Raw genomic sequence first — 115,343 nt, forward strand, 5'->3', positions numbered from 1 at the left:
TGGAACGGAAATCACCTTCATTTTGACTAAATATTCACAAAGAGTCCCTTGACTATTTAGTTTTTCAACACTATGAAGAGCATGCTTCTATTATTGAGAAGGCATGCTCTTTTTTTATGAAAAACTGATATTCTTTATTTATTTGTTAGTGCTTTGTGTTACGCTCAAAGGGTGATATGAACTTGATTTCAGAAGTCACAGAAAAATTATGGACAATCAGGTGATGATAAATGACAAAAATACTATTAACAGGATTTGTGCCATTTCTTGATTATAAAATTAATCCAACTCAGCAAATAGTGGAAAATTTAAATGGAGATTGGATAGATGGCTTTGAAATTGAAGGACGTGTGTTGTCTGTAGATTTTCAACAATCTGCTGAGCAATTGAAACAGTATATTGATGAAGTAAAGCCACAAATTATCATGTCTTTAGGATTAGCTGGTGGGCGTTTTAAAATTACGCCAGAGCGAATTGCTATTAATGTAAAGGATGGTGAGGCAGATAATAACGGGTATGCACCAATTGATGAAAGTATTGATGAGAATGGCGCCGATGCCTATTTTACAAATCTCCCCCTTCACGATATGGTGAATCGTTTACAAAAAGAGGGCTTCCCAGCAGAAATCTCAAATACAGCAGGTACCTACTTATGCAATAATATTATGTATGAGGGCTTAGTTTACGCAAAGCAGAACGAAGGGGTTAGAGCTGGATTTATCCATATTCCTGCATCTTTTGAATTAGCAATCCAGCATGGCAAAATACCAGGTTGGAATATCCAGGATTTAACAACATGCATTAAGCTCTGTATAGAGGAGACAGTTCATGCAGCGAATAATTGATTTTCCTCACACGATGTGGATTAGCCAGCACACAATTCGTTTTGCGTTTAAAGAAGAAATATCCCAAGAAAATTTTTATATTGTTCAAGAGTTCAATAGATTTCTGAAAAACAATCTACCGCAAAACCTGATAGAAAGTGTTGCTAGCTATCATACCGTTACTGCTTATGTAAAACAAAAAATTGATATAAGTACCTTACACAAACGATGGCTTTCTATGCAAGTACCCACTAAGGATGCTGAAGTAGGGAGCCGTCAATTACAAATTCCTGTTTGTTATGATGAGGAATTTGCTTTAGATATGGATCGTGTTATGGAATATACAGGTTTATCTTTTGAAGATATTAAAAGAATCCACTTATCAAAGACGTATAGTGTCTATTTAATCGGGTTTTTACCTGGATTTCCTTATTTAGGCGATTTAGACAGAGAATTATGTGTGCCTCGATTACAAAAGCCACGAAACTATGTATCTGCAAGTTCTGTTGGAATTGGGGGTGTACAGACAGGGATTTATCCAATTGATTCACCAGGTGGATGGAATATACTCGGTAAGACGCCGCTAACTTTATTTGAAATTCAAAGGGATAATAATTTTTTATTTTCTCTAGGTGATCAAGTACGATTTCATGAAATAACAAAACAAGAGTTTTTTGAAATACAACGTAAAGGCGTGTAAAAATTGAAGCCACTTCTTCAAATAAAAAAACAAGGTGTATATGGCAGTCTGCAAGATCAAGGAAGATATGGCTATCGTTCATATGGTATTCCTGTATCTGGACCTATGGATAAAGTATCTTTTCAGGTGGCGCAAGATATCTTAAACAACAAAAAACAACAAACTTCATTTGAAATGTTTTTTGGTGGTTTTGAATTCGAAGCATTGGATGATAGTACGTATGTGTTGACTGGGGCAGAGTGTGCGTGTTTATTAAATGGAGCTCCTATCGAGATGTGGAAAACCTTTCAAGTAAAAAAGGGAGATAGCTTGTCCATAAAAAATGTTGATCATGGGTCTATTGTTTATCTCACACCAAAAGGCGGATTTCAAACAGAAACATTGCTGAGCAGTAACTCTCATTTACCATTTGTTGATGTTACTTTAAATGAAAGCCGCATTTTATATGGACAGGAAGCAGGGAAATTACCGTTTACAAGTGGACTATATGCTCCTTTTCGACCCATATTTAAATCCGACATTACTGTAAGAATTTTTAAAGGGCCTCATTTTGATTTATTCACAGAAGAGAGTCAACAACAATTCTTGCAGGCTTCCTTTCAGTTTTCAGGTGGAAATCGAATGGGCTATTATTTAAAAGGTACTGTACTTCAGCTTAAAAAAATAAAAAATATCCTTTCTGAAGCTACCCAGTTTGGAACAATTCAAGTGCCACAAAATGGTGAGCCCATTATCTTAATGGCAGATGCTCAAACAGTAGGTGGTTATCCTATCATTGCTACAATCCATGAGGAGGATTTACATAAAGTTGCCCAAATGCGCATGTTTAATACGATAAAATTTGTACTAATGGAGGAAGATGTATGTCCATAGATATTAATTGTGATATGGGAGAAAGTAACGATGCTTTAAAAGATCAAGCAATTTTAGACTATGTTACGTCCATTAATATCGCTTGCGGCTACCATGCTGGCAATCATACAATTATGCATCAGACCGTACGAAACGCCGTCCACAAAAATATTCATATTGGTGCACATCCAGGATACCCTGATCTCGAGGGCTTTGGTCGACGAGATATGGATTTTCGTGCCGAGGAAATCTACAATATGGTTGTCTATCAAGTAGGAGCTTTGCAAGCATTTGTTTCAGTTGAAAAGGGTTTACTTCATCATGTAAAGCCTCATGGAGCGCTCTATAATCAAAGCGCTAATAATATCGAAAAGGCGACCGCAATCGTCAATGCTGTATATGATTTAAATCCAGCTTTTATTTTATATTGCTTATCTGGAAGTAAAATGGTAGATGTTGCGAAGAATAAGGGCTTACAAGTTTATGAGGAAGTTTTTTCTGATCGCAATTACAATGATGATGGTACATTAGTAAGTAGACGAGAATCGAATGCATTGATTCAAACAGAAGCTGAAATGCTTGAACATGTCAAAGGAATCTTGATGTCGAATGAAGTGATGTCAGTACAGCGAAAGAAAATTAATATTTCTGCACAAACTCTATGTATACACGGAGACGGTCTGCATGCACTAGACTACGCCAAAAAAATCTATGAGTTAAAATGTCATATCAAATAACTAGAAAAGCTGGATGCCCTAAAAACCTATATTTTTAGAGCATCCATTTTTGGATAGTGGCATTAAATAGTCGTTACTAATTCAACAGCTTCGATAATAATTGGAGTACCAGCAGAAATAGTACCTGTAACAGTATTAAACGTTAATTCTGTTGCAGAAACTGTATAAGAATCACCTTCCTGAAGAACACCATTAATATATAAATTATAATATCCATTTGTTACAATCGGAAAAGTAGTTGCCGCATTACCGCTATCATTTAAAAAGGAAGTAGCAGCAATAGTTGTTCCATCTGCAATTGCTAAAGGTACAGCTAAAATATTAAAAAATCTTGTGGAAGTGCCTGAAACATTTACATTGATATTTATAATGGAAAGCGCCAAGTCGTTCACCTCCTTTCAAGTGTGATTAGTTCGTTTGGTTTATAAAACCGAGCGATTCGATGATAATAGGCGTCCCTCTATAGATGGTTGCATTATCAGCTTTTAGGTTTAAGGAGGAAGGAGTTACGGTATAAATCCCACCCTCTTGCATGACACCATTAATATAAAGATTGACGTACCCATTTGGATGAATAATTGTAAATGCAGCTACTTGGTCTCCATTATCATCCCAAAACAAATTAGCGTTTAAAGCAGCTCCATTTATTAAATTAATATCAGCTGTAACAATATAAAAATATCTATTTACAATTGGAATAATCGTTCCACTAGGAATAATGACTGAAGGTGTAATGGAGGACGCAGTAATAGCTTTTATCCGAGGCCATACAAATCGATTTTCACAGCCACATTCACATGTTTGCTTGGTTTTCCAATAATTACTGTTATTCATATTCTAATCACTCCATTTAATTATTGATGCCCCTGCATCTACTATTCAGCTTTGTTTGTACAGTAAAAATGGAAGCATGCTTGTAATCATTTCATTACCTTTAAAATATGAAATTAATTCTAAATGGTTTAGTTAAGCATCCTAATTTAATAGTTTTTTTAGAAATAAGCTTTATATCGTTGGTTAAACATGCCTGTGTTGACGAATATTACGTCTGAAACCTTGATATATATGCTTTTTAAAGTAAATTAGTGTTATACTTTGTTTGTCGAATAAGGTAGAATACTAATTATGAATAATTTATCTTCATTCTGAACAACATTGAATGAAGATATAGCCTATAGCGGATGTCGTGAACTTGGAAAGGCATGATTTACAATTCAAATTTAGACAGCATTGTTTATCTGTAGCGAAAGCGCCAAGGCGAAATTGATTAATAATAAAGGGGATACTAGTTTTATGAATGATTTTGATCAGCAATTGGAGGGGCTGTTAAAGCAAGCAGCGTTACAATACATAATATATCAGCATAATGGCGATACGGAGCGTATGGATAAAACATCACTTTTTGCGCGAAAATTACAGCAAAAAGAGTATGTTATTGGATTTGCAGGGCATTTCTCTGCAGGAAAGTCGAGTATGATTAATGCACTTTCTGGTGAAAATTTACTTGCATCTAGTCCGATTCCGACGAGTGCTAATATAGTAAAGGTCCATAAATCAGAGGAAGATTATGCGATTGTCTATATGCACAATGAAAAGCCTGTTAAATTTGAGGCAGGCTATGATTTTAAAACTGTGAAAGAACTAAGTAAAAATGGGGACCTTGTGTCGCAAATTGAAATCGGGCACAGTGCATCAACATTACCATTTGGTGTCACAGTGATGGATACACCAGGGGTAGACTCCACAGATGATGCACACCGTATGTCTACAGAGTCAGCACTTCACATTGCTGATATCGTATTTTATACAATGGACTACAATCACGTGCAATCTGAATTAAATTTCCAATTTACAAAGCAGTTGATGAAGTACAATCCAAATGTTTATTTAATCGTTAATATGATTGATAAGCATAAGGAAAATGAATTAAGCTTTGAGGAATTTAAAGCGACTGTTCATCAATCATTTTCCGCTTGGGGAGTTGTACCTAAAGGTGTGTTTTTCACTTCCTTAAGAGAGCTTGAGCATCCACATAATGATTTTGAAGCTGTGAAGAAAATTGTGATGGATAGCATGAATGATTGGCAGGATCAGCTTGTACAAACTGCAACCAATACACTGCGTTTATTACAAAGTGAGCATGACACTTATTTAATGGAAGAAAGACAGGATCGTTTAGATATTGATGAAGACGTATTAAGTGCGGATGACTGGGCAAACCATAAGGACATTTTAGAGCAATACAATAAGCTAAACCGTCAAGTGGAGTTGTTTTCTGTAGAGGCATGGAACGAGACATTTGAAGAGCAGCGTAAGGAGCTGCTTGCGAATGCAGCCATTATGCCTGCTGATTTACGAGATAAATTACGACTGTATTTAGAGAGCCAGCAGGAAGGTTTTAAGGTAGGCGGCTTATTTACGGCTAAGAAAAAAACGGAAGAAGAACGTAACCGTCGTAAAGAAGATGCCTATAGTGCCTATCAAAATGTTGCACATGCGCAAATCACAGGTCATTTAAAGGGCTTAATGAAAAAGGTTTTAAAGGATGTCGGAGCATTAAATGAAGAGCGTGCTTCAGCAATCGATACGTATCTATTTGAACTGCCATTTTCACTGATTGAACAGCAGGTACAGGTAGGCGCTTTGTTAACAGGAGATGCCGTATTAAATTTTGCTAATCGTGTAGCGGAGGCAACAAAACGCTACTTTATTCAAGAAACGGATCATTGGAAGGATGCACAAGCAAAATTATTAGAAACAGTAGCGACAGAAACAGCTGCTCCATCTAAATTAAAAATGGCAGGAATGCAGGCAAAGGTAGATGCTATTCAGGCTGTACTTGAAATGGAAGGCTACCAGCAATATAGCGCAAGTGTTATGCATCAGGCGAGCAATGAAATTCGTAAGCAAGCGAATCACCAACTGACAAACTGGGACAACGCATTCAAACAGGATTTAGCAGAAATTCGATTATTTGATGAAACGATGCTGAAGCCGAAAGTGCAAGCTGTACAACAAGAAGAGATGCAACAAGCTGTGAGTGCAACAAGCCTTCCTATTGAAGGTGTTATTAAACGAGCTATGCATACAGCGAACGCCGTTAAAGAGGTTCAAGGCTTTGCGGAAGTAGCGAGTTATATAGAAAATAAGGTAGAGCGTTTGCAAAAGAAAGATTTTACAATCGCATTGTTTGGTGCATTTAGTGCTGGAAAATCATCATTCTCCAATGCCTTAATGGGTGCAAAGGTTTTACCGGTTTCACCAAACCCTACAACAGCAGCCATTAATAAAATACGTCCTGTAACACCAGACCATCCACATGAAACAGCCGATGTACTGTTAAAAAATGCAGATCAAATGCTAGAGGATATAAAAGGCTCCTATGCAGCAATCGGACTTTCTGTTTCTTCATTGGAAGAAGCCTTTAACCGTGCAGATGAAGGAATTGCCGTACAGCTTTCTGATGAGCGTTTAAATGTCCATAAATCATTTATTCGTGCATATAAAGAAGGCTTTCCAACATTTAAAACTGAGCTTGGTAAAATTTTACGTGTTGACCGTGAAGAGTTTGAAAAATTTGTTGCGCAAGAAAACAAATCATGCTTTGTTGACAATATTGACTTCTATTATGATAGTCCACTAACACGCATGGGTGTTACATTAGTTGATACACCAGGAGCAGACTCTATTAATGCACGTCATACAGGTGTTGCATTTGAGTATATTCGTAATGCGGATGCAATCTTGTTTATTACTTATTACAATCATGCCTTTGCAAAAGCAGACCGTGAATTTTTAATTCAGCTTGGCCGTGTGAAGGATGCATTCGAGCTAGATAAGATGTTCTTTATTGTCAATGCCATTGATTTGGCAACAACAGAGGAAGAACAGGAAGATGTAAAGGGCTATGTACGTTCAGAATTACAACGCTTTGGCATACGCTTCCCTCGACTTTACGGTGTATCTAGTTTGTTGGCATTAAAGGAAAAAGTCGAAAGTGCTGATTTAACATCTGGTATGCCACCATTTGAGGAAGCTTTCTATACATTCTTAAATGATGAACTAAGTGCATTAGCGGTGCAGGCACTTGCAGAGGAAGTTGATAAAACGGAGCAACGTTTGGGGGATTTAATTGCGCAAACAGAGGAAAACTTAAAGCGTAAGGATGAACGTTTAGAGGAATTAACAACCCTTGAACAGCATATCAAATCCAAGTTCAATACACTTAATACAAGTATGGCAGAAAGTGAAACGAAGCAAGAGCTGGATGAATTATTATACTATGTTCTACAGCGCGTATACTATCGTTATCCAGAGTTCTTTAAGGAAGGCTATAATCCATCAACATTTGCAGCAATGCCGGCACAGCAAGCATTGGAACATGCTTTGAAGGAAGTATTACAAAGCTTACGATTTGATTTTACACAAGAAATGCGTGTCACGAACTTCCGTTTATCACAATTTATCAGTAAGAAAATGCAATTACGCTTTAAAGATGAAGTACGTGAGTTAAAAGAACTAAATCGCAGCTTCTCGTTTTTAGCCTTTGAAGCTGCTGAGCCAGATTTACTTGATTTTGAGGGACCATTTACTGATAATGCAAAATATTCAAGTGTAAAAACGCACTTCCGTAATGCAAAAGCATTCTTTGAGAAGAATGAAAAGGTAAAATTAAGTGAGGCATTAGAGGCCTTAACAAAGCCAGATGCACAAAATTATTTGGATGCACAGAAGGTATCCTTAATGACATGGGCCATTTCCTATATTGCTGAGGAAGCGGAAAGATTACGTCTGCATATTTACCATCAGGCACTTGAGCAAATTGCTACAGAAAGACTTGTACTGCAAGAGGAAAGTCGTTTAGCTTCTTGGAAAACGATTTACGCGCAATTACAATACGCATGAGGTGATTCGTATGGGAAAAGTATTCAAATCAGTAGAGGAAATTCAATTTGACGGTGTTCGTTTTGTAGATGCCCGCTTTGATTTACAGGACAATGAAGCAGGTAAAAAAGCATTCGATGAGGGGCATGCACCAGGTGCTATTTATCTTCACCTAGAGCAGGATTTATCGGATATGGAGTCGGACAATGGTCGTCATCCAATGCCAAACAAAGAAAAGCTATCAGCAGTTTTTCAAGGAATAGGATTAAGCTATGATGATCAGATTGTTGTTTATGATCAAGGAGCTGCACCGTTTGCAACAAGAGCATGGTGGATGCTAACATATGCTGGTTTTCCAAATGTAGTCATTGCCAATGGTGGTGCACCAGCCCTTGAGGATAAGATAACCTTTACTAAGGATATTATTAAATACCCACCAACTACTATTGAGTTTGAATGGCAGGAAGAGCGCTATGCACCACGTGAAGCAGTAAAAGCGATTGTAGATGGAGAGGTAAAGGCGACATTACTTGATGCTCGTGCAGCAGCTCGTTATCGTGGTGAGGTGGAGCCATTAGATAAAGTAGCGGGACATATACCAACTGCCAAAAACTTTGACTGGGAGCAATTGAAATCAGAAGGTCAATTGCAGGCTAATGACGCCCTACGAGGTAAGGTATCACCTGACGAGCATGTTGTGGTTTATTGTGGCAGTGGCGTGACAGCATCGCCTTTATATGCTGTACTAGCAGATGAAGGCTACGAAAATATTCAATTATATGTTGGTAGCTATAGTGATTGGATTACACAATATGAGGTAGAGAAGGGTACAAATGAATAAATAATGGAAAAGCGCTCACGTTTGTGGGCGTTTTTTTGTGTAAAAGCCTGTTTCATGTTTGAGTTGGGAGCAATCGCTCATGAGGGCGGATGTCACAGATTTTGAAGGAGAGCTTTTCGAGTGAGCTTAAAACAATGTGGACATAATTAACAAATGGCAGGAAGAGGCAAAATACAAAAAATTATGGTCTAATTTAAAAAATTGCTGCATGGTTAACGAATTAAAGGGGATCATTTGATTTTTTTGCCTTTCATAAAGGATAACAATTCGATTTTGTTAAGGTATATACTGCTTATTTCACTAAGGGCTAAAAGGTTCGGGTAGAATACATAAGGCGTAGTTACAAGAAAAGTAATAAGGTTGAGGGTAAAGCCCTAATTTCTATTAAATAACAATGAATATCGTAGAAATAACATAGTGTTTGAAAAATATAAATTTGAAAGCCAAATTCAATCTATGCAGGTCTAATAGATAAAGGGGGGTGAGAGCAAGTGCAGAATATACTTGTGCAACGAGCGAAAAAAGGTGATGTAGAAGCGTTCGCACAGCTATTTTCACAGTTCGAAATAGATTTATATAAAATGGCCTATGTATACGTGGGCAATGAGGTAGATGCACTGGATGTTGTGCAGGAGGTAGCTTACCGTAGTTTCAAATACATACATTCTTTGCAGAGTTCCATGCATATAAAAACTTGGCTGATAAGGATTGCTATTAATTGTGCAACAGATTTGCTAAAAAAACGGGGGCAATTTCTGCCATATGAAATAGAGGAGCTAGAGAAAGGTGAAGAGCCCCATGAGGAGCTTCCTCAAAAATGGGTGATGCAGGATATCATAACAAGGCTTTCAAAAGAAGAAAAAGATGTGATATTACTGCGATTTTACAATGATTATACATTGCCTCAAGTATCGCAGGCCCTGCAGCTAAAATTAGGAACTACAAAAACGATCTTGTATCGTGCATTAAAGAAACTAAAACAAGCGCTGGAACAGGAGGGATAAGAATGAGCGATTATAAAAAGCAGATGGATCACATTGACATTCCTAAATCGTTGCATAAGCGTAGTCTACAAGGAATTGAACAGGCAAGCAAAGAACAGCAAAAAACTCAGCGTTGGCTACCAAAAATAATAACGATTGCAGTGACTCTTGCCGCAGGAGGCTTTATTGCATTAAGCATAAAACAGGGAGGGACAAATAATCATCAGGCAAGTACATTTTTGATTCAAGAACATATTTCTTCCTATGTATATTGGGGAATTGCTATTTTATGCATATCAGTAATATTATTTGTAGCCAGAAGAAAGATTGGCTCAGGATCTGCTAAAGAAAAAACAATTGGCGTTGCAGCAGTATTGATTTTATTATTTGGAAACAGTGCATTGTTTTTGCAACATCAGTTAGTTAACCCTTTAGTCATTCCAACATCAATAGAGGTCAATAAAGATGAACAAAATGGTTTTGAGATACGTTATATAACGAATCGTAATGACCATCGTTATGTAAAATTTTTACAAGCGGATGATGTGTTCCTACCGATAGCTTATTTTACATCAGAGCAAGACAATCTTATCAATGGATTTTATTATCCTTATGATGCCTATCAAGCGTTACGTTATCAATATATTCGTGATGCATATTTTCAAGCCGATGTATCAGTGATTGAGAAAATTCTTGCAAGTAAGGATGTATATCTTATTTTGAGTGATGACGTAAAAATAAAGGCTCCTCTCTCTATAAATATTTATCAAAATGACAATCAGGTACCTCATCAAAGCTTTCGTGCTTCTCAAGGTCAAGATGAGCATATGATTTCCTTTACACTTGAGCAGGATGCTGTATTTGATGACTTTTATGTTCCTTCCTTATTAGAAAAAAAAGTCACCTTAAAAGAATTTTTAGTTAATAATCAGCGATTTACTTCGAAAGATTTTCCGATTTCATTGAAAAAAGGGCAGCGTATTGAACTGATTATTCAGTTTAAAGATTCTCCATTTGATATGAATGCTTCAGTAGGTTTAAGTGGTCCAGATGGTTACTTAACAACAAAAGTATTTTCCAAAGCTTACTTTACTGAAAGAATGGTGAAAAAGGTGCGTGAAATAAATGAATGAGACGAAGGGTCATGTTAAATTTTTACAGTGGTTTGCCATAGCTTTATTTTTACAATTGCTTTATCTCAATATTTTTAAGTATGTCAATATTTTTCAAGATATATTGGTTTATGGAGCCTATTTAAAAAGTCTTTCGTATAGCAAAAAAGTTACGCCTATTAAAAAATACATTGTGATAGCCATAGCTTTGGCATTAGTCAGTAATATTTTTTCCCAGCAGCTATTGTTCTATTGGAGCACTGTTATCATAGCAGGAATAGATTTACTGATTATTATGGAGTTTGGCAAAATATTAGTTTCTTTAGAACAGCGTTATAATGCTCATGGTCCTACTGCTCGAGTGTTAAAAAAATATATCATAATTGTATTTGCTGTTATTGTGAGTTGGACAATGTTAAGCAATTTGCCAAGGGACTGGCAGATAGGATTGTTGATGCTAGGGGCATTCCTTCTATTTGCAGTGAATATCCGTTTATTCTTCCATGTTTTATCTTTACGAAAGCATGTAAAGAAACAATCCTTTGTAGTTACGTATTTGTAAAAATGACTGACCATTCATTTTGTGTTACACTCTTTTTACAGAGAGCAAAGGGGGAAAATGGATGTTTAAACGAGAGAAAAGTATAGAAATTCAACAGAATCAGGATGTGCAATGTGCGCATGGTAAAGTAGCAGTACAGGGCATTGGCATGAGTGTTTATAGTTTTTTTGTGGATGGTTTACTTATTGATGCGGGCTCGTACTCACTAACACAAGAGTTTCAATCTTTTTTTTCAGAGATACCGATTGAGCAATTGGCATTGACACATTCTCATGAGGATCATGCAGGAAATGCTGCGTGGGTTCAGCAGCATAAGAAGGCCCCTATTTTTGTTCATCGTGATTCTGTGCAAATTTGTGCCGAGGATGGAGAGTATCCACTTTATCGTCATGCCTTATGGGGAGAGCGACCTGCGTTTGTGGCTCAACCACTAGGTGAATCCTTACAATCAAGATCAGCAACATGGGATGTCATTGAAACACCTGGACATACAACCGATCATGTATCGTTTTATAATCGAGAAACCGGCGCCATGTTCACAGGTGATTTATTTATACAGACAAAAACCAAGGTGGTCCTTGATGAAGAAAATATTGTACATACCTTGGCATCTTTAAAGAAGCTATTAAACTATGATTTCGATGCAGTATATTGCTGTCATGCTGGCTATATTGCAGATGGTCGATCAAAAATTCTAGATAAAATTGCTTATTTAGAGGATATGGAGGGTACTGTTAAGCAGCTATTTCATAAAGGTTATACAGTTAAAGAAATCACTAAAACAATCTTCCCTCGCGAATATCCGATTACAAAAGTATCAGGGGAGCAATGGTCCTCTCAACATATCATCGCCGCTTTTATACATCAGTTTAAGCAAGAGTCCTTTAGATGAGGGCTCTTTTTTTGTTTGATTCTTCAGAGAACCAGATGTTCTAAAATTGAGTAGGTTTAAGAGAGAACCGCTCAGGTGGCGCCAAAAAGAGCTCGGGTCCAAGAAAGAATCGTTCAGGTGACGCCAAAAGTGCTCGGGTACAAGAGAGAATCGCTCAGGTGACGCCAAAAAGCGCTCGGGTCCAAGAAAGAATCGCTCAGGTGACGCCAAAAGTGCTCGGTTCCAAGAAAGAATCGCTCAGGTGACGCCAAAAGTGCTCGGTTCCAAGGAAGAATCGCTCAGGTCTAGCTGAAAAACGCTCGGTTCCAAGAGAGAATCGCTCAGGTGACGCCAAAAAGCGCTCGGTTCCAAGAAAGAACCGCTCAGGTGACACCAAAAAGTAATCGGTTCCAAGAAAGAATCGCTCAGGTGACGCCAAAAAGTGCTCGGGTCCAAGAGAGAATCGCTCAGGTGACGCCCAAAGTGCTCGGGTCCAAGAGAGAACCGCTCAGGTGACGCCAAAAAGTGCTCGGGCTCAAGAAAGAACTGCTCATGTATCCTCAAAACGCTCAGCTACAAGAGATAGCTGCTCTTATCCTCATAAAAGCCGCTCAAATCCATGCCAGGTGCCTGTATTTTTAGCAGAATACTTAAAAAAGAATAATAAATAAGTTTGTGAAAAAATGTGGAGAAAATGTGACAAAACTAGATTTTGCAATGGATGCGCTTACATAAGTTTGTGAAAAACTTCTCATTTACATAAGAAAAATACTATGTGAAAAGTTGAACAGGTTTAATCGCGGTATAGGTACATTTATTAAGAAGTAACCTTGCGCATTAATTATGTTGAAATAATTGATTGTGAAATAATTAACAAAATGAAAAATTGTGATAAATGATAGGAAATGTTGCTCTTTCAAAGAAATTTTTAAATTGACAGAAAATTTCGTTGACTATATTTTCACAAAGTATTATGATTCTGAAATACAATAAAAATTCACAGAGAAAAGGTTGGGATAGAATGGATGTTATGAAAAAAGCGTTAGAAATGCATGCGCACTATAATGGAAAATTAGAGGTAATTTCAAAGGTGCCTGTTCAGGATTCCTATGATTTAAGTTTGGCGTATTCTCCAGGAGTTGCTGCCCCATGTATAGAAATTGAGAAAAATCCTTCACTTGTTTACGACTATACTATGAAGGGAAATATGGTTGCGATTGTGTCAGATGGAACAGCAGTTTTAGGGTTAGGGGACATTGGTCCAAAGGCGGCATTACCAGTAATGGAAGGGAAGGCGATTTTATTAAAGCGTTTTGCCAATGTTGATGCTTTTCCAATATGTTTGGATACAAAAAATACGGATGAAATCGTCAGCATTGTGAAGGCGCTTGCTCCAACATTTGGTGCTGTTAACTTAGAAGATATTTCGGCTCCAAGATGTTTTGAAATTGAGGATCGTCTACGTCAAGAATGTGATATTCCAGTGTTCCACGATGATCAGCATGGAACAGCAATTGTTGTTGGTGCAGGGATGATTAATGCCAATCGAATTGTAAAGAAAGATGTTGCCACAATGAAGGTTGTTATTAACGGTGCAGGTGCAGCGGGCATTGCTATTTTACGTATACTTGTGCAAATGGGCTATAAAAATATTTATATGTGTGATACAAAAGGAATTATTTATGAAGGGCGCGTTGAAGGAATGAATCCAATTAAGGAAGCTGTTGCTCATTTAACGAATCCTCAAAAAATACATGGTACTTTGGATGATGCGTTGGTAGGAGCTGATGTCTTTATTGGTGTATCTGTTGCAAATTTGTTAACAGAGGCTCATATTTCTTCAATGAATGATGATCCTGTGGTATTTGCACTAGCAAATCCAAATCCAGAAATTACGTATGAAAATGCGAAGGCGTGGGGTGTACGTGTAATGGGAACAGGACGCTCAGATTATCCAAACCAAATTAACAATGTACTTGCTTTCCCTGGAATTTTCAGAGGGGCATTAGATGTACGTGCAACAGATATTAACGAGGCAATGAAGTTAGCTGCAGTAGAGGCGATTGCATCTCTTGTGAGTGATGAGGACTTACATGAAGAATATATTGTCCCAAAATCCTTAGACGAACGTGTCGTTGAAATTGTATCACGTGCAGTAAGCGGTGCTGCTGTAGAATCCGGCGTATCTGAGTTATTCCAACAAAATACAGTGCTTACTGTGTAACAACTATAGAACAGATGTAGAAAAACAATACGTTTTTCTACATCTGTTTTTTGTGGTTGTAGGATATGCGTAGAATTAGCTCGAAAAATGTTGTTATTTGTCTACTGATGTAATAAGATATAATGAGTATTATGTAATGGTTTTACATTTATATTTTAAAAGAGTAAAGTATTTGTTTATTTTAATTTTTAATAAAATATAGGTCTTTAGTATTTTAAATTAAAGGGGATGGTTTAATCATATGAAATTATTAATTCAATTCAAATCTATTAAAACAAAACTAATTGCTTTCTCTTTACTTCTTTTAATGATTCCTTTGGTTGTTTTAGGCTTTTTTAGCTATCAACAGAGTAAGACGAATCTAGAAGTAGTTGGGAAAGAAAACTTAAAGAATAGTGTGGAAATGACTATTGCGATGATTGAGCAATTAAATCAAGAGGTACAGGCAGGGAAAATGCCGTTAACAGAAGCTCAAGAAAAAGTGAAGGTACTAATTTTAGGTGAAAAAGATGCAGAAGGAAAGCGACCAATAAATAAGAACATCAAACTTGGTGAGAATGGATACATTTTTATTGTTGACCAAGAAGGGAAATCAATTGCCCATCCTAGCATAGAGGGATCAAATGTGTGGGAAGAACAAGATAGTAATGGCGTTAAATATATCCAAGATGCAATTAAAGTTGGGAATAATGGTGGAGGCTTTGTTACATATGATTGGAAAATGCCCAATTCAGAGACCCTAGAACAGAAAGAGATATATGCGGAAACGGAACCAAATTGGGGTTGGACGATAAGTGCTAGTACATATTTAATAGAATTTAATAAACCAGCGGATAGTATTTTAAAATTAACATTAGTGGTGATTAGCATTGCAATTGTTGTTGGGATTTTCGTAATTTGGTTATACGCAAGTAGTATGACTAAGCCGATTAATCGAGTTGCTGAAGCAATGGAACTTTTTGCAGAAGGGGATCTGTCTCGGGAGTTGATGACAATTAAATCCAAAGATGAGATTGGAAAATTAGCCAATGCCATGAATCAAATGCAATTAAAGTTAAAGGATATGATTCACCATATTTATCAAGCTTCAGATATGATTAATCATTCCAGTCAAGAATTGACGCAATCAGCAACAGAGGTAAAAATGGGAACAGAGCAAGTAGCAATAACGATGCATGAATTGGCATCTGGTGCTGAGGGACAAGCTCATCATGCTAATGAGCTAACTTCTTTGATGGAACGTTTCACCTCTGATTTGCAAGAAACGAATCGACATGGTGGACACATACACCAATCTTCCATTGATGTGTTGGCACTAACTCAAGAGGGTAGTTATTTGATGGCCACTTCTAATAGTCAAATGGTTAAAATAGATAGTATTGTTCAAAATGCTGTGGAGAGAGTGAAAAATCTAGATGCTCAAGCTCAAGAAATATCAAAATTGGTCGTTGTCATTAAAGATATTGCGGATCAAACTAATTTATTAGCTTTAAATGCCGCGATTGAAGCAGCGAGAGCTGGTGAGCATGGAAAAGGATTTGCAGTAGTTGCAGACGAGGTTAGAAAATTGGCAGAACAGGTGGCGTTTTCAGTGAACGACATTACCGGTATTGTCACAAATATTCAACAGGATTTTGATGTTGTAACAGCTTCTTTAGAGGGTGGCTACCAAGAGGTACAGGCTGGAACAAATCAAATAAAAGCTACAAATGAAACATTTAATACAATCAGTGAATCCATTAATGAAGTAGTAGAAAGTGTTAAACTAATTTCAATCAATTTATCGGCCGTGTCAGAAGATGGTCAAAAAATGAATAGCGCTATTCAGGAAATTGCTGCAGTAGCAGAGGAATCTGCGGCTGGTGTTGAGCAAACAACTGCTACAACAGAGCAAACAAGTAGTTCGATGGAAGAGATGACAGGAAAATCTGAGCAATTATCGGAATTAGCCTTAAAATTGAAGGGGTTAGTGGCACAATTTAAATTATAAAATAAAAATCTCCCTCTCTAAAGCGTGAGAGGGGAGATTTTTTTTACATCATGCCAATACCTATGATGCCAATCATGATGATAAAGAACAGTACGAAGAGAATGACAAATAAAATAATCGAGGGGATAAAGATTGTAAAGAAGGCCATCCAATTTGAGATTTGATGTGCCTCTGCCACAGCGCCTACACTAATCACGAATGACCAAATGATAACCACAAACGACACTAACATTGTTGGCCAAAAAATCCAAGGAAGTGAGCCTATGAAGTTTGCATCCATTAATGACTCAGGTGAAGTGAATAGCCAAACAATATAAAATGGGATAAGAACAATAAACGGTATAGTTGTTAGGCTTAGGCTTCTGAATAAATCAGAGAATGTACCAGTTCCTTTAAAAAGCTTACCAAATAGCCATGCTAAAAGAGCAGAGAGTCCTGTGCCAATAATACCTGCAATGGGCGCGAAAATTACACATAATAATGCCAGTATCCAAGGAGAAAAGTCTGGAATGAATTCTTGATCAATCAGTCCTGATAGTAACGATCCAATATAACCAATTGAAAGGATCAGAATAGCATAGCCAGTTGTTTTTTCGTCAATCATGTAGCGGGCTGTTTGTTTTGGATGCAACCAAACAGATAGAAATGGATTAAGTTTTGGCCTTTCTTGTTGTGTCTCATTATAATGTTCCATTAAACTACCCCCAAATAAAATAATATTACACTTCATACAAAAGAGAGGGATTGATTCACACCTCTAAGTTAATGCTTGTGAAATATATGATTCTATACAATATACGGATGGACTAGTGAAAAGTTTCGTCCAATAAAAAAATTTGTTCAGCAGAACGGAAATACCTACTGAACAAATTAAAATGTGATAAATAAACGTATGAACATCCATTTCTAAGCAGATTGCAATTTGAAGAAATGAATGATTAGTCAGCTAGCATAATTTTTTCAAGCTCTAACGGCTCAATATATTGTTCGCCTTTGTAAGCGCGCATATTGCCACCAGAGATTTCATCAATTAATAAAATTTCGTTTGTTTTCGCATCGCGACCAAATTCTAATTTAATATCGTAAAGTGTTAAGTCTTTTTTAGCGAGTTCAGCAGCAACAAATTTAGAAATTTCAATTGTACGTTGCTTTAAAATAGCATATTCTTCATGTGTTAACAGGTTTAACATAGCTAAAGCATCTTCAGAAATAGGAGGATCAAGTCGATCGTCATCTTTAATCGTAACTTCTACGAAGGATTCTAGATCTTGTCCTTCTTGTACGTAAGCGCCATAGCGACGTAAGAAAGAACCAACAGCTTTAAAGCGGCAAATAACTTCTAAACCTTTACCAAAAACCGTAGCAGGCTTTACAGTCATTGTGGCATCGTCGAAGTTTGCATCTACGTAGTGAGTAGGAACACCCTGTTCGTTTAGTTTTGAGTAGAAATAAGAAGTTAAGCGAAGACCAGCAAGTCCAGCACCGTCAATTGTTAATCCTACAGTATTGGCACCTGGATCAAATACACCATTTTCCCCAGTTACATCATCTTTGAATTTCAATAAGTAATGACCATCTTCTAATTTGAACACATTTTTCGTTTTACCTGTATACAATAATTCCACAAAAAACCCTCCAATATTTCATAGTACCCTAATAGTATAACACGAATATTTCAATATTTTAATATTAAAATTGTTCGTTTTAGCGCTTTATTTTTATGTTTATTTCACTGTTCTTTACTAAAAAATAAGATGATAACGAATGTTCGCTATCATCTTGAATGAAATTAAGAAAATTCTAAATTTAAAACATGGTTGACTCTCTTATTATCAGAGATTCCATTTTAATTTAGTTGAAAAAAGAATATTATTAATAGACGCCTTCAGAGATCATACCATTTGCTACTTTAACAAAGCCAGCAATGTTTGCACCTACTACAAGGTTTCCTGGGTAGCCGTATTTTTCAGCAGCTGCTTTACTGTCTGCATAAATATCTTTCATAATTTGATGTAATTTTGCATCTACTTCTTCAAATGACCAGAATACACGACTTGAATCTTGTGCCATCTCTAGAGCAGATACAGCAACACCACCTGCATTTGCAGCTTTGGCAGGTCCGAATAAAACACCCGCATTTAAGAATTCGTTAATCGCTTCAAGGTCAGATGGCATATTTGCACCCTCACCAATCGCTTTGACACCATTCGAAATTAATGTACGAGCTGAATCACCGTTAATTTCGTTTTGAGTAGCACATGGAAGCGCGATATCACATGGAATTGACCAGATACCTGTGCAACCTTCAGTAAAAGTAGCATTTGGACGGTAGTTTACGTAAGTTGAAATACGGTCACCTTTTACTTCTTTAATTTCTTTAATCGCATCAAGATCTAAACCTTCTGGATCATACACATAGCCTGAAGAATCAGAGCAAGCCACCACTTTTGCGCCATATTGCTGTGCTTTTTCAATCGCATAAGTTGATACATTTCCTGAACCAGAAACAACGACTGTTTTGCCCTCGAAAGAATCATTAGCATCTTTTAGCATTTCCTTAACAAAGTACACAGTACCGTAACCAGTTGCCTCTTTACGAGCTAAGGAACCACCATAGCCAGGCGTTTTACCAGTTAACACACCAGATTCGTTTGCTTTTGTTAAACGCTTATATTGACCCCATAAGAATCCAACTTCACGAGCACCTACGCCAATATCGCCAGCAGGAACATCGACATCTGGACCAATATGACGGTATAATTCAGTCATGAATGCTTGACAGAAACGCATAATTTCTGAATCTGATTTACCTTTTGGATCGAAGTTTGAGCCACCCTTACCACCACCGATTGGTTGGCCTGTTAAAGCATTTTTAAAGATTTGTTCAAAACCTAAAAATTTAATGATTGATTCGTTAACAGAAGGATGGAAACGAAGTCCGCCTTTGTATGGTCCCATTACGTTGCTGTATTGAACACGGTAACCACGATTTACTTGTACTTGATTATTATCATCTTGCCAAGCAACACGGAAGGAAATGATACGATCTGGCTCAACGATACGTGACAAGATATTGGCTTTTATATATTCAGGGTGTTGTGCAAATACAGGCACTAATGAAATGAAAATTTCTTCAGCTGCTTGTAAGAACTCCGCCTGATGACTATTTTGTTGTTTTAGTTGCTCGAATACACCATCCACGTATTCTTTTGCTAATTGTTCGTTGCTAACAGTTGTAGTTGTCATAATGAAAACCTCCAATTATTTGATAGATGTATCGTATATCTATTTTTCACACTATTCAATAAAATACTTTTTCCAACAGTCTAAAGTTTGTGAAAAATTGAGCAAGAGGGGTTGTGAAAATATTATATTAAAATAATTATATGGTGAGTTATTCATCTAATTATGAGAAGGGAATGATGCCTTATTGTGAAGGTTCTAATTGACGCTGACGCCTGTCCAGTAGTGGATTTAGCGTTATCTATATCATCTGAGTTTGAGATTGAAACTATCTTATTTTGCGATACATCCCACCGTATTGAACGTGATAATGTAATAACAATAATTGTTCCTAAAGGTCCAGATTCGGTTGATTTTACGCTGGTGAATGCGCTTTCAAAGCATGATATTGTCATTACACAGGATTATGGTTTAGCAGCAATGGTTTTGGCAAGAGGAGGGTATCCAATTGATCAAAATGGAAGAGAAATGTCCAATGAAAATATCGAACGTTTGCTCGAAATGAGACATGTTGGACAGAAAATTAGACGTGCAGGTGGACGCACAAAGGGACCTAAAAAAAGAACACAAGAAAACAATATTTCGTTCAAAATGAAATTTCGACAAATTTGTGAACGAGCAATTTTAGCGAAAAAAATGGAGGAATTCGAAGGTGAAAAATGAACTTAAACACGAACTATTTCAGCAATTTCCAATACTAAAAGAGCTAGCAAATAAGCATACTGTGCTTTGGGAAAATACAAATCGGCAAAAAGAGGCGACAACCAATCTTTTTTCGTTGCAGGAAGTCGAGGAAGCTGAAGAAACCCTTTCACGCTTTTCTTCTTATTTAATAATAGCATTCCCAGAGCTTTTGGAAAGCCAAGGTCTTATTGAATCAACTATTCAGGACATAACATTGATAAAGAAAGCTCTCGAAAAGGAATTTGACGTTTCGATACCTGGTCAGTTGATCTTAAAATGCGATCATGCCTTGCCGATCTCAGGCTCTATTAAGGCTCGCGGAGGTATTTTTGAAGTACTAAGACATGCAGAGCGACTAGCTATTGCCAGTGGAAAGCTAAAAAAAGAGGATAATTATGCGGTGTTGGCAACTGAGGACTTCCAATCATTTTTCCAGCAGTACACAATTGCGGTTGGATCTACCGGTAATCTAGGATTAAGCATCGGCATTATGGGCAAGAAACTCGGCTTTAATGTCGTAGTACATATGTCGAGTGACGCAAAGGAATGGAAGAAAGCATTGCTGCGCGAAAAGGGTGCAACAGTAATCGAATATGAAGCTGACTATAGTGTCGCTGTGGAGCAGGGTCGTCTAGAGGCTGAGCAAGATCCAAAGTGTCATTTTATTGATGATGAAAATTCAAAGGATCTTTTTGCTGGCTATGCAGTGGCAGCGAAAAGACTAAAGCACCAATTTGAAAAGACGAACATTAAAGTAGATGAAGCACATCCTTTGTTCGTGTATTTACCATGTGGGGTTGGTGGTGGACCTGGTGGGGTTGCATATGGACTTCGTGAGCTTTTTGGAGAGCATGTGCATGTTTTCTTTGCAGAGCCAGTAGAATCTCCTTGCATGACAATCGGTTTGCTGACAGGTTTACATGATGAAATTAGTGTAGAGGATATTGGCTTAGACAATAAAACGGAAGCAGATGGTTTAGCTGTTGGTCGCGCTTCTAAATTCGTAGGAAAAGTGATGGAAACGTATATTAGCGGATGTTACACGGTGACAGATGAAGAATTGTTTACATCATTAGGTTTGGCAATGAATAGTGAAGGATTATTTTTAGAGCCATCTGCACATGCAGGAATGTTTGGACCGATTCAGTTAATGAAAAAAGGGAAAAATTATTTGGAAAAGCATCATTTAACAGACAAAATGGAGCAAGCTATGCATATTGTTTGGGCAACTGGTGGGAGTATGGTACCACAAGAGATGCGTGAGGAATATTTGAAAAAGGCATGAAGGTTGTATAATGATTAAAAGCCTCCAATAAATGAGCATGTTAAGCCACTATGATCAACGAAAAATAAGGGAGTTTGAAATATAGGATTTTCTCCACAGTGATAATATATAATAATTAGACATTTGAAGCTTTAAAAAAAACTTGATTGATTATAATAAAGTTTGATAAAAATCACCTCATTTGGTTTTCTTAGAGGTGATTTTTTGTTGGATATTTATATTAAACTTATAAGATTGTGAAGAAATATACTTAAGTTAACGGATAAGGATTGTGCTACTTGATTGAATAGAGAGAGAACGAGGCTGGGACATAACTAAATGGTTCCTTCATAAAGTCGAATAATCTTTAAATTAACAAAACACGATAAATAGATAAACCGAACTATTCCAAAACACTTCATGAGCGTTTCATTGAATAGTTCGGTATTTTTATTGGCTAAAACACTTTTGTCCCAGCCTCGTGCCCATTTATTTTTCTACCCTCTATTAATTCAATTAATATTTCCTGACTTTATTGTAATTTGCATCTTATGCTCACCATTACCTGAAAAAGCAATAACCGCCTTATTGTCTGTGAATTGTCGTATAGAGTTAAATTAATTGATTGTCTACCACTGTTTGTATTGATATCTAATTCTAAATTAAGCTGCTCTTCATCAAAATTTACTGATATCTTCATACTAGTGGTTGTTTTTTTTACTTGGCTTTAATAAGCGTGTAATATCAGTATCTAATTCAATCGATAACTGTTCTGAAGATTATCTCTAATATTGCACCTGGTTCATCATCATAAACCGTTAAATATGTTTCTATATGTCATTTGTTTCGCTTGGAGAATAAACAACATCTGTACTTGCAAAATTTATTTTAATCTCCTCAATATCTTCTATTGATTCTTTATTTACTACTTCCTCCGCTACTGTTGAACAGCCAGCAAGCATGATTAGCACTAAAAATAAGCTTATGGTTGTAAGTTTAATTATTTTCCTTCCTCCTTAACCCTGATTATCTTAAATGACGTAAGGTCAGTTTCGAATTTTATGTAATGGAATGCTTAAATTAGTTGAAAGTGACCTTACGTCATCTTTTATACTGTAATAGAGCTTATACTTTAACACTAATTTAAAAGGAGAATCCTATTATGAAGAAAGACGATATTATTATTTATGCTTTTGTTATTATTGGAGCCGTAGTAGGTTTATTTTTTGATAATGCTTTCCCAGGGGTGCTGATTGGCTTAGGGATTGGTTATGTATTAAAAATCATGTTTTTTAATCATACAAATGAATAAGAAAGTAGTGGATTAGCTTGTATCATATTAATGAATTTAAAAAGCAGAGCGGTGTATCAGTTAGAACCTTAAGATTTTATGACAAAATAGGACTTCTGAAACCTGTATCAAAAACTGAAGGAGGTCATCGATTATATTCAAATACTGAGTTGAAGAAACTTCAGCAAATACAATTCCTAAAAACGATAGGATTTCAATTAAGCGAGATCAAAATTATGTTAGAGTCCGAAGAATGGGATTGGTCTAAAAGTCTAATAAAACAACTATCTTATGTGATAAAAGAAAAGGACCGTCTTTCAAAGATAGAAATTAGTTTAAGGGAGCTAATAAATGGTATAGCGATTGATGGGGAAGAATTTAAAATTAAAAAAATCATAGATTTATACAATAATAAGGATGCTAAAGAAGCTTTAAATTATAGTCGAGATGAATTAAATTTTAAAAACACGGAAGTATTAGAAAAACTTCCTAACATGGCTAGTAGCGATCCAGATTCTTTAGAGTGGATTGCTTTAGTAGGGCAATTAAAAAAATATATGCACCTTGGTTATAGTAATTCACGAATACAAAATATCATTGAGAGAATGGATGTAAAAAAAGGTGAAGACTTTAATGACGAAGATGCTTTTTTAGATAAACTTTGGGACATTAGAATGTCACCCGAGGAATCAAAAAAATATAGCCTATATCCAATTGATCAAGAAGTCCTTAATTTTTTGGAAAAGGCATCTGTACATTATCTCGATAATAAATCATAGTTATTTGAACACATGCGGAGGGAAAGATGGGAACTGATATATTAATTTATTTGGGTGGCTTAGCTCTTTTAGATATGTTAAGCCCAACAATTATTGGTGTTACTTTATTTCTGATTTTAACAGACAATAAAAATTTAACTTCAAGATTATTGACCTATCTATTTACGGTCGTGCTACTGTATTTTTCATTAGGTATCGCCATGATGTTAGGCTTAAATTTTATTACGGAAACATTCTCAACTGTTTTTCATAATAAAATATTTAGCTGGGTCATCTTCATAATAGGAGTGATATTATTTACTGCTAGTTTTTTTATTCCCACAAATAAAAATAGTAATATTCCAAAACCTAAAACACAAAGCCTATTCTCAATAATTATGATTGGTGTTACGACGTTTATCATTGAGGCAGGTATGGCTTTCCCATATTTTGCGTCTATTGGTTTATTAACCACATTAGATATACCCTTTTATCAGTGGATTCCAATTATAGCAGCATACAATTTTATTATGATTCTACCAGCACTCCTTATATTTTTAGGTTATAAATTGTTTGGAAAGTTGATAAACCCTATTTTAGTTAATCTTCGGAATAAAATATCAAGCAGTTCAGGTTCTACCCTCTCCTGGATTATGTGTATAGTTGGGGTGATATTAATATTTTACACTATAGATTATCTATAAAATTTTTGTGAATGCAATGGATAAAAAGTGTATTAAGATGATTAAAAGTAGTCATCAACGTTTAATCACTTTGTGGTTGAGGTTTAGAATGACACTTTTTGAACTTTATTTAAGGATACTAAAAAATAAAGGGGCGCATAAATCCGAGTTTTAATCAATCTTTTTTCAAAAAATGCTCTTTAGATTTGTTTTCATATAAAGCTTGTTATCGTTAAATATTCAAACTTTATTTTTTAAATCTCAACATCAGTTATGTATGATAAGTATCAAAATAAAAAGCCTGGAAATAATATTCCAGGCTTGATTCTCACTTACTTTAAATGCTCCATGACACACTGCCTCGCTTCCGCATGGGATCTTAAAAATTTTAAGACATCTTGCTTTAGCTTCATTCAGTTTTGATGGTCCTTCTGAGTTCAATCCATCCCACTCATCGGGTTAACCCTCCCAGTCATTGGATTTGAAGTGAAATCTTTAATAGTTTGGGCCAATTATTATTTTCTATACACTTTATTTTAAAATTAATTTATCTTCATTCAGCTGAAGACTCCCACCTCTACAGGTGTAAAATCTTGCAGGAATGGCATAAAAAAAAGCCATCGAATGGAGAATTGGGGTTTGCATGGTCAGACAACTGATAATTTATCTTTGAAGCTGTTTTTGCTGAGTAGCTAAAAATACTTCATGAGCTGCGCGTACTCCAGCACCTGGCTCGAAGTCATAGGAGAAGTCCTGTAGTGCGGCCTCCATTAATGAAACTGCTTGTAAAATATCGCTTGGGAAGCAATAGCCCATATGTCCAAATCTGAAGATTTTTCCTTGTAAGTGGCCAAGTCCACCAGCGAAATCTAAATGATAGTGTTGTTTTAAATGTGTTAGGAATTCACCAAGGTCAATACCTTTTGGTGCAAAAATGGCTGTAATAGTTGGTGAGGCATGTTCGTCATCCGTTAACAATTCAATATTTAGTGCTTTCATTGCATTACGCACCATATTTTTCATTAAATCATGACGTGCAACGGTTTTATCAAAGCCGCCTTCTTGCTCAATTAGTTTGCATACCTCATTTAGTCCATAGATAAGTGTAATCGTTGGCGTATTTGGCGTCATCCCTTTTTCTGCCCAGCTACGATAGCTCAATAAATTTAAGTAATAGGATGGTGCTTTATTTTCCTCAATAACATTCCATGCTCTGTCACTGACGCTGACAAGTGAAAGTCCTGGCGGTAGCATCATAGCCTTTTGAGAGCCTGTAACAAGAATATCAACACCCCACTTATCCATTTCAGCGGGTGCTCCTCCAATGCAGCTTACACCATCTACAATGACTAAAGCATCTGTTTCTTCTCGAACAACTTGTGCTAATTCAGCGACAGGGTTCAAGATACCCGTAGAAGTTTCACTATATGTTACAAAAACAGCTTTAATCGCTTGTAAGGGCTGTAAAAATGCTCGTAGTTCATCAGCTGTACAAGCTTGTCCCCATTCTTTTTCAAGCTTATGTACGTTAAAGCCGTATTTTTCGCAAATCGAAACAAAATAGTCACCGAATGCTCCAACTGTCACAACAACAACATCTTCACCAGCTGAAACTGTATTCACCGCAGCTGCTTCCAAAGCAGCTGTACCACCTGAAGGAAGTAATAAAATATCTTGCTTTGTCCCGAAAACTGGCTTCACTAATTCAGTCGTTTCACGGTATAGCTCCACAAATTCTGAGCTTCGGTGGCTAAAGATATCCTGATTCATTGCAAGCTGAACCTTTTTTGGAATAGGCGTAGGTCCAGGGTGTCTTAAAATATTTTCATACACATTCATCAATCCCCTTTATTGTGAAATAAGAAATTCTAAATTTTCTAACTATAATATAGCATATTTATTCTGCTAGCTAACTCCTTTTTCGAAAAATTAATGGTAGAGAATAGAAAAAGAAATTATTTAAGGAAATATGGTAAAATTTAATAAAAAGAGGATGAAGCTTATGAAGTTAAAAGTCCATTTTCCATTTGTATATTTATTGATTAAACCGAATATAGTTGCTGTTTATAAAATCAAATCACTTGAATATGTCAATTTAACAGATGTCATCAATTTAGGTGAATGGGAGGCATATGAACTACAGCATCCTCTTCAATTTGAAGCGTTTAATCATGATAAGAGTAGGCCTTCAGAGAATCCTTGGAGTTTCTATCTTGAGCAAGAGCAATTTTATAATATAGTGGAAATCATAAACGACGCCATTCAGCAGCAACGTTCTGTATCACAGTATGAATCCATAACACCTTCTTCTCAGGTGGTTCATATTACTTGCTCAGAATCAACAGCTGGGTCACTAAGGGTGGCACTTGTTCCGCCAAGGCATATTATTGGGTTTCCTGACGATCTCTCTATCGGTCCATTGTGTCAGTTAGAAGAGAAGTTAGGGCAAGTTTCCCGTAAAGAATGGCTATTTGAAAATATTAATAATGAGCAGGATGATCATATTAAATATCATAACTTCGTAAATACTTTGCGTGAAATAGTTGATATTCCCAATCATTTTCCTATTTACATTTGGGTTGGAAACAATGCGAATGAACAGTGTCTTTTACGATTCATTCTTTATTTATTAAACGATAAAGCAAACGAAATTTATCTTATGCAAACCTCTGAGCACAATAAATATGGTAATACAGGACAACTTTCATCGCTACAATTAAGCCAGCTCTTTATGAATAGTGAAAACAAGTCTTTAACTGTTCAGGAGAGACTATCCCTTCAAAAAGAATGGGAACATATATCACAAACGAGGAATGTATTGCGACAATGGGTAAATGGGGAAATAATAAATGTATCAGAAGATTATTTTGATGCATTGATTATAAACGTGGTCGAGAAGTTACATAGAGAACAAACTATAAAGAATTTTATTAAGACAGGAACTGTAATTACAGAATTAATATCTCAAATGGACGAGTGTCCAAACGTCTTCTATTTAGAGTATAGAATTCGATATTTAGTTTATAATGGAGTTCTGGCATTAAAAGGCATTCCCAAATCAATGAGACATTATAGTGTCAAACTGCGCGATTAATACAAACCCCTTTTTGTCACCTGACAAAAAGAGGTTTCACTTGTGGCTAGACAACGAAAGGTCTGTTCATACGTAATAAACCATAAATCATAAAGAATATCCCACCTGTTATAAGCGTGAGAATAATGTATAGGACAGCCTTCCCAGTTTCGCCAGACCATCTATAGAATAGACGGTAAGTGAAGTATAGAGTGAAGCCGACAGCACCAAGTGAAGCAATGATGCCGATAAATGGAATAAATGAAACAATAATTAAACCAGCATAAATTAGCGTATTTTTTAAAGCTGCAGCACGAACAGTTTCATTATCAACACCATCTGCTGTTAACAGGAAAAGGCTATAAACATTGATAAGTGGTATCCAAGCAATGTAAGCTATATCACCGAAGCCGTTTGTTTTAGAGGCCATAAAATAAATTAGTGCACTAACAACATATGCGATTAAACCTAATACAAGAGATGCAATAATAATCAACAAAAAAAATCCGCCTAACGCCGCATCATAATCATTGTAATAATAAGAATCATAGCTCATCGATCAAACCTCCCTTCAAATAAAAATACCCCCTAATCATAACAATCCTAAAATGTTAAATCCATAACAATTTATATGTAATATTTATTGAAAATCGTATATTTGTACTAGGATAATTTCTTTAAATAAGGCTTTGATGATGTTTTTTTGAGCGGATACTGAAAAAATTGCAAAAAAAATCCTTGGAAATATTGGTATACTAGTTTTGAAGATTCATTTTTAAAAATTTCTAGATTAAAGGGGGATTGTCATGTTACTAGTTGTTATTCTATGTGTAATACTGTGCATTTATTTCATGGAAAAAAATTATCGTAAAAGTACCTATTATCAGCTGACTAAAAATCATATTTTAACAGTTAAATGGAATAAAGGAAGGTATGGTGAGTACTTAACTTCAAAAATTATTGAGAAACATGCATCGAAAAGTCATAGACAATTAGTTAATATGTATATTCCGAAAAGAAATTCGGATGAGTTAACAGAAATTGACCTTCTTTATATTGATCGAACTGGCTTATATGTATTGGAATCAAAAAATTATAGTGGTTGGATTTTCGGAAATGAAGCACATCAGCAATGGACGCAAACAATGCCGAAAAATAAGAGAAAATATAAATTTTTTAATCCAATCCGTCAAAATGCTATACATACCCGTGCTATTCAAGATTTTTTAAAGCTGCCAAACAAAGCCATTCATTCGGTTATTGTTTTTGGTGAAAGCTGTACATTAAAAAAAGTGGAGCTGACTTCCGCTAATATACATGTTTTAAAACGAGAGGAGTTAAAACATTTTATCCAAGCACGTCAAAAATCTGCTAGTCCAATTTTCTCTAAAGGCGATATTCAAGCCATTTACAATCAGTTGCTACCACAAATGCAAATTTCCAAGGCAATGAAGAAAAAACATATTCGCACGATTCAGCAAAGATATGGAAAGCCTTAGATGAAAAGGATTTCAAAAAGGAGCGATTATATGCCAATATACAATAAATTGGTTCGCGATTTAATACCTCAAGTAATAGAAGCGAGTGGCAAAAAATGTGTAACAAGAATAGTAGAACAGGAAGAATATTTGGAAGAAATCAAAAAGAAAATGCAAGAGGAGGCTCTAGAATTTAAGGAGTCCGCTTCAGAAAAAGAGGCTATAGAAGAGCTTGCAGATATTTTAGAACTAGTTTACGCGGCCATACATAAGCTTGATGTTTCCTATGAGCAATTGGAGCAAATTCGTGCTCAAAAGAAAGAACAACGTGGAGGGTTTTCCAAAGGGATCTATTTGATGGAAGTAGAGGAGTAGGTGAAAGAAACGTGTCACATGATTTAAGGGTCGGTGAAATACAGGAGAAATATATTACGGAGCATGAAATTTGGCAACATCTTAACAATTTCTATTATCGTTCATCTGTCGCAACTTCCTATAAATATGTATTTTTTAAAGCATTACTTGAAAACTTATATAACGTAGAGGATGAATTAACACTTAGCTATGATCAAATTTTTTACTCTTTCACTAATATTTATTGGAATTTAGTCATTCGTCATCAATTAGTACAGTCCCCTAATAAAAATAAACCAGCTCGAGCTCAAACCATTTTGCAAAAGTATGTAAATGACTATAGTATTTCATCCGAATGGCAATTTGATCAGCTTGCGGATTCTTTACAGTTGAAAATTGTCCATGATGTTAAACGTGACTGCAAGCAAAATGTGATTGGTGCATTTTATGGTGATACAGCTGGTGTATTCTATGCATTTGATATTAAACGTGCGCAATTTCGTTTTAATCGTCCTGTTTATGAGTTTATGAAAAAATATCAGCGTGTCCTTATGAATTTAACAAACTATCATTTGGTAAAATATTTAGAAAAAGTGAATGAAGCAACAAGTACAATGGCTTTGCTTTCCAAGATCGAAGTAATTTCAAAGCGTAGTTCATTAGAAACCTTTTACAAGGTGCTTACACAATTTGAACAAAATCGTTGCTTCTACTGTCATTGTGATTTATCATCTAGTCGCCGAAAAACACATGTCGACCATTTTATCCCTTGGAGCTTCGTTCAAAATGATAATCTATGGAATTTAGTATTAGCCTGCAATGATTGTAATTTACAGAAGAGTGATAAAATTGCCACCCGTTTATATTTAGAAACAATGCTTATAAGAAATGATCATTTATCCTCCAGCGTAAACGAACCTTTTTACTTTCGTACATATGAAAATACGAAACTTATAGATTTATATGATTACTCAATAATGAATGGATACACAACCTTATGGGAACCAAAAAGATAATAAGGTAAAAGGGTAAATCAATAATTGCCTTAAATGTTTGCTACTCCACTTTTTGAGATATAATTTGTATGACAAATTAAAATATGGAGGAATGCATATGGCTGATATTAAATATGAAATTATTGAAACACTCGCTGTTTTATCGGAGGGAAATAAGGGTTGGAAGAAGGAATTAAATCTAATTAGCTGGAATGGTAGGGAAGCCAAATTTGATATTCGAGATTGGTCAGAGGATCATACAAAAATGGGAAAAGGTGTTACGCTTTCACCCGCTGAAATGAAGATCTTAGCAGAGAAACTTTCGAAATTATCAACTTCAAAATTATAAAAGAAGGAGCCGTTCTGTGCGGCTCCTTTTAACCATTTTAATACTCCGTTTAACGTACTTGAAGCTGATCTACTACTAATTTAGTTAGTTGGTTAATAGCTAAATTAAAAAGGATATCTTTATTTTAAATTGTCACTTATTCATTATTGTTTAAAATAACTCAGAAAAGAAGTTTTTCGTTGTATCAACAATTGAATTGAAAGTAGAAGAAATAAAATCAAAAGCTACACTAATTGCCTTTTTTACAGCATCTATCACACCAACAAAAACATCTACAACTTTATTCATAATGTCTTGTATAAAAGCTCCAACTTTATCAGCAAGGTTAAGGATGATTATTTGCGTTGCAGGATGTTCTTCACCAAAATCTGTCAATGAATCATAAAATTTATTAATCATGTCTTCTGACTTTTTTATTGCTTCTTCTTTTTTCTTACGCATATTCTCAAAAAAATCTGTTTTATTCACATTATTATTTTCTAATTGTTTAACATTTTCTTTTAAGCCTAATTCTTCTTGTTCATAAAAATTATTAACATTCTGCTGATATTCTTGTGTTAATTTTTGCAATTCATCAGGTGTATCGGATACTGAAGGGGCTTGAAGTCCGATGTATCCTGCTAAAGAAAATTCATTAGTAGACTCTCCTACATAAGCATCTCTTATTTGATTCATAATGCTGCTAAAATTTTTTACTGCAACTGTCATAATATTTCCTCCTTAGTAATTTATATTAAAAAAATATAGTTTATTCCATAAAAGATAAAAATAGTTGTGATGAGTGTTCTTATTTGTTGATTCAAAAAAATAGGCAGCCAAAAAGCGACCAAACAATTAAACTAATATGGATTTCTTTGGATTTTAGTGTAGCTCATTGGAAAGTACATGGACTAAAATGGGCTACAATACACACTTTTTGACTAAATGCTATAATGCAAGTGGAATGTTCCAGTGCTATTTGGCTTGTTAGAATGAATGCGGATTTTTAGAGATGTCTGTGAAAAAGTATTTGTTTTAATAGTCGTTGATAACTTCTGTCCCTGAAGTACTGCTTTAAAACTTTTATGTTCAGGATAATTCGTATCTATATACACATCAAAGACTGAGCCATCTGGTGCTCCATCTATCCAACCATCTGCACTGATATTTACTGGACAATATTTTGAATACTCAAATGTCCAGTCTCCGTTCCTATTAAATGAAATATTTTCCTCTATATCTCCACTTATACCTTCTTGAGGAACAGGCGTTAAGTCTACTGTATTTTCATTATCTGATAGTTCAGCATACTTTAACGCTGTTTCGCCTAATTTTTTCAAATACTCTTTATACTCCATAAAATACACCTCTTCCTTTTATTGTGAAATTATTTTCTATATATTGTATGTTAAGGCACAATAATCTAATATTCAACGTTATTATACATTTTTAAACGTTAAGTATTCTTAACGTAAGAATAAAGCCTTTAATATGAAATTTGCCATTTCTACAGGTTTTTACAAACCTAGATAAAAGTATCAAACGGCTAGTGATTTGTATTTTAACAATGTAAAATATGTTTAGGAGTTATCTTCTGTCGATTCAAACGGATTATATGAAGAGGCTCAAATTTCGAGTTAGTTGTAAATATGATGAATGGAGGATACATAGTGGACAATTTTTTTAATCAAATCTCAACTTTTTTAAACATATCAATACCTCAAGAAATAATGAATGCTTTCGATAATCCAATCTATTTGAAGCACAAGAATGATTTTATGATACGATTATTATCCTTTGAAGAAGCAACAGAAGTGTATTTATACCTTAATGAAGATGTTAATAGTTCAGAGGTTTTTCCATTATGGACAGATGATAATTCCAATTATGTGGGTGTTTACATGATTGGGTCACTGACAGGTAAAGTTTGCTATATAAACCATGAGGAAATCGACTTGTCCCCAGTGTACCCTAATATACAAACGTTCATAAAAAACCTATTAGAAAATCCTGAAAGTGATTGGTATGAATTTCCGAAATATTACCCCCTGTCCAAAGAGCATACTGATGATCTGCTATTAAGGCAGGATGTACAAGCCATTGTAGAATTGAAGAACCTTCTTAAAACCCCTGAATTAGATGAAGAAAAAAGAACTCAATATTTGTTTTCAATTATGGCTTTGACTCCTTACACACAATTGCATGAAATTATTCCCCTATTAGAAGACTCGGATATGTGGGTACAGGAGAGAGCTGCTGAAATTCTAGGTTTCCATAAATACTTGCCCGCTAGAGAAAAATTAAATTGGGTTAAAGAACACGGGCAATATAACGGGAAAATGGCGGCTGAATTAGCGTTAAAAAGAATAAGAATGGAATTAAAGAGCTAAAACAAAAATAAGCAATAACATATTAGAGGTTTGTTCTTTATATCTCTACAAAATGCTAATGTTCTTATTGATATAAAAGAAAGGTTCTGACTATCTACATTCTTTGCGAACATAGCCAATAAAAAAGAGCCTGTATCGATACTTGGTAATTTAAGATACAGGCTTTTAATTTCAATGTTAAGTTGTTATTACATATATTTAACACTATGGGTTTTTTTATTAAATCTTTCTTTTATATAAATTTCGCAATGTCATTTAAAGCCAGGCGTGAGGAGCCGTAAGCGGGTGCAGCTGCTTTGCCGATAGCGATTAATACAATTGGAACTAGATGATCTGCTAATTCAAAGTGCTTTGCAAAAGCTTCCTTATTGAAGCCTCCCATTGTAACAGTATCGTATCCCATGTCTTTAGCTAAAAGCATAATTTGCATAGAAATTAAGCCAGCATCGAAGGTTGCTATATTTTTTAGAATTTCTTTAGGCAGATTTGGGTAGAGCTTTAACGAATTTTCGATCATACTATTTTTTGTTGCCTCATCCATATAGCCCTGCTCGAAGTTTTTAGTATAAACTTCCTCAACATTTTTGTACATCTCCGTATCACCTAATACAGCAATAATAGCAGAGGCAGTTTCAATTTGCTCCTGGTTATTAGCAATCTGGCGTAATTCTTTTTTTACAGTTGGATCTTGAATCACTAAAAAGCGCCATGGTTGTAAATTACTTGATGAAGGTGCTGTTGTTGCCTCCGTAAGTAATTCCTCTAATTCAGCTTGTGTAATTTTATAATTGGCTTCATATTTGCGTACTGATTTTCGCTCATGCATTACTTTATTTAAATAACTTTTTGTTATCGTCATTGTTTAAAAAAACCCCTTTTTTCTATGATGAAATTTACTATACGATAGTTTTTGAAAAAATCCAAGTAAATTGCTCGAATTAGAGCGGATTGATTTGCGTATTATTTATCGAAAGAAATCATAGTAAAATTTGAGTACTTACCCATTATGTAAAAAATTACAAAAAAAACATATTTATCGTAGTCTACTCCCTTTATACTAGAGATAACTATAGAACTAAAATAATATGAATGGGTGAAGGTAAATGAAGAAACTATTAGGTAATTTAAAAATTTTTGCAAAAATTGGTATACTTATTCCCATCATCACTATATTTCTAGGTGGCATGTCCTTCTTAAGTTATTTAAAAGCGTCGAATGAACTTGGAAACTCGATTGAACATGAGATGTCATTATTAGCTGACGATGTGTCTAATTCTGTTGAAAATAAATTACATGCACATAATCAGCTAATCTATAGTGCTAAATCTGCAATAGAAACTGCAGATAATAGTATGTCAAGAGAACAATTTACACGCTTTGTTGAGCAGTTACTGCCATTAAATAAGGAAACCTATGGGATGGGGCTTTGGCTTGAAAAGGACGCTGCCAATGGAGAGATTTTTGGACCATATGCCTATAAAGATGGAGAAAAAATTGTCTATACAGATGTATATCAAGATCCAGCTTATGCCTTCCATCAACAGGAGTGGTACAAAAATAGCTTACAATCCAGTGACATTATACATACAGAGCCTTTTTTTGATGAAGCTTTAGGAGAGATGTTTATTACTTTTGGTATTCAAGTTCTAAAGGGACAAACCCCAATTGGCGTTATCACAGGTGATTATGTTCTTGAATCTATCCAATCCATTATATCTGAGGTGAAAATACGAGAAAGTGGTTATGCATTTATAATTGATGATAAGGGAACATTTTTAACACATCCTGATGTAAAGAAGGTAAATAAAGAAACGGTTCAGGACTATTTAAAAATTCCTATCGAACAAATTGCTGGGGATAAAAAATTGATTCAAACAGTGGTTAATGGTAAAGAATACACATTGCAATATAAACAGATACAAGGAATGCCTTGGAAGCTTATTTTAATTGTTCCGACAACTGAGTTATATAGTGAAGTACAAGCAATGCTATATCAACAAATTATTGTTAGTATTATTCTTATCTGTGTAATATCCGTAATTATCTATTTAATTGCACGCTATATTCGTCAGGAAGTGCGTACAATAAATGGCCATTTAGGCAATCTTGCTACAGGTGATTTAACTCAAAGAATGTCGATAAATACAAAGGATGAATTTGGCGAGATGGCACAGTATTATAATGATTCAGTAGATGCATTAGGAACAATGATGAAGCAAATCGTAGCTGAAACAGACACAGTTGCCTCCACTGCTGAAGAACTAACAGCTAGTGTCCAAGAGGTTAGTAAATCCGTCACAGAGGTAGCCGTCTCTATGCAAAACGTGGCAGAGAATACCAGCAAGCAACAGACAGTTAGCAATCAACTAACTTCTGTCACATCCGCTTTAGGTGAGGATATGCATTTTGCTGTTAATGCCTTAGACAGTGCCGTTCAGCAATCTGCAACAACCTCTCAGATTGCAAGTGGAGGCTCCAAGCAAATCCGTGCCTTCGTGAATGAAATTACGGAGCTGCATACACAAGTGGAAAATAGTGCAAATCTGATAAGTAGCTTAAAAAATCAATCCGTCCAAATCGAAAAGATGAGCGAACTTATTTCATCCATAACAGACCAAACAAATTTATTGTCCTTAAATGCAGCGATTGAAGCAGCACGTGCAGGAGAAGCAGGGAAAGGCTTTGCAGTAGTTGCAGGGGAAGTAAAGGCATTGGCAACACAAACAAGCCATGCCTCACAAGACATTGCCACTGTTGTTCGGACGATTCAAGAGCAAATCAATGAGGCTGTTTCGATGATGGAGCAAAGTCGTAAAATTGCTCACCATGGCATTGATTCTGTACAGCAGGCTGGAAGTACCTTTGATGCAATCAGCAATGCGATTGAAGACTTAAAACAAATGATTGAAAGGACGAGTACCAATACATCAAATGCCTATGAAAAGCTACATGACATGACTTCGAAGGTTCAAGAAATTAGTCAGCAAGCAATGGCAACCAATGACCATACTTTAAATGTGTCAGCCATCACAGAGGAGCAGGCTTCTACCATGAATGAAATGGCCGTAGCCTCTGAACAATTAGCACAACTGGCACAGGATCTTCAGGAGGAAACAGGTAAATTTACTATATAGTACATTGAAAAGACCATTGTCTAATTATTAGGACGATGGTCTTTTTTGAACGAGTATTATCTAAATTTAAATGCTTCAAAGTCTATCATGATATCGTTATTATGGGATTTCAACTGCTTAGTAAAATGCTTGACCATTTTGTCAGGACCACATAGATAGACTTGGGTATTTGCTGGTACATGATAATTTTCAAATGACAGCCTGTCCATTTGGGTAGTATCAATAAAATTTACTTTAAACTGCTGATTACTTACGGCATACGATTGTAAGTAATCTTTATAGATTGCATTGTCTTCCCCTTGATAAGTGTAAAATAATTCAATAGTACGATCAAAGGGCTGTGACTGCAAATAAGATAAAAAAGGAGTAATACCGATGCCGCCTGCAATCCAAATTTGTGATTGGGGACCTTTTTCGAAATTTAATTGCCCATATGGTCCATTAAGAGCAACAGCTGTATTTATTTTTATAGAGTGATAAACTTGGTGTGTAAAATCTCCAAGTACCTTTATGGTAACGAAAATTCTTTCACCATCCCCACTAGAAATTGAAAAGGGATGTGGTGCCTTGTCTAATCCATCTTGAAAAAATTTTATAAAAACAAATTGACCAAATTGAAAGGGGATTTTTTTATCAAGTGTTAGCTCAAGCTCAATTACATTCGAGCCCATTTGTTGTATGCCTGTAATTTTACCTGTGTATTTAAAAAACATATCCTGATACATCGTTAGCATATATAATGCTGACATAAATCCTATAGTTGTTGTAATGGCGGAGAAAATGCCTAAAGGTGTAGGTTGTAGTAAATCGTATTTACTAGAAAAATATGCATGATATATTCCGAAGGTATAGGGAATTAGCATGAATCGATGAATAATCCGCCAGTGTTCATATTTTAGGAATTTTGCAAGAAAGGCTATTAAAATAAGGGCAATAAAGCCATATTGGCCAAGCTCTCCTAGCTCTTTAGAAAATTCACTAAGAGAAGTGTCAAATTCTTTATCCTCTGGAACCATCTCTTGCAACTGTCCGTGTAAAATCACCAATGCCAGTGAAATAATAGCTATATATTTATGGTAGCGATAGACATTTTCTAGACCATGAAACCATCGATCTAACAATTTCATTCTAGTTGATAATAAAAAAACAAGAAAGAAACCGGTAATTGCCAAGCCTCCAATCATGTGACTAAGCTTATCCAAAGAATGGAGCGGCTCTATCGGTGTAGCAAAAAACCAAAGTAAAGCGCTGGTTCCCATAATAAGTATAATAAATGTGATACCTCTAATTGATTTCATAAATAACCTCCAGTACTTATTTTTATCTAAAATCATTCTATATATACAATAAGTTCCTGAAATGGTTCTGAAAATTAAGCGTAGTAATTATCATATTTTTTACAATTTACCCCAGCTCGAAATAAAATGGGAGTGTATGTTCGGAATATATGTTCCCTTTTAGGGGAAGATGTGTTAAATTAAGGAGGATCAATCATAATAGACATGAGAGGGGAAGTCCTATGCAAGGGAATACTCATATTGTTGGGGGCATTACTGCTAGCCTAGCCTTTGCACAAATTTCGAATGATAATCCGATGATTTTAGTAGGGGCAGGCATTATCGGTGCATTACTTCCAGATATATGCCATAGGGGCAGCAAAATTGGGAGAAAGTTTCCCATCATTTCAAAAATAGTTAATAAGTTGTTTGGACATCGATCCTTTACACATAGTTTACTTTTTTTAATTTTAATGGTGATGCTACTACATACTTTAGTTCCTTTTAAAGCGATTTCAGTGGGGATTTTATTAGGAATCGCAAGTCATATTTTTCTGGATATGTGGACAAAAAAGGGTGTTAAATTGTTTTTCCCAGTATCTATTTCTGTCCGTTTCCCACTAACAACCAAAACAGGCAGTAAAGTTGAAAAAGTAGTATTTATGTTGTTAACGTTGCTTTCTTTATATTTTAGTTATGAATTAATAGTTAATCTGATGGGTACCTTATAAGCAAATAAACCCGAGTAAGAGAATTTCCTCATACTCGGGTTAAGTGATTTCAGCTACATTATTCAGCCTGTACCTCATTTACCGTTTTTTCGACTTCAGCTCGTGTTATTTTTTCGCGACCATCCTTCATCGCATTTAATGTTTTATGAGCAAGTGCTAGTGGTAAACGACAGAATAAAAGTACTGTGCGTTTATTGATATCCTTCATATAAAGATCGGCTTTTGCAAGGTTTTCCTCAGCGTATGCAAATAAATCCTCTCGTGTCCAGCCATCAGGAACGAAGCTTACGCCACGCTCATCCATATCTTCATGCTGATTACGTAAAATATTCACGGCTTGGAGACCTCGTCCATAGCCAATAGCTAAATCGCGATCTGTTTGAATGTCTGCACCCCACGCCCAAAGCTCAGACAACATTGTGCCGACAAGCCCTGCGACGTAGTATGTATAATCATCTAAATCCTCACGCGTGTGCACTTGCCAGTTTGCTTTTGCCCATTTGGCCATCCCAAAAGACATCTCACTCGTTGATGCTTGGACAATTTTTCGTGAGCCTTCAGGGCAGAAAGTAAGCCAGTCTGCTAAACGAAGAGATACTTCAGGTAGTTGATCTGCATATGGTGCTAATAATACTTCGTATGCCTTGGCATCAAATGTTTCCTTTAATAATTCACTTGTTCCCGTTAGTAAATCAAATTTTACATCATTTGAAAGCATTTCATGGTCTTCAATTTCATCAATAGCACGCATAGCTAAATAGGCAGCTGCCACTGACATTTTCAAATCGTTTTTTAAAAAAGTAATCGGTATATAAAAAGTGCGGCTAGTTTCCTTTAAAACCTGCATCGCTTCTTTATAAAGTGTCTTTTGATCTTTCACTACAATTCCTCCGTTCACATGGTCACACATCTATAGTATATCGTATCGCAAAAGTGAGGAAAGATAAAACAGATTGTTTAATTTCTAGTCATATTCTTTGAAAACGCTTTAAAAAGATGATAAAGTTTAATAGTAAACTATTTAGTTCTATACCATATTTTTTCAAAATACTGGTTGGACTTTTGCGATACAAAATATGACATAGAGGGAGTTTTATTTATGGGACGTTTAGATAACAAAATTGCAATTATTACTGGTGGCGCATCAGGTATGGGTGCTGCAATGGCTAAATTGTTTGCGGAAGAAGGAGCTACAGTTATTGCTGCTGATATTAACGAAGAAAACCTAGCAAAAATTTCTGAGCTAGAGCATGTAGAGGGAATGAAATTAGATGTTTCTTCTGATGAAAACTGGGCAGAGGTAACGAAAGCAGTCATCGACAAATATGGTCGTATTGATATTTTAATTAATAATGCTGGTATCTCATCTGAAAAAGGTCCTGACCAAATTTCACAAGCAGACTGGACGATTATGCATAATATCAATGCTTTTGGTCCATTCTTAGGGATTAAACATGCTGCTAACTATATGAAAGAAGCAGGAAAAGGTTCTATTGTTAATACATCTTCCTATACAGCAATTATTGGTGCAGGCATGAATGCTTATACAGCATCTAAAGGATCACTCCGCGCAATTGCTCGTGCAGCAGCAGCTGAGTTAGGAGCTTTTAATGTACGTGTAAATACTGTTTTCCCAGGTGTTATCGAAACACCAATGACAGCTAAGTTATCTGAAGCGAAAGAAGCGATGGATATGCTTGTACGAGCTACACCAATGGGCAGACTTGGAAGACCAGAAGAAGTTGCTAACGCTATTTTGTTCCTTGCATCAGATGAGGCATCCTATATTACAGGTGCTGAACTAGTAATTGATGGCGGGTATTCAGCCCGTTAATAATAAATGAAAAAAGAAAGTGGAAATGTATGTTCATGCATGCATTTTCACTTTTTTTGTTCTTTTAATAAAAAAATGATAAAGTAATAAAAATGCTTTCGCAATAAAGGTGAAAAATAGAAGTATTTTGATATTTTTCGTGTTTTTTTCATGAAAGTTTGCTAAGTTATTGCACAATCATTTCAACAGCGTTAAAGTTTAGAAAGGGCAAATAAACAATTACGTGGGACAAGAATGGTAACTGTAATTTTTGCTGACATTATTATATAGAAGATACGTCGGGATTTTGACACAATAACTCCTTGCAAAATCCATGACAACAGTGGGGGCATGAACTTTATTCAGCAGGCATTTAAACGCATCCTGAATAAAAGCAAAATCTAGTATATATCTCACCCGTTTAAATAGAGATTGTACTGAATAAAGTTAAAGGAGAATGGTATGCCAAAGGCTATAGGTATTGATGCAGGTGGCACATTGACAAAAGTTGCTTATTTAGATGAGCACAATGAGCTTGTTTTATCAACTTTTCCGTCAAATGATTTGCTGGCTGTAAAGGATTGGATTATTAATCATCCAGATATTGAGGATATTGGTGTTACGGGAGGACGTACGGAGCAATTACTGGAAGTCATAAAGGCAATGAAATCAATCCATTATATAGTAGAATTTGAAGCTACATTGAAGGGTGTTCGATTTTTGCTACATAAAGAAGGCTATTTCTTTGAGCGTAGTATGATCACGAATATTGGTACTGGTACTTCAATTCATTATATGGAAGGCAATACGCATATTCGTGTTGGGGGAACCGGAATAGGCGGTGGAACACTAATTGGATTGTCAGCGCTTACAACAGGTATTACAGATTACAATGAAATAAGAGAAATGGGTTCTAATGGTAATCGGGAGTCTATTGACTTGCTAGTCAAAGATATCTACCAAGGGATGGATACGCCCATTGATGGACATTTAACAGCTAGTAATTTTGGGAAGGTCGGTATTACAGAGTTTGTCAATCATCCAGCGGAAGATATTATTGCTACTGTACAAGGGCTTGTTGGAGAGGTGATTACAACACTTAGTATTCAATATGCAGAGGAGAAAAATGCGCAACATATTGTTTATATTGGCTCTACCTTAAGCAATAACGATCATCTTACTCGTGTAATAGCCAATTATACACGTACAAAAAAACATATACCCGTTTTTATAAATGACCACGGTTTTTCTGGGGCAGTTGGAGCTTTACTAAATATATCTGAATATACAATTGTCTAAAGGACAAATAAGAATGTACATTACTAATGATGATTGGTGATGTACATTTTTTTATTCCTACCATTGAAGATTTCCCCAAAGCATAAATCCTTCATTCTTGAGCACATTACAGGTAGGAGGTGAAGATCTGTGGGCAATAGAAATAATAAAAACAGTAAAAAAACGATGAATGTTAGAACGCATAATCCTTTCGGTACCTACAAAAGCAAAGATCTCGATAGAAGTAATAGTAATAACAATAATCCTAATGACAACCTAAATGAAGAACTTTCAGCTGAGTTTGATGCTAAGGCTAAAAATAAAGATAATAAAACAAACCATGATAAAAATCAGCAATCCAATAAAAAGAAATAACTAAATTGGAGGTGTTAGAAATGGCAAAGAAAAATAAAACGAGCTTTAAGAAGAAAAAGAAAGAAGATGTCCATAAAAGAAATGATCGTGAAGAATACTCAGCAGAATTTAATCAAGTTATTCATAATAATCCTCAACAACCTAAACAATAATCAAAAAATGCTCCTAAAGTAAGCTTTGCTTTTGGAGCACTTATTTTTTGCTTTGTACAACAGTTTATACACCAAAAGGGGAGATTAAATTGAAAAAATTTTATTTAACAGTTGGAACTTTTCTTGTATTACTTACTTCGCCATTACATATTCCAACGGCTGTTTTTGCGCAACAGGAGGCTCCAGCCTATGCTAAGTGGAGTATAGTAGCAATAAAAGAGGTGAGGATTAAATATCCACAAGCTAAGATAGTGGATTATTTGCATGAGGGAAGAGAAACTCAAGGGGATACAACAATCGAAAAATTTAAGCTATGGCTAAAACAAAGTGACAAGGAATTTGGGGTCTATGTAAAAATCCATTATGTCACAAAGACAAATAAGATAGAAAACATTGAATTACAAGAAGTAACCTCATAATGCTTAAAGTTCAAGGGTGCCTGGCAAAAGGCATCCTTTTTATGTGCGGAAACAGTGTATGAAAAATAGGATGTAAGTTACGAACTCTGAGGACAGAAGTAGTGGTAGCCAAGAGCAAGGATGTCCATGGCGACGCGGAGTCTAAAGGAAGCTGGCGGAAAAAACTGTTGGAGGAACACGAATCGCATAGAAGACTAGGTATGATTGGATGTGTGTGTTTAACAATACCAAGTACGCTTTCTGTCTAATTGAGGAGGATAGTGGGAGAAATCCGACAGGAATCACTAAAGAAGGCTGATAATACAAATGGCAAGAAGAGATAGAAAAAAGTAATTCAACTAAAGAAATATTGTTAGAAAATAATGAATTGACAAATATATTACTTTGGTTTAAAGTTACCAATAAATTGATAGGAGGGATTATATGCCGATTTTAAATCGTCTAACATCAGCAACTAAACATCATCATATTCATTAGTCTTGCTATCTTTATTAATTTTTTAATATTGAATAGGAAGACTATTTCTCATGAAATCGTATTATAACTAAGCCGAAGTTGGAGCTTATGTATGTACGGTTTTTTTATTTTCTTAAAAACAAAGGAGTGTAGATGATGAAGAAAATGGATTATAAAAATGTTAGAGGAACACAAGATTATTTACCAGAGCAAGAGTGTATACGTCGTAATATACGTCGCACGTTAGAAGACACATTTATAGCATACGGGTGTAAACCACTCGAAACACCAATTTTAAACTATACAAGCTTAATGGCCTCTAAATACGCAGGAGGTGCTGAGATCTTACAAGAGATGTATCTGTTATCAGATAGAGGAGAACGTGACCTGTCGCTACGTTATGATTTAACAATTCCTTTTGCAAAGGTAATTGCAATGAACCCTACATTACCAATGCCGTTTAAACGTTATGAAATTGGCAAAGTGTTTCGAGATGGTCCGATTAAAGCTGGGAGATTTCGTGAGTTTACACAATGCGATGTAGATATCGTAGGGGTTGATTCACAAGCAGCAGAAGCAGAATTGATGATGATGGCAATAGATGCATTTGAAAAGTTAGAGCAAGATATTGTTATTCAATATAACAATCGTAAGTTATTAGTTGGCTTACTTGGAATTTTCGAAGTGGATGCTAATTTCCAAAGCCAAGTTATTCTGATACTTGATAAAATTGAAAAAGTGGGAAATGCCGCTGTTTTAGCGGAATTAAAAGAAATAGGTCTGGAAGAATCAGCAATAAAAAGTATCGAACATTTTTTACAAGACAATAGAAAAAATACACTTGCTTATTTCGTACAATATGAGGAGCCTTTAATTCAAGAGGGATTAGCTGAAGTGTTAGAACTAGAACATTACTTAGATATGCTTGGCATTACGGAAAGTTGTCTATTTAATCCACTACTGGCACGCGGGCTAGAAATTTATACTGGCACGATTTATGAAATCTTCGTACGTGATGGTCGAATAAAATCAAGTATTGGTAGTGGGGGGCGCTATGACAATGCAATTGGTGGTTTATTAGGGGGAACAGAAAAGTTTGCGACAGTGGGTATTTCATTTGGGTTAGATGTTATATTTACAGCTATGATGTTAGGTAAACAAAAGAATCCGCAAGCCCCAATTGATATATATATTATTCCCATAAATACAATAGCTGAGTCTCTTGTATTAGCGAAGGCTTTGCGTAAGGAGGATCGTGTAGAAGTCGAGCTTAGTGGGAAAAAAATAAGAAAAGCGATGGATAAAGCAAATCGTGAGAATATCCCATTTGTCATTGTCTTAGGAGAAGAAGAAGTTACGCAAGGTCAATATATTTTAAAGAATATGCACACAGGAGATTCTTCTATTAAAAGATTTGTTTTTTGATTCCTTATTTTAAATTACTTCAATAACGAATGTAAGTATCATTTAAGTATTTAATCCTTATTAGAAAATTCACTATATGGGTATTATAAATAGCTCTTCTTTTGATAAATCTTTGTTCAAAATGGGGGGAAGATGTCCTAAATATTAAGCACATTTTAATCCCCATATTTTAAATCAATAGAGCAATTCCTGTTGTATTGCTCTTTAGAAAAAAACAAGTTATTGGATTCAAAAAACTATATATAATCCAGCAATAGTAATCCCCAAAATAGTGCTAAAGAAAAATTTGTAAATTACATGAATTAAAGGAGCTGGTTGTATGTCAGTTAATGACACACTAAAAGTATTGGAAGCAACACGTAGACAATTGGAGAAGGAGGCTGCAACAAGACATATTATGTTAGGAAATTTGCCTCCAATGAAATTTAATTTGGGTGAAAAAGTTCGATTCACATTCAATGGCCATGAATTGGTTGGAATAGTTAAAATAGCGGACTTTGGCGGTTCGTTTGAGCACGACTATCATTCATATGATATTTTCGCTGAAGATGGTTGTTTTTATAAGCATATTCCTGAAGAAGCTTGTAGAATTGCTGAATAGGCTGAACATCAGCACACCATTAAAGTATTTCGCAACATGTTTGGCAAACAAGGGGGAATAGACCGCAGCGAGCGATCTTATGAAGTTGTTCAAGAGGTAATGTAACTAAAAGGAATGTAGGATATTACGTACATTTAATACAGGAAAACAAGGATGTATGTAGCAACGAGATTGTGGCCTATTGCTATATGATCATCAACAAACGCCACCTGTCATGGGATATATTAAAGGTGGCATAAAAGCGAGAAAAATCATTAGTATTTATCGTTGTAAATGGAAACCTTTAGTATACAGAAACAAGGAGGAGGTAACAAAATATGAGGTATTACGATGGTAGATTTTTAATTTATGATTCAGAAACAAAATTTAAGGCTAGTGAATTAACACTAGAAACTCTAGAATTAATAGGCAGTACTGAGGGGGTAAGGTTAAGATATCATGAGGCAACAGGTTTAGTTTTACCTTATATATTAACTAAATTTAGAACAGACGCGAAGAATAGTCACAACCTTCTTAGGTGGTTTGAAAATATGATTAACAACTCAGATAAGAAGGATCTTGCAAGTAAAAGTTTAGCTGAGCGTTTAACTAAATTAAATATTTCATTTACACAGGAAGACATTGATATCCTTGTTAATGTGCCTTTAGAATTAGTCGCGCAAAGAACTTCGCCAGTGTCAGAAGGGTTGTTAGCTTACGTATATGGAGATTGGCAGGCAGCGGTCACTTTAAGACGACGTATAATGGTGGATGATGTTTCTTACAAACATCCAAATAAAACTTTGAATCAGAATACGAATACTGATGAATTAGGTGTTAGGTTGCCAGATGCAGAAATAATTGTTTCCCATATTATAGGAGAACCTTATGCTGATACTCCGTTCCAAGGTACATACAGTCCATACCCAAACCGCTTATATCGCATGAAACAAATTGTAGCTATCTTAACTTCAAGCACGTCAGCTATTCGTTTGGATCATATTAATCGAACAATTTCAATGTTGACGGATACATACAACATAAAGATACCATCTATTGAACTCCGTCAACTACGTAGTGCTTTTAAAATATTACCTTTTGAGCATGTTATTGGTAATTCGGATAATGATACTGTTGAGATTTATGATAATGAGCATGCTTATTATGAAAATCTTGTTGACTTTATTAAATATCACATAATTAAGTTTAATAAAGAAATTATGATTAATTCGTCAGCAGCAGAGATCGCTGCTAAGTCTGAGCAGGATTATAATACTGGTGTGCTACCTCTTCGATTGAGCGAATATCTTGAACAGTTGTTATACGATGTACTATATAGTAACTTCTATCACACAGGAAACTTTAACTACATCGTTAAATACCCTGAAGTTAGCCCCTATAAAGATAATATAGGATTAATTATAGATAAAGATGATATTCATCAATCCGATTTGCATATCATAGCTTCAAATTATTTGGGGCTAAGTGCAAAAACATTTAGTGCTAGTGTATGGGCAGAAGGTATTATTAAACTGATGCGTTGGGGTGATCGTAAAGTTAAAAACCTAAATGTTGGTTTAAATAATACACAATACTTAGATTTACAAACTATGAATCTAATTACACATCAGCCAAAAACTACTATACAAGACCAAGAAGAGAGAAAAGAATTTATGTATCCAATTTATGAAGGTCCAGAAATAACATACAATAAAATCACACGTCGTCCTAATGATGATACGATTATTGGAGGTTACGCTGATTCACAAGGATTTCGTATATTTGCATCAGTAGAGGAGATTACAAGTTTTGCAGTAGATGGTGCACATACTCACGCAGGTGGTGTACTGTTAAATTTGTTCCAAACTCTGTTATCAGCAGATACTGGCAATAGTTATGTCTCAAGAACCAAAGTCATTTCTGAAAAAACAATTCACACTATCTATAAGGCTTTAGAAGGTAAGTAATAACTAAACGCACTAGATCGCACAGTAGCTTAGATTTCTTAACTTACTGGTATATATGTACACAAAATGGGAGCTGAAATCAACAAAAACTTCTTTGAACAAATGAGAGGTTTTTTTAGACAAGTCCTTAGATTTTCCACTAGTTAAAGTATTGAATCAGGGAACATACTAACCATCAAGATGGCATTTGGATTTCTCCATTCGAAGTCATTTTCTTTCCTCTGAATGTGTGTGTTTAATGATATAGCTAACGATAGTCAAAAGTAACGGTATTGACACCTTTTATGCTAGATGGTATTTGGATATGTTATGATGAAATTTGTGAAGAAATGTACATTAACGGTGCAGTCTGGTTAATGAAATAGGGGGGACAGATAATGGATAACCAATATGTTGTAGGTTGGGGTACATTGGCATTGATAAATGCTGCACTTGCACAAGGGAAGAATAGAACAGGGTTAAATTGGTTTTTACTTTCTCTTGTATTAGGTCCATTGGCAACACTAATTTTGTTATTTGTTGAAAAGAGACACTAACACTACATATTCACAATAATTGATATAAGTTAATTGACTCCTTGTTGAACTCCATGAAAGAGCTTAATCTTCTTTCATTATCTATGGTGAAGTGCTTATTTTGCGCTTCATGGATGGCTAACAGGAGTGTGATATAAAATTGAGTTTCATTTTTTGATGAAGAAGACAATACAAAGATGGACTTCCTTAGTGGATAGCAATGGTGAATCCCATAGGCGATACTAAGAAGGCTGAGAATACAAGTGGCTATGAGAGACAGAAAAGCATAAAGGACAGGAAGATACAAAATAGCTGTCCGTTAGACTTCATGGAACCGCTGTATACGGATTCGTACATATGGTAGTGTGAGAGGAGACTAGTCAATTAATGGCTAGTCTCGATTGCCCTTATTGTTCTAATTTTTGAATAAACTCACGCATTAATCCAGGTAGATCTGGCCATGCATGACCACTTACTAAATTGCCATCAGTATGAAGATTTGCATCAATATAAGTGCCACCTGCTACCTGAACTTCTGGTTTGCAGGCAATGTAAGCTGTGAGCTCACGACCTTTTAGCACCTCTGGAATGGTTGCAAAAATTTGCACTGCGTGACAGACAGCAGCAATTGGTTTATTGGCTTCAAAAAAATGACTCACTAGTGCTGGAACATATTCATTTAAACGAATATATTCTGGTGCTCGGCCACCAGGAATAATGAGTCCGTCAAATTGTGCTGGATCAACATCAGCGAAGGCTGAGTGTGCTTCTAAGCCATATGCTGTGCGCTCGATATATGTATCGACCCCCTCCACAAAATCGTGCAATACAGTTTGTAGTTTCTTTGCTGATGGTGCTGCAATCGTTACGTCATAGCCAGCCTCTAAGCAGCGGTAATAAGGATAAAAAATTTCCAACGCCTCTACAGCATCACCTGCGATAATTAATACTTTTTTTCCCATTTATTTCATCCCCTTTATTGTGATTTACTAGCTAAATTCGACACTTTCAAAAAATTTCCTTCTGGTATTTTAGAAAAACTGAAAGAAGTAAGGAATCATACGTACTCGAAAATTTGATATGTATAACGTTGAAATAGCCTACTTTACAAAGGAAAAAATGAAGCGTATAGTATTTATTTAGCTAGGTAAATAAATTGGAACTTAAGCATAGAGATTTCTTCTCCCACTGATTATTTATTGCTTACGCTAAATTTTGAGGAACATTGTATATTGATACAGACAAATTACTGCCCGGTACTGCGGGTTAAATGAGGAGGTCACAAATTGAATCCGATATTCCATGCCTTATTTCAAAAAAGTCGTTATTTAACGAACTGTTTAAATGAAGTACTGAAACAGCATAATTTGTATAGCTCACAGTGGACGATTTTATACTGCTTACATACCCACGGCCCAATGACATTAACGCAAATTTGGAAATATTTAAATGTTGAAGCACCAAGTATTACAAGGGCCATTACTCGACTTGAAACGTTAGGATGGGTACTAAGAATAGATGGTGAAGACAAAAGGGAAAAGATTGTTACGCTCTCACCAGAGGCAGAGAAGCGCTTACCCGCTATTACAGAGACTATTTTAGCCTTTGAGGAAGACATGGTAGGATCACTTACTGTTGAAGAACAACAGCAATTTATAAGTTTACTGGAGAAAATGAAAGGTTGATTGACATGCAGCATGAGGAAAATTCAAAAATATGGACGAAGCGTTTTATTAGTCTGTTTTTAACAAATATTTCAGTGTTTTTTGTTTTTTATGGACTTGTAACAACTTTACCGCTTTATGCGATTGGTGAGCTTCATCAAACTGATAAAGAGGCAGGCTTGTTGCTATCAGGTTTTTTATTATCAGCCATTATTGTTCGTCCCTTTTCAGGTAAATTATTAGATGTTTTTGGAAAAAAGAAGCTTCTAGTTATATCAATTGTTGGCTATTTTTTATGTACAGTTTTATATTTATTTATTCATCCATTCGGACTTTTACTTGGACTACGCTTTATTCAAGGAATTTTCTTTAGTATTATCACAACGGCAGCAGGTTCTTTAGCTGCGGATATTGTACCTGCGAACCGTAAAGGTGCAGGACTTGGCTATTTCACTATGTCCACTAATTTAGCTGTCGTGATTGGACCATTCATCGGCTTGCTGCTTATTCAATATAGTAGCTTCAATGTGTTATTTATTGTGATGAGTATCTGTATAGTAGCTGGTGGCATTTTAGCTGTTACTGTGAATACAGATGATCTACCTAAGCCTCCACATAAGGGAAAACTAACCTTTAAATTGAATGATTTATTTGAACGCAAAGCACTTCCCGTAGCGGCTATTGCTAGCTTAGTGGCTTTTTCATATGCTAGTGTTTTATCGTTTTTATCTGTGTATGCTCAGCAAAAAGGACTAATAGCCATCGCCAGTTTATTTTATGCAGTTTTTGCAGCAGCAATGCTGATTACACGACCTTATACTGGTAAGCTTTATGATACAAGAGGGCCGCAGTTTGTCATTATTCCTGGAATTATATCCTTCGCTATTGGGCTTGTTATGCTTGCATTTGTGGCAGGACCAGCATTATTTTTAAGTGCAGCTGTTTTTATTGGATTTGGCTATGGAGCAGTAACAACAAGCTTACAAGCATTAGCAGTGCAATCAACAGCACTTCAACGTAGTGGTTATGCAACGGCAACATACTTTACGATGTTTGACCTTGGGATTGCCTTAGGTTCTTATATTTTAGGAATGGTTGCAGTACAAGCGGGCTATGGTGCTGTTTATCTAACTGGTGCAGGTTTACTGATCGTTGTTTTTATTATCTATTTAGTGCGTTTAGCCAAATTAAAAACAAAGCATGTAGCAGGGGATATAGGGCTTTAAAAATTGTAAGCTGGATTACTAGCAATAGTAGTTCAGCTTTTTTGTGAAAAAGGTGACAAAAAAGAAGTCTAGATAGTAGTTTGTTCTTTAAATTTGAAATTTCATCAACTGTATGATACATCCACCTGAAATTTGGATGATTCATTTCGATAAAATAAAAAGCCGAACTAATGGTTATATTAGTTCGACTAGTTACTATAGTCGGCCATATCCTACAAAATACTTCTTCCAATAAGAACTATTAATATTAGCAATCGTCACACCACTATTACTTGCATTTATCATTTGATTATTACCGATATAAATACCTGCATGGGAAACGCCTGCTTTATATGTATTTGCGAAAAATACTAAATCACCTACTTTAGGTGTACTTACTTTTTGAGCTGTATTGTAAAAGCCAGCAGCTGTTTTGCGTGGCGTTGAAATTCCTGCATTATTATAAACATATGTGATATATCCAGAGCAATCGAAACCTGTGCTTGGTTTAGTTCCTCCAAATGTATATTTAACACCTAGTTGTTGTTTGGCAATTTGTACTAGATTGGCTGGCGAATTAGGTGTAGTAGATTGCTTTGTATTAAGGTTTAACTTTTGACCCACATAAATCGTGGAAGAAGATAAATGATTCCAGCTCATTAATGCTTGTAAAGAAACTCCCTGTTGACTAGCAATTTTCCATAATGAATCACCAGATTTTACTGTGTATGTTGCAGCAGATGCTGTTTCTAACGATGAAAAAAGTACAGATGAGCTTAATGCCAATGCTGCAAATTTTAATCCCCATCTATACTTTTTATTCTTTTTCATAGTATGTATCCTCCTATAACTTGAAAGCGTATTACTTAGTATATAAATGATATTAACATTATAATATTACAGTTGTATGTCAATAAAATAACATTAAGGATACAATTAAACATAATAAAACGGAGAACAGCGTAATAGCTACTCTCCGTCTTTCTATTTTAAATTTTTCTTTAAAAAAGCCTTTGTTCGTTCATGTTGAGGATTGTTGAAAAACTCTTCAGGTTGATTAGCTTCAATAATTTCGCCACCATCCATAAATAACACCTTGTTCGCCACCTCACGTGCAAAGCCCATCTCATGTGTGACCACAATCATTGTCATATGCTCCTCAGCTAAATCCTTCATAACTTTTAACACTTCACCTGTAAGCTCTGGATCAAGGGCAGAGGTTGGTTCATCGAATAATAAAATTTGAGGGTTCATCATTAGTGCACGAGCTATGGCCACACGTTGTTTTTGACCACCAGAAAGATTGGCTGGAAAAGCCTTTGCTTTATCAGCAAGTCCAATTTTTTTTAATAAATCTTGACAGCGACGAGCAATTTCAGCTGCAGATTCATTTTTTACTAAGCTTGGTGCCATTTCAAGGTTTTGTTGAACCGTTAAATGGGGGAATAGGTTAAAGTGCTGAAAAACCATACCCATTTTTACCGTAATTGCTTTAATTTCCTGTTGCTTTGGATAGTGACCATCTTGCACCAAGTAATCACCATCTACACAGATACTTCCGCCGTTTATTTCTTCTAAATGAATCAAACTTCGGAGCATAGTGCTTTTACCTGATCCAGACGGGCCGATTACAGCTATCACATCATTTTTATCTATAGAAAAAGTAATTCGCTTGAGTACTTCAAGCTCGCCAAAGGATTTTTTTAAGTTTGTTACTTCAATCAGCGCCATACTGTCACCTCTATTCAAATTTAAAGCGTTTTTCTAACCATTTAAACAGCACAGTTAAGACAAGTGTCATGGCTAAATAAATAGCACCAGCAATAAAGAACGGCACAATTGTAAAGTCACGATTGACAGCTGTTTGTGCAAAGTGCAGTAGCTCTGGGACAGCGACTGCATATAAAAGAGCTGTATCTTTTATTAATGTGACCGATTCATTTGATAAGGCTGGTAGGGCTACTCGAAACATTTGAGGCAATATAACGCGTGTCGTAGTTTGCCATTTTGATAAACCTAATACTTGAGCTGCCTCATATTGACCTTTATCAATGGCCAGTAATCCACCACGGAAAATCTCAGCAAAATAAGCAGCATAATTTAGAATAAAGCCAAGACATGCTGCGACAAATCGATCGAGCACTAAGTACTCACCGACTACTGGCAGCATAGGTAAACCGAAGCAAATTAATAAAAGCTGTAGTAATAGCGGTGTACCACGCATGACATAAATATACGTATGTGCAAGCCAAGAGAGGGGTTTAAAACGGCTCTTTGCTGCTAATGTTAATATGAAACCAAGTGGAATCGATACTAGAATGGCGATGAGAAACAGTAATACTGTCATTTTAGCCCCTTCAAGCATCGGCAAAACCATTGTTTGCCAGTAGTCCGCCATTTCTTCTTCCCTCCAAATAGATTAAGAGCTTCGCAAGGAAACTCTTAACGATTTATAGCATTCAATTATTTTAAAACCTTATCTTCACCAAACCATTTTGTAGAGATTTCAGCAGAAGTGCCATCCTCACTCATTTTATCTAATGCAGCTTGAAGTTTTTCTAATAATGCTTCATTGCCAGGCTTGACACCAACCCCATATTGCTCAGGTGCTAATGATTCATCTAACAATTTGAATGTGTCAGGCTCTTTCGTCATATAATACTCAGCTACAACTGAATCGATAATAACTGCATCTACACGGCCTGTTTTTAAATCTGTTAATGCTAAAACATTATCTCCGAATTCAGTAACTGTTTTAATTTCTTTGTGAATTGGATTTGCATTTAGTGCATTTGCCGCAGAAGACTGTGATTGAAGTCCAACTTCTTTATCAGCTAAATCCTTTAATTCTTTTATAGAAGAATCTTTAAGTGTCATTACAGCCTGTGCGTTTTCTAAGTATGGTTTTGTAAATAATACCTGCTTTTTGCGAGTATCGTTTATCGTATAGCCATTCCATATTAAATCGATACGACCACTTATTAATTCTACTTCTTTTGTTTTCCATTCAATTGGTTGGAACTCTGCTTCTACGCCCATATGTTCTGCTGCGGCACGAGCTAAGTCGATATCGAAGCCAACGATTTCATTTTTATCGTCTCGGAAGCCCATTGGTGCAAATTTATCGTCAATGCCAATAATTAGTTTTTCTTTATCAGTTGATTTGTTGTCATCAGTTGTTTTATCTGTTCCTGTACCACTTGTTTTCTCCTCTGATGAACCACATGCTGCTAATGCAAACACCACGGCTGTCAGCATGAAAAGTAATACGAATATTCGCTTCATTTTAGTATTCTCCTAACATCATAAATAGATTTCTATTTTCGCTTTCGTTAACTAAATCACTAATGTGATAAAGAATAACATCGTACATTAAAATTGTCAATATCCGTATTGAATTATTAGAAAATGACTACATTTTAGAGCAATCCTTTAATGACTAAGAAAGCTGATAAAAATAAAAAAATAGGGAATATTAAATGAAGCAGATAGAGGAAAGGAACTGCAAGCTAAGGCAAAAACAGTTCCCAGTTTATAATTTAATTTTTTTCTTTTTGTATGGCCTTACGAGCTAAAGCATCAGCAGCTTTATTTTGACTATCTGGGATCCATTTAATAAAAAATAAATCGAAGGTATCTGCAAGTACTAATGCCTTCTCGAGATAAGGTTTAAATTCTTCATTTTTCACATATTCTTTTTCCAAAGAGGCTACAACAATTTTTGAGTCAGAACGAATAGAGACGATGCTTGAACCAAGCTTTTGAGCTTCCTCTAAGCCGCGGACTAAAGCTGTAAACTCTGCAATATGGTTATTGGTAGAACCTATAAACTCGCTAATTTGTATATGATGGCCCTCACCTTTAATAAATATACCTATGCCGCTGGGACCTGGATTACCTGCACTTGCAGCATCTATATATACCTCTAACATAAAATCCCTACTTTTTGTTTTATTTTCATTGTACAACAAAGGTGTTTCACGTTCATGTCAATTTTTTATCGTATAAACGGACAGTAAGACTCTGCAATTGAAGAAGTTAGTCATGCAAGCCTGATTGTAGATTTAGGTGTAAATAAACAAAATAGTTGCTTGTTCAAAACGTTCACTTCATAATAGTAAGAAGCGAATTTTGGTCAGGGAAGGAGCGAGAGTTCAACATGGATAAAGTGACAGTTATGAAAGATATTGATGAACTGCATGATATGTTTTGCGCGGATTGCTTAGTGATTAAGCAGCTACGTAAAGAGCGTGGAAAGCCAGGAGCTCATCGTTTCTGTATTGAGGCATGCACAGTGGGGGAGCGACTACAGTTTCTTGGAGAAGAGCTTTTAAAAGTATATAGTAAGAAGATGTAAGCAATCAAATTTTATTTTTTAATAAAAATTAATCATATTTACTAAAACTAATGCATAAATAACTATATGATCGGGAATATTACTATTGGTTGGTTACCATAGAAAAAGTTACCTTGTTGTTGGCTCTGCTGATAACAAAGTAGCTTTTTTCTATTTTATATACATAAATGCGCCGTACGCTTGAGGAGTATTCTCCAGCGTACGGCGCATTTTTTAGCGAACTTTGCCCATAGAAAAACAATAACAGAATATTGGTCACTCAAGTATTTTTTGAAATGATTTTAGTGGGTCTTTCACTATCCATTTAGGATTAGGAAAACGAGGTTACTCACTATTTAGTAGCAGCATAATTACTTAAGTCTTGATAATATTTTGTAAGAGAGGAAGCAGAAATATCGAACGACGCAGCGATTTCTTTCGCAGTCAAGGATAGGGTCTCGAATAACGCCTTTTCTTGCCCATAGCGAATCGCACCAGCAGCAATGGCAGCTTCTTTGCGTGCAGATGGTTGTCCTTCAATTAAATAATCCTCTAAAAGCTCTAACATCGGAGCAGTCTCACGATCATTTTGCTCAAGGAAATCCTTTACTTGAGTTAAGACATTGCTCTCAAAGTTTGTGAATTCCTCTCCTTTATAGCCATTAAATACAAGTAATTCCCAGAAGGATAGATGTTCTTCTTTCAGGAATGCGCTTGCCTTTTTCTCTGAGCCCTCAAAGGATTTCTTAAATTGCTCAAATACTTTTGCATGATCTTGAGGGAAAAAGATCAGTGTTGAAACAGCTAAATAATGCTCTAATTTTTTTGATCCGTCTGGTAAGAGGAAGGCAAAAACATGCATACCTTCAGGGATTGGCTTGTCGTTTTCTCGACGAATATAAATTTCTTCATTTGTTAGCACATGGATAGCCTTGAAATAATTTTCTTCTACAGTGGAGACAGACCCAATAAATAAATTAGGCTGTGACCAATTTTCTAAAACCTTTAAAGTAGAAGGTCTTACCGTTTTTTTCTTTGTTTTCTTTAAATAGCCTTTCCAAATAGATGGCTCTTGATGGAAGAAGAAGTCATCTAACGCAACTGCCTCAATCAGTTCTCTTTGTAACACGCTCTCTAGTTTAGGCTGCCATGTTGCTACATGCTCGATATAGGCACGAACATCTTTACGCTCAGGATATTCCATGTAAAATGTTTGCAGCACACGCTCTAATTCTTCAATTGCTACAGTTTCAACTGTTACCTGCTGTTTACCTTCACAACATTTTTTGTATTTTTTGCCGCTACCGCATGGGCATGGATCATTACGTTTTACCATAATTAGATACACTTCCTTTGAAAATTGTTAGTCGGTTTTTGCTAAATAAATTGCATACATTTAATAATAACGGTACTTTTGTATGAAGAAAAATGATTGTCTATTTAGAAATATCAAAAAAATGTAGAGGGACGCCCTAGTTCTAGTATATGTACACATTTTCCTGATTAGAACCAAAAAAGAAAACCATCTACGCTTATAGTAAAGCATAGATGGTTTTTAAAGAATAGTTGTAATTAGCCTTTTATTGCTTCCATTTCCACCGTTAATCTCTCCAGCTCATCAATAAGATGGCCAATATAAGCAATTGTCTCACGAAGCGGTTGATCGGTTGTAACATCAACCCCTGCCATTTGAGCAAGTTCTACGGGTGACTTTGTACCGCCAGCCTGAAGGACAGCTAACCATTCTTCAACAGCCTTATCACCTTCTTTTAATATACGCTGAGATACTTGTGTAGAAATCGTTAAGCCAGCACTATATGTGTATGGATATAAGCCCATATAATAATGAGGCTGACGCATCCAAGTAAGCTCTGCACCTTCGATAATATCGACAGTATCGCCCCAGAAATCTTCTAGAACAGTACGTTTTAATTGATTTAAAATTGTTGCATTAACAGCTTCACCAGCGTCAATTAATTCATATACTTTTCGCTGATAGGCTGCTTCTAGTAAATGTGTGACAAAGTTATGATAATAGGTTTTGGACACAATATTAGAAATAACCCATCGTTTAAAGCGAAGATCATTATTATGTGTTAATAAATAATTGGCTAGCAGCATTTCGTTCATTGTTGATGGTGCTTCGATAAAGTATAATGACGGTCGACTATTAAAATAAGATTGATGGGCATGCGTATTGGCAAAGTGACCCGCGTGTCCAAGTTCGTGAATAAGTGTGAAGACCTCATTCATACGCTCATTCCACGACATTAAAATATACGGATGACTGCCATATGGGCTTGAACAGAAGGCACCAGTGGATTTTCCTTTGTTTGGCGCGAAATCGATCCAACGTTCATTAAACGCTTTTTCAATCATGTTTGTATAATCTTGGCCGAGTACTAATAACGCATTTTCAACATAATTTTTCGCCTCAGCCATCGTTAGCCTTGGATCATAATCTGAATCAAGGGCAATTTTTAAATCAGCAAATGTCATATTATCGATACCATTTGCTTTTTGAATCAACTTAGCATAGCGGCGCATATGTGGGGCAAGCTCTTTTGTAATAAGGTCTATTTGACGATTATAGAGTGAACGATCGACTTCCTGATCAAATAATAGGTAATCAATGACTGAGTCAAAGCCTCGTAAATCAGCTATTGTTTTTTCCTGTTGAATGTGCGTGTTATAAATTTTGGCAGTAGTATGCTGATATTCTCGTAACTTATTCGAGAATGCTTTAAATGCTGAACGGCGCACATTTGTATCTGCCTCGAATTCCCAGCCGTTTTCATATAAAACAAAGCTTAATGGATGTTTTTCACAATTTGCTTCAAATTCTCCAAAATGCATATCTACTAATTTTGCAGTATTGTATGTTTCGTAAGGTGCCTCAAAAGTAGCGTTTAATGCAGCTAATGCTTTTTCCACTTCTGGATGTAGCTGATGGGGCTTTCGTTTTAACAAATCCTCTATATATAGCTTGTAAACAGGGCTTAGAAGACTAGCTTCCTTTAAAATTTCTTCGTCTAATGATAGCAATTCACTACGTACAAAAGATAGTGAGCTAGTTATTTTTCCGACTGCTGTACTAAATTTTGCAGCACGCATTTGGGCTACATCATCTGTATGATCTGCTTGAATAGTTAAGCTGGCATAAGTACCAATTGGAACAATGCTTTTTTCTAATGCCTCAAAAGCTGTGAGAACCTCAATGACCTTTTGAGCATCTGTAATTGTACCTTGATAATTGCGCTCAAAGTGCAATGCATCTTCTACAAGCTGCGCTAAAACAGGCTCAAAATCTGCATCATTTTCAAGTAAATCCTTCAAATCCCACGTTTGTTCTACAGGTACATCTTTTCGTAATGGTAAAACCTCCATCAATAAACACCCCTTTAAAAGTAAGTGACTTAATTATAACGAAACTATTTCGGAAAGTGAAATAATTTCAGAGAATAGTTTAAATATTCTTAATGAAGAAAGAATAACAAAATTTCATCCCAAAATAGCTGTGTTTGAAAATAGGTCAATTGGGAAAAATGTGTGTATAGCCAACAATGAATGAAACGCATACTAATGGCTAGAACAATTGACACAGGAGGAGAAATGATGACACAAAATTTAAACAAACAATTGAATAAGCTTGTAGCAACATGGTCTGTACTTTATACGAAATTGCACAATTATCATTGGTATGTAACAGGGAATGCCTTCTTTACACTGCATGCAAAATTTGAAGAATTATATAATGAAACAACGTTAAATCTCGATGACATTGCTGAGCGTATTCTTTCTAAAGACGGCAAGCCTGTCGCGACGTTAAAGGAGCATCTTGAGCTATCATATGTAGAAGAAGCAGCAGGAAATGAAACAACAGAAGAAATGGTGGCAACAACAATTTCGGATTTCCAAAAATTGATGAAAGCATTAAACTCAACAATGGAGCTAGCTGCGGAGGAAGGGGATGACCGCACAGAGGATATGCTAAATGCCATGTACCAATCTCTAGAAAAGCATACGTGGATGTTAAAAGCCTTCCTTGGTAAATAAAATAGAGTCAAGCAAATGGGATTTTTAAGAATAGGCAATTGGAGCAACTTCAGCTCCAATTAGCCTATTTTTATCTTTATACGAAGATGACAAAAAAGAAACAGATATCAATTTATTATTACAATTATAACAGTTTGGTAAAGGATGTATGAAAAGGGTTTTTACAGAGGAAAGTAGGGTAATATCCTAGTAAGCCATACAACTTAGGAGGAATTGAACATGATGAATGAACAAAACCCACAAATTGAAGTGGCACATACAAGGGAAGAAATGTTTCAAATTTTAGAAAGAATGCGATTAGAAGGCTATCACACAGAGGACATTCATATTATTGCAAAGGATTCAAATCAATTCGAGGATGTTAAATGGGATGCTAATGTGAAAACTCATGAGGCCGGTAATTGGCTAGATCAATTTAAATCGTGGTTCACTGGTGATACAGCAGTAACAGAAGGCTTAAAGCGTTTCGATCTAACTGAGGGACAAACAGCCTATTATGCACAGCTAGTGGAGCAAGGAGCCATTGTTTTATTTGCAGAGCGTGAAGATTTAGTTGATCCCAAGACAACAGTCTATTCAGAAGAAAACCGTTATCGACATGATCCGCTAGATCCACGTTTAACAGCACCTGAATCGCTAAATGGTGAAACAACTGCACAACGAGAAGAACGATTAAAGGCCGAGGAGCGTATGAATGAGGCGGAGCAATTAAGAAGATATTTATAGAGATAAAAGACAGAGTGTTTAGCGCTCTGTCTTTTCATGTTGTTGAAACACTATTATGTCCATGAAATCAAGGTGACAATTTAAAAAGTATAGCCCTTTTTCAAAACGAGGGGTTGATCTCCGTTCCGACTGAGTGCTTTCCTGGGGGCGTCCGATGAGCCGCTTGGGGCAACAGGAGGTTGGTCACGAAGGCGTTATCACAGGACGTGATGCTTTTAGCCTTCGTTCCCCTAATATGCTCGCTCCAGGGTCTCATCTGTGACGCTGAATCCCCGAGGAGTCACTCAGTCTACACTCCAATCAACCATTGCTCATAATGTTTTCATTGGCTTTCACATAAATGTATAGTGATAAATTGAAGTCTTAACCATCACTATTTTGCGCAAAAAAAAAACGGAACTTTGATAACATTTTTCTATGCGAAAGCAGAGCGACAGAAATAAGTGGCTTTATGTAAAGTGACAAAGTAGTTTTATGCATAAAATGTAGGTTGACAGCTATAGAATCGTACCATTATTCTATCCATTTAATGATGGTGGAATATGCTTTTACTTTACTTTTGAGGGAAGAAAATATTTAAAATTCTACACTATTGCTGATTGGAGTGCAAGGCTACTCGACTCCCGTGGGATAGCGAGACAGACGAGACCCTGCACGAAGCGTCAGCGTAGGAAGCGGCTCGTCGCTCGCCCACAGGAAGCCTTGCTCTGCGCGAAAGCGAAGCGTCAGCGACAAAGCGAGTAGCCTGGAACGGAAATCACCTTCATTTGACTTAGTAGTATTCACAAAGATTCCCTTGACCATTTAGTTTTTCAACACTATGAAAAGACAGAGTGTTTAGCGCTCTGTCTTTTATTCGTGTATCGCTTTTTCATGTTGTTGCTTTCTAAGAAAACGTAGCACATGAAGATGCTCTAACTGTGCAAATAGATTTCCAATTAGAATAAAGCTACCACCGATCATTAATTTTAATGTCAATCCTTCCCCGATAAACATCATCGCAAACATGGCTGCAAAAATCGGCTCTAAGGAAAATATTAGACCTGTATGTGTAGCAGACGTATACTGTTGTGCAACAGTTTGCCCTACAAAGCAAAATGCACTACAGATGACGCCGAGTCCTATAATAGCAATCCATGAGCTAGACGTATTTGGAAGCGTAGGTGTTTCAAATAAGAAGGTTAAAACAAGTGCATATAACCCAGCAAAACCAAGCTGGTAAATGCCATAAGAAATAGATTCAACATTTCTTGTAAAAGAACTATTTAACAGTAGATAAATTGAATAACATAGTGCTGCGATGGCCACTAGAATATCACCTTTTTGAAAGGTAAAAGAGCCATGTGCAGTTAAAACAGTAATGCCAATCATTGTACAAACAATCGCAAAACTTACAGCTCTTGAAGGCAATTTTTTCTCAATAAAACTACTGAAGATAGGCACTAAGACAACCGTTAAGCTTAAAATAAAGCCAGCATTTGAGGCAGAAGTTGATTCAAGACCGAATAAGCTTAGAGCGAACACAATGAATAACAGTAACCCTTGAATAGCTGCATATTTAAATGTTTTTACATCGACTTTTATCATACGTTTATAAAAGATGATGCCTGCTACGACAAAAGCAATGATACAGCGTAATGCCACTACATTATAAACAGCCAATGTCTCTAGTCCCATCACCATAAAGGTATAAGACAATCCCCAAAACATTGTCACAATTACCATTAATAAATTTGCTTTTCCTTGGATACTCATTATGTTCACCTGCAATCTGTGTACTAAAACAGTTTTTATACTAAAAATTACTATATATCTTGTATTGTGATTAGTAAAACGAATGTTTATAATGATTAGGATTAAAAAAATTCATGTATAAAGAGGTTTACGATGAGTTTAGTTAAATATGAGATTTTAACAAAGGTTGCGGAGGTGGCAAGCTTTACAAAAGCTGCAGATGCATTAGGATTAACGCAATCCGCAGTGAGTCACGCTGTCTCTAGTTTAGAAAAAGATTTCGGTTTTGCGCTCATTCACAGAAGTCGAGCTGGTGTCACATTAACAAGTGAAGGAGATACTATGCTAAGGGCAATGAGACATGTTCTAGATGCACAAGAGTTGCTACAGCAGGAAGCGGCACATATACTTGGCGTTACTCGTGGTAAAGTACGAATAGGTGTTATTTCAAGTATCTCCTCCAATTGGATGCCAGAAATTATTCGAATTATGGACAATCAATTTCCAGGGATACAAGTTGAGTTGCGTGAGGGAGATTATTATGAGATTGAGCAATGGCTGCTAAGTGGAGAGGTTGAGGTAGGATTTTTAAATGGGCAAAAGTCAGAGCAATTTCTATTTACAGAACTACAGCAGGATCCATTGTTGTGTATCGTTTCTGATAAAAGTCCATTATTTAACAAGACAGAAATAGATATTATTGAACTAGAGGATATGCCCTTTATCATGACCTCCTATAAAGGAACAAATGATGTGAAAGTCATTTTGGAGCAATATCATGTAAAGCCGAATATTCGCTTTGAACTATCAGAAGAAGTAGGAATTATTTCGATGATTTCCCATCATCTTGGCATCAGTATTTTACCAAAGCTAGTGATAAATACATTACCATCTACTTTAAAGGCAATTCCTTTAAAGCAAGGCGGGTATCGTACAATTGGTATCGCAATGAAGCATCAAGCATCTCCTGTTACAAAGAAATTTGCAGAAATTTTAAGTACTTGGCTTCAAGAGCAAAATAATCAAGCATAATTGTTAAGTAGGAGAACAAGAAAAACGACATTGATGCATCTCCTAGCATTACGTTAAAATAGTATTTGTAGATATTTAAGAGAATGGGTGAGTGTATGGGGACTTTACATGGGAAGACCGTACTCATTACAAGTGGGGGAACACTTGAAAAATGGGATGATGTACGAGGGCATACGAATTTATCTAGGGGAACAATGGGCTGTTATTTAGCAGAGGCGGCACTAGCTGCTGGCGCACATGTTCTATATATGCATGGCTATTTTGCACAGCTTCCAGCAAATAAAGATAAAATGCGTATAATCAGATTTGAGGGCATTGAGGATTTAGGTGATAAGATTCGACATGCTGTGCAAGAAGAACAGGTAGATGTTGTGATTATGGCTGCAGCTGGTTCTGACTGGGTCATTGACAAAGTGTATGATCAATCGGGTAATTTAATGAAGGAAGCAGGTAAAATGCCATCTGATGAACCTCCTATTATTCACTTTAAGAAAGCGCCTAAAATATTAGGACAAATAAAAGGTTGGCAGCCCAATGTGACATTAGTGGGCTTTAAGCTTGAAGCAACAGATGATGAGGAGTTTTTATTATCACGGGCGCGACTACGGATGCAAGCAGCCAATGCTCAATTTATGGTAGCAAATAGCTCTCAATCATTATATGGTGGACAAGAACCGCATTGGATTGTTCCAGCAGAAGGTCAACCAATCAATGTGATAGGTAAGGCAGAAGCGGCCAAGGCATTAATGGAATGCTTACAACAAGACTAATCGTTAAGCTGTGTAGATATTCAAGACTCTACATAGCTTTTTCTTGTTTTACAAAGTGATATAATTTATTATTAACTTAACGGTCGGTAAAAACGGAGGGATATAATGGGGAATCGAGAACAAACATTTAATAAAATTCTAGAAGTCGCTTACGTTATGTTTGCAGAAAAGGGATTTGATAAATCAAGCTTAGCAATGATTGCAGCAGAAGTAGGAATATCAAAACCAGCAATTTACTATTACTTTCAATCAAAAGATCAATTAATAGCCCATTTATTTGAGGAAATCTGTAAAGAAATTAAACTCGAAATGACCTTTAACTTTAAGGATATTTCAAAAAGTAACCTAAAGTCGAAGCTCTTTGAAATTGGGTATATTTCAATTGAAGAGCAAAAGAAAGATCCATATTTTAATAAAATATTTAATCAATATATGCTATTAGCTTCTCGTGATGAAAGCTATATGAAAAGATTAAATGATTTACAAACTGGTTTTCTAGCAAGCTTTTATGAATTATTGCAATATGCTGTTCAAATTAAGGCGATCAATAACGTAAATATTGAAGCGAAGGCACATGTACTTGCGATGGTTTACGATAATATTGGAAATTTCATGCTTATTGGTAGCACATTAAATTACAAAGACATTTGGAAGGAAGCTGTTGAAAGTATCATCGGGGAGAACGATGATGTAGTGTGAGCCGACTGGCATACGTATGAGCTTCCACCAAATTGTATCCAATACAGCTTAATCCCTTATCATTATTGTGCGTTCTATCTATCTAAACGTTGTATAGGTTAGCGTCATATTCATTGTTGAATGGAGAAATAAATGGTGCGGGGGACCAATAGAATATATATATGAAGAAGTAAAAGAAAGACAAGAAAGCCCATACTTATACAGAGGATAGACCCTTTTTCTTAATTTCAAAGTATTCTTCTAGGTTTTGTTATATTTATATTGACATTGGGTTTTCAGAATTATAGAATTATTTCCAAGAAACGTAATACTTCTAACGAGAGAGAAAAAGAGACTTGGCCTATGAAGCCTTGGCAGTGTAGATGCTAATGCTAAATCCAACACAAGGAAATAAGGAGGCTAACAATTAATTTAATGCGTTGGCTTCTTTTGTACAAAAGAATGAAAAGAAGGGGTGTATTGTATGGTTCAGCAAGCAAAGGTAGATGACAAAAAAATAGAAGCAATTGCCAAAGCAATTCAAAATTTAGAATTTGGAGAAGTGCAAATTACGATTCAAGATGGTGTCATCGTTCAAATTAACAGGCTTGAAAAGCAAAGATTTCCACAGAAAAAATAACATGATTAAGGGGACAGGACTCCTTATCAGGTTACTTTAAATTAGCGAAAACTCCTCGAATCAATTGAGCTTTGTAGGCAGTTAATCGTTCCCTACATTTGGAAGTAGATAATTTACTGCGGAATAAATAATACTTGACCAGATGTCTAAGACCACATAGGTAGAGATGTATTTCTTTGCTTGTATGTGGTTTTTTGTTTGGTTGCTGGGCAAAAAATGGTGAGTGGTGAACTGGGGTGGAATTAAAAGTGATACAAAAAACAGGATGATTTGACGTCACCCTGTTTTTTTGCATTATTTCAAATTCATCTATTCATAAAAGCTTCTTGGAATTTGACCGATATGTCTTCGATGATAGAGTAGAGGCTCTATTTGAGTAGCATCAATATCAAGGACTTGCCCAATAAATATTGTATGATCGCCTGCATCAATTTGCTGAAATGTTTTACATTGTAATATGGCTGCGGTATCATGTAAAATCGGTAGACCATGAATGGAAGTTGACCATTTCGCCTGTGCGAAACGATCTGGAATTTTACTGGAGAATAGTGTACATAAATGCTGCTGATTGCTCGCTAGTATATTGACAGCAAACTTTTGGGTAGCTGTAAAATATGGATGTAGCTGCGACTTTTTATCAAGTGACCATAAAATAAGGAGTGGCTCTATGGAAACAGATGCAAAGGAGTTTACAGTTAGACCAATTGGTTCATTTTTGTCATTACAGGCAGTGACAACTGTAACACCTGTAGGATAATTTCCTAATGCTAGTTTAAAAGCGGCTATTTTATCTGACATTCTAATCACCTCTTGTTATTTTATACCTTTTAAGAATTACGTTTCATTATTAAGTGAATATACCATTAATTATTGCAAATGAAAAACCTTTTCAATGCGCATAAAAAAATAGCAATCATAAAATATAGTAAATTCAAAAATATTTGAATTTTCTTAATATTATTTTAAACCAACAAAACTAACAGGTAAAGTATATAATGAGAGAGTAAAAGGGGGTTTAGATATGACATTGTATTTTGATCATTTGGTTCATCAAGTTCAATCACCGGAGAATTCAAAGGTTTTTTTAAACAAACGTAATATCCATACAGTGAACGGAGGCCAACACAAAATGTGGGGGACATATAATACGTTAAGCTATTTTGGATTAAACTATATTGAGCAAATTGCCATCTATGATCGTGATTTATTTGAACAGGCAGCAGAATTGTCTTATTCCTTACATTATACGTTTAAGCGTGACAAAGAGCGCTATGGTTTTTCACGAATTGCATTGCGAACTAAAAATATTGAGAAACAAGGGGCAAGGTTACGTGCAATGGGGTTAGAAGTTTATGGACCTGATGCCTGTAGTAGAACTCGTCCAGACGGCTCCATTGTAGAATGGAAGCTATTACATTTTGGGAAATCAGGGCTACCAATTGATTTTCCATTTTTGATTGAGTGGGCTGACGAGGATGAAAAACGATATTCGCAGCTAAAGGATAGTGGAGCGATTGATACGAATCATTCTATAACGATGGAGTCTGTTCAATTTTTTGTTAAAGATGTGCAAGCTACAGTTTCATTATGGCAGAAAGTATTAGAATTACCTGAGCCTCAGCAACATCCTCAATTTATATCCTTACAATTGCCCAATATTCGTTTGGATTTTTATGAGGAAGCAGCTGCAAGTACTTTGACACTTGGTCATGTAAAAGAGGGACCATTTGGGGTAACGCTAAAAGATCCTGATCGAACAAAAGAAACGCTTGTTTTTCCAGCTGCATTTTATTGGGTAAATCGTTGATGTTTAGCTAGGACTATCAATTACGCAACAGCGTACTTACATCCAGATTTTCTCAAGCTTGCTCGCAAAGCTCCTCTTCAAAATGCCAGAGACTTTATCTTGATTCAACGGGCGTACAAACGCTTGCTGAATAGGAAAAAAATGCATTCATCTCATCTCTTATTGAGGTGATAGTATACTGTACCTGACGCTTCGCTTTCAGTACAAAAACATTCGCTGAATCAAAACAAAAAGGAGCTGTTCATTTTGGAAGAACAGCTCCTTTACGCTTATAATTTCACAACATTTGACGCCTGTGGTCCTCGATTGCCTTCCACCACATCAAATGAAACTTTTTGACCTTCTTCAAGTGTACGGAAGCCTTCCTCTTGGATCCCCGTAAAATGTACAAATACATCTTCTCCATCATCACATTCAATAAAGCCATAACCCTTTTCATTATTGAACCACTTTACGATTCCCTGTTGCATAAGCATTCGCCTCCAATGCGCTTGAATGTAAAACTCATCAATTAAGTTTGACATAATTGAGAAAATGTGAAAAAATGCATTTTCATTAAGAACATACATGAATTGAGCAAAGTTGTCAATTGATTGTCGAATTGCTTGCATAACTAACTATGTTTTCTTTCACAATAAAGTCTATAATGAAGTTGAACAACATAGAAAGTAGGATGCCAAATGACAACGAAAAATCAACCATTAACAGATTTAGAAATCGCGAGTCAAGCGGTTATGAAGCCTATTACGGATATTGCGAAAACAGCCGGTATTCCAGAGGATGCCCTTGAGCAATATGGACGCTACAAGGCAAAAATTGATCCATTAAAAATTACAGCACACGGTGAGGATGCAAAGGTAGTTTTAGTAACAGCGATTAGTCCTACTCCAGCGGGGGAAGGAAAGTCAACTGTAACCGTTGGACTGGCGGATGCTCTTCATCAGTTAGATAAGAATGTAGTTGTGGCTTTGCGTGAGCCGTCCCTAGGTCCAGTAATGGGGGTAAAGGGTGGCGCAACAGGTGGTGGATATGCACAGGTTGTTCCGATGGAGGATATTAATTTACATTTTACTGGTGATCTCCATGCGATTACAACTGCCAACAATGCATTATCAGCCTTTATAGATAATCATATCCATCAAGGCAATGTGTTAAACATTGATCCACGTCGTATCATTTGGAAGCGTGTGATGGATTTAAATGATCGAACACTGCGAAAAGTAGTCGTTGGTCTAGGTGGTCCTGTTCAAGGGATGCCGCGTGAGGATGGCTTTGACATTACAGTTGCTTCAGAAATTATGGCTGTCTTTTGTTTAGCGACAAGCATAGAAGATTTACGTGAGCGTTTAGCAAGTATTGTAATTGGCTACACATTTGAGCGTGAGCCTGTATTTGTACGTGATCTGCAAGTAGAGGGTGCCTTAACACTATTATTAAAAGATGCCTTTAAACCAAACTTAGTACAAACACTTGAGGGCACACCTGCAATTATACATGGTGGACCATTTGCTAATATTGCACATGGCTGTAACTCGATTATGGCGACACAAACTGCTCGTAAGTTAGCGGATATAGTGATTACAGAAGCTGGATTCGGCTCTGATTTAGGTGCTGAGAAATTCATGAATATTAAAGCACGTAAAGCCGGCTTTAAACCAAGTGCTGTTGTTATTGTAGCAACGATCCGAGCTTTAAAAATGCATGGCGGTGTTGCGAAAACAGCGCTTGTAGGGGAAAATGTTGCTGCCCTACTACAAGGAATCGAAAATTTAGCGAAACATGTTGAGACAATTCGTGCATTTGGCGTTGAACCGATTATCGCATTAAATCGATTTATAACAGACACAGAAGCCGAGTTAGAGGCAGTCCTAAATTGGTGTAAAATGAATCATGTGCGCATTGCCCGTACAAATGTCTGGGAAGAGGGAGGTAAAGGCGGTCTTGCCTTAGCTGAACAAGTATTAGCTGTTTTAGATGAAGAAAACAACTTCTCCCCTTTATACGATGAAACAGAATCCATCGAAGAAAAAGTTCGTACCATCGTACAAAAGGTATATGGTGGAAAAGATGCACAATTTACCGACCAAGCGAAAAAACAAATCGCCCAGATAGAAAAATTTGGCTGGGATGTGCTCCCGATTTGTATGGCAAAAACGCAATATTCTTTATCCGATCAACCAAATTTACTCGGTCGTCCAGAGGGCTTCACGGTAACAATTCGTGAGGTTATTCCAAAGCTAGGTGCAGGCTTCTTAGTTTGCTTAACTGGTGACATTATGACAATGCCAGGCTTACCAAAAGCACCAGCAGCATTGCGTATGGATGTGGATAATGAGGGCCATGCAATAGGGTTGTTCTAAATAATATAATATGGTAAAGCTGCTCCTTTTAAGTTAGAAAGGGCAGCTTTTACTATTTTTCAAAAATTCAAAGGTAGATAGGCACCATATTGAATAAGTAAGAAACTAGTTAGCCATAAAAAAATGGCTATTCGAATGAGCATATTCATTGTAAATTCAAAGACAGAAAGCTTTCTTTCTCGCTTTATTTTTTTAAGAAGTCTTACAGTAAACAGGGAACATAGAAGAAGTACGGCAATAGATAATTCATAAATGTTTTCTAACAAGCTTATATTTTCTAAAAGGCTTTTCATAGATAATCATCCTTTCCTAAAAAAGGATATGAGCTGATTAAACTTATTATGTAGCTGACTCTGGTTTATGACTAGGGTCTTTTTGTGTTTTTGTTACCTATAAAGGCAGATTTATATAATGTAATATTTGGTGTTTTTTATAAACAACTACCCAACAATGGTAAGAAAAAGTGGATTTTTACCATAAATTTAATTGTCAAATGAATTTTTATTTAAAAAATACATTGAATTTTCTTTTTCTTTTAAATATAATTTATTTAATTATTAATTGGAACACTGTTCCGATAATAGGAACAAGGAGGGATGAGGACTTGAAAATCGCAACAGATATTGGCGGTACTTTTACTGACCTAGTTTACACAGATGAGAAGGGAAATCTTCATTTTGACAAGGAACATACCACTCCAGGTCATTTCGAGGACGGTATTTTAAATGTATTAGGGCGACATGTGACGGAAGATTCATTAATTGAATCATTTATTCATGGTTCAACAGTCATTATTAATACATTAACAGAAAGAAAAGGAGGCATAGTTGGGTTAATTACAACGAAAGGCTTCCGTGATGTATTAGAGATTGCTCGTGGTAACCGTCCAGACTTATATAATTTTAAGTATAAAAAACCAGAACCTTTTGTAGAGCGTTATTTACGACAAGAAATTGATGAACGCATCGATTTTAAAGGAAATATTATGAAAGCGCTTAATACCGAGGAAGTCGGAGAAATCGTTCGAAAATTTAAGGAATTAGGTGTAGAGGCTATTGCCATTTCGTTGATTCATGGCTATAAAAATCCAATTCATGAACTACAGCTAAAAGAAGAAATTGTAAAGCTTTGGCCAGAGGTGTATATCACACTTTCAAGCGAAACGATTAAAGAATATAGAGAATACGAAAGAACAAACACTACTGTTTTAAATTCATATGTAAAGCCAATTGCACATGCTTATTTAAAAAACTTAAAAGAAAAATTAAGCACGATTGGTATAACAGATCATTTGAAAATTATGCAATCGAATGGTGGTACAACAAGCTTTGATAAAGCGATGGAACTGCCAATTAACCTAGTAGAATCAGGTCCTGTTGCAGGTATGTTTGGAGCAGCGAAATTAGGCCAACTGCTAAATGAATCGAATATTATCGCTTTTGATGTTGGTGGGACGACAGCAAAATGTTCACTCATTACAGAAGGAAAAGTAAATGTTACAACAGATTACTATATTGAAAGAAATGAAAAATTTGCTGGGTATCCTATTAAAACACCTGTTGTTGATATTGTTGAAATTGGTAATGGTGGTGGTTCCATTGCACGTGTCGATCAATTCGGCTCCTTAAAGGTTGGTCCAGATTCTGCTGGTGCAAATCCAGGCCCCGTTGCTTACGGCTTAGGCAATACGCAACCAACAATTACAGATGCAAATGTCTATTTAGGAAGATTATCATTAGAAAACTTCGATAATCCAGTGTCAATTGACAAAGTAGAGAAGGCACTAACTGAAGAAATCGCGAAACCGTTTAATGTGACAGCAGAAGAAGCAGCGCAAGGAATTTTAGATATTGCTAATTCTAATATGCTAAATGCGCTTAAGCTAATTTCTATTCGTAAAGGCTATGACCCTGAAGATTTTACAATGGTTGCCTTTGGGGGCGGGGGTCCACTACATGCGATTAATTTGGCTCAAGAACTGGGCATGAAGAAAGTCATTATTCCATATGGTTCATCAGTCTTTTCAGCATTGGGGATGATGATGACGGAATACCGACAAGATTATATTCAAACAAGCTTAATGAAGTTTGATCAACATCATCTAGCCGCTATTCAAAAAAATATTGATGAAGCTATTGAAAATGCTTATGCAGATGCACCTTTATCAAAGGAACATTATTATTTCGAGATAAATTATGATTTGCGCTATAAAGGTCAAGAGCATGCTGTTAAATTGAATGCATCAAATATTACGATTCATGAAGAAGAGCTAGCTGAATTAGCAGAAGCATTCCATATCAAACATAAACAGGAGTTCTCTTTTGATTTACCAGACACACCAATAGAGCTAGTGAACTTACACCTCACAATTTATGGGAAAGATGAAGCTGTACAGTTTAAAGAGTTAGATTTCTCACATATTGACGCTTCTACATGTATAAAAGCAACACGAAAGTTATACGTCAAAGAAACAGGCTGGGTAGAGGTTAATGTCTACGATCAACAAAAATTAGCACCTGGCTATGTAATTACTGGTCCTGCTATTGTGGAAAATCCTACATCTACAGTTGTGATAAATGAAAAACAATCTATTGAAATAGATAAATACGGCAATCTAATTGTAGAGATGGAGGGGAAATAACACATGAAAAAAGATGTTTTTGCTATAGAAATTATTCAGGATTCATTGCTGGCTATTGGAGATGAGATGTTTGTTGCATTAGCTCGCTCATCCATGAGTCCCGTTATCTATGAGGTTTTAGATTATGCCTGTGGTTTAACAGATGCTAAGGGTAATTTAATTAGCCAAGGGAATGGTGTAACAAGCTTTATTGGGATGCTAAGTCCAATGGTTCAACGTGTCATTGAAAAATATGATAATGGGAAAAAGCTCCATGAAGGTGATGTCATCATTATAAATGACCCTTATGTTGGAGGAGGGTCGCATTTATCGGATGTAGGATTGGTTTTACCGATTTTCTACAATGGAGATATTATTGCTTATTCTGCAAATAAAGCGCACTGGACCGAAGTAGGTGGGATGGATCCTGGCTCATTTACAAGTAATTCGAATGAAATCTATCAGGAAGGTCTTCAGCTACCAGGTGTAAAGCTTTATCAAAAGGGTGAGCTCAATGAAGGCATTTATGAAATTATTTCTACGAATGTTCGTCTACCAGAGCTTTCTATTGGAGACATGTTTGCACAAGTAGCAGCCTTAAAAACAGGTGAAAAACGGATTGCAGAGCTTTGTCGGAAATTTGGTGCTGAATCGGTGAAGTTGTCCATTCAAAAATTATTGGACAAGGGTGAAAAGATTGTAGAGCTTGAGCTTCAACATCTACCAAAAGGTGAATTTTATGCGGAGGACTTTATTGAAGGTGATCCATTAAAAGGCGGACCTTATCCAATTAAAGTGAAAGTAACGATTAGTGATGAAGAATTTATTTGTGACTTTAGAGGCTCACATCCTGCCGTGAATGTGCCAGTAAACTGCTCACAATTTGGTTTAATGGCTAGTGTTCGTGTAATGTTCTTAGCATTACTTGGCGATATTGATGTGATTAATGAAGGAGTCTTTAAACGCTTAACGATTCTTACAGATGAAAATTCAATTGTATCAGCCAAACGTCCACATCCTGTATCGATGAACTTTGAGGCACGTATTGGAGCAGCAGATTTAATTTGGAAGGCACTTGCTCCTCATTTACCAGAAAGATTATCAGCAGGACATTTACAGTCGGTTTGTACATTTATCTTAACAGGCAAAAATCCTGAAAACAATGAGTCCTTCTTAATCGTTGAACCTTCAGTAGGTGGTTGGGGAGCGTCAAATGATGAGGATGGTCAAAGTGGGCAATATTGTATGGGAGATGGAGAAACGTATAATCTTCCGGTTGAAATTGCGGAGACAAAATATGGAATTCAGATTGATGAATATAGCTTAAATTGCGATGGTGCTGGTGCAGGACAATTTAGAGGTGGCTTAGGTGTACGCCGAGTTTATACCGTTAATCAGGATGGCCAAAAGGTTTCTGTCAACTTAGGTAGACATCAATTTGCACCATTTGGCTTAAATGATGGTGAGGAAGGCTCACATAACTATCTGATTATTCATAAAAAAGATGGTACTAAGGTGGGACCAGTAGGAGTACTTGCCAATTATGAATTACAGAAAGGAGATTGTATTGAGCTTGTCACAGCAACAGGGGGAGGCTATGGCAATCCAAAAGAGAGAAGTACAAAAGCAATTGAAAAAGATCTATTAAATGGATATATTTCTTTAGAGGTAGCTGAAAAACGTTACGGTTACCAAAACGCATAAAAGGAGAAATATATACATGACTGTCAAGACATTAAAAAACTCATTGGATATACTAGAATGCTTTGCAACTACAGAAAGCGCATTAGGTGTACGTGAAATTTCACGCATGACAAACCTGCATACAAGTGTTGTACAAAGAACAATCAATACATTTACAGAAGCAGGGTATTTATTACAGGATGAAGCCACAAAAAAATATAAATTAGGTTATAAAATGTTTATATTTCATGATGCTCTCTCCAATACAAGTGACCCACATTTTACAATTTATGAATTGATGCAAAGTCTTGCAAGTGAAATCAATGAATCAGTATTTCTAACTTATATGGATAATGAGTATGGTGTCACAACAAAAATTGCTGAAAGTAATAAGAATATAAAATATGCGGTGTCATTAGGAACAAAAACACCGCTTTATATCGGTGCTTCCTGTAAAGTTATGTTTGCCTATTTAGACAAAGAAAGACAGCTTGAATTGTTAGCCTATTTTCATGAAAAGCAATCTGAAGAGGAACATAAAAAGCTTCTTGACAATTTACAAGAGGAGCTACAATCCATACGACAAAATAAGTGGTGTGTTACTGTAGGGGAGTACAATGAACATGCTTTTGGTATAAGTGTACCATTATTCAACTATAAGAAAGAAATCATGGCATCTTTGACGATTTCTGGATTAGTATATGACATTGACGAACAAAGGGAGAAATACATGCTTGAACAGTTAGTGAAAATTGCTCATCAAGTTCAATCTCACATATCTAAACTATAACAACAATAGGGGAGCTGACACTATGAATAATAAAGTATTACATCCGCGGGCTTTGGAGCCTGTAACTCTACTAATGATCGTCTTAACATCTGTAGTAGGGGCAATTATTGGGATACAGCTGATTACGACTTTAGGGATTTCTGCTAATACATCCATCATTGGGGCTATATTTGCGATGATTCTAGGAAGAATTCCAATTGGTAAGCTAATTGCTTTCAAATCCGTGCATAGACAAAATATTATACAAACGGCGATATCATCGGCTACTTTTAGTGCAGCGAGTAGCCTAATGTTACCAATCGGTATTCCGTATGTTTTAGGGTATGAAAATTTAGTATTGCCTTTGTTTATTGGTGTTATTTTAGCGATGTTTGTGGATGCTTTATTATTATATAAATTTTTTGATACAAAGATTTTCCCAGCAACAGGTACTTGGCCACCAGGGATTGCAACAGCTGAAGCTATAAAGGCTGGCGATAAAGGCGGTAAAAATGCAAAGGTTTTAATTGGTGGTGTGTTAATCGGTATCGTGGGGTCTGTTCTTAAAATTCCGATGTCAGCTTTTGGGGTAGCGTTTATCGGGAATATTTGGGCACTTACAATGTTTGGAATTGGTCTTTTACTAAGAGGCTATTCTGTCCAATTATTTAATGTCGATTTAAATGAATATTATATTCCGCATGGCATTATGATTGGTGCGGGCATTGTAGCCCTTTTCCAGGTTGCTTTTACTTTACTAAGTAAAAGATCGACCAAAAAGTCAGAAGAATTAATCTATTCGAAAGATCAAAAAGAAATTCGACAAGGTTTTGGTGTAGGCTTTATTGCTTATTTAGCGATTTCGTTATTGATTGCTTTATTAGGTGGTATTATTTCACATATGTCCTTTGGAATGCTCATAGGCTTTATCATTTTCGCAACAATTGCAGCTTTTGTTCACGAACTTATCGTTGGGATTGCTGCGATGCATGCAGGCTGGTTCCCCGCATTCGCAGTAGCGTTTATCACACTAATTGTCGGAATACTAATTGGTTTCCCGGCACCAGCTCTTGCTTTGTTAGCTGGCTATAGTGCGGCGACAGGGGTAGCATTTGCGGATATGGGCTACGACTTGAAAACAGGTTTTATCCTACGTGGAAATGGCAGTGATCCTGCATTAGAAAAAGAAGGGCGTAAACAGCAAATGATTGCAGGTATGCTTGCCTTTTCAATTTCTGCAGTAGTCGTTTTACTTTCATACCAATCTTATTTTGCACAGGATTTAGTAGCACCTGTCAACCATGTATACGCAGCCACTATCCAATCTGGAGTGACTGGAGACGTAGCAAAGCAGCTATTGATCTGGGCGATTCCTGGGGCATTGATTCAATTAATTGGCGGTTCAAAGAGACAAATGGGTATTCTGTTTGCGACTGGTTTATTACTTATTAATCCTATAGCTGGTTGGGCTGTATTAGTCGGTATTTTACTTCGTGTTATTTTCACTTCTGTAACGAAAGGTAAGAGAGAGTCTGAAATGACCGTCTTTGCAGCAGGTGTTATAGCTGGAGACGCTTTATATAGCTTCTTCTCTTCCATTCTTAAAATAGGAAAATAGAAAGGAGTAAGGGTAGATGGTAAAGGTGTTAACGTATGAGGATGGTTTAGCCGCTGTTTATGGAGGTGCAATCCTAGGAGGCGGTGGTGGTGGTCTTCTTGAGGAAGGTTTAAAGCTAGTGGAGGAGATTTTCGCAGCTGGAAAACCTCAACTTATCGATATAACGGCATTAAATCATGAAGATTTAGTAGCCTGTGTAGCAATGGTTGGAGCACCTTCAGCAGAAGAACAATATGTATCCAATGAACAGCTATGCTGGAGCTATCAACAGATGAATGCGTATATGGATCATCGATTAAAAGGAATTATTACGAATGAAAATGGTGCTATAACGACAATCAATGGCTGGTTACAATCAGTATTACTGAACGTACCAGTCGTTGATGCCCCTTGTAATGGACGAGCCCACCCGACTGGTATTATGGGTTCCCTAAACCTACATGAGCAACAAGATTATCAATCCGTTCAATTTTATGCAGGTGGAAAAAATGAATACGCTATTCAAGGCTTTGCTGAAGGAAATTTACAAAACACAGCAAAAACAGTTCGTCATGCATCTATTCTAGCTGGAGGATTGGTAGCGGTAACTCGTAATCCAGTAACAATAGGCTATTTAAAGGAACACGGTGCACCAAATGCAATATCTACCGCAATTGAGCTTGGATACAGCTTTTTAAGCGGGCGAACAATGGATGAAAAATTAGAAAATATTATTCATCTGTTAAATGGCGAGCATATCGTATCTGGAAGAGTGAAGGATTTTTCTCTTACAAAGGAAAATGGCTTTGATGTGGGCAGCTTAACTGTTGGAGATGTTGAATTAACTTTCTGGAATGAATATATGACCTTAGCAAAGGTAGAAACCATCCAATCGAGATTTCCAGATTTAATAATGACATTTGATATTGAAGGGATGGTACCTGTACCAAGTGCTAGTATCAAAGAAGGCATGCATATAGCTGTTATTCAAGTTGATCAAAGCCATTTAAATTTAAGCACTACGATGAAAAATGCCGAGCTGCTACAGGAAATTGACACGGTTATTGGTAAGGAACTATAGAAATGAAGGAAATAATATAAGAGAGTAATCTAATTAATAAAAGCTGCCTTCATCTACATGTAAGTGAGATGGGCAGCTTTTATTGTCCCTCCAGCGGGTGGGTATAACAGTACATAAAAATCGTTCCTACTTCCTTCATAGCATAATACTTCTTCTATGGCTTAAATGATACTCGAAAAAATTTGCCTAAATAAATTATCTTTTATTGTTCACACAACTCTAATGAGTCAGCTATTCTCATAATGTCAGCAAATTATTGTACACCTTTTTCATTAAAGGGAGGAGCTACGTTCATACTTATTCCGTTATTGAATAAAAGAAGGCAACATCAATTAATGACAAAAGTAATGTACACTTGCAACATATGATGAAAGCTTTCTGGTCGTGAAAACAAGCCTAGCGGATTGCTCACCTATTTCATCTTGTACAAGCACTATGCGGGTTAAAACAAAGAATTTCTAAGGGAAAGTGTTCACTTTTATTTGTTTTCTTAGATGATTGGTTTAAATTTACATACATCATCTTGTAACACGATATTCAATTGTAAGCCCGCTGAAGTTAGTTAAATAATCTGTGAAGAACATAGTTATCGTACATTGAAATAGTGAGATACAGAACAAAGTTGTTCTGTGTATTTATCATATAATATTCTGAAAAATTAGTCAATTGAAATCATTTGTTTGTCTTGTTTTTGATTGATGCAGAATATCACTTATCAGTATAATAGCAAAAGAAGGGACTGAATGAAGAACATGAATGATTTAATGGATAAAGTACGAGGCATTTATGAGCAGTTTGATGCCAGCCATGATTTTCAGCATATTGAACGTGTTTACCAAAATGCAGTGGACATTTTACATAGTGAGCCAACAGCAGATGCGGAAGTCGTAAAAATTGCTGTGCTGCTGCATGATGTAAGTGATAAAAAGTATACCAATAGTAAAGAGCAAGAAAATCAGCTAATTGCAGAGTTAACATTAAGTGAAGATAAAAAGCAGCATATTCGAGATTGTATTGCTCAAGTATCATTTAATGGGGGCAATGAGCTTGAAGCAACTTCTATTGAAGCAAAAATAGTACGAGATGCAGATCGCTTAGATGCTATTGGAGCCATTGGAATCGCACGCACATTTGCTTATGGAGGTGCGAAGGGTCGGAAACTATATGATACAACAGAGCAAGCACGAACAAATATGACGGAGGAGGAATATCGTACTAAAAATACATCCTCAGTCACACATTTCTACGAGAAGCTTTTATTCTTAAAGGATTTAATGACAACCGATAAGGGCAAGCAAATGGCTAATGAACGCCATCAGTTTATGGAAGGCTTTTTACAGCAGTTACAAAAGGAAATTGGTCAATAAAGTGAAGCTGAAATAGTTGTTTATTCCTAATGAAAAAACAAGCTCTCCTATTGCTTGTAATCAATCTTCACGTTACAGGCAATGGAAACCCCATAAGGCATAGGTGTCGCATTAAAATTGCACACCTATGCCTTATTTATTACATATAGTCTTGATTAAGTTGTTTTCAAAATTTTGTACAGTCCCATGTAATGATTATAGAGGATGATTCGTAGAAAGAAATCCACCACTAGCGTCCCTAAAATTTTATAAAAGAAATTCGACAATGCTAAGCACGTTCATGTTAGACCTATACCGTTCAGTTTGTTGTTCTTTGTTTACCAGTCGTTTGGTGTTATGATTAATAATGGATATCAATAATACGACTACATATTAAGTGTGAAAGAGATGGAAAAGTGGAATGAGTCATTTAATTGTACAAAATTTAACAAAAACGGTGGGCGATAAAACGCTCTTTCAAAATATTGAATTTACAATCTATGAGGGAGAGCGTACTGGCTTAATCGGTATTAATGGAACGGGAAAATCCACTTTATTGTCCATAATAGCTGGGCAGATTGAAGCGGATTCGATGAATGTGGACAGACCTAATAAATATCGAATTGCTTATTTGCCACAGGAGCCAACATTTACAAGCGGGGAAACAGTTTTACAGGCTGTGTTTGCAGGCGATTCTCCAATTTTAAAGTTGAATCGTGAATATGAGGAAATAGTAGCGGCGCTTGCTTCAAATCCTAACTCGGAAAGCCTGCAAAAAACACTGTTTAGCTTACAGCAGCGTATGGATGAAGAGCAGGCATGGGATGTCAATGCACTGGCGAAAACAGCTCTAACGAAGCTGGGCATTGAGACATTCGATAAAGAGGTATTAACATTATCAGGTGGTCAGCAAAAACGGGTAGCTTTAGCGAAGGTGTTAATTGAGCCTGCAGATCTTTATTTATTGGATGAGCCTACCAACCATTTAGATGTACAATCAACGGAATGGTTACAAGAAATGGTTTTACGATTAAAAGGGGCCGTTATCTTTATTACCCATGATCGTTATTTTTTAGATGAATTATCAACGCATATTTACGAGCTAGCTAATCAAACGTTGTATCGTCATACAGGGAATTATGGGGATTATTTAGAGGGACGTGCTATCCGAGAAGAAATGAGAGCAGCCTCTGCCCAAAAAGACCGCAATCGCTATCGTTCAGAATTAAAATGGATTCGTCGTGGCGCAAAAGCACGTTCAACAAAACAAAAGGCACGTATTCAGCGTTTTGAGCAGCTTGAAGAAAACCTAGAGCGTAAAACAGAGGATGTTTCGTTAGAGATGGGGCTTGCTACTACACGACTTGGTCGTAAAGTATTAGAGGCTGAAAATATTTCAAAGGCATTTGGACAGCAAAAGATTCTTGAAGATTTTTCATTTATACTCCAGCAAGGTGATCGTATCGGTATTATTGGTGCGAATGGAGTAGGGAAATCCACTTTATTGAACATGCTAGCAGGAGAGCTGACACCAGATATAGGTGAAATTCTTGTTGGCTCAACAGTAAAACTAGCACATTTCAAGCAGACTTTACCGAAAATGAATGAAAATGAGCGCATGATTGAATATATTCGTGAGGCCTCTAACGATATTACAGATGCAGAGGGGGTACGATACTCTGCTGCTCAAATGCTTGAACGATTCTTGTTTCCGTTGCATGGACATGGAACACCAATCGGTAAATTATCTGGTGGGGAACGTAAACGCCTCCATTTATTACGTTTATTAATGGAGCAGCCGAATGTTCTATTACTAGACGAACCTACCAATGATTTGGATATTGAAACATTGGGTGTGCTGGAAGATTTTATCGAACATTTCCCTGGTGTTGTTATCACGATTTCTCATGACCGCTTCTTCCTAGACCGAATTGCGAAAAAGCTATGGATATTAGATGGACAGGGTCAGGTAGAGGAGACGCTGGATCTTTACAGTGAGTATTTGGTAAAACGTGAGCAGGAGGCTACTGTAAAAGTAGAGGCACCAAAAGCGGAAAAAACAAAAACGGAAAAGCCAAAATCGGACAAGAAGAAGCTATCCTTTAAAGAGCAAAAAGAGTGGGAAACGATTTCAGACGATATTGAAAAAACAGAGACTGCCATTATGGTGGCTGAAGAAGGAATTGCTAATGCTGGCTCAGATTTTACAATGCTACAGGAATTAACGGCAAAGCTGGAAGAGCTTAATGCCCAGTATGAATATTTGATTGAAAGATGGTCTTATTTAGAAGAAATTGTGAATGGATAAGGAGCGATTAGACATGAAGATTATAACAATTGAACCGACACCAAGCCCTAATTCAATGAAGATTGTCGTGGACACAGAATTACCATTTGGAAAAAGCTATAATTTTACAAAAGATAATAAAAATGAAGCAACTGGTGAAGCAGCAGCAATTTTGGCAATCGAAGGGGTCAAGGGTGTTTATCATGTAGCTGATTTTTTTGCAGTCGAACGTAATGCGAAATATGCATGGGAAGGTATTTTAGCAAGCATTCGTCAAGTTTTAGGCGAAGATAGTGTACAGGAAGAAAATGAAATACATGCTGCTAATGAATTTTATGGTGAAGTTTACGTCCATGTCCAGTTTTATAAGCAGGTGCCACTACAAGTAAAGGTATTTGATAATCAACGAGAGCACCGTGTAAGCTGTGGTGAACGCTTTGTGGAAGCTTTCAATAAAATTATTGAGACTGCAGACGATGAAAATTATATCTTCCAACGTAAGTGGATTGACTATGGCGTGCGTTATGGTGAACTTGAGGAAATTGCAGAAGCGGTCAAGCAAGAGATCGATGTCACTTATTCAGCAGAACGTGTAGAAGAAATTGTTGCAGTCATTAATGATGATGAAAAAACAGCTATAAAACCCGACAAGCTAAAAATAACGGTTGAGCAGTTTATGCAACCAGAATGGGAGAAACGTTTCCAACTGCTAGACCAAATGGCAGATCCAGAGCTCAATGACTTACCTCTATTAGATGTAGCTTTACAGGACGAGCAAATGTCGATTCGACGACTGGCTACTGTTTATTTAGGTATGATTGAAGATGTGTCGGTTGTGCCGTATTTGGAAAAGGCATTACAGGATAAAAGTGCAGCTGTACGCCGAACAGCAGGAGATTGTATGAGTGACCTGGGGTTTGTGGAATTTGAGAACGCTATGCAGCTTGCCTTACAAGATAAAAACAAGCTTGTACGCTGGCGGGCAGCCATGTATTTATATGAGGTAGGTACTGAGCAATCATTACCTTCATTAGAGGCTGCAGAAGACGATAAAGAATTTGAGGTAAAGCTACAAGTAAAAATGGCGATTGCACGAATTGAACAGGGCGAGGAAGCAAAAGGCTCTGTGTGGAAGCAAATGACCGAATCTCGTCAACAATAATAATATAAACCAGCATCTCTTTGAACTACTGTTGTTTAAATATGGTGTTGGTTTTTCCTTAGGGAAAAGTTTGACCTGTTCGAAAAGAGTAGATGCTCAAAAAAGAGAGAGAAAAGCTCTAAAAGAGGTTATAACCAAAAAAGGTGAGACATCTCTCAATTGGAGTGTACATCGCTGGCACGGTTCATAAATCGAAACAACTATTTTCCTTGAGCTCAGATTAGTAACTACAGCAAGGTTGTATGATACCATTGAATGAACTGGAAATATGAAAAGGATTTTATGTGATATTAGTAAAGTTATAGAAATGAATGCTATTAATCTGCTGGAACTTCTAGTAAATGATGATTTCCTTAATTATCTTCCGTGAAAATGCGAAAGGGGGTGTATTGGAAAATAACAACGTGTACTTGTTTTTATATAAAATAATTAGAATATTTAATCTATTCAAAGTTGAGGTGTCTATCCATGTTAGGAAATATTACAGATGTACCTGGCGTAAAGGTGGGACATTCGGAAAATAAGGAAGGTATAACAGGCTGTACAGCTATTTTAGTAGAGAATGGTGCAGTTTGTGGTGTTGATGTAAGAGGCTCTGCTCCAGGCACTCGTGAAACAGATGCATTGGATCCAATCAATGAAATTGATCGTGTACATGCTATTAGCTTATCTGGAGGTAGTGCATTTGGACTGGATGCAGCGACTGGAATTATGCAATTTCTAGAGGAACAGGATATTGGTGTGGATACAGGAATTGCCAAAGTACCAATTGTTCCAAGTGCTGTACTATTTGATTTGTTTATAGGTAATCCCAAAACAAGACCTACTGCTGCAATGGGCTATGAAGCCGCTAAAAATGCCAGAGTGGGATTATTTTTAAATGGCAATACAGGTGCTGGGTATGGTGCTACTGTTGGGAAATTAGCAGGTCCTCAGTTTTGCATGAAGGGAGGACTAGGTAGTGCTTCGATCGCTGGCAAAGGCGATCTAGTGGTTGGTGCCATTGTTGCTGTCAATGCTGTTGGAGATGTAAAAGATCCTTTTACTAGAAAAACGCTAGCAGGTGCATGGAATAAGGAAACAGCAGAATGGATTGATTGTTGTGCTTATTTAGAGGAGCATGTGCAATCAGAAGCATTGTCTGGTACAAACACGACTATTGGTGTAGTTGCAGTAAATGCCAAGCTTACGAAAGCAGAGGCAAAAAAAATTGCACAGCTCACTCAAAATGCTCTTGCACGGACAATATATCCTGTTCATACCATGCTGGATGGTGATACGATTTTTGTACTAGGTACAGGAACTAGAGCCTATCCAGTTGATTATATAGGTCACTTAGCAACAAAAGTGATGGAGGAAGCGATACTTACGGGTGTAAAGGCCGCTAAAAAATTGGCAGATGTCGAAAGCTATTCAAGCATTCAAAAATAATCAAAAAGGAATAAAGGAAAAATGTTGATAATGTTAGGTGGTATCTGAGCATGCTCAAATGAAGATGTAAGTTAAAAGCTGAGGCATTGAAGTTACGAGTAATTGACAATCCAGACCTTCTTAGAATCTCATAAAGAAACAACCTCCATATTTTACGGATGGTGGTGCACTTATTCCAACTTCTTGCTATATTCTAAAGGGGTGATGGTGATGAAAAAATGGATAATGCTTAGTTTTCTTTTAATATACTTAGCAGGATGTCAACCTTTTATGGGCGGTCAAGCAGTAATTGATTGGGTAGATTTTATCCAATGGGATGGTCAGGAATATAATGGTGTTCACAATAGTGAAATAGCCGATGCATCATTCATAGAAAAAGAAATAGGGGAAGTTCGCTTTAAAGTAGCAGATAATGTTTCAAATCCATCCTATCAATTAAAAGATGGAGATGCTGCGTTTCATGAGAAAGGGACTAAACTTTACTCCATTAAAGGGAAAGACAATATCATCGCTGTCAAGGACGAAGCTGCTATAAATGGTTATCGGATCTATTTTGCAATGGATAATTCAAAGTATAAATGGCACTTTGATGATGTTTCATTAGAACAAGTTAAAAAGATAGAAATATATAAATCAGCAACACCGGCAGGTAATCAGCAGATAGCTACTATTGAGGATAAAGCTGGAATTGAGAACTTCTTAGAAATCCTTTCGAACAGTAAAGAGGCTCCAGCATTTCAACCGAATACAAGCACTGGAGATCCAATAAGCTATCAGATCATCTTATATACGGATGAACCCATAACCTATAAATACAGTGTTCACTATGATGGTAATACATATTTTTGGTATCCGTCAGAAACGGCCATTTTATCAGATGACATACAACATTTTATTAGTGAAAAGTAGAGGCTAGTCAAAACCTTAAAAAGCGCGAGAAATCAGCCTTTCTAAAATTGATTTCTTGCGCTTTTCAGTGGTAGTGCATTAAACGAGGGTTACATATTCTTGAAATAAATTAAAAGAAAGTATCATAGTCAAATGACAGTTCATGCTTTGTTAGATAAGAAGCGATAGCACCATACTTTTCAGTTGAGGCTCCAGCATAACGATTAGCGAATGTCAGAAGAGGTACGGCATACTGCTCACAAAAATCGATTAGTTTTCCAACTGTTATCTGTTGGTTAAGAAAAATGCTTAAGACAGCGCCAATAAAGGCATCACCCGCTCCAGTAGTATCAATCGTGTGGACCATGTCAGCTGGCACTCTGACATGTAGCTTTCTAGTAAAAAGACTTGCACCCTCTACTCCACGAGTAATTATCAGGACTTGTACTTTTCCTTGAAATAATGTGTGAACTGCTTTTTCTTCGTCCGTAATCGCTGTTAAAAACAAAAGCTCCTCTTCGGATAGCTTTACAATATGAGCTTTTGGGATAAATTCCAAAATGGTTTGACGACATGCCTTGTCATCATGCCATAATGGTAAACGGACATTGGGATCAAATGACACAAGACATTCTGCTTGATGTGCCTGCTCTATTAAGGTTATGTGTGCCTCTTTCATAGGGCTTTCCACTAAATTAATTGAACAAAAATGAAGAATATCCTTTGCTGTTAATAGATTAGCTGGAAGCTGCTCTTTACTGTAAAGCAAATCTGCTGCATGATGTCGATAAAATAAAAAATCGCGGCTTCCATCTTTCGCCAGTGATACAAAGGCTAGACTTGTTTCACCCTCATTAGTTTGCATAATGTAGTTTGTATCGACACCAGCCTGTTTTAACGTGTCCACAAGAAAATCTCCAAAGGTATCTTGGCCGACTTGCGTGAGGAGGGCGGTCTCTTGTCCCAGTTTTGCACAAACAGCTGCAACATTGGCAGGAGCACCACCTGCATTTTTAGCAAAGTGCTCAACTTCAGCATGGAAATTAAAGTGTTCAGTAGGTGTAAAATCTATTAATAATTCACCAATCGTATAAAGCTTACTCATGAAAAACCTCCTCTATTTGGTTTAAGTCGAAGTATGAGACACACGTTTTTTCTTTGGTACGTAGATGGTATAAAAAATACCCCCGAAAATTAATAATATCCCCATTGTTTGCATAAGGCTTGGCATAAAATCAAGCAACAACATATCGAGCAAGATGGCCACTACTGGGTCTACAAATACTAAAACAGAAACTAGAATTGTAGAGAGACTACGAATGCTATCAAAGAATAAATAGTAAACAAAGCCTGTGTGAATAAAGCCTGTCCCTAAAATATATAGCCAATTGGTTGACGTTAATCCTTCAAACAGTGAAAAATCTATAAATGGTAAGAGAATGATAATTCCAACTGTTGTTTGAATATAGGTTAATGCATAGGAACTAAGCTTTGTAATCGTCTTACTTGTTAGCATTGTAAACGAGTAAAATACAGCAGACAGTAATGCCCAAATAAAGCCTGATTTCATAAACTCAGAGAGTGACAAAAAATTATTTAAGCCGATAATAAACATGCTTCCTATAAAACAAGTGACTGTTGCAAGGAGTGCCTGGATTGTCATTTTTTCTTTTAAAAATAATGCGCCAAAAATTAAAACAAAAATGGGTGCTAAATTATAGATAGAAATCGCAATGGAAATCGACATTTCCTCAAAGGCCTTAAACAAAAATACCCAATTTAAGACGATAAAGACGCCACAAATAAGTGTTCGTACTATTTCATTTTTATCCCATACCTCTGTTTTATGTCCACCAGTGATGAGCCATAGTCCTCCTAGAAAGAGGGTAGCGCAAATACATCTGATAAATACTAGCTCGGTCGCAGGCACGCCAGTATGAACAGTAAAAAATCCGATTGAGCCAAAGAGTGCCATTGAAACAGTTAATTTTATTATCGCAGAAATGTTCATACATAACCTTCTTTCTAAATTTTTATAAATGATGTTGTTAACTTTTGATGAAGATGGGCAGGATTACATTTTTCCACTTAATTTGAAAGTCGATTCTTAGGAACCAGAATGAATCGCTCAGGTAACAAAGAGAATTGCTCGGCCAAGGAGAGAATCCGCTCAGGTATTAGCACAAATCGCTCAGCTAAGAGAAGACTTCGCTCAGGTAGCAAAGAGAATCGCTCGGTCAAGGGGAAAATCCGCTCATTTACCAGTTCGAACCGCTCAGCCAAGTGAAGACTTCGCTCAGGTAACGAAGAGAATTGCTCGACCAAGGGGAAAATCCGCTCAGGTACCAGTTCGAACCGCTCAGCCAAGTGAAAACTTCGCTCAGGTAGCAGAGAGAATCGCTCAGCTAAGAGAAGACTCCGCTCATGTACCAGTGCAAGACGCTTAGCTAAGGAAAAACTTCGCTTAGGTAGTAATACATATTGCTTTGCTAAGGAGAAAGACTCCACACAGTTAGCAGTATGAATCGTAAATATAAAGAAAGCCAACAACGTATGTCAACTGCTGGCTTTCCATTAAGTTCTACCTTTATTCGCGGATTTGCCCATTACCGTGAATGAAATATTTTGTAGAGGTAAGGGCTGGTAACCCCATAGGGCCTCGCGCGTGTAATTTTTGCGTACTAATTCCGATTTCAGCGCCGTAGCCGAACTCAAAGCCGTCTGTGAAACGAGTAGAGGCATTGTGATAGACAGCTGCCGCGTCAACGCTATTTAAGAACGTATCTGCCACTAGTTGATCTTCTGTAATGATTGCCTCAGAGTGATTAGTACCATATTTATTAATGTGCTCAATTGCCTCGTACACATTTTCTACCAGTTTTACACTTATCTTCAAATCTAAATATTCAGTTGCGTAATCCTCTTCCGATGCTGGAAGAGCGAAATCTAGCGCTTGACAAACGAATTCATCGCCGATAATTGTGACACCTGCCTCATGCAAAGCGCTTAGGAGTTGTGGCCCATATTCCTTAAACCAATCTGGATGAATAAGTAAGCTTTCTGCTGCATTACATACGGATGGCCGCTGTATTTTTGCATTCAAACAAATTTTTTCCGCTTTTATGTAATCGGCTGTTTGATCTACATAAATATGACAATTACCAGCACCTGTTTCAAGGACAGGTACAGTGGCCTCTCTTACTACTAAATCAATGAGTGCCTTTCCACCACGAGGAATCAAGACATCTAAGTATTCTTTTAGATGGAATAATTCTTTTGCCGTTTCTCGATTTGTATCCTCAATCAATTGTACTGCATCAACAGGAATTGATGTTTTTTCAAGAGCACGATGAATACTTGTCACTATTGCAACATTTGAAAATTTAGCTGAGGAGCTTCCACGTAAAATTACAGCATTGCCAGTTTTCAAAGATAATGTTGCCGCATCAACAGTTACATTAGGACGGGCTTCGTAAATCATTCCAATAACGCCAATCGGCACCATACGTTTTTCAATTAGCAGCCCATTATCCTTTTCTATTCTTTCTAGTAAATTACCTACTGGATCATCTAATTCTACGAGTAGATGGATGGCATTTGCCATTGCTTCTATACGTTCCTTGTTAAGCATAATACGGTCCAGTGTAGATGCAGGCATTCCTTGTTCCTCACCATGAGCTAAATCCTTTGTATTTTCAGCGATAATAGTGTCCTGATCCACAATTAATTGTTCTGCAATTTTTGTAAGAGCACCGTTTTTTTCACAAGTAGTTTTAATATTTAACACATAGCTTGCGGCTTTTGCCAGTTTTCCTTTTAATTGAACTTCACTAGTCATGTAAATGCCTCCTTAATTTGTTTGAATTTTAAGCCATTTATCTCGATGAATAACCTCAATAGGGTAGTTTGTTAGCTCAGCAGTGCGTTTTCCCCTCGCATGTGCTAACTCAAGGGAAGAGTATAATACCTCACCACGACCAAGTAATCCCTTTTCGCTATAAACCTCTACAACATCGCCTTTCTCGAAATCACCTTCTACATAACTGACACCAGCAGGCAGTAAGCTTTTTCCATTAGCTAATAACGCATGCTCTGCACCACTATCTATAAAAATTTTACCAGATACTTCCGTGAGTGCAATCCACTGTTTGTTATTTGTTAGGACCGCGAGTGCATCATGCTCTACATATGTGCCATCTCCATGTCCTTCCAAAATGTCGACAAGCTTATTCGCACCATGTCCAGTTCCAATAAATACCTTGACACCGGCATTTAAGGCGGATCTAGCTGCAAGCAGCTTAGATTCCATGCCGCCTGTACCAACCTTAGAGCCTGATCCATCTGCAAAGCCCAGCATTTCATCGGATACCTCTGTTAAGCGATCAATGCGTTTGGCTTGAGGGTTTTTAATAGGATTGGCGTTATATAGTCCGTTGATATCTGTTAATATGATGAGTTGATCGGCATGAACCAGGCCACTGACAAGGGCTGATAGCATGTCGTTATCACCAAAGGTTAATTCACTGACAGAGACTGTATCATTTTCGTTAATGATAGGCAGTATAGAGCGCTCAAGTAATTCTTCAAATGTGGCACAAGCATTTTTATAACGTTCTTTTTTTGAAAAATCAGTACGTGTCAATAAAATTTGGGCCGGCACAATATCATAGATGCCAAATAAAGCATTGTAGGTTTGAATGAGTAAGCTTTGCCCAACTGCAGCAGCAGCCTGCTTTCCTTTTACTGTTACAGGACGTGAAGGATAGCCTAGCTGTTTAAAACCTGCTGCCACTGCGCCTGAAGATACAAGTAATACTTCATGACCATATTTTTTTAACTCAGCAATTGCTTGAACATGATCCATTAAACGTATTTTATCAATTTCACCTTTTGCGTTGGTTAAAGAGCTGCTTCCAATTTTGACGACAATTCTTTTTCTTTCCACGTCTTTTCCTCCTTCGTTATTCCTTTAAATTAATCTTTTACTAGACATAAAGTTTATGTCACTCTGACCTTCACAATAAAAAAAGCCTTTCATCCTAGAAACTAGGACGAAAAGGCTGCTTTCCGTGGTACCACCTACATTGAACATCATTGACATTCCACTTTACTCATAACGCTTGAGACTGCGCCTAGTTTGGCTAGGACGATTCACGAAGGAGGTTCATTAGTCTTTCTTGTGCATGCCTTTCAGCCTATGGACATTGCTCTCTAATCAAGTAGTTGCTAAGTACTGGTCTTCGTGCGTTTTAGTATATTAATATGCTTGATATGTAGTTCAGTTTTTTGTAATTGTCTAAAGAATGCACTACTTCTTTGTCACTGTCAAGCTGAATAGGAAAGTTAATAGAAAGTTTTGAATAAATGAGAAGGGAATGGTGAGAAACGAGGATTAAACATAGCTATCTACAATTACTTTAACCACCAAACGGCGATTAGTAGTGGGAGCATGGCTATAACGATTACAAAAAAGCTCCATAGTATCTGTTTCCCCGAAGACATATTTTTAGGTTTAAAGCTCATTTGTTCATAAAGCTGGTTGATGGCACGCTGCTCCTTCGTATAGAGCAATGCTTGAAATTCCTCATAATCTTGGATATAGCTTGAGGGGGCTCGAGGACTGAAGCGTAAATTGCGAATATCGTCCGTAATTTCTTTTGCACCCATCCAATAGGTAATTACAGGTGCTAAGCCTGTATTTTGTGTAGCACGTACTTCAATGTCATGTGTTTTCATTTTATAATAGACGCTTCCATGCTCGTCTTCATATTGCTCCACAATATCACTTACTGCCATCTACAAACACCTCTTCCTTTAAAACAATGCACCTTGTTTCAATATAGTTATGTTCATTATAAGATATTGAAGAAGAAAAGTATTGCATTAACGAGCATTATTGAGTGAATAATTTTTTTCTTCCAAAATTCATGATAAAGTCATAAACTAACATCAGATGATATCATTGTCATGTAGTATAATGAACAATAAAACCATATTGGGAATGATTGAAAGTATGGAGAGAAGGGGAAGTATTATTGGAGCTATCAACATTATTAGCTTTTTTAGGAGCAGCAATTATATTAACATTGATGCCAGGGCCAGATAACTTATTTGTTTTAGCACAAAGCATTGCACAGGACAAAAAGGCAGGCATTGCTACTTCGTTTGGTTTATGTACAGGTTTGCTTGTGCATATTGGCGCTGCTGTACTTGGTATTTCAGCAATTATTTATCAATCGACTGTTATTTTCTCTATTGTGAAATTTGCGGGTGCGGCATATTTACTATATTTAGCGTGGCAATCATTTCGAGCGAAGGGCGATCCATTCACATTGAATCAGCAAAATGCCCAGGCCTATGTAGCATTATATAGAAAAGGAATTTTAATGAATATATTAAATCCAAAGGTTTCCTTATTTTTCTTAGCACTATTGCCACAGTTTGTAAATCCATCCAATGGTCATGTGGCTTTACAGATGCTTATTTTGGGTATTATCTTTTTAATTCAAGCACTTTTCCTATTTTCAGTAATTAGTATTTTTGCTGGTAAAGTCAGAAAAGTGATTATTGGAAAGCCTGCAATTGCGAAACGATTAAATATGGTGCAAGGTGTGATTCTTAGCTTTATTGGGATAAAAATTGCACTGAGTAAACAGTAGAAGGGGGAATTGATCATGGCAATTTTACATATCACCTTTAGCTTATCTACACAAGGTTCCATAAAACATGCGATCCGGCAAAACCATTTACAACGTGATGAGTCGGTGATTTGTATTAATGATGTGTTCTCGATTGGTCCTCTGAATAGCCTAGAAGAACGAAAAAATTGGCTTAAAACCTATTTTTTTAGGGATCATGAAGAGTTTGAATTGTTTGAGGATTTTCATCAAGATTGGATGAAAAAAATAGATAGATTACCATGTGATGTAGATGTCTGGGTTTGGTATAGTCAAAATACCCACGAAGAGATTGGCTTACGCTATGTTATGAGTGAGTTTATCAACAAGTGTAGTATGGTCTATGGAATAGATGCCACAGAAGGCTTGAAACGTATCCAGCCCAACATGATGATACGTCATACAGGGGAGCTTTCATCGGAAATGTTTATGAAGCTTCGCCCAGAGGCAAAACGTTTTTCTATTAATGAATGTCAGCGACTTGCAAATGAATGGGAGGACCTGAAACACCATCCAAGTACATTACGTATGTGGAAAGATGGTATTGTGCATGTAGAGGAAGATGCATTAGATGCGATTATAATAGAGTGTGCAAAAAGAGTACATGTCCACCAAAACGAAGAATGGTTGCTACCAGTTCGCATCATTGGTGAAACATTTGGTGCAATGGAGGATTATTTACATGAAGAATTTATCGAAAATCGCTTGATAGCTCTAGCAAAGCAAGGACTTTTTGAGGTTGATGGTGATTTTTCAGATATTTATTCATATCGAGTAAAATATATTGGAAAGTAAATAAAAAGCGGCGGGTTGACTTTACAACCTGTCGCTTATTTTTATCTTTTCTCATAAAAATCAAAAACAAATTGTTGGAATTGCCTTGCTGAAGGTGGGAGATAGCGATTTTCAATCCATGCCATTCCGATAATACGTTCACAGACCATATCTTCCACACGAATTTTAGCTAATTTTTTAGGGTTTAAGTCTTCGTCATCAGGCAATAATGAGACGCCTAGTCCAGCACCCACAAAACCTGCAATTGTTGATACTTCATCACCTTCGTAAGTAATTTTTGGTTTAATTCCAGCGGCATTTAACAAACGATCTGCCGTTCTACGTAATGCATATCCCTTTTTCATAAGAACAAAGTTTTCTTGTTCCAACTCTTTCATTTTGATGCTTTTGCGATGAGCAAACGGATGATCAACTGGCACCATGATAAAAAGCTCATCACGCCACAGCTCCCTCCAGCAAACAGGAGGTTCTGTATCAATTGCTGCTAGTAAGCATATGTCTAGTTCTCCTGCTAGTAATTGCTTAAGCTGTGAGTGTGAGTAATTTTGAGTAAAGTGAAAGCGGATATGGGGGTGCTGTTGACGAAAAGCACGGATTAAATCTGGTACAATGCTAGTTCCAAGAGTATGTAGAAAACCAAGTGACACATCACCAAGCTCAGGGTTATTGAGCTCCTGTAATTCTAAAACTGCTTTTTCATATTCCTTGCGCATGCGTTGAACACGGTATAAAAAAAGTTCCCCATATCGGTTGAGCATAATGGAACGCCCCTGACGGTCAAATAAAGGAACTCCTAATTCTTCTTCAAGCTTTGAAATTGAACGGCTTAATGCTGGTTGGGAAATCGCTAATGCTTCCGCAGCACGTGTCATATGCTCAAGTTTTGCAACTGTTGCAAAATATTCTAATTGTTGCCACTCCATTTCCTCAACACCTCTATTCCCGTATTTTTTGAGCTAACTGCATTATAACGAGAAAAGAGTAGGAAGTATAGGTAACATAAAAAATTTTAAAAAGAATTCGTACTGAAAATAAACGAATCCAAATTTTACACTTTTAATGTATGAAGAAAAGGCGATTTAATACGTTTTAACCTCACATCGTTAATGCGTTATATGCATCAATATGATAAAAACTATAAATTGTACATTATGAATAAAGGGTGTTAAGATAGACACATAAAATACACAATTACGAATTTCCGTGAAGGGGATATTATAAAATGAAGTTTATAAAGCCACAACCTCTAACAATCGAGGGAGGCAAAAAAGCCGTACTATTATTGCATGGATTTACAGGTAGCACAAAAGATGTGAAAAAGCTAGGAGAATTTTTATCCAAACGTGGTTATACCGTTCATGCACCAATATATAGTGGGCATGGTGTAGAGCCAGAAGCATTACTAGAAACAAAACCAGAGGATTGGTGGAACGATGTTGTGGAAGGTTATAACTTCCTGCAAAGTAAAGGCTATGAAGAAATTGCTGTAGTAGGAATTTCACTTGGTGGCGTATTCTCGTTAAAAGTAGCCGAGAAGTTTCCAGTAAAAGCATGTGTTGCTATGTGTGCACCAATTACACGTGATAACTCAAAAGGTTTATTTACTCGTTTATACCATTATGCTCGTTTATATAAACACTTTGAAAATAAATCAAAGGATCAAATTATTTCAGAATTACATGAACTGCGTATTACACCTAAAGATTCATTAGATGGTGTGACACGTTTAACTACTGAAACACGAGAAGAATTATCGACAATTCAGGCACCAACATTAGTCATGCAAGGATCTTTAGATGATGATCTATATCAAGAGAGTGCACCTTTTATATTAAATACAGTAAAAACAGATGATAAAGAGATTATCTGGTATGAAAATTCTGGTCATATTATTACGCTAGATAAAGAACGTGATAAAGTGTATGAGGATGTATATAAATTTTTAGATCATGTAGAATGGTCTGTAGCAAACTAAGAGCTGTCTGTGAACAGCTCTTTTCTTATGCAATATAAATGGAATAATAATGCATTACAATTGTACTTTTACGAGTAGTTTTCACCTTGTCGTAAGCTCCCATGTGCCCGTTTATGCAGGATGAATAAGAATAAACGAAAAAACTATTGTTTTTATAATAAATGCCTGATACTATGATTGAATTGTAGTGAAAAATCATTCGATTAAAATAATTTGCTATCGTCAATTACATCTAAGGAGTACATCAAAAATGCAACAGAAAATACCTTTCTCAACCTATGCAGTCATCGGTACAATGCTTTTCGGACTGTATTTTGGAGCAGGGAATCTTATTTTTCCAATCCAGCTTGGTCAATTAGCAGGCACTAATTTTTGGTTTGGATTAATAGGCTTTTTAGTAACAGCTATCGGTTTACCGTTTCTCGGTATACTAGCTATTGGTTTATCAGGCAGTAACGGATTACGTGATTTAGCGAGTCGTGTCCATCCTTTATTTGGGGTAATCTTTTCATTGGCGCTATATTTAACAATCGGTCCATTTTTTGCCATACCACGTACAGCAACAGTACCGTTTGTCGTTGGCTTTGAACCATATATTCAAGAGCAGCATACAGCACTGCTACTAGCATTATTTAGCTTTGTATTTTTTGCCATCGTGTATTACTTCTCATTAAATCCAGCAAAGATTATGGATTATATCGGTAAATATTTAACACCAGCTTTTTTAATTGTGTTATTTATTTTAATTATTACAAGTATTGTAAAGCCGATGGGGCATTTTCAGCAGCCAGTTGGTGACTATATAGATGCAGCATTTATGACAGGCTTTAAAGAAGGCTACAACACAATGGATGTCTTAGCGTCATTAGCTTTTGGGGTTGTTGTAATTAATGCCATCAAAAGTGCAGGAATTACGGATCGAAAGGAAATTGCGAAGGCCACGTGGACTTCAGGAATCTTTGCGATGGCATTAATGATGCTCATATACGGTCTTATCACGTATATGGGGACATCTAGTATGGAAGCGGTTGGTCCATACGAGAATGGTGGTTTAATTTTTGCAGCAGTTGCCGATCACTATTTTGGCTCATTTGGAGCTATTTTATTAGCAATCATTATTGTCCTTGCTTGCTTAAAGACTAGTATCGGCTTAATTACATCCTGTAGTGAGTTTTTTCACGAAGTTTCCCCGAAAATCAGTTATAAATGGTTTGTGTTCATACTGTGTTTAGTATCATTTACAATCGCTAACTTTGGTTTAACGAATATTATTCAATACGCAGTCCCTGTGCTGATGTTCTTATATCCACTTGCGATTGTCTTAGTTTTACTAGCACTTAGCTCTTCGTTATTTAAAAATAAGCAGACAGTCTATTTAATCGCCATGTTCTTCACTTTTTTCATTAGTCTTATCGATGGTTATCGAGCATTAGCAACAAGTATACCAGCAGTAAAACTTGGTCTATTTGAAGCAGTAGAACAGCTATATTCAGATTTTTTACCTTTTTATGATATTGGCTTGGGATGGATGTTGCCGGCTCTGCTAGGTGCCTTCATAGGCTATATATTCCCTTCAAAAAAAGTTAAAAGTATTAACTAATGTATAGTAAGACACATTTAGGATGAATTATTTATCCTAACGTGTGTCTTTTTCTTATTGGGCCCCATATAAGCAGTAATGCAAAATGTTTTTTCGATTTATTTTAATGGTAACTGTCTAAGTAGTAAAAATGAAATCTAAAAAATAAGCAGAGTTATATTTTATATAGGAAAATGATGTGCTTTTACCTTGTATAATATATCACTAAAAGGGGGGCACTATGAAAATAGATTATATTTCTGATTTGCATTTGGATTTTCATATACCATATAGTGAAGATCCTCAAATACTTTATGAAACAACAACAGCATTTTTAGCTTCCATGTTACCAGAAATCTTAGGAAATGTGCTCGTTATTGCGGGGGATTTGTCGCATTACAACCAGCAAAGCGTCAAGATGTTAACGTATTTTGCACAGCATTACCCACATGTGATATGGGTGCTTGGTAATCATGATTATTATGTTATCTCAAAGCAGGAGCATTTGTATGGGCAAAGTAGTCAAAAACGTGTAGACGAACTAAAACATTTATTAAAACATGAGCAATATATTCATCTATTAGAACGTTACAATACGATTGCAATAGAAGGGAAAATATTTGCTGGTGCAACTAATTGGTATGCATTGGAGGACTATGCTGAGATTCAATTTTTCAAAAGGCGCATGAATGATTCAGAACTTATACAGGATTTTGATATTCGACTGGAGCATTTAGCAGAGAAAAAAGGTTTTAGGCAAATGAAGCATATTGATTTGTGTATTACACATGTGCCACCCATTTTTATTAAAAGCCATGGCATTTATGGACATGCATATTGCTATGTTCATCCTTTCAATTTGCAAGCAACTTACTATATTTTCGGGCATTGTCACGAGCAAAGCGTTTATGAACGTGCTGAATGGAAATTTTATATTAACGCAGTCGGTTATCCTACAGAGCATTTGCCTGCAAAAATTCGTAGCTTTACGATAGACGTATGAACATATTCGTTTATTCATCATACCAAAAGGACACAACTCAACCTATTTTGGATTGAGTTGTGTCTTTCTAAATTTTTTTAATAAGCTGTCCAGCCACCATCAACAGCGATGACTTGTCCGTTAACAAAGCTCGCCTCATCAGAACCAAGGAAAATAGCAAGCTGTGCAATTTCCTCTGGTTGTCCAGCCCGTGGATTAATGGCCAAACCAAGTCCTTGGCGAGCAGCACCAACCTCACTCATATTTGTCATAGTAGTGGCAATATTGGTCATTACCGCGCCTGGTGCAATACCGTTACAGCGAATGTTTTTATCTGCATACATAAACGCTGTATTTTTTGTTAATCCAACGACAGCATGTTTAGATGCAGTATAAGCAGCACCTGCACGAGCCCCGTAGAGACCGCCAGCAGAAATATTGTTGACAAATACACCATGTCCCTGTGCTAAGAAAATCTCTGTTGCCATACGCATGGAGCGCATAACGGCTGTAGTGTTCACAGCAAATACTTTATCCCAGCGTTCATCAGATATTTCACCCACAGGCTCCATACCATCCATAATACCAGCATTATTTACTAAAATATCTAATTGTCCATAAGCCTTTTTTGTTTCATCAAATAAACGTTTTAAGTCATCTGTTGATGCAACATTTGTTTGTACCGCAATTGCAGATCCACCAGCTGCTTGAATACCATCAACTACTGCTTGTGCACCCTCTAAATTTAAGTCAGAAACAACAACTTTTGCGCCTTCTTTAGCATAACCCTCTGCAATTGCTTTCCCCATACCTGATGCGGCACCTGTTACGATAGCTACTTTACCTTCTAATCTCATCTTAAGGACCTCCTATATATGTGGTTTTTTAGAGAATGCTCAAGCATTTATGAACTTTTCTCTAATATATAAAGTTAGATATTGAACATGTGTTTATTAAAATAATATAATATTTTTGTAAGCGATTTCAATAAGCAAAATCGAAAGAACTGTCTAGTAATGAACACATATAAAAAAAATGTTGAATAAGGGGGAGAAAATTTGAAGGTGAATGATTTAAGAGTTATCAAAACAAAGCAAGCGCTGCACAATGCCTTAATGACTTTATTGAGTGAAAAACCACTCGAAAACATTTCAATTGCTGAACTTTGCCGAGTTGCAAACGTGAATAGGGGAACCTTTTATTTGCATTATGAACAGAAGGAAGGATTATTTGAGGAATATTTTCAGGAAATTATGGAGGATTTATATAAGTCCTATGAGGAGCCATACCGTGCAGTTACGACATTAGATAAGAATCAATTAGACCCAAATACCATACGAATTTTTCATCATATTGAGCGCTTTAAAATTTTTTACCGCATAGTTTTTTCAAAAAATGTACCATTAACCTACTATTACATGCTGTTTGATGGAATTTATTCTCTTTTAAAGAGGGACATTACAGCTCAGCATAAGTTACCAGACGAAATAGCTATTGAGTATTACAGTGCATATCAGGCAAATGCAATCATAGGTCTTATTATTCAATGGTATCGTCAGGATTTTACAGATAGTGTCAACACATTAAATAAACAACTAGCAGTTATTTTACGATTTGGCCATTAAGAAATATCACTATGCTCAGCCTGTTGTCCCTGTTAGACGGCAGGCGTTTTAGTTTGAGAGTTTTTTGAGATAATGTCCTTCTATAATAAATCATGATAGCCTCTAGCGTATGTCATGGGGAGCTTTTTGAGAGAACTCGAAAAAATCCAGACGTAATTTCGCTGGGGCGTAAATGAAAAAGAAGGGAGTAGAAATAGGAGAGCCATGGATCAATACCTAAAGAGGATACTTATTTGGAGTGTAGTTGTGTTACTGTCTTCATTAACAATGTTCTCAAGTCATGTACTAGCTGCCAATGAATGGATTCAGCTTGGAAAAGAAGGAGGCGAACTAGGGGAATTTGGTTATCCTAATAGCGTTACAGCAGATTCACAGGGGAATATTTATGTTGCTGATTCTTATAATAATCGTATACAAAAGCTAGATATTGCATCAGGTGTATGGAGTTATTGGGGTAAGAGTGATGGTAAAGAGGGGAGTGCTCTCGGGGAATTTAATTATCCGGCTGATGTAGCTGTTGATAGTCAAGGAAATATTTATGTGGCAGATAAATTAAATCATCGCATTCAAAAGCTAGATGTAGTGACAGGCGTATGGAGTAAATGGGGGAAAGAATATCAAGGCCCAAACGTATTGGATAATGCCTCAGGAATCAATCCAGGTGAATTTCATAATCCTAGTGGTGTTACAGTAGATCGTCAAGGTAATGTTTATGTAGCTGATACAACAAATCAACGTATTCAAAAATTTGATTTACTTACGGGTCAATGGACAGTATGGGGGAAGGTCAATGCTAAAAACCTCCCTTTAACTGGAAGTAATTTAGGTGAATTTAATCAGCCTGCTGGAATAGCAGTTGATCACGAGGGAAATATTTATGTGGCAGATACTGAAAATCACCGTATTCAAAAAGTAAAGATTATAAAAAATAGTAGTGAAAATGGAGCAGGATTCGATACATATGAATGGAGTGAATGGAAAAAAACAAGCGGAGGTTCGAGTGACGAACTAGGGGAATTTAGTGAACCATTTAATCTGGAGGTTGATGACCAAGGAAATGTATATGTAGCAGACAGTAACAATAACCGTATTCAAAAACTAGCTATCTCAACGAATGAATGGAGTATGTGGGGGAAAGCGGATGGTAGTGAAGGAAGTGAGCTAGGAGAGTTTAGCTACCCAACAGGAGTTACAATTGATAGCATGGGAAATGTCTATGTTGCTGATTTTGGGAATAGTAGAATTCAAAAATTTACAGCTCTTTTTTTCACGGTCAAATTCGATTCACAGGGTGGCAGCCAAGTAGTAGATTATGAGAATGTCCCAAATAACACAAAGATTTATAGACCTAGTTCTCCAACAAGGCATGGTTATATTTTCGATGGTTGGTATAAGGATAGTTTATTGCAGGAAGCTTGGAATTTTAATACAGATATAGTTACTGAAAATCGAACGTTATATGCAAAATGGATAGAAGAGCCAACTTTCTCTATTGAATCTATTAATAATCAAATATTAAGTGAGCTGTTATCTGATTATAGAAGTGGTACGCAGGAGGTAAAAACTATCTCCATTAGACGTTCTGGTACAGCAGATTTAGAAAATATAAGCGTAGTGCTTAGTGGAACAAATGCGGATAGCTTTGAATTAACTCAACCCCTGTTAACAAAACTAGATAAGGATCATCCCGCTACAACATTTTCAATTAAGGCAAAGAATGGATTATCCGTAGGCAATTATTATGCATCAATTACAATCAAGTCGAAGAATATGGTGGATATGACATTTAATATAGCACAAGTAGTGAAGGCTCCATCTAATCCATCTTCAGGGTACTATCCATCATTACCTATAGAACCTCCAATGACCTCAGTAAAAAAGGAAATCATTATAGATGTACTGGCAAAAGAGGGGAAAAGGATATCTAATACTGTCATGTCCAGAACTACCGAATCTAATGGTCAAGTGAAGGATAAAATAACGATTACACCAGAAAGTGCTAAAGAAGTATCAGGAAAAGTAACTGAGATGCCAAATAACTTTGCCTATATTATTATACCCGATGAAAAAGATGAGGTTGCTGAAACAATGATTGAAATTCCAAGCTTATCACTTGCTTCATTAAATACAGGTATTTCAATCCGTACAGTAAATGGGACAATAATGATACCACATGCATCGTTAAGTTCTGTTACAGATAATTTATACTTCCGTTTGGTGCCTGTAAAAACTGCTAGTGAAAAAAGTGATATTGAAAATCGTATGAAGCAGGAAGAAAAGATTAGACAAATAGTTGCAGGAAAAAATACAACTGTTGAGGTGCTAGGACGCCCGCTTACCATTGAAACCAATATGCAAAGTCGTCCTGTTACACTTGTACTCCCACTACCAGCTAATCTAACACAAGCACAAATAGAGCATTTAGCTATTTTTATTGAGCATAGTAATGGTACCAAAGAGCTTGTTCATGGTCGAATCACACAATTTGATGAAACATTTAAAGGGATTGAATTTGATGTTAACCATTTCTCAATGTTTACCATTCTTTCTATAGAAGAACCAGGGAAAACTATTGATGTTGTCGAAGAGGATATGTCTAAAGAGGAGAAAGCTATACATTTTCCATATATACAGGGATATAGTGACGGCACTTTCCGACCTAACCTAGCAATTTCACGCCAGCAAATGGCAGCTATGTTAGCACGCCATTTAACTCAAAATGAAGTTCCTGTGGCGCATACAATCAGCTATCGAGATATTCAGCAGGTGTGGGCATATGATGAAATTGAATATGTTCGAGATTTAGGGCTAATGACAGGTACTACTGACAATACATTTACACCTAATGGGACTATTACACGTGCCCAAATGGCTGTAATTGCAATGCGTTGGATAGATAAACATTGTCTAAATAGTTTGGAACAAGCTAGCTACTGCAAGTCTATGAATAAAGCAAAAGAGTTTACTGATGTCTCAGAGAAGCATTGGGCTGCTGATTCTATTAAACGTATCTCTCAAATAGGGATTATGACTGGGATGGGAGATGGAACATTTCGTCCTGAACAAAAATTAACACGAGCACAGGCTGTTAAGGTCTTAAATCATCTCTTTGAAAGAGGACCCATTCAACTGACGGTTGAGAACAAATTTAAAGATATAACACCAGAACACTGGGCATTCTATGAAATTCAAGAAGCAGCACTGGAGCATGAAGCAAGAGATTAATATTTTAAAGGTAAAAATCCGCGAATTTTTTAAAGCGGATTTTTACCATTTTTTTATTGAACAGTAGAAGATGATATTTCCTCATTATTTTTTGCTTTCTTAAGAGCAACGGCTATAGAGGAAATGATCAATGTGACAGCAATAATGATTCCTAATGCACCACTGTTTTGCTGAAGATTTTCAGCACTTCCGCCAAAAATAATGGTGTAATAGCCATCTGCTCCATAAGTAGCTGGAAGAATGGATGCAAGCTTATTATAAAAATCAGAAAGCATGGTTTTTGGTACAAGCACACCTGATGTTACAAGCTGTAGTGAAAGGGCACAAATATTAAAAACCATACCTAAATTGCCAAAAATCATGACAAAAACTTGTGCAAGACATAGGAATGCCCAGAACATTAATGCCTGAAAGAGATAGATAGTTAGAAAGCTTTCTTCACTTGCAATAGTAAAGAGATGCATTAATCCTATTGTTAGCAGGGGTAAGACAAAAGCTACACCAATATTTAAGATTTGCCTTGCTAGGAACAGTTGCCATTTTGAAACGATAGTTTGTACTAGTTGTGCTGCCTGCTGATGCTGCATAATCATTACCATCGCCCCAACAAATGATGAGATGATGACCATTAGTGGAACAAAGTTGGCTGCAAATCCTTCTGCATTATTTGTTTTAATGATTGTGCCATTAATTGAACGATCTTTTACTTGCATAATTGTAGCTTCAACCGCAGCTGTAATTTGTAGTGCCATGTTTTGTTCTAACGGAAACTGGTTGAATTTTTGGGAAAACATTTCAATCGATTTCTCTTGTTTTAATGGAAAAATATTATGATTGATTTCCTCTGTCAGCTGTTTGGCGGTACTTTCCATCATACTTTTCACCATACTTGCACTGGCTTGATTGATTGAATAAGTAATTTCCGCTTCATTTCCCGTCTGAATTTGTGCAGTAAAGTTTTTAGGTATATGCATTATCATTTGAATATGACGTTTATTCAACGCTTCTTCAGCCTGCTTTATTGAAGTAAATTCCTCAATGACAAATGGAAGTGATGTTTTTAGTCCATTTGCTACCTCTTGGCCCATCTCATGATCCTCACTGAAAACGCCAATTTTTAGATTTTCAGCTCTCTCATTTACACCATCATAGGCAGTCATCCAAACTGAAAAAAAGATAAGTTGAAAAGCTATGGTAGCAACTATACCAATATATGTTTCTTTTATACGAAATAAAGCTTGTAAACCTTTCATTATAGACCTCCTAAATAAGTAAGTACTTACTTGCATTGAGTGGAAAAATTTTTTCTAGGAAACGAGTCCCCTAGAAAAAATAGAAATACTTGTCTGTAGCAATTCTTCCGTTGGCATCTCTGAAACAATTGTTCCTAAGCGTGCACGTGACATAAAATGTCCAAAATTCATAGCGATTAATGATAGTGCAGCTGCTTCAAAATTGATTTCTCTAATCTTTTCTCTTTGATGCATCTCCTTTAAATAATGAACAAGCTCATTTTTAATAAGGAGCGGGATATTCGCAATTTCTTCATTAATTTCAGGAAATTGCATCCCTTCCTTAAAGCCAATCATGACAAAGTCTTTGATGGACATTAAAAAATGAAAGTGCTTTAGGGAAAAATTCAATAAATCACTTTCCAAATCCCATGTCACATTTGTAGTAAGCTCCTGCTGCATCAGAGGATAGTAGGAAAACTTTTCAATGATGGCTTTTAAAATGCCCTGCTTGCTACCAAAATGGCGAAAAATGGTTACCTCATTAACCTCAGCTAATTCAGCTATAGCTTTTGTTGTTGCTGCGGTATAACCTTTTTCACTGACAAGATGTAATGCAGCTTCAATAATTCGATCAGCAGTCCCTTTTGTTGACAAAAAATTACTTCCTTTCATGCAAGTGATTACTTACATGCTAGCATAGTGTAATTTTGTATGCAATAAAAATAGAAATAAAAATGCTCGGGTGATGGGAGAACCGCTCAGGTAGAGCCGGAAAATGCTCGGGTGCCGAAGATAACCGCTCAGGCAGAACCGGAAAGTGCTCGGTTGACAGTAAGAATCGCTCAGGTAGAACTGGAAAGTGCTCGGTTGCCGAAGAGAACCGCTCAGATAGAACCAAAAAATGCTCGGTTAACAACAGAACCGCTTAGCTAACAGGAAATAATGTACAGGTAGACTCGAAATCTACCTTAAGTCAGAAGAAACGCTCAAATTAACATACATAACCTATACTGTGAAGCTGAACCAGGTTCCCCACAGACCCTAATAACTGCTTTTTAAATGAATGAAATAACATTGACAACTATATCGTCTGCTGATATATTTTATTATATCGTAGGTCGATATATTGTTGTGCGATATAGGGGGGATTTGTATGACACAAGAGCATCCGCCATTAACAGAAGGCGTTTATTATATTTTATTAGCTTTATTTGACGCGAGGCATGGGTATGGGATTATGCAATTGGTAGAGGAAATGAGCAATGGTCGTGTGCGGCTTGGAGCTGGAACGATTTATGGTGCGATAAAAACCTTATTGGAACGAGGATGGATTGAAGCACTAGAAGATGATGGACGAAAAAAGGAATATGTAATAACTGAGAGTGGAAAAGAAGTTGTGCACTATGAAATTTTAAGATTAAGGGAACTTTTTGACAATGGTATCCGTATAACGAAGGAGGATGGGAACTTTGCATAAGTATTGGTTAGTGATGAATCCGTATGTTATTGAAAAAAGAGTTAATGAGATGGCTAGTCAAGGATGGCATTTGAAAAAATTTACTTGGATTCGTTTTACATTTGAGCAAGATGAACCAGGTAGCTATATTTATCGCCATGATGAATTGGAGCGATTTGGTACTTCCTATGAAGATGAGTACCTAGACTTTCTCAAATCATCTGGAATAGAACAAGTAGACCGTTCTGGAAACTTTGTTTTCTTTAGAAAGCCTGCTCATGAAGGACCCTTTGAACTTTATTCTGATAAAAAAACTAAAATCAGTAATTTGTCCAAAAAAATTACGCTGTTGTTATTGATTCTCCTACTGAATTTGTTTGTGGGTTTAACAGGGCTTATTAGTATTTTCAAAGGACAGCATACAGATTTGCTGAAATTACTACTGAATAGTACTAATATTCTTATTGTTATGTTATTAGTGGGACCAATTTTTAAACTTATGCGAGTGCGTAAAAATTTGAAGAAGGAACTGGATGTGTTTACAGATTAGAGAGGAGGTTAACTCTGTGAAAATATTTAAATTTCGTTTTTTTATTGATCATGAACGAGAAGAACAATGGGTTAATAACATGGCAGAACAAGGCTGGCACTTAAAAAAGTTTTGGCCATTCGTTTTTCTCTTTGAATATAGCAAATCTGACGAATACATTTATCGCAATGAAATGGTGTTAAAACGAAAAAAAGATTACTATGATTTTTTAGATACAATGAATATTAAACATGTATATTCATTTGGGGTATGGGCGTACTTTAGAAAAAGGAAAGAAGAGGGGCCATTCGAAATATTTTCCGGGAAATCAGAAAAAATAAAATATTTATCTCGAATTAATACATTGTTTATCTGGGTATGTCTAATAAATGCCTTTGCAGTGATGGTAAATATTTTACCTTTTATGCTTATACATCAATTTAACCAAGCATTCCCATGGATTTGCTTATTTAATGTCTTTTTAATTTCCTTATTAATAATCGAGATATTTAGAAATCACAAACGTAAAAAGAAATTAAAATTGCTTACTCATATTTATGAGGATTAGAGGAAGACGGAGTGCTACAAGAATTACATAGACTAATAGGGAGGAAAAAGAATGACATTACAATTACAGCATGTCACAAAGAAATATAAGGATTTTACAGCAGTAGATGATCTTAATTTCACGATTGAAAAAGGAGAGATTTTTGGGTTAATCGGACAAAATGGAGCAGGTAAAACAACGACTTTCCGTATGATTTTGGATTTGCAGGAAACAACGGAAGGGACGATTACGTGGGATGGTAAACCTGTGAATGCTATCAACCGTGATGTTCTTGGTTATTTACCAGAAGAACGAGGTATATTCCCAACAATGAAGGTTGAGGATCAATTATACTTTTTCGGTGAGCTTCGTGGAATGAAGAAAGAGGAGTTAAAGAGAGATATTGATTTTTGGATTAGCCGATTTGAGCTTGAGGAAAAAAGGAGAGATAAGGCAGAAACATTATCGAAGGGGAATCAGCAAAAAGTACAGCTGATTGCGAGTTTTATTCATAAGCCACAGTTCTTAATTTTAGATGAGCCATTCAGCGGTCTTGACCCGGTCAATAAAGATTTGTTGAAAGATGCCATATTACTTTTAAAAGAACAGGGTACAACGATTTTGTTCTCTAGTCACCAAATGGATAATGTAGAGGAGCTATGTGATCACCTTTGTTTATTAAAACGTGGAGTCTCTCTTTTTTCAGGTAGCTTGCTAGATTTGAAGAAACAATATGGAAAAATCAAATTGGCTGTGCGTACAGATTGGTCTACTACGCAGTTACTGACACTTGAAGGCGTTAAAGATGTACGTGTTGAGAAAGAGCAAACAGTGCTGACTTTGAAGGACGAGAGCTTTGCACAAAGCATTTTCCAACAGCTTTCAAATGGCAAATATATTGAGAAATTTAGCTTAGATTACTTATCGTTAGATGAGATCTTTAAGGATAAGGTAGGTGGCAACATTGTCGAAGTTTAATTTATTAATGAAACAACTATATAGATCAAAATTAAAATCAAAGTCTTTTATTTTAATGACATGTCTTTATATACTCGGTATGTCCGTTGCAATTTTTTGGTCGGATATAAAGGAGTTATTTACAGGTAATGATCAGGCAAAGCAAATAGCCATTGTGAATGAAACAACTGCCGATTTAAGTGGACTTTTTGTTTCAAATGGTGATATAGAATTTATACAGAATGAAACCAATCTCTCAAAGCTAGAGAAAAAGGTCAAGGATGAAAAGCTTGATGCAATTGTTAAAATTACAGATCAGAAGGGTCAACTGCATGCTGAAATTGCTACATATACACCTTTAAAACTAAATGATCAAACAACTATATCTTCGTTACTGCAATATGCGGGTCAGCATTATGCTGTTCAACAGTTATCATTAACTTCTGAGCAAGCAGCACAAATTATGAGTGCCCAAACAATTATCTCCAATAAAAATTTAAATGAAGAGTCTACTGGTGGTAAGAGTGAAGAGGAAAAGCAATCAGGACTTTGGGTGTCCTATGCAGTTGGTATTTTAATTTATTTCTTTATTTCCACATTCTTATCTATGATTACAACAGAGATTGCCTCAGAAAAAGGCTCTCGGGCAATGGAGATGCTTTTAGTAAGTGTCAAACCAGCTACCCATTTTAAAGCAAAAATTGCTGGAGTGCTGTTATTAGCTTTAACACAAATGGGAATTATTGCAGTGGTATTCCTTGTGTATGCTAAATTTGTGAAGAACGGTGTTATTTGGGATGCTGCTACAAGCATTGTGAAGGAATTGTCACTGGGATACGTTATTTATGCAATACTTTTCCTACTCTTGACAATTATCCTCTATTTAATTGTAGGGGCACTATTCGGTTCATTAGTTTCAAAAGTCGAGGAAGCGGGTCAAGTATTAATGCCTGCAATGATGATTACATTAATCGGCTTCTATGTAATGCTATCAGGTATCGGCAATCCAGACACGCTTATTATTAAGATATTCTCCTATATTCCATTTACATCTGGCATGGTTATGCCGATGCGCATTGGGGCTACTGATATAGGGGTGATGGTACCACTTTTATCATTAGGCATTTTAGTAGCAACGATTATTGTCGCTTATTTATTTAGCCTTTCCTTCTATAAACGTAGTGTCTTAACTTATAGCTCGGGTGGCGTGATTCAAAAAATTAAAACTGTGTTAAAAGTGACAACATAAATGATGGAGCAGCTATGGATTGTAGCTGCTTTTTTAGTTCGTACATGTAAAACCTAGAAAACAATGTCAAATATTTAACGTATTCTGTCGAATTTCCTCGTAAAACAGGCTATAATTTATGAAAGGGGTTGAGGCTGTGTTATCGCAAGCACAAATCGATGCTAGATTAAAACAAAACTCTAATTATCGTGTAGCATCACAAGAAGAGAAGGAACTGTTTTTTGTCAAGCTTGAGCAACAAGCACCTAAGAGTGATGATTTAGTCTCAATCTTGAATAATCGTGAGCAATTGCAGGTTTTTGTCGATATTTCTAACCCTACAAATTATAGATTTCAACTAGAGCACTCAGAGGGTTCCTATAGATTGACTAACTCATTTTTTGCAATGCTTGAGTAAATGAAACTTTTTCGTTATGTAATCGTAAATATTAGAAGATAAATCGCAGGGGGTAAAACAATATGTCTGAATTCAACAACGACCTATTAAAATCGAAAGATCCATTCGCATCAGAAAATCCTTTATTACAGCCTAATCCATTAGTAAAGGTGGAACAAGAGCAAAAACCAGTACTTGTTTCTGAGCAGGAGCTTTCTCAAATTGCTCAAAATCAGTTGGCGTTAAAGCAAGATCCTGAGGTTCATGCATTAGCACGAAAAATTGATGTAAAAGACCAAATTGCTATGCTAGAGCTTGGAAAAGAAACAGCGAATGGCATTTCTACTTTTTCAGATAAAATGTTAGCAACAATGAAAACGAGTAAACTTGAGGAATCAAGTGTATTATTAAATAACTTAAATCGAATTATGGATAAATTTGATCCTCAAGATTTTGCAGAGGACAAAAAGGGAGGCTTCCTAACAAGGCTATTCACGAAAGGAAAGGAACAATTAGAAAAATTCCTATCCAAATATGACAGCATGAATAAGGAAGTTGATGTAATCTATCGTGAGATTCAAAAGTATGAAGTTGAGATGAAACGTAATACGGTTGATCTCGAGAATCTATATGATCAAAATTTAGACTACTTCCAAACGTTGAGTAAGTTTGTTGCAGCAATTGAGGTAAGAACTGATGAAGTACGTGCATCATTACCAGCGCTTGAACAAAAAGCTCAAACTGGCGATCAATTGGCAGCCATGGAATATGAAACATTGCTTCGTGCTGTGGATTTGCTAGAGCAACGTCGTTACGATTTAGAAATGGCACAGCAAGTTTCATTCCAATCTGCTCCACAAATACGATTGATGCAGCAGGGGAATAACCATTTAATTGCTAAAATTAATTCTGCATTTGTTACAACTATACCTATTTTTAAGCAAGGACTTATACATGCTGTAACATTAAAACGCCAAAAGCTTATTTCAGATTCAATGAGTGAGCTGGACCGTCGTACAAATGAAATGCTAGTACGCAATGCAGAGAATATTAGTAAAAATAGTGTGAATATCGCACGTGTTGCAGGTAGCCCAAGCATAAAAATCGAAACAATTGAAACGACATGGCAAACGATTATGGCGGGTATTCAAGAAACGAAGCAAATTCAAGCGGAGACAGCGAGAAATCGTGAGGAAGGCCGTAAACGTATAGAACGCCTGCAGCTTGAATATGAAAAACTGAAAAAAATGTAACCAGAAAGCTTCTTGCACAACTGCAAGAAGCTTTTCTTTGCGTAGGATATTAAAAGTGAATGATTAAATCCCTTGTCTATTTATCTATTGGAAAATATCTATGGATTTGTCTTTGACAAAAAAGAAAATAATGATTATGATTAGATAAATGAGAATGATTATCAAATGAGAAGGGCGCGGATAGATGATTATTAAAGCAATACCATTACACGAATATTTTAGTAGTGGAGTGATGAAACGATAATGAGTAAAATGAATGCAACTAGATTGTCTTGTGAAACATTAAAAGATGGAGCACTTGCTGTTAATACGACAGAAACGCTTATACTCGTACCACGAAATCGCTATCAGGGATTAATGCATATAGAAGAGCTGTATCATGCCATGCATATAGATGTAGATGAGAAACATCATATTTTAGAGCAGGAGCGAAAACTGTTAAAAAAACAAAATATACAGCTATTGGAGGAAGTACAAAAATTAAAGCAGCAAAATGCGGTATTACAAAAAAAGTTGACGGAATATAATTGTGCAGTTGACGAGCTGAAGGAGCTTCGCAGACAAAATACCGAGCTACTAATTGAATTAAGTAAATACACTGCATTGTCGAGGGAGTCACTTTCAGGTCCACTCAAATCCATGATTCGTGATATGAGAGAGCAGGGTGTAGGCATTAAGGAAATCCATATTCGAATTAAACGACAAATTAATCCAGATATTAGCTATAGTATGGTGCGTAAATATATTTCTGAGCTTGAATCTGAAGATAAAGCTTAGCATCCATATAGGTGGGAAGTAAATTCAGCATTTACAGTTCTCTAGCAAAGTCCTATAATTAGTCTATTCTTTAAGAATTACGCAAAGTCATAATCGACTTCAACAAGAGTAGGAGAGTTAGAGGCAATGTCGAATGAAAAAAAAGGGGTTTTGGCAGCGTTCTTGGCTTATGTCTTCTGGGGTGCCTTTCCTCTATATTGGAAATTACTTGAGCATGTGCCGAGTATGGAAATTTTATTATCACGTGTCATTTGGTCCTTTGCCTTTACGGTAATAGCAGTATTCCTGTTTGGCATGCGAAAGGATCTTCTTGCAGATTTAAAATATTTATGGTCACATCAAAAGCATTTCTGGCAGCTGGCGGGAGCTTCCTTTGTGATATCTATGAACTGGTATCTATATATTTGGGCGGTTACAAATAACCATTTAATTGAGACAAGCTTAGGCTATTATATTAATCCACTGCTTTCAGTTATTTTTGGGGTCATCTTCTTTAAAGAGACACTTAACCGTGCACAATGGGTAGCTACAGGAATTGCCTTTATTGCAGTCATAATTTTAACGATTAACTATGGCTCCGTTCCATGGGTGGCGTTGCTTATTGCATTATCCTTTGCCATTTACGGTGTATTGAAAAAGAAAATTACACTCGATGCCACAAGAGGCCTAGCTATAGAGACATTATTTATTTTACCGATTGCATTAGGCTATTACGTCTATCTGTTCACAACACAGCAAGCCTCATTCTTACACGTCGATGTAAAAACAAACATCCTGATGATTGTTAGTGGTTTGGTGACAGCTATACCTTTAATTTTATTTGCAAAAGGTGCACAAAATATTCCGCTTTATTTACTAGGCTTTATTCAATACGTCTCCCCGACTATTGTATTAATTTTGGGGGTTGTGTTATATAAAGAGCCTTTTAGTCAGGTAGAGCTAATCGCATTCAGTATTATATGGGCAGCCTTACTACTGTTTTCTGGCTCGAAAATCATTGAAACGAGGAAAGCTCATCATAAATCTGCTTACAAGAACTTGTAGAAATTTTCTACAGGTTTTTTATTTGTTACTATTTGAATTCCTATTTCAAAAAAGTCTGTTAGCAGAGAGCATTTCTCCTTATTTTTAGCTGTAGGTAAAAGCACCTTTACTTTTTTTACTGTATATAGTAAGATAATGACAAATTAGATAACAATGATATTTATTGAGAGGTGCTTTTTGTGAGTGTAGTAGGTTCTAAATAGGAATAATTACATCGAAATAAAATGATTGACGATGACAGGGATTTATAGTAAAAAAGGACCCTTTATTTAGTCATGCTTTTATTTCCAAACCTATGAAGATACCTACAATACTTTATAAAGCGTGTAATGCTCTGACTAACTTCATGTTGATGAGGTCTTTTTCAGGATGCTTATTACATATGCCTTTGTAATGTGAAAGCTGTGGTATCCCCACGGCTTTTTTCTGTGAAAAAAACTATTTCATGATTGGGTTGAGAGTCAGAAACTCATGATTGTTTTATTTATATATAAATCATTGCTATCTAATGAATAGGTATCTTCATGAATGATTCTAGAAAATCATAGTGAGGAGCAATTAACAATGAATTATACTACTCTTGAGAAGTTACAATACAATGAATTGAAGGAAAATGTGAAATGCTACTGTGTGAGTGGATTAGGTAAACAGTTATTAGATAAATTAGAGCCAAGTTCCAATATATCTGTTGTTCGAAATCGGTTGAATGAAACGACTGAGGCACGGATCATTTTAGATGCAAAAGGGCATATTCCGTTTTTAGGCGTATCCAATATTGAAAGTATCATCAAGAAGCTTGAAAAAGGAGTAATTTTAGACCCAAATGAATTAATAAGCATGTCAGATTTTTTACGCGGATGTCGCAAAATTAAAAACTTTATGTTGGAGAAGGAATTTTTTGCACCAATTCTTGCATCCTATGCCTTGTCAATGGCTGAATTTAAAAGTATAGAAGAGGAAATTAATTTTGCGATTAAGGCTAATCGCGTAGATTCAGCAGCTAGTCGAGAACTAAAGCGGATTCGAAATCATATTGAAGCAACAGAGGAGAAAATTAAAGAGCGCTTAACGAAATTTTTAAATAGCAGTGCTAATAAAACCTATATACAAGAATTCTTTATTAGTAAAAAGGATGATCGTTATACAATTCCCATCAAGGCCTCCTATAAAAATCATGTTCAAGGAACGGTAGTAGAGATTTCATCGAAGGGTGCTACAGTTTTTATAGAACCAAGCGCAGTCGCAAAATTAAATGTAGAATTGGCGACCCTGAAAGCAGAGGAAGCTATAGAGGAATATCAGATTTTAGCCTCATTATCTGGACTTCTGATGGAAAATATACGAGAGATCACGATTAATATGGAGTTGATCAGTCAGTATGATATGGTTTTTGCTAAAGCTAAGTATAGCAAGAAAGTAGGAGGCATCGAGCCAAGCTTGAATGATTTTGGCTTTATCAAATTAATCAATGGTAAGCATCCTTTATTAACAGGCAATGCGGTTCCATTAACGTTTGAAATCGGTCAAGACTATCGGAGTTTAATTATTACAGGACCTAATGCTGGTGGAAAAACGGTTGTCCTCAAGACGATTGGTCTTTTAACATTGGCAACCATGTCAGGCTTTCATATTGTAGCCGAAAAAGGAACCGAAATGGCTGTATTTGATAAAATCTTTGTAGATATTGGTGATAATCAAAGTATTGAAAATGCCCTTAGTACATTTTCATCTCATATGAAAAATCTTTCGGACATTATGATGGCATCAAATAATCATACATTATTACTTTTTGATGAAATCGGTAGTGGAACGGAACCAAACGAAGGAGCAGCATTAGCTATATCTATTTTAGAGGAGTTCTATTATATGGGCTGTATAACAGTTGCCACAACCCATTATGGTGAAATAAAACGTTTTTCTGAAATGCACAGCGACTTTATGAATGCGGCAATGCGTTTTAATAGTAAAACATTAGAGCCGTTGTATCAATTAATGATTGGTGCCTCTGGGGAAAGTAATGCACTTTGGATTTCGCAGAAAATGAATATTCGTAAAACAGTATTACAACGAGCGAAGGACTATTTGGACAATAAGGATTACCAGCTAGAACGGATTCATGACAGTAAAATTAGAAGACCCAAAATAGGGAAAGGGAGTACTAAAGCGACTTATAAATTTTCCAAAGGAGATCGAGTGAAATTATTAGATTATGAAGATGTTGGTCTTTTCTACAAAGAAATGGATAATTATTTTAATGTTGTTGTGTTTTATAAGGAACAGTTTATGGAGGTAAATATCAAGCGTTTGGAATTAGAGCTACCTTCAACTGAACTATACCCTGAAGAATACGATTTGGAGACATTATTTGTGAACTATAAAGAACGCAAGCTTCAGCATGATATTGAGCGTGGTTCGAAAAAAGCTCTACGCAAGATTCAGAAGGAAATGAGAAGAGATAAGGGGTAAGGATTATGGTAGGGTGGAGGGAAATTTCCTTTTCTCTCCCCTTTTATTTCATGGTATGATTTGTAAAATAATGATTATTAAGAGCAGAAGGGTGAAAAAATATGAAGTCATATATTTTTGATTTTGATGGAACAATAGCTGACTCAAAACAATGCAGTATTCTCGCAACAAAAGAAGCATTTCAAATACTAGATCTTGAGATTCCAAGTATAGAAGATATTGAATATTATATGGGTATTCCCATTGAACAGTCTTTTAAACAAATGTTATCCAAACAAATAGACGATATAAAGTTCGAGAGGTTACTTGATACCTTTCGACAGGAATATAAAAGATTTGAAAATGACTCACTAGTCCTTTTCCCTGATATGATGAATGTATTGAAAGAACTCAATTGTCAAGGAAAACAATGCTTTGTTGTCTCAAGCAAAAAAACAGATGTGCTTTTAAGAAATCTACAGACACTTAAAATCGCTCAATTTTTTAAAGATTACATCGGTTCAGATCAAGTGGAAAATTATAAGCCTCACCCAGATGGTATTTTAAAACTAGTTGAACGTTATCAAATAGACATTGAAGATAGTATTATGATTAGTGATGCTATTTTTGATATCCAGATGGGGAAATCAGCTGGTTGTAGGACCTGTGCTGTAACCTGGGGGAGCCATTCAGAAGAGCTTCTATTAACAGAATCACCAACTTTTTGTATACATAAAGTTTCAAATTTACTAAGTTTAAATGAGTAATTGATGAAACAATATAAAAATGACCTATTGTTATTTGTTGACAATAGGTCATTTTCATTACACAGTGTCAATCTGTGCCTTAATGGTATTATAGGTTTCTTCAATTTTTTGCTTATATGGAAGATCGATTAAATCCTGTGAATCCATATAGGCCATTTTTGCAATTTCGTAGGCTGTTGTTAACTCACCAAAATGTGCATAACAGAGTGCCTTATAAGAGAAGCATTCATTAAAGCCTAAAATGTCAAATGGATGTAGGATGAATGAAGGAATGTTTGTAAAATGTTCAAAAGCTTCTTTAGCCTCTTCATACCGACCTAGCAAATATAAGGATTTACCTTTTTCACAATAATATAAGTTTTTATCAAATTTAATTGCGCCTATATCCATAAGTGGACGAAAACGCTCTATCTCCTCTAGTGCCTTTTCATAATCATAGGCGTAATTGTTATAATAATGTGCTCGTAATGTGAAGATAAAAGCATCCACATCCGCTTGCTCCACAAAAACACGATACTGCTCTAGCTTCGTAATCAAATGCTCTGCTTGCTCGAAATCATTGTCAACCATTGCACAAAACGCTGCAATACGATACATATCATCAATATAATAATAAAATTGGTTTTTATGTGCATTGGCAATTGATTCTTTAACGAGTTGTTTCCCTGCTTCATGTTCTCCGATGGCTAATTGAAAAATGCTAATATAATAAGCCATTTTCCCAGCATCCCGTGAATCTAGTTGATAATTTTCTTGCTCAGCCTCTTCCTTAGCCTGTAAGATGCAAGAATAAGCCATTTTATAGTTTCGACCTTCCATAAATACAGCTGACTGTAATACATAGGTTTCGAACCAATGACTCAGTAAATTAATTTCTTTAAACATAAAGCGTGCACGTTTGAGTGGCGACTCCCATGTCGTTATGCCTGAAAGATATTGTGCTACCGCGTAAATATAAAGTAAACGACCTGCTTCATAGCTAAGTGGGAGCTCTTCTACATAAGGCTTAATCATTTCTATGGTTTGCTGTAGGTTTTTTTTATCATCAAGCTGTATTTCTGCATAGAAAATTTCCACCTGCTCTAGAAGATGTCGTATCGTAGAAGGTGCTATTTCTTCAAGTAGTTCACTTGCTTTTACCCCTAAACGCTCCGCGATATATTCAAGACTTTCCATCGAGGGATTAGCCTTATCATTTTCAATTTGACTTAGCATACCTTTTGTTAGGCGATCACCAGCAAGTACCTCTAATGTTAATTTTCGTTCTTTCCTTAAATTGCGAATACGAGTGCCTAAAGAGTTCACTTCCTCGCCTCCTTTATTCATAACATGTCCTTAGTTTAATTATATTAAACTTTTTCTTGCGTGAAAAGTAGAAGTTGTGCTATATTTTGTTTAATAAAATTAAACTTTTAAATATTGTTAAAAATTTGGAGGGATTTAGGATGGATGAAGCGGCAAAATATAAAAAGGGGACCTATCATTTGTGGACATTTACAGCCAGTAAATTAATGGCGATGCTAGGGACAAATGTGCTATCCTTTGGGATTAGTTTGTATATCTTAGCCATGACGGGGTCTGCAACAAGCTTTGCGACCAACATGATTTGTTCAGTATTACCGCGAGCACTTGTTGCACCTTTAGCTGGTCATGTAGCTGATAATTACTCGAAAAAACGTACAATTCTACTTGCACAAGCAGGAACGATTGTAACAGTAGGGGGCTTACTGCTCTATACAGAAACAGTAGGGATGTCGGTCTATGCTATTTATGTAGCAACAGTTTTTACTGCGATATGCTCCGCTTTTTCAGGTGTAACATTCTCATCTGCTATCGCAACATTGGTCAATCCAGAGCGGTTACAGCGTGCCATGTCATTCAACCAATTATCGGTATCTGTTGCTGCAATTGGGGGACCAGTAATCGGGGGAATGATGTATGGGTTTTTCTCAATGAAAATATTTTTAATTGTCAATATGATTGCCTATTCAATTGCTTTTCTCTTGGAAGCAACGATGAACTTTAATCTTTATAGTACTAGAGAAGAAGATGTGAAAAAGGAAAAGATTTGGGAAGGGCTTACTAGTGGCTTTCGCTATATTAAGCAGCAAAAGGTTATTAAAACTGTAATGTGGATGTCATTATGGATTAATTTATTCTTTTCTGCCATTGTTGTTGGAGGGACTTACATTATTATTGAATTACTAAAAGTAAAATCTACACATTTTGGCTTTATCGAAGCTTCCGGTGCTTTTGGTATGCTTATTGCTTCCATTTATTTTGCGACAAGGGCAGAGGTTAAAGTACCGCTACGTTTTTCTAAAATCAGCTTATTACTGCTAGCAAGTAGTTTGAGCTTGGCTGTATTTCCGTTATTGATGAAATTATCGTATTTAACGATTGTGATTTTTTATATTGTGATTTATTTTATTTTTGCAATCTTTGAAATGGGTATTAACATGCCTATTGGTGTTTATATGCAAAAGCTAATAGCAGAAGAGTATCGAGGGCGTGTATTTGGATTAATGGAAACGATGGCGATGTCGATGATGCCAATTGGTATGATGGTGTACGGCATTTTGTACGATACATTACCAGCAACGGCTATTTTACTCTCTACTAGTGCAATTATTGTAACGATTACATTGGTTTTGCTTCGTACTTCTGTCTTAAAAGAAGCACACCCAGAATTTTATAATAAAGAAATTGTCACTGAGGGAGTCACAAATTAATAA

At 36.2% G+C, this 115,343-nt stretch carries 108 protein-coding genes; 74 read left to right on the forward strand and 34 right to left on the reverse strand.

What is annotated here, in order from left to right:
* Positions 1-230: 230 nt before the first annotated feature.
* From AC1RNS_RS13120 to AC1RNS_RS13135, 4 genes are read left to right on the forward strand one after another with little or no spacing between them, the layout of a single operon-like run.
* A complete protein-coding gene (locus AC1RNS_RS13120; protein WP_492993231.1) occupies positions 231-845 on the forward strand; it encodes a pyroglutamyl-peptidase I in 615 nt (204 codons plus the stop codon).
* Positions 829-1,524, forward strand: a complete 696-nt coding sequence (gene pxpB, locus AC1RNS_RS13125; RefSeq protein WP_492993233.1) for a 5-oxoprolinase subunit PxpB — start codon at positions 829-831, stop codon at positions 1,522-1,524. The genes AC1RNS_RS13120 and pxpB overlap by 17 nt, the downstream gene beginning before the upstream one ends.
* Before the next feature lie 3 nt (positions 1,525-1,527).
* On the forward strand, positions 1,528-2,397 hold the full coding sequence (locus tag AC1RNS_RS13130; RefSeq protein WP_492993234.1) for a 5-oxoprolinase subunit C family protein: 870 nt from the start codon (positions 1,528-1,530) through the stop codon (positions 2,395-2,397).
* Complete coding sequence (locus AC1RNS_RS13135; RefSeq protein WP_492993236.1) at positions 2,388-3,113, forward strand: 5-oxoprolinase subunit PxpA; 726 nt, start codon at positions 2,388-2,390, stop codon at positions 3,111-3,113. Before AC1RNS_RS13130 ends, AC1RNS_RS13135 begins: the two co-directional genes overlap by 10 nt.
* 62 nt (positions 3,114-3,175) lie before the next feature.
* On the opposite strand, the gene AC1RNS_RS13140 is transcribed toward AC1RNS_RS13135, so the two are convergent.
* Together AC1RNS_RS13140 and AC1RNS_RS13145 are read right to left on the reverse strand one after the other, a co-directional pair.
* Complete coding sequence (locus AC1RNS_RS13140; protein ID WP_492993237.1) at positions 3,176-3,496, reverse strand: DUF4183 domain-containing protein; 321 nt, start codon at positions 3,494-3,496, stop codon at positions 3,176-3,178.
* A 25-nt stretch (positions 3,497-3,521) separates the two neighbouring features.
* Entirely contained in the window at positions 3,522-3,947 is a 426-nt protein-coding gene (locus AC1RNS_RS13145) for a DUF4183 domain-containing protein (protein WP_492993239.1), read from the reverse strand.
* Positions 3,948-4,406: 459 nt separating this feature from the next.
* Here AC1RNS_RS13145 and AC1RNS_RS13150 point away from each other — a divergent pair, with 459 nt between their 5' ends.
* The 8 genes from AC1RNS_RS13150 (at position 4,407) to AC1RNS_RS13185 (ending at position 16,580) form a co-directional block, all read left to right on the forward strand.
* On the forward strand, positions 4,407-8,018 hold the full coding sequence (locus tag AC1RNS_RS13150) for a dynamin family protein (protein ID WP_492993240.1): 3,612 nt from the start codon (positions 4,407-4,409) through the stop codon (positions 8,016-8,018).
* A 10-nt stretch (positions 8,019-8,028) separates the two neighbouring features.
* Positions 8,029-8,838 carry a sulfurtransferase gene (locus tag AC1RNS_RS13155; RefSeq protein ID WP_492993242.1) on the forward strand — a complete coding sequence of 270 codons (810 nt, stop codon included), beginning with the start codon at positions 8,029-8,031 and terminating at the stop codon, positions 8,836-8,838.
* Between the two features lie 491 nt (positions 8,839-9,329).
* Positions 9,330-9,842, forward strand: a complete 513-nt coding sequence (locus tag AC1RNS_RS13160; RefSeq protein ID WP_492993243.1) for a sigma-70 family RNA polymerase sigma factor — start codon at positions 9,330-9,332, stop codon at positions 9,840-9,842.
* A gap of 2 nt (positions 9,843-9,844) precedes the next feature.
* Positions 9,845-10,954 (forward strand): hypothetical protein, encoded by a 1,110-nt coding sequence (locus AC1RNS_RS13165; RefSeq protein ID WP_492993245.1) that lies wholly within the window; start codon positions 9,845-9,847, stop codon positions 10,952-10,954.
* Positions 10,947-11,495, forward strand: a complete 549-nt coding sequence (locus tag AC1RNS_RS13170) for a hypothetical protein (RefSeq protein ID WP_492993246.1) — start codon at positions 10,947-10,949, stop codon at positions 11,493-11,495. Before AC1RNS_RS13165 ends, AC1RNS_RS13170 begins: the two co-directional genes overlap by 8 nt.
* 61 nt (positions 11,496-11,556) lie before the next feature.
* The gene (locus AC1RNS_RS13175) at positions 11,557-12,387 is read left to right on the forward strand and encodes an MBL fold metallo-hydrolase (protein ID WP_492993248.1); all 831 of its coding nucleotides are present in this window, start codon (positions 11,557-11,559) and stop codon (positions 12,385-12,387) included.
* Between the two features lie 1,000 nt (positions 12,388-13,387).
* Positions 13,388-14,590 (forward strand): NAD(P)-dependent malic enzyme, encoded by a 1,203-nt coding sequence (locus AC1RNS_RS13180; RefSeq protein ID WP_492993249.1) that lies wholly within the window; start codon positions 13,388-13,390, stop codon positions 14,588-14,590.
* Positions 14,591-14,831: 241 nt separating this feature from the next.
* A complete protein-coding gene (locus AC1RNS_RS13185; protein ID WP_492993250.1) occupies positions 14,832-16,580 on the forward strand; it encodes a methyl-accepting chemotaxis protein in 1,749 nt (582 codons plus the stop codon).
* A 43-nt stretch (positions 16,581-16,623) separates the two neighbouring features.
* On the opposite strand, the gene AC1RNS_RS13190 is transcribed toward AC1RNS_RS13185, so the two are convergent.
* The 3 genes from AC1RNS_RS13190 to gdhA form a co-directional block, all read right to left on the reverse strand.
* Positions 16,624-17,274: a Yip1 family protein gene (locus AC1RNS_RS13190; RefSeq protein ID WP_492993251.1), complete on the reverse strand. Its 651-nt coding sequence runs from the start codon at positions 17,272-17,274 to the stop codon at positions 16,624-16,626.
* A gap of 244 nt (positions 17,275-17,518) precedes the next feature.
* A complete protein-coding gene (locus AC1RNS_RS13195; protein ID WP_492993252.1) occupies positions 17,519-18,205 on the reverse strand; it encodes a phosphoribosylaminoimidazolesuccinocarboxamide synthase in 687 nt (228 codons plus the stop codon).
* Positions 18,206-18,452: 247 nt separating this feature from the next.
* A complete protein-coding gene (gene gdhA / locus AC1RNS_RS13200; RefSeq protein WP_492993254.1) occupies positions 18,453-19,826 on the reverse strand; it encodes an NADP-specific glutamate dehydrogenase in 1,374 nt (457 codons plus the stop codon).
* A gap of 186 nt (positions 19,827-20,012) precedes the next feature.
* On the opposite strand from gdhA, the gene AC1RNS_RS13205 reads away from it, so the two are divergent.
* From AC1RNS_RS13205 to AC1RNS_RS13225, 5 genes are all read left to right on the forward strand, one after another.
* Positions 20,013-20,486 (forward strand): YaiI/YqxD family protein, encoded by a 474-nt coding sequence (locus AC1RNS_RS13205; protein ID WP_492993256.1) that lies wholly within the window; start codon positions 20,013-20,015, stop codon positions 20,484-20,486.
* Positions 20,476-21,792, forward strand: coding sequence for a D-serine ammonia-lyase (dsdA, locus tag AC1RNS_RS13210; RefSeq protein WP_492993258.1), 1,317 nt, complete (start codon positions 20,476-20,478; stop codon positions 21,790-21,792). Before AC1RNS_RS13205 ends, dsdA begins: the two co-directional genes overlap by 11 nt.
* Before the next feature lie 1,141 nt (positions 21,793-22,933).
* Entirely contained in the window at positions 22,934-23,083 is a 150-nt protein-coding gene (locus AC1RNS_RS13215) for a hypothetical protein (RefSeq protein WP_492993260.1), read from the forward strand.
* Positions 23,084-23,100: 17 nt separating this feature from the next.
* Entirely contained in the window at positions 23,101-23,841 is a 741-nt protein-coding gene (locus AC1RNS_RS13220) for a MerR family transcriptional regulator (RefSeq protein ID WP_492993261.1), read from the forward strand.
* A 26-nt stretch (positions 23,842-23,867) separates the two neighbouring features.
* Entirely contained in the window at positions 23,868-24,524 is a 657-nt protein-coding gene (locus AC1RNS_RS13225; protein WP_492993263.1) for a GAP family protein, read from the forward strand.
* A 642-nt stretch (positions 24,525-25,166) separates the two neighbouring features.
* Here AC1RNS_RS13225 and AC1RNS_RS13230 read toward each other — a convergent pair.
* On the reverse strand, positions 25,167-26,336 hold the full coding sequence (locus AC1RNS_RS13230; RefSeq protein ID WP_492993265.1) for a pyridoxal-phosphate-dependent aminotransferase family protein: 1,170 nt from the start codon (positions 26,334-26,336) through the stop codon (positions 25,167-25,169).
* 169 nt (positions 26,337-26,505) lie between these two features.
* Between AC1RNS_RS13230 and AC1RNS_RS13235 the strand changes: the two genes are divergently transcribed.
* Positions 26,506-27,597 carry a DUF1835 domain-containing protein gene (locus AC1RNS_RS13235; protein ID WP_492993266.1) on the forward strand — a complete coding sequence of 364 codons (1,092 nt, stop codon included), beginning with the start codon at positions 26,506-26,508 and terminating at the stop codon, positions 27,595-27,597.
* A gap of 46 nt (positions 27,598-27,643) precedes the next feature.
* On the opposite strand, the gene AC1RNS_RS13240 is transcribed toward AC1RNS_RS13235, so the two are convergent.
* A complete protein-coding gene (locus AC1RNS_RS13240) occupies positions 27,644-28,132 on the reverse strand; it encodes a hypothetical protein (RefSeq protein ID WP_492993267.1) in 489 nt (162 codons plus the stop codon).
* 250 nt (positions 28,133-28,382) lie between these two features.
* Here AC1RNS_RS13240 and AC1RNS_RS13245 point away from each other — a divergent pair, with 250 nt between their 5' ends.
* The 4 genes from AC1RNS_RS13245 (at position 28,383) to AC1RNS_RS13260 (ending at position 30,752) form a co-directional block, all read left to right on the forward strand.
* Positions 28,383-29,075, forward strand: a complete 693-nt coding sequence (locus AC1RNS_RS13245) for a nuclease-related domain-containing protein (RefSeq protein WP_492993268.1) — start codon at positions 28,383-28,385, stop codon at positions 29,073-29,075.
* Positions 29,076-29,105: 30 nt separating this feature from the next.
* A complete protein-coding gene (locus tag AC1RNS_RS13250) occupies positions 29,106-29,429 on the forward strand; it encodes a pyrophosphohydrolase domain-containing protein (RefSeq protein ID WP_492993269.1) in 324 nt (107 codons plus the stop codon).
* Between the two features lie 11 nt (positions 29,430-29,440).
* Entirely contained in the window at positions 29,441-30,424 is a 984-nt protein-coding gene (locus AC1RNS_RS13255; protein WP_492993270.1) for an HNH endonuclease signature motif containing protein, read from the forward strand.
* 97 nt (positions 30,425-30,521) lie between these two features.
* Positions 30,522-30,752, forward strand: a complete 231-nt coding sequence (locus tag AC1RNS_RS13260) for a YdbC family protein (protein ID WP_492993272.1) — start codon at positions 30,522-30,524, stop codon at positions 30,750-30,752.
* Positions 30,753-30,902: 150 nt separating this feature from the next.
* On the opposite strand, the gene AC1RNS_RS13265 is transcribed toward AC1RNS_RS13260, so the two are convergent.
* Positions 30,903-31,460 carry a hypothetical protein gene (locus tag AC1RNS_RS13265; protein ID WP_492993274.1) on the reverse strand — a complete coding sequence of 186 codons (558 nt, stop codon included), beginning with the start codon at positions 31,458-31,460 and terminating at the stop codon, positions 30,903-30,905.
* A gap of 212 nt (positions 31,461-31,672) precedes the next feature.
* Positions 31,673-32,089: a hypothetical protein gene (locus AC1RNS_RS13270; RefSeq protein WP_492993275.1), complete on the reverse strand. Its 417-nt coding sequence runs from the start codon at positions 32,087-32,089 to the stop codon at positions 31,673-31,675.
* A gap of 312 nt (positions 32,090-32,401) precedes the next feature.
* Between AC1RNS_RS13270 and AC1RNS_RS13275 the strand changes: the two genes are divergently transcribed.
* Positions 32,402-33,121, forward strand: a complete 720-nt coding sequence (locus tag AC1RNS_RS13275; protein WP_492993276.1) for a hypothetical protein — start codon at positions 32,402-32,404, stop codon at positions 33,119-33,121.
* Between the two features lie 232 nt (positions 33,122-33,353).
* Here the strand turns inward: AC1RNS_RS13275 and AC1RNS_RS13280 are convergent, their stop codons facing one another.
* On the reverse strand, positions 33,354-33,980 hold the full coding sequence (locus AC1RNS_RS13280) for a nitroreductase family protein (protein ID WP_492993277.1): 627 nt from the start codon (positions 33,978-33,980) through the stop codon (positions 33,354-33,356).
* Positions 33,981-34,224: 244 nt separating this feature from the next.
* Between AC1RNS_RS13280 and AC1RNS_RS13285 the strand changes: the two genes are divergently transcribed.
* Positions 34,225-36,255 (forward strand): methyl-accepting chemotaxis protein, encoded by a 2,031-nt coding sequence (locus AC1RNS_RS13285; protein ID WP_492993278.1) that lies wholly within the window; start codon positions 34,225-34,227, stop codon positions 36,253-36,255.
* A gap of 56 nt (positions 36,256-36,311) precedes the next feature.
* On the opposite strand, the gene AC1RNS_RS13290 is transcribed toward AC1RNS_RS13285, so the two are convergent.
* Positions 36,312-37,553, reverse strand: a complete 1,242-nt coding sequence (locus AC1RNS_RS13290) for a ferredoxin reductase family protein (protein WP_492993279.1) — start codon at positions 37,551-37,553, stop codon at positions 36,312-36,314.
* 221 nt (positions 37,554-37,774) lie between these two features.
* Between AC1RNS_RS13290 and AC1RNS_RS13295 the strand changes: the two genes are divergently transcribed.
* Entirely contained in the window at positions 37,775-38,263 is a 489-nt protein-coding gene (locus tag AC1RNS_RS13295) for a metal-dependent hydrolase (RefSeq protein WP_492993280.1), read from the forward strand.
* A 58-nt stretch (positions 38,264-38,321) separates the two neighbouring features.
* Here the strand turns inward: AC1RNS_RS13295 and AC1RNS_RS13300 are convergent, their stop codons facing one another.
* Entirely contained in the window at positions 38,322-39,143 is an 822-nt protein-coding gene (locus tag AC1RNS_RS13300; protein ID WP_492993281.1) for a squalene/phytoene synthase family protein, read from the reverse strand.
* A gap of 219 nt (positions 39,144-39,362) precedes the next feature.
* Here AC1RNS_RS13300 and AC1RNS_RS13305 point away from each other — a divergent pair, with 219 nt between their 5' ends.
* From AC1RNS_RS13305 to AC1RNS_RS13345, 9 genes are all read left to right on the forward strand, one after another.
* Entirely contained in the window at positions 39,363-40,097 is a 735-nt protein-coding gene (locus AC1RNS_RS13305; protein ID WP_492993283.1) for an SDR family NAD(P)-dependent oxidoreductase, read from the forward strand.
* Positions 40,098-40,538: 441 nt separating this feature from the next.
* A complete protein-coding gene (gene coaW, locus AC1RNS_RS13310) occupies positions 40,539-41,375 on the forward strand; it encodes a type II pantothenate kinase (protein ID WP_492993284.1) in 837 nt (278 codons plus the stop codon).
* Between the two features lie 129 nt (positions 41,376-41,504).
* Positions 41,505-41,729: a hypothetical protein gene (locus AC1RNS_RS13315; RefSeq protein ID WP_492993285.1), complete on the forward strand. Its 225-nt coding sequence runs from the start codon at positions 41,505-41,507 to the stop codon at positions 41,727-41,729.
* 20 nt (positions 41,730-41,749) lie between these two features.
* Entirely contained in the window at positions 41,750-41,881 is a 132-nt protein-coding gene (locus AC1RNS_RS13320; protein WP_492993287.1) for a hypothetical protein, read from the forward strand.
* Between the two features lie 89 nt (positions 41,882-41,970).
* On the forward strand, positions 41,971-42,300 hold the full coding sequence (locus AC1RNS_RS13325; protein WP_492993288.1) for a DUF3889 domain-containing protein: 330 nt from the start codon (positions 41,971-41,973) through the stop codon (positions 42,298-42,300).
* 621 nt (positions 42,301-42,921) lie between these two features.
* Positions 42,922-44,181, forward strand: coding sequence for a histidine--tRNA ligase (locus AC1RNS_RS13330; RefSeq protein ID WP_492993395.1), 1,260 nt, complete (start codon positions 42,922-42,924; stop codon positions 44,179-44,181).
* 319 nt (positions 44,182-44,500) lie between these two features.
* Positions 44,501-44,782, forward strand: a complete 282-nt coding sequence (locus AC1RNS_RS13335) for a hypothetical protein (protein WP_492993290.1) — start codon at positions 44,501-44,503, stop codon at positions 44,780-44,782.
* Between the two features lie 317 nt (positions 44,783-45,099).
* On the forward strand, positions 45,100-46,728 hold the full coding sequence (locus AC1RNS_RS13340; protein ID WP_492993292.1) for a hypothetical protein: 1,629 nt from the start codon (positions 45,100-45,102) through the stop codon (positions 46,726-46,728).
* A 377-nt stretch (positions 46,729-47,105) separates the two neighbouring features.
* On the forward strand, positions 47,106-47,264 hold the full coding sequence (locus AC1RNS_RS13345; protein ID WP_313373268.1) for a hypothetical protein: 159 nt from the start codon (positions 47,106-47,108) through the stop codon (positions 47,262-47,264).
* 386 nt (positions 47,265-47,650) lie between these two features.
* Here the strand turns inward: AC1RNS_RS13345 and AC1RNS_RS13350 are convergent, their stop codons facing one another.
* Positions 47,651-48,205: a DJ-1/PfpI family protein gene (locus AC1RNS_RS13350; protein WP_492993293.1), complete on the reverse strand. Its 555-nt coding sequence runs from the start codon at positions 48,203-48,205 to the stop codon at positions 47,651-47,653.
* A 324-nt stretch (positions 48,206-48,529) separates the two neighbouring features.
* Between AC1RNS_RS13350 and AC1RNS_RS13355 the strand changes: the two genes are divergently transcribed.
* Together AC1RNS_RS13355 and AC1RNS_RS13360 are read left to right on the forward strand one after the other, a co-directional pair.
* Positions 48,530-48,928 carry a MarR family winged helix-turn-helix transcriptional regulator gene (locus AC1RNS_RS13355; protein WP_492993295.1) on the forward strand — a complete coding sequence of 133 codons (399 nt, stop codon included), beginning with the start codon at positions 48,530-48,532 and terminating at the stop codon, positions 48,926-48,928.
* 5 nt (positions 48,929-48,933) lie between these two features.
* The gene (locus tag AC1RNS_RS13360; RefSeq protein ID WP_492993396.1) at positions 48,934-50,133 is read left to right on the forward strand and encodes an MFS transporter; all 1,200 of its coding nucleotides are present in this window, start codon (positions 48,934-48,936) and stop codon (positions 50,131-50,133) included.
* A 195-nt stretch (positions 50,134-50,328) separates the two neighbouring features.
* Here AC1RNS_RS13360 and AC1RNS_RS13365 read toward each other — a convergent pair whose 3' ends face one another.
* From AC1RNS_RS13365 to AC1RNS_RS13385, 5 genes are all read right to left on the reverse strand, one after another.
* Positions 50,329-50,943 (reverse strand): C40 family peptidase, encoded by a 615-nt coding sequence (locus tag AC1RNS_RS13365; RefSeq protein ID WP_492993296.1) that lies wholly within the window; start codon positions 50,941-50,943, stop codon positions 50,329-50,331.
* A gap of 153 nt (positions 50,944-51,096) precedes the next feature.
* The gene (locus tag AC1RNS_RS13370) at positions 51,097-51,843 is read right to left on the reverse strand and encodes an amino acid ABC transporter ATP-binding protein (protein ID WP_492993298.1); all 747 of its coding nucleotides are present in this window, start codon (positions 51,841-51,843) and stop codon (positions 51,097-51,099) included.
* A gap of 10 nt (positions 51,844-51,853) precedes the next feature.
* Complete coding sequence (locus AC1RNS_RS13375; protein WP_492993299.1) at positions 51,854-52,510, reverse strand: amino acid ABC transporter permease; 657 nt, start codon at positions 52,508-52,510, stop codon at positions 51,854-51,856.
* A gap of 65 nt (positions 52,511-52,575) precedes the next feature.
* On the reverse strand, positions 52,576-53,397 hold the full coding sequence (locus tag AC1RNS_RS13380) for an amino acid ABC transporter substrate-binding protein (RefSeq protein ID WP_492993300.1): 822 nt from the start codon (positions 53,395-53,397) through the stop codon (positions 52,576-52,578).
* Between the two features lie 254 nt (positions 53,398-53,651).
* A complete protein-coding gene (locus tag AC1RNS_RS13385; protein WP_492993301.1) occupies positions 53,652-54,044 on the reverse strand; it encodes a ribonuclease HI family protein in 393 nt (130 codons plus the stop codon).
* A gap of 227 nt (positions 54,045-54,271) precedes the next feature.
* Here AC1RNS_RS13385 and AC1RNS_RS13390 point away from each other — a divergent pair, with 227 nt between their 5' ends.
* Positions 54,272-54,469: a zinc-finger domain-containing protein gene (locus AC1RNS_RS13390; RefSeq protein ID WP_492993302.1), complete on the forward strand. Its 198-nt coding sequence runs from the start codon at positions 54,272-54,274 to the stop codon at positions 54,467-54,469.
* A 331-nt stretch (positions 54,470-54,800) separates the two neighbouring features.
* Here the strand turns inward: AC1RNS_RS13390 and AC1RNS_RS13395 are convergent, their stop codons facing one another.
* Positions 54,801-55,784, reverse strand: coding sequence for an SEC-C domain-containing protein (locus AC1RNS_RS13395; RefSeq protein ID WP_492993304.1), 984 nt, complete (start codon positions 55,782-55,784; stop codon positions 54,801-54,803).
* Between the two features lie 236 nt (positions 55,785-56,020).
* Positions 56,021-57,835 carry an oligoendopeptidase F gene (gene pepF / locus AC1RNS_RS13400; protein ID WP_492993306.1) on the reverse strand — a complete coding sequence of 605 codons (1,815 nt, stop codon included), beginning with the start codon at positions 57,833-57,835 and terminating at the stop codon, positions 56,021-56,023.
* Between the two features lie 228 nt (positions 57,836-58,063).
* Between pepF and AC1RNS_RS13405 the strand changes: the two genes are divergently transcribed.
* Positions 58,064-58,504 (forward strand): Dps family protein, encoded by a 441-nt coding sequence (locus tag AC1RNS_RS13405; protein ID WP_492993308.1) that lies wholly within the window; start codon positions 58,064-58,066, stop codon positions 58,502-58,504.
* 219 nt (positions 58,505-58,723) lie between these two features.
* Positions 58,724-59,230, forward strand: coding sequence for a general stress protein (locus AC1RNS_RS13410; RefSeq protein WP_492993310.1), 507 nt, complete (start codon positions 58,724-58,726; stop codon positions 59,228-59,230).
* A gap of 852 nt (positions 59,231-60,082) precedes the next feature.
* On the opposite strand, the gene AC1RNS_RS13415 is transcribed toward AC1RNS_RS13410, so the two are convergent.
* Complete coding sequence (locus AC1RNS_RS13415) at positions 60,083-60,985, reverse strand: DMT family transporter (RefSeq protein WP_492993312.1); 903 nt, start codon at positions 60,983-60,985, stop codon at positions 60,083-60,085.
* Positions 60,986-61,102: 117 nt separating this feature from the next.
* Here AC1RNS_RS13415 and AC1RNS_RS13420 point away from each other — a divergent pair, with 117 nt between their 5' ends.
* The 4 genes from AC1RNS_RS13420 to AC1RNS_RS13435 all read left to right on the forward strand — a co-directional run bounded on the left by AC1RNS_RS13420 (position 61,103) and on the right by AC1RNS_RS13435 (position 64,084).
* Positions 61,103-61,996 carry a LysR family transcriptional regulator gene (locus AC1RNS_RS13420; RefSeq protein WP_492993398.1) on the forward strand — a complete coding sequence of 298 codons (894 nt, stop codon included), beginning with the start codon at positions 61,103-61,105 and terminating at the stop codon, positions 61,994-61,996.
* A 95-nt stretch (positions 61,997-62,091) separates the two neighbouring features.
* Positions 62,092-62,766 (forward strand): phosphopantothenoylcysteine decarboxylase domain-containing protein, encoded by a 675-nt coding sequence (locus AC1RNS_RS13425; protein ID WP_492993314.1) that lies wholly within the window; start codon positions 62,092-62,094, stop codon positions 62,764-62,766.
* Between the two features lie 105 nt (positions 62,767-62,871).
* The gene (locus AC1RNS_RS13430) at positions 62,872-63,465 is read left to right on the forward strand and encodes a TetR/AcrR family transcriptional regulator (protein ID WP_492993316.1); all 594 of its coding nucleotides are present in this window, start codon (positions 62,872-62,874) and stop codon (positions 63,463-63,465) included.
* Positions 63,466-63,928: 463 nt separating this feature from the next.
* Positions 63,929-64,084: a YezD family protein gene (locus AC1RNS_RS13435; RefSeq protein ID WP_492993317.1), complete on the forward strand. Its 156-nt coding sequence runs from the start codon at positions 63,929-63,931 to the stop codon at positions 64,082-64,084.
* 309 nt (positions 64,085-64,393) lie between these two features.
* On the opposite strand, the gene AC1RNS_RS13440 is transcribed toward AC1RNS_RS13435, so the two are convergent.
* On the reverse strand, positions 64,394-64,882 hold the full coding sequence (locus tag AC1RNS_RS13440) for a flavin reductase family protein (RefSeq protein ID WP_492993319.1): 489 nt from the start codon (positions 64,880-64,882) through the stop codon (positions 64,394-64,396).
* Positions 64,883-65,105: 223 nt separating this feature from the next.
* Here AC1RNS_RS13440 and AC1RNS_RS13445 point away from each other — a divergent pair, with 223 nt between their 5' ends.
* Complete coding sequence (locus tag AC1RNS_RS13445; RefSeq protein WP_492993320.1) at positions 65,106-65,891, forward strand: VOC family protein; 786 nt, start codon at positions 65,106-65,108, stop codon at positions 65,889-65,891.
* Between the two features lie 269 nt (positions 65,892-66,160).
* On the opposite strand, the gene AC1RNS_RS13450 is transcribed toward AC1RNS_RS13445, so the two are convergent.
* A complete protein-coding gene (locus AC1RNS_RS13450) occupies positions 66,161-66,361 on the reverse strand; it encodes a cold-shock protein (RefSeq protein WP_004269397.1) in 201 nt (66 codons plus the stop codon).
* A 210-nt stretch (positions 66,362-66,571) separates the two neighbouring features.
* Here AC1RNS_RS13450 and AC1RNS_RS13455 point away from each other — a divergent pair, with 210 nt between their 5' ends.
* Complete coding sequence (locus AC1RNS_RS13455) at positions 66,572-68,251, forward strand: formate--tetrahydrofolate ligase (protein WP_492993324.1); 1,680 nt, start codon at positions 66,572-66,574, stop codon at positions 68,249-68,251.
* Positions 68,252-68,310: 59 nt separating this feature from the next.
* On the opposite strand, the gene AC1RNS_RS13460 is transcribed toward AC1RNS_RS13455, so the two are convergent.
* Entirely contained in the window at positions 68,311-68,544 is a 234-nt protein-coding gene (locus AC1RNS_RS13460) for a hypothetical protein (protein WP_492993326.1), read from the reverse strand.
* 311 nt (positions 68,545-68,855) lie between these two features.
* On the opposite strand from AC1RNS_RS13460, the gene AC1RNS_RS13465 reads away from it, so the two are divergent.
* From AC1RNS_RS13465 to AC1RNS_RS13510, 10 genes are all read left to right on the forward strand, one after another.
* Complete coding sequence (locus AC1RNS_RS13465) at positions 68,856-70,892, forward strand: hydantoinase/oxoprolinase family protein (protein WP_492993328.1); 2,037 nt, start codon at positions 68,856-68,858, stop codon at positions 70,890-70,892.
* Between the two features lie 3 nt (positions 70,893-70,895).
* Positions 70,896-72,575, forward strand: a complete 1,680-nt coding sequence (locus tag AC1RNS_RS13470) for a hydantoinase B/oxoprolinase family protein (protein ID WP_492993330.1) — start codon at positions 70,896-70,898, stop codon at positions 72,573-72,575.
* 16 nt (positions 72,576-72,591) lie between these two features.
* The gene (locus AC1RNS_RS13475; RefSeq protein ID WP_492993332.1) at positions 72,592-73,344 is read left to right on the forward strand and encodes an IclR family transcriptional regulator; all 753 of its coding nucleotides are present in this window, start codon (positions 72,592-72,594) and stop codon (positions 73,342-73,344) included.
* Positions 73,345-73,366: 22 nt separating this feature from the next.
* A complete protein-coding gene (locus tag AC1RNS_RS13480) occupies positions 73,367-74,941 on the forward strand; it encodes an OPT/YSL family transporter (protein WP_492993333.1) in 1,575 nt (524 codons plus the stop codon).
* Between the two features lie 16 nt (positions 74,942-74,957).
* Positions 74,958-76,001, forward strand: a complete 1,044-nt coding sequence (locus AC1RNS_RS13485; RefSeq protein WP_492993334.1) for an S-methyl thiohydantoin desulfurase domain-containing protein — start codon at positions 74,958-74,960, stop codon at positions 75,999-76,001.
* 752 nt (positions 76,002-76,753) lie between these two features.
* Positions 76,754-77,368 (forward strand): HD domain-containing protein, encoded by a 615-nt coding sequence (locus AC1RNS_RS13490; protein WP_492993400.1) that lies wholly within the window; start codon positions 76,754-76,756, stop codon positions 77,366-77,368.
* A gap of 400 nt (positions 77,369-77,768) precedes the next feature.
* On the forward strand, positions 77,769-79,655 hold the full coding sequence (locus AC1RNS_RS13495) for an ABC-F family ATP-binding cassette domain-containing protein (RefSeq protein ID WP_492993336.1): 1,887 nt from the start codon (positions 77,769-77,771) through the stop codon (positions 79,653-79,655).
* A gap of 13 nt (positions 79,656-79,668) precedes the next feature.
* On the forward strand, positions 79,669-80,796 hold the full coding sequence (locus AC1RNS_RS13500; RefSeq protein ID WP_492993338.1) for a conserved virulence factor C family protein: 1,128 nt from the start codon (positions 79,669-79,671) through the stop codon (positions 80,794-80,796).
* Positions 80,797-81,264: 468 nt separating this feature from the next.
* Entirely contained in the window at positions 81,265-82,227 is a 963-nt protein-coding gene (locus tag AC1RNS_RS13505) for a P1 family peptidase (protein ID WP_492993340.1), read from the forward strand.
* 210 nt (positions 82,228-82,437) lie between these two features.
* A complete protein-coding gene (locus tag AC1RNS_RS13510; RefSeq protein ID WP_492993342.1) occupies positions 82,438-83,136 on the forward strand; it encodes a hypothetical protein in 699 nt (232 codons plus the stop codon).
* A 109-nt stretch (positions 83,137-83,245) separates the two neighbouring features.
* Here the strand turns inward: AC1RNS_RS13510 and AC1RNS_RS13515 are convergent, their stop codons facing one another.
* From AC1RNS_RS13515 to AC1RNS_RS13535, 5 genes are all read right to left on the reverse strand, one after another.
* Positions 83,246-84,220, reverse strand: a complete 975-nt coding sequence (locus tag AC1RNS_RS13515) for a carbohydrate kinase family protein (protein WP_492993343.1) — start codon at positions 84,218-84,220, stop codon at positions 83,246-83,248.
* Between the two features lie 21 nt (positions 84,221-84,241).
* Positions 84,242-85,126: a DMT family transporter gene (locus AC1RNS_RS13520; RefSeq protein ID WP_492993345.1), complete on the reverse strand. Its 885-nt coding sequence runs from the start codon at positions 85,124-85,126 to the stop codon at positions 84,242-84,244.
* 576 nt (positions 85,127-85,702) lie between these two features.
* Positions 85,703-86,953, reverse strand: a complete 1,251-nt coding sequence (locus tag AC1RNS_RS13525) for a glutamate-5-semialdehyde dehydrogenase (protein WP_492993347.1) — start codon at positions 86,951-86,953, stop codon at positions 85,703-85,705.
* A gap of 12 nt (positions 86,954-86,965) precedes the next feature.
* On the reverse strand, positions 86,966-88,060 hold the full coding sequence (gene proB, locus AC1RNS_RS13530) for a glutamate 5-kinase (RefSeq protein ID WP_492993348.1): 1,095 nt from the start codon (positions 88,058-88,060) through the stop codon (positions 86,966-86,968).
* A 467-nt stretch (positions 88,061-88,527) separates the two neighbouring features.
* Positions 88,528-88,911 (reverse strand): sodium:proton antiporter, encoded by a 384-nt coding sequence (locus tag AC1RNS_RS13535; RefSeq protein ID WP_492993349.1) that lies wholly within the window; start codon positions 88,909-88,911, stop codon positions 88,528-88,530.
* 239 nt (positions 88,912-89,150) lie between these two features.
* Here AC1RNS_RS13535 and AC1RNS_RS13540 point away from each other — a divergent pair, with 239 nt between their 5' ends.
* A complete protein-coding gene (locus AC1RNS_RS13540; RefSeq protein WP_492993351.1) occupies positions 89,151-89,774 on the forward strand; it encodes a LysE family translocator in 624 nt (207 codons plus the stop codon).
* Positions 89,775-89,789: 15 nt separating this feature from the next.
* Complete coding sequence (locus tag AC1RNS_RS13545; protein ID WP_492993352.1) at positions 89,790-90,587, forward strand: DUF1835 domain-containing protein; 798 nt, start codon at positions 89,790-89,792, stop codon at positions 90,585-90,587.
* Between the two features lie 41 nt (positions 90,588-90,628).
* On the opposite strand, the gene AC1RNS_RS13550 is transcribed toward AC1RNS_RS13545, so the two are convergent.
* Entirely contained in the window at positions 90,629-91,510 is an 882-nt protein-coding gene (locus tag AC1RNS_RS13550; protein WP_492993353.1) for a LysR family transcriptional regulator, read from the reverse strand.
* Between the two features lie 299 nt (positions 91,511-91,809).
* On the opposite strand from AC1RNS_RS13550, the gene AC1RNS_RS13555 reads away from it, so the two are divergent.
* The 3 genes from AC1RNS_RS13555 to AC1RNS_RS13565 all read left to right on the forward strand — a co-directional run bounded on the left by AC1RNS_RS13555 (position 91,810) and on the right by AC1RNS_RS13565 (position 95,144).
* The gene (locus AC1RNS_RS13555; RefSeq protein ID WP_492993354.1) at positions 91,810-92,562 is read left to right on the forward strand and encodes an alpha/beta hydrolase; all 753 of its coding nucleotides are present in this window, start codon (positions 91,810-91,812) and stop codon (positions 92,560-92,562) included.
* Between the two features lie 250 nt (positions 92,563-92,812).
* Positions 92,813-94,162 (forward strand): branched-chain amino acid transport system II carrier protein, encoded by a 1,350-nt coding sequence (gene brnQ / locus AC1RNS_RS13560; protein ID WP_492993356.1) that lies wholly within the window; start codon positions 92,813-92,815, stop codon positions 94,160-94,162.
* Positions 94,163-94,382: 220 nt separating this feature from the next.
* On the forward strand, positions 94,383-95,144 hold the full coding sequence (locus AC1RNS_RS13565) for a metallophosphoesterase family protein (RefSeq protein ID WP_492993357.1): 762 nt from the start codon (positions 94,383-94,385) through the stop codon (positions 95,142-95,144).
* Between the two features lie 77 nt (positions 95,145-95,221).
* Here the strand turns inward: AC1RNS_RS13565 and AC1RNS_RS13570 are convergent, their stop codons facing one another.
* Complete coding sequence (locus tag AC1RNS_RS13570; RefSeq protein WP_492993359.1) at positions 95,222-95,980, reverse strand: SDR family oxidoreductase; 759 nt, start codon at positions 95,978-95,980, stop codon at positions 95,222-95,224.
* Positions 95,981-96,181: 201 nt separating this feature from the next.
* Here AC1RNS_RS13570 and AC1RNS_RS13575 point away from each other — a divergent pair, with 201 nt between their 5' ends.
* Both AC1RNS_RS13575 and AC1RNS_RS13580 read left to right on the forward strand, forming a co-directional pair.
* Positions 96,182-96,748 (forward strand): TetR/AcrR family transcriptional regulator, encoded by a 567-nt coding sequence (locus AC1RNS_RS13575; RefSeq protein ID WP_492993360.1) that lies wholly within the window; start codon positions 96,182-96,184, stop codon positions 96,746-96,748.
* 246 nt (positions 96,749-96,994) lie between these two features.
* Entirely contained in the window at positions 96,995-99,973 is a 2,979-nt protein-coding gene (locus AC1RNS_RS13580) for an S-layer homology domain-containing protein (protein ID WP_492993361.1), read from the forward strand.
* A gap of 53 nt (positions 99,974-100,026) precedes the next feature.
* Here AC1RNS_RS13580 and AC1RNS_RS13585 read toward each other — a convergent pair whose 3' ends face one another.
* Both AC1RNS_RS13585 and AC1RNS_RS13590 read right to left on the reverse strand, forming a co-directional pair.
* Positions 100,027-101,226 carry a YhgE/Pip domain-containing protein gene (locus AC1RNS_RS13585; protein ID WP_492993362.1) on the reverse strand — a complete coding sequence of 400 codons (1,200 nt, stop codon included), beginning with the start codon at positions 101,224-101,226 and terminating at the stop codon, positions 100,027-100,029.
* Positions 101,227-101,280: 54 nt separating this feature from the next.
* On the reverse strand, positions 101,281-101,862 hold the full coding sequence (locus AC1RNS_RS13590; RefSeq protein ID WP_492993363.1) for a TetR/AcrR family transcriptional regulator: 582 nt from the start codon (positions 101,860-101,862) through the stop codon (positions 101,281-101,283).
* 499 nt (positions 101,863-102,361) lie between these two features.
* Between AC1RNS_RS13590 and AC1RNS_RS13595 the strand changes: the two genes are divergently transcribed.
* The 11 genes from AC1RNS_RS13595 to AC1RNS_RS13645 all read left to right on the forward strand — a co-directional run bounded on the left by AC1RNS_RS13595 (position 102,362) and on the right by AC1RNS_RS13645 (position 112,608).
* The gene (locus AC1RNS_RS13595) at positions 102,362-102,685 is read left to right on the forward strand and encodes a PadR family transcriptional regulator (RefSeq protein WP_283871835.1); all 324 of its coding nucleotides are present in this window, start codon (positions 102,362-102,364) and stop codon (positions 102,683-102,685) included.
* Positions 102,669-103,214, forward strand: a complete 546-nt coding sequence (locus AC1RNS_RS13600; RefSeq protein WP_492993365.1) for a DUF2812 domain-containing protein — start codon at positions 102,669-102,671, stop codon at positions 103,212-103,214. Before AC1RNS_RS13595 ends, AC1RNS_RS13600 begins: the two co-directional genes overlap by 17 nt.
* 16 nt (positions 103,215-103,230) lie before the next feature.
* Positions 103,231-103,761, forward strand: a complete 531-nt coding sequence (locus AC1RNS_RS13605) for a DUF2812 domain-containing protein (RefSeq protein ID WP_492993367.1) — start codon at positions 103,231-103,233, stop codon at positions 103,759-103,761.
* A gap of 51 nt (positions 103,762-103,812) precedes the next feature.
* Positions 103,813-104,718, forward strand: coding sequence for an ABC transporter ATP-binding protein (locus tag AC1RNS_RS13610; RefSeq protein ID WP_492993369.1), 906 nt, complete (start codon positions 103,813-103,815; stop codon positions 104,716-104,718).
* Entirely contained in the window at positions 104,696-105,946 is a 1,251-nt protein-coding gene (locus AC1RNS_RS13615) for an ABC transporter permease (RefSeq protein WP_492993371.1), read from the forward strand. The genes AC1RNS_RS13610 and AC1RNS_RS13615 overlap by 23 nt, the downstream gene beginning before the upstream one ends.
* Before the next feature lie 136 nt (positions 105,947-106,082).
* Complete coding sequence (locus AC1RNS_RS13620) at positions 106,083-106,343, forward strand: hypothetical protein (protein ID WP_492993372.1); 261 nt, start codon at positions 106,083-106,085, stop codon at positions 106,341-106,343.
* Between the two features lie 62 nt (positions 106,344-106,405).
* Complete coding sequence (locus AC1RNS_RS13625; RefSeq protein WP_492993374.1) at positions 106,406-107,575, forward strand: toxic anion resistance protein; 1,170 nt, start codon at positions 106,406-106,408, stop codon at positions 107,573-107,575.
* A gap of 243 nt (positions 107,576-107,818) precedes the next feature.
* A complete protein-coding gene (locus tag AC1RNS_RS13630; RefSeq protein ID WP_492993376.1) occupies positions 107,819-108,352 on the forward strand; it encodes a hypothetical protein in 534 nt (177 codons plus the stop codon).
* Positions 108,353-108,478: 126 nt separating this feature from the next.
* Positions 108,479-109,396: an EamA family transporter RarD gene (gene rarD / locus AC1RNS_RS13635; RefSeq protein ID WP_492993377.1), complete on the forward strand. Its 918-nt coding sequence runs from the start codon at positions 108,479-108,481 to the stop codon at positions 109,394-109,396.
* 564 nt (positions 109,397-109,960) lie between these two features.
* Entirely contained in the window at positions 109,961-111,862 is a 1,902-nt protein-coding gene (locus tag AC1RNS_RS13640) for an endonuclease MutS2 (protein ID WP_492993379.1), read from the forward strand.
* Between the two features lie 101 nt (positions 111,863-111,963).
* A complete protein-coding gene (locus tag AC1RNS_RS13645; protein ID WP_492993381.1) occupies positions 111,964-112,608 on the forward strand; it encodes an HAD family hydrolase in 645 nt (214 codons plus the stop codon).
* Between the two features lie 57 nt (positions 112,609-112,665).
* On the opposite strand, the gene AC1RNS_RS13650 is transcribed toward AC1RNS_RS13645, so the two are convergent.
* A complete protein-coding gene (locus AC1RNS_RS13650; protein ID WP_492993383.1) occupies positions 112,666-113,913 on the reverse strand; it encodes a helix-turn-helix domain-containing protein in 1,248 nt (415 codons plus the stop codon).
* Between the two features lie 140 nt (positions 113,914-114,053).
* Here AC1RNS_RS13650 and AC1RNS_RS13655 point away from each other — a divergent pair, with 140 nt between their 5' ends.
* The gene (locus AC1RNS_RS13655) at positions 114,054-115,340 is read left to right on the forward strand and encodes an MFS transporter (protein WP_492993384.1); all 1,287 of its coding nucleotides are present in this window, start codon (positions 114,054-114,056) and stop codon (positions 115,338-115,340) included.
* Positions 115,341-115,343 lie beyond the last annotated feature (3 nt).

The organism is Lysinibacillus sp. GW821-FHT14F06, assembly GCF_058803665.1.

Excerpts from the sequence above, each read along its gene's own strand:
- AC1RNS_RS13480 (WP_492993333.1), top strand. The coding sequence starts at position 73,367 with ATGAATAATAAAGTATTACATCCGCGGGCTTTGGAGCCTGTAACTCTA.
- AC1RNS_RS13475 (WP_492993332.1), top strand. The coding sequence starts at position 72,592 with ATGACTGTCAAGACATTAAAAAACTCATTGGATATACTAGAATGCTTT.
- AC1RNS_RS13435 (WP_492993317.1), top strand. The coding sequence starts at position 63,929 with ATGGTTCAGCAAGCAAAGGTAGATGACAAAAAAATAGAAGCAATTGCC.
- AC1RNS_RS13485 (WP_492993334.1), top strand. The coding sequence starts at position 74,958 with ATGGTAAAGGTGTTAACGTATGAGGATGGTTTAGCCGCTGTTTATGGA.
- AC1RNS_RS13360 (WP_492993396.1), top strand. The coding sequence starts at position 48,934 with ATGCAGCATGAGGAAAATTCAAAAATATGGACGAAGCGTTTTATTAGT.
- AC1RNS_RS13545 (WP_492993352.1), top strand. The coding sequence starts at position 89,790 with ATGGCAATTTTACATATCACCTTTAGCTTATCTACACAAGGTTCCATA.
- AC1RNS_RS13460 (WP_492993326.1), bottom strand. The coding sequence starts at position 68,544 with ATGAAAAGCCTTTTAGAAAATATAAGCTTGTTAGAAAACATTTATGAA.
- AC1RNS_RS13395 (WP_492993304.1), bottom strand. The coding sequence starts at position 55,784 with ATGGTAAAACGTAATGATCCATGCCCATGCGGTAGCGGCAAAAAATAC.
- AC1RNS_RS13350 (WP_492993293.1), bottom strand. The coding sequence starts at position 48,205 with ATGGGAAAAAAAGTATTAATTATCGCAGGTGATGCTGTAGAGGCGTTG.
- AC1RNS_RS13370 (WP_492993298.1), bottom strand. The coding sequence starts at position 51,843 with ATGGCGCTGATTGAAGTAACAAACTTAAAAAAATCCTTTGGCGAGCTT.
- AC1RNS_RS13250 (WP_492993269.1), top strand. The coding sequence starts at position 29,106 with ATGCCAATATACAATAAATTGGTTCGCGATTTAATACCTCAAGTAATA.
- AC1RNS_RS13535 (WP_492993349.1), bottom strand. The coding sequence starts at position 88,911 with ATGGCAGTAAGTGATATTGTGGAGCAATATGAAGACGAGCATGGAAGC.
- AC1RNS_RS13135 (WP_492993236.1), top strand. The coding sequence starts at position 2,388 with ATGTCCATAGATATTAATTGTGATATGGGAGAAAGTAACGATGCTTTA.
- AC1RNS_RS13385 (WP_492993301.1), bottom strand. The coding sequence starts at position 54,044 with ATGTTAGAGGTATATATAGATGCTGCAAGTGCAGGTAATCCAGGTCCC.
- pepF (WP_492993306.1), bottom strand. The coding sequence starts at position 57,835 with ATGGAGGTTTTACCATTACGAAAAGATGTACCTGTAGAACAAACGTGG.
- AC1RNS_RS13445 (WP_492993320.1), top strand. The coding sequence starts at position 65,106 with ATGACATTGTATTTTGATCATTTGGTTCATCAAGTTCAATCACCGGAG.
- pxpB (WP_492993233.1), top strand. The coding sequence starts at position 829 with ATGCAGCGAATAATTGATTTTCCTCACACGATGTGGATTAGCCAGCAC.
- AC1RNS_RS13280 (WP_492993277.1), bottom strand. The coding sequence starts at position 33,980 with ATGACGATAACAAAAAGTTATTTAAATAAAGTAATGCATGAGCGAAAA.
- AC1RNS_RS13610 (WP_492993369.1), top strand. The coding sequence starts at position 103,813 with ATGACATTACAATTACAGCATGTCACAAAGAAATATAAGGATTTTACA.
- AC1RNS_RS13155 (WP_492993242.1), top strand. The coding sequence starts at position 8,029 with ATGGGAAAAGTATTCAAATCAGTAGAGGAAATTCAATTTGACGGTGTT.
- AC1RNS_RS13340 (WP_492993292.1), top strand. The coding sequence starts at position 45,100 with ATGAGGTATTACGATGGTAGATTTTTAATTTATGATTCAGAAACAAAA.
- AC1RNS_RS13380 (WP_492993300.1), bottom strand. The coding sequence starts at position 53,397 with ATGAAGCGAATATTCGTATTACTTTTCATGCTGACAGCCGTGGTGTTT.
- AC1RNS_RS13225 (WP_492993263.1), top strand. The coding sequence starts at position 23,868 with ATGGGAACTGATATATTAATTTATTTGGGTGGCTTAGCTCTTTTAGAT.
- AC1RNS_RS13335 (WP_492993290.1), top strand. The coding sequence starts at position 44,501 with ATGTCAGTTAATGACACACTAAAAGTATTGGAAGCAACACGTAGACAA.
- AC1RNS_RS13515 (WP_492993343.1), bottom strand. The coding sequence starts at position 84,220 with ATGAGTAAGCTTTATACGATTGGTGAATTATTAATAGATTTTACACCT.
- AC1RNS_RS13185 (WP_492993250.1), top strand. The coding sequence starts at position 14,832 with ATGAAATTATTAATTCAATTCAAATCTATTAAAACAAAACTAATTGCT.
- AC1RNS_RS13630 (WP_492993376.1), top strand. The coding sequence starts at position 107,819 with ATGAGTAAAATGAATGCAACTAGATTGTCTTGTGAAACATTAAAAGAT.
- AC1RNS_RS13440 (WP_492993319.1), bottom strand. The coding sequence starts at position 64,882 with ATGTCAGATAAAATAGCCGCTTTTAAACTAGCATTAGGAAATTATCCT.
- AC1RNS_RS13415 (WP_492993312.1), bottom strand. The coding sequence starts at position 60,985 with ATGAGTATCCAAGGAAAAGCAAATTTATTAATGGTAATTGTGACAATG.
- AC1RNS_RS13555 (WP_492993354.1), top strand. The coding sequence starts at position 91,810 with ATGAAGTTTATAAAGCCACAACCTCTAACAATCGAGGGAGGCAAAAAA.
- AC1RNS_RS13600 (WP_492993365.1), top strand. The coding sequence starts at position 102,669 with ATGGGAACTTTGCATAAGTATTGGTTAGTGATGAATCCGTATGTTATT.
- AC1RNS_RS13625 (WP_492993374.1), top strand. The coding sequence starts at position 106,406 with ATGTCTGAATTCAACAACGACCTATTAAAATCGAAAGATCCATTCGCA.
- AC1RNS_RS13595 (WP_283871835.1), top strand. The coding sequence starts at position 102,362 with ATGACACAAGAGCATCCGCCATTAACAGAAGGCGTTTATTATATTTTA.
- AC1RNS_RS13375 (WP_492993299.1), bottom strand. The coding sequence starts at position 52,510 with ATGGCGGACTACTGGCAAACAATGGTTTTGCCGATGCTTGAAGGGGCT.
- AC1RNS_RS13390 (WP_492993302.1), top strand. The coding sequence starts at position 54,272 with ATGGATAAAGTGACAGTTATGAAAGATATTGATGAACTGCATGATATG.
- AC1RNS_RS13345 (WP_313373268.1), top strand. The coding sequence starts at position 47,106 with ATGGATAACCAATATGTTGTAGGTTGGGGTACATTGGCATTGATAAAT.
- AC1RNS_RS13285 (WP_492993278.1), top strand. The coding sequence starts at position 34,225 with ATGAAGAAACTATTAGGTAATTTAAAAATTTTTGCAAAAATTGGTATA.
- AC1RNS_RS13585 (WP_492993362.1), bottom strand. The coding sequence starts at position 101,226 with ATGAAAGGTTTACAAGCTTTATTTCGTATAAAAGAAACATATATTGGT.
- AC1RNS_RS13330 (WP_492993395.1), top strand. The coding sequence starts at position 42,922 with ATGGATTATAAAAATGTTAGAGGAACACAAGATTATTTACCAGAGCAA.
- AC1RNS_RS13430 (WP_492993316.1), top strand. The coding sequence starts at position 62,872 with ATGGGGAATCGAGAACAAACATTTAATAAAATTCTAGAAGTCGCTTAC.
- gdhA (WP_492993254.1), bottom strand. The coding sequence starts at position 19,826 with ATGACAACTACAACTGTTAGCAACGAACAATTAGCAAAAGAATACGTG.
- AC1RNS_RS13170 (WP_492993246.1), top strand. The coding sequence starts at position 10,947 with ATGAATGAGACGAAGGGTCATGTTAAATTTTTACAGTGGTTTGCCATA.
- AC1RNS_RS13270 (WP_492993275.1), bottom strand. The coding sequence starts at position 32,089 with ATGGAGTATAAAGAGTATTTGAAAAAATTAGGCGAAACAGCGTTAAAG.
- AC1RNS_RS13500 (WP_492993338.1), top strand. The coding sequence starts at position 79,669 with ATGAAGATTATAACAATTGAACCGACACCAAGCCCTAATTCAATGAAG.
- brnQ (WP_492993356.1), top strand. The coding sequence starts at position 92,813 with ATGCAACAGAAAATACCTTTCTCAACCTATGCAGTCATCGGTACAATG.
- AC1RNS_RS13455 (WP_492993324.1), top strand. The coding sequence starts at position 66,572 with ATGACAACGAAAAATCAACCATTAACAGATTTAGAAATCGCGAGTCAA.
- AC1RNS_RS13295 (WP_492993280.1), top strand. The coding sequence starts at position 37,775 with ATGCAAGGGAATACTCATATTGTTGGGGGCATTACTGCTAGCCTAGCC.
- AC1RNS_RS13305 (WP_492993283.1), top strand. The coding sequence starts at position 39,363 with ATGGGACGTTTAGATAACAAAATTGCAATTATTACTGGTGGCGCATCA.
- AC1RNS_RS13520 (WP_492993345.1), bottom strand. The coding sequence starts at position 85,126 with ATGAACATTTCTGCGATAATAAAATTAACTGTTTCAATGGCACTCTTT.
- AC1RNS_RS13245 (WP_492993268.1), top strand. The coding sequence starts at position 28,383 with ATGTTACTAGTTGTTATTCTATGTGTAATACTGTGCATTTATTTCATG.
- AC1RNS_RS13175 (WP_492993248.1), top strand. The coding sequence starts at position 11,557 with ATGTTTAAACGAGAGAAAAGTATAGAAATTCAACAGAATCAGGATGTG.
- AC1RNS_RS13145 (WP_492993239.1), bottom strand. The coding sequence starts at position 3,947 with ATGAATAACAGTAATTATTGGAAAACCAAGCAAACATGTGAATGTGGC.
- AC1RNS_RS13425 (WP_492993314.1), top strand. The coding sequence starts at position 62,092 with ATGGGGACTTTACATGGGAAGACCGTACTCATTACAAGTGGGGGAACA.
- coaW (WP_492993284.1), top strand. The coding sequence starts at position 40,539 with ATGCCAAAGGCTATAGGTATTGATGCAGGTGGCACATTGACAAAAGTT.
- AC1RNS_RS13150 (WP_492993240.1), top strand. The coding sequence starts at position 4,407 with ATGAATGATTTTGATCAGCAATTGGAGGGGCTGTTAAAGCAAGCAGCG.
- AC1RNS_RS13655 (WP_492993384.1), top strand. The coding sequence starts at position 114,054 with ATGGATGAAGCGGCAAAATATAAAAAGGGGACCTATCATTTGTGGACA.
- AC1RNS_RS13410 (WP_492993310.1), top strand. The coding sequence starts at position 58,724 with ATGATGAATGAACAAAACCCACAAATTGAAGTGGCACATACAAGGGAA.
- AC1RNS_RS13490 (WP_492993400.1), top strand. The coding sequence starts at position 76,754 with ATGAATGATTTAATGGATAAAGTACGAGGCATTTATGAGCAGTTTGAT.
- AC1RNS_RS13470 (WP_492993330.1), top strand. The coding sequence starts at position 70,896 with ATGAAAAAAGATGTTTTTGCTATAGAAATTATTCAGGATTCATTGCTG.
- AC1RNS_RS13570 (WP_492993359.1), bottom strand. The coding sequence starts at position 95,980 with ATGAGATTAGAAGGTAAAGTAGCTATCGTAACAGGTGCCGCATCAGGT.
- AC1RNS_RS13645 (WP_492993381.1), top strand. The coding sequence starts at position 111,964 with ATGAAGTCATATATTTTTGATTTTGATGGAACAATAGCTGACTCAAAA.
- AC1RNS_RS13495 (WP_492993336.1), top strand. The coding sequence starts at position 77,769 with ATGAGTCATTTAATTGTACAAAATTTAACAAAAACGGTGGGCGATAAA.
- AC1RNS_RS13320 (WP_492993287.1), top strand. The coding sequence starts at position 41,750 with ATGGCAAAGAAAAATAAAACGAGCTTTAAGAAGAAAAAGAAAGAAGAT.
- AC1RNS_RS13190 (WP_492993251.1), bottom strand. The coding sequence starts at position 17,274 with ATGGAACATTATAATGAGACACAACAAGAAAGGCCAAAACTTAATCCA.
- AC1RNS_RS13640 (WP_492993379.1), top strand. The coding sequence starts at position 109,961 with ATGAATTATACTACTCTTGAGAAGTTACAATACAATGAATTGAAGGAA.
- AC1RNS_RS13365 (WP_492993296.1), bottom strand. The coding sequence starts at position 50,943 with ATGAAAAAGAATAAAAAGTATAGATGGGGATTAAAATTTGCAGCATTG.
- AC1RNS_RS13505 (WP_492993340.1), top strand. The coding sequence starts at position 81,265 with ATGTTAGGAAATATTACAGATGTACCTGGCGTAAAGGTGGGACATTCG.
- AC1RNS_RS13180 (WP_492993249.1), top strand. The coding sequence starts at position 13,388 with ATGGATGTTATGAAAAAAGCGTTAGAAATGCATGCGCACTATAATGGA.
- AC1RNS_RS13565 (WP_492993357.1), top strand. The coding sequence starts at position 94,383 with ATGAAAATAGATTATATTTCTGATTTGCATTTGGATTTTCATATACCA.
- AC1RNS_RS13525 (WP_492993347.1), bottom strand. The coding sequence starts at position 86,953 with ATGACTAGTGAAGTTCAATTAAAAGGAAAACTGGCAAAAGCCGCAAGC.
- AC1RNS_RS13165 (WP_492993245.1), top strand. The coding sequence starts at position 9,845 with ATGAGCGATTATAAAAAGCAGATGGATCACATTGACATTCCTAAATCG.
- AC1RNS_RS13450 (WP_004269397.1), bottom strand. The coding sequence starts at position 66,361 with ATGCAACAGGGAATCGTAAAGTGGTTCAATAATGAAAAGGGTTATGGC.
- AC1RNS_RS13240 (WP_492993267.1), bottom strand. The coding sequence starts at position 28,132 with ATGAGCTATGATTCTTATTATTACAATGATTATGATGCGGCGTTAGGC.
- AC1RNS_RS13235 (WP_492993266.1), top strand. The coding sequence starts at position 26,506 with ATGAAGTTAAAAGTCCATTTTCCATTTGTATATTTATTGATTAAACCG.
- AC1RNS_RS13405 (WP_492993308.1), top strand. The coding sequence starts at position 58,064 with ATGACACAAAATTTAAACAAACAATTGAATAAGCTTGTAGCAACATGG.
- rarD (WP_492993377.1), top strand. The coding sequence starts at position 108,479 with ATGTCGAATGAAAAAAAAGGGGTTTTGGCAGCGTTCTTGGCTTATGTC.
- AC1RNS_RS13120 (WP_492993231.1), top strand. The coding sequence starts at position 231 with ATGACAAAAATACTATTAACAGGATTTGTGCCATTTCTTGATTATAAA.
- AC1RNS_RS13265 (WP_492993274.1), bottom strand. The coding sequence starts at position 31,460 with ATGACAGTTGCAGTAAAAAATTTTAGCAGCATTATGAATCAAATAAGA.
- AC1RNS_RS13510 (WP_492993342.1), top strand. The coding sequence starts at position 82,438 with ATGAAAAAATGGATAATGCTTAGTTTTCTTTTAATATACTTAGCAGGA.
- AC1RNS_RS13290 (WP_492993279.1), bottom strand. The coding sequence starts at position 37,553 with ATGAAATCAATTAGAGGTATCACATTTATTATACTTATTATGGGAACC.
- AC1RNS_RS13260 (WP_492993272.1), top strand. The coding sequence starts at position 30,522 with ATGGCTGATATTAAATATGAAATTATTGAAACACTCGCTGTTTTATCG.
- AC1RNS_RS13215 (WP_492993260.1), top strand. The coding sequence starts at position 22,934 with ATGAAGAAAGACGATATTATTATTTATGCTTTTGTTATTATTGGAGCC.
- AC1RNS_RS13550 (WP_492993353.1), bottom strand. The coding sequence starts at position 91,510 with ATGGAGTGGCAACAATTAGAATATTTTGCAACAGTTGCAAAACTTGAG.